We start from the raw sequence: 112,872 nt of genomic DNA on the forward strand, positions 1-112,872 counted from the left end.
AGCAGAAGACCATCCGAAGCCCATGAACGGGGATAATGCATCTTTCGGCATTGACTTTCGGCACGCTGTTGAGTTCTCAAAAATCGGGCGCACACCGCGTCCGGGCTTCTCAGCCAGGACCCCGGGGCAACCTGCGCTACCTTACCGGATCAGAGCCACCGGGTCAAGACCCAATTTTTCTGACCTTCCACCCGCATCCAAGCTACCGCCCCGGGTCAGACGACACGGTTCGGCTCAGCTAGCCTTGGGGGGTTCGGAGCGACCGGCCGCTTTCGCGTCCCGCGCCTCGCTCCAACAAGAAGAACATTACGTGGCTCCCAGGTAGCCGGTCAAATCGGTTTCCGGTGGGCTGAATCACACGGCTGTAATTTGCCCTCGGCAACCCAGATGTGGGAGTGGAGCCGGCCACCTCAGCCCTGCGTCGCAGACGCCAGAACCCCTGCGAACGAACGCTTCCCGCGCCGCAGCACCAGCACGCCACCCGGCAGCAGGTCGTCTGTCCCCGGCACGTACTCGGCGTCCTTCACCTTCTCGTTGTTCAGGTAGCCACCGCCTTCGGCCACCGTGCGCCGGGCCGCGGACTTGCTGGCGACCAGGCCGGACTTCACGAGCAGATCGGCGTACGTCGGCATCGGTTCGCCGGCGCCGAGTTCGACGTGGGGTGCTTCGCGGAGTGCGGCGACCAGTGTGGAGCCGTCGAGGGACGCTAGCTCCCCCTGGCCGAAGAGCGCCTTGGACGCCTCCTGCACTCGTCTGGTCTCCTCCTGGCCGTGCACGAGCGTGGTGACGTCCTCAGCGAGTAGCCGTTGGGCCTCGCGTGCCTGTGGACGTTCGGCTGTCGCCTGCTCGAGCGCTGCGATCTCCTCCGCCGTACGGAACGTGTAGAAGCGCACCAGCTGCATCACATCGCGATCGTCGGCGTTGAACCAGAACTGGTAGAACGCGTACGGCGATGTCAGCTCCCGGTCCAGCCACACGCTGCCGGACTCCGTCTTCCCGAACTTCGTCCCGTCGGCCTTCGTCACCAGCGGTGTGGCCAGTGCGTGCGCCTTACCCGACTCGGTACGGCGGATGAGCTCCACACCAGCGGTCAGGTTCCCCCACTGGTCGCTCCCCCCGGTCTGCAGCGTGCAGCCGTAGCGCCGGAAGAGCTCCAGGTAGTCCAGCGACTGCAGCAGCACGTAGCTGAACTCGGTGTAGCTGATCCCCTGCTCCAGCCGCGCCTTCACCACCTCACGGCCGAGCATCCGGTTCACCGGGAAGTGCTTGCCGATGTCCCGGAGGAAGTCGAGGGTGTTGAGGTCCTTCGTCCAGTCGTAGTTGTTGACGATCCGGGCCGGGTTCGGCAGCGCGGTGTCGAAGTCGACGAACTTCTCCACCTGGACGCGGACCTTCTCGACCCATTGGTGGACGACGTCCTTCGGGTTCAGCACCCGCTCGGAGCTCTCCTTCGGATCCCCGATCAGACCGGTGGCCCCACCGACAAGACCGATCGGGTTGTGGCCGGCCAGCTGGAGCCGGCGCAGCGTCAGGAGCTGCAGCAGGTTGCCCATGTGCAGGCTGGGTGCCGTCGGGTCGAAGCCGACATAGGAGGTGATCGGTCCGCTCGCCATGGCCGCCCGGAGGGCGTCGGGATCGGTGGAGTGCGCGATCAGGCCGCGAGTCTCCAGGTCGTCCAGCACCTGGGTACGGCGTTCGGTCCCGCTGTCGGTCACTTGTCTCTCCTCGAGTACGACGGTCAGCTACAAGTGTCCTGTACGACGGGGTGCCAGGGTCAGGTGGGTTCCGGACGGGTGAGGACGTTGCGGAGTTGCGGACGGAGCGCATGCCCGTCGGGGCCATGGACTGTGGCGGCTGTCGGGCGGTGCGGGTCGTGCGCACCTGGGTCAGGGTTCGGCACAGGCAGACCGTGCGACAGGACCTGCTCAGCGGGTGTCAGCTGACGGATGCCGATGGCACTGACATGGTCCGGGTGCGTCTGGGCGAAATCGCCGTACAGCCGGGGGTCGTGCTGGCCGTCGTCGCCGACAAGGACCCAGCGGACGTTCGGGAACTCCTTGGCCAGCCGGCGCAGGGCGGTCCGCTTGTGCTCCTGGCCGCTGCGGAACCATCCGGTGTTCGTCGGCCCCCAGTCCGTCAGCAGCAGCGGCCCCACGGGGTACCCGTGCCGGGCCAGGAAGCGGGTCAGCGTCGGCGCCGTGTTCCAGGCACCGGTGGACAGATAGAAGATCGGCGCACCCGGGTGGTCCGCGAGCAGCTCGTCGTACAGCTGGGCCATGCCCGGTACGACGCGTCGTGCCTGCTCGTCCCGGACGAACGTGTTCCACGCCGCGATCATCGGACGCGGCAGCATCGTCAGCATCACCGTGTCGTCGATGTCGCTGACCAGTCCGAAGGTGGCGTCCGGGTCGGGCACGAACACCCGCGCCCGCGCCTGCCGGTCGCCGTGCACGCCGAGGTCGATCTCGTGCCACCCCGGCGGCAGCACCACCGGCACGGTCAGGTCGACGAATCCGCCCCGGTCCGTGACGGCGTCGAACGTCTGCCCGCCCACGGTGACGGTCACCGCCACCTTGGTCGCCGGTGCGGTGACGAAGACGCGCCAGCCGCGCACCACTTGATCCTCCTCGAACCGCGGCTGGTTGCGCGGGTCGCGACCGAGGACGACCCGGGCCAGCACCCGGACGAAATCCGAGGTGCCGTAGCCGACGTGCGGAATGATCCGCTCGCGCCAACCGCGCCGCCGCAGCACCGCTTGCACCCCGATGTTTAACCAGTCCTCGAGAAGGGACGCGTAGTGCGGACGGGCCATACTCCGAACCTACCCGGACCAAGGTCCCCTACGCCTGCTCCCCCGGCGGCGCGGGACGACCTTTACCAAACTGCTCTGCAAGCCCTTTGAGAACTGTCGGACCCGCCTCCTAGGGTCTTCGCATGACACAGACCTCTGCCGCTCTCGGGATGTGCTTCCCGCGCACGTTTCCCGCCGCCCTGGTGACCGATGTGGCCCGCCGCCTGGACACCGGCGGCGCGGACGAACTGTGGATCATCGAGGACTGCTTCTACACGGCCGGACCGTCGCTGGTCTCGGCCGCGCTGACGTCGACCGAGCGCCTCAAAGTCGGCCTCGGCATCGTGCCCGCGGTGGTGCGTACGGCGGCCGTCACCGCGATGGAGTTCGCCACGCTCGAGGCGCTCGGCCCGGGCCGCTTCCTGCCGGGCATCGGCCATGGCGTGCAGGAGTGGATGGGTCAGATGGGCGTCCGCCCGAAGTCGCCGCTCACCACGCTCGAAGAGGTGACGACCACAGTCACCAAGCTCCTCGCCGGTGAGACCGTGAGCTTCCAGGGCAAGGCGGTGTACCTCGAGGACGTGAAGCTGGATGCGCCTCCGGTCGAGCCGCCGCCGATCCTGCTCGGCGTGATGGGGCCGAAGTCGATGGCGCTGGCCGGTCGCGTCGGCGGCGGCATCGTCCTCGCCGAGCCGGCCACTCCGCCGTACGTGCGGCAATCGGTCGAGTACGCCGGATCGCCGGAGGGCTTCGTGGTCGCGGTGTTCAGCGCCATGTGCGTCCGCAGCGACCGCAAGGCGGCGTACGAGTGGACGGCGCCGTGGCTAGGGTGGCGGATCAACGACAACCACCCAGGGGTGACCGCGCTGCCGTTCTTCGCGGACATGAAGAAGCTGTACGACGAGTCAGGCGCCGAAGGGCTCGTGGCGATGCCGACCGACTGGTGGACCGAGATCGGCGCGATCGGGACACTGGACGACGCCGCCGCGCACATCCAGGCGTTGGAGGCGGCTGGTGTGCACCACATCGGGCTGTTCCCGGACCCCGAGGTCGAGCACGGACTCCCCCAACTCGACCACGTGCTGGAGCTGGCGAAACGCTAGCCCCGACGTTTCGGCACGTGCGGCCGGTATGGCGAAACAGTCGGGTCGCCGGGGATCCAGAATCGCCAGTTGCGGTCGGCGGCTTCCCGGAGACCGACCCGAGGGCCGGTGGACGGTTCGCCGTCGAAACCCGGACCGGGCAGCAGTTGCACGCTCGAGCCCTTGGCCAGCAGGTCGACGCCGTTGTGGTCCCGGCCGATGCCGAGGGCAACGCATAGCCGCGCCGGGCCGCGCGCCAAGTCGCGGTCCGGGTTCACCTTCGGAGGCTTGACGACCGGACCCTGCCGGACGCCGGCTTGGTTGAACTTCACCCGTTGGGTCTCCAGCGGCCCGCGACGTACGCGGGCCAGCTCAACGCCCTCGATGATCTCGCCCGCCCGCAGCAGGACGGCTGACGGCTGACCGTCCGGACCGACGCTGACGTTCATGCAGAAGTGCATGCCGTAGGTGAAGTAGACGTACAGGAAGCCCGGCGGGCCGAACATCACCGCGTTGCGCGCCGTCTGACCCCGGTACGCGTGCGAGCCGGGGTCGTTCGGACCGTCGTACGCCTCGACCTCGGTCAGGCGGACTGCCACCGTGCCTTCATTCGAGGTACTGCGCAGGACCATGCCGAGGAGTCTCGGGGCCACTTCGAGGACAGGATCCGCGAGCAGCGAACGGCGTACAGGCATGCGCAGCACCCTAAGCGAACGCGCCGACAGAACCTGCGTTCACCCGAGACGAGCGTTGTGAGCCGTGACCCGGGCGCGAAGCTCTGCGAGTTGTTCGACGACCCGTTCCTGCGCCGTGCCGCCGCGGGTGTTGCGGGAGGCGAGCGAGCCCTCGACGGTCAGCACCGAGCGGACCTCCGGCGTGAGGTACGGCGAGATCGCGGCAAGGTCCTCGTCGGTCAGGTCCCACAGCTCGATCCCACGCTTCTCGCACTCCTGCACGCACGCGCCGGCCAGCTCGTGAGCGACCCGGAACGGAATCTTCTGCCGGACCAGCCACTCCGCGATGTCGGTCGCCAGCGAGAAGCCCTGCGGCGCCAGCTCCTCCAGCCGCTCGGCGTTGAAGCGCAGCGTCCGGATCATCCCGGTGAACGCCGGCAGCAGCACCTCGAGCGTGTCGATCGAGTCGAAGACCGGCTCCTTGTCCTCCTGCAGATCGCGGTTGTAGGCGAGCGGCTGCGCCTTCAGCGTCGCGAGCAGGCCGCTCAGGTTGCCGATCAGCCGGCCTGCCTTGCCCCGCGCGAGTTCGGCGATGTCCGGGTTCTTCTTCTGCGGCATGATGCTCGACCCGGTCGAGAACGCGTCGTCCAGCTCGACGAAGCCGAACTCCTTCGTCGCCCAGATGATCACTTCCTCGGCCTGCCGGGACAGGTCGATGCCGATCTGCGCGGTGACGAACGCGAACTCGGCCACGAAGTCACGCGACGCGGTCCCGTCGATCGAGTTCGCCGACGAATCGGTGAAGCCGAGCTCGACGGCAACGAACTGCGGGTCCAGCCCGAGTGAGCTCCCCGCCAGCGCACCCGATCCGTACGGCGAATCGGCCGCGACGCGAGCGTCCCAATCAGCGATCCGGTCAAGGTCGCGGACGAGCGGCCAGGCGTGCGCGAGCAGGTGATGCGAGAGCAGGACCGGCTGCGCGTGCTGCAAATGAGTCCGCCCCGGCATGGCGACGCCGAGGTGCTTGTCCGCCTGCTCGGCGAGCGTCTTCACCTGCTCCAGCACCAGCCGGCTGATGACGCGGCCGTGCTCGCGCAGGTAGCTCTTGAACAGCGTGGCGACCTGGTCGTTCCGCGACCGGCCGGCGCGCAGCCGTCCGCCCAACTCCGCTCCCAGCCGATCGAGCAGACCGCGCTCGAGCGCCGTGTGCACGTCCTCGTCGTCCTCGGCCGGCAGGAACTTCCCGGTCAGCACGTCGTGGAGCAGCCCGTCCAGGCCGGCCAGCATCGCGGTCAGATCGTCGTCAGTCAGCAGCCTGGCGCGGTGCAGCACCTTGGCGTGCGCCTTCGACCCGGCGATGTCGTACGGCGCGAGCCGCCAGTCGAACTGCGTCGACTTGCTCAGCGCTGCCAGCGCATCCGCCGGCCCTCCCGCGAACCGTGCGCCCCACAGGGCCACACCTTCTCCGGTACTCAACTCACAGTTCCTTACTTGGGTTCGCGGGCTGCCAGGGACAAGAAGCGGGTGGCGAGGGCGGGGCCGCCGGTGGGGTTGCGGGAGACGACCATCACGGTGTCGTCGCCGGCGATCGTGCCGAGTACGTCGTCGAGTCCGACGTGGTCGATGGCCGACGCGAAGTACTGGGCCGCGCCCGGCGGGGTGCGCAGGATGACCAGGTTCGCACTGCCTTCGGCCGATACCAGGACCTCGGACGCGACTCTGGCCAGGCGCGATTCGAAGGCGGCCGCCTCACCGGCTCGCGGCGTACGGTCGCCGCCTTCACCTGGTACGGCGTACACAAGTTGGCCGGACGAGTCGCGGACCTTGACCGCGCCGATCTCGACCAGGTCGCGGGACAGCGTGGCCTGCCCGACGACCAGTCCGGACGCGGCGAGCAGGTCGGCCAACTCCGTCTGCGATCGCACCGGCTGCCGGCCGAGCAGGTCAACGATGCGCTGCTGGCGCGCGGTCTTCGTGGTCGGCACGGCAATGTTCATCCACGTCCTCGCTTCGCTCCGGGCGCGGATGAGACACGAGGCGCGCTCTGCCTGATGATGAACTCGCTGCGCTCGCTCATGAGCCGAAACTCCTCGCCAGCAGCCAGGACAGCAGGGCCTTCTGGGCGTGCAGGCGGTTCTCGGCCTCGTCCCAGACGACCGACTGCGGTCCGTCGATCACGGCCGCCTCGATCTCCTTGCCGCGGTACGCCGGCAGGCAGTGCAGCACGATCGCATCGGCCGCAGCCTTCGACATGAGCTGCTCGGTCACGGCGTACGGGACGAACGGCGCCTCCCGCACACCCGCCTCCGCCTCCTGCCCCATCGAGACCCAGGTGTCGGTGGCAACCACATCGGCACCGTCGACGGCCGCGTAAGGATCCGCGGTCCAGGCGACCGAGCCGCCAGTCTCGGCGGCGATCTCCGCGGCGCGAGCCAGGATGGCCGGATCCGGCTGGTACTCCGCCGGAGAACCGACGACCACGTGCATCCCGGCCGTCGCACCACCCAGCAGGTACGAGTGCGACATGTTGTTCGCGCCGTCACCGAGGTACACCATCTTCAGCCCGGCCAGGGTGCCCTTGTGCTGCCGCACGGTGAGCAGGTCGGCGAGGATCTGGCACGGGTGGAACTCGTCGGTCAGCGCGTTGATCACCGGCACCCGCGACGCCGACGCCATCTCCTCGATCCGGCTCTGCCCGGAGGTCCGCCAGACGATCGCCGCGACCTGCCGGTCCAGCACCTTCGCGGTGTCGGCGATCGGCTCGCCACGCCCCATCTGCGAGGTCTGCGCGTCGATGATCAGCGGGATGCCGCCCAGCTCGGGGATGCCGACCGCGAACGAGATCCGGGTCCGGGTCGAGGTCTTGTCGAAGATCACCGCGACCGTCTTCGGTCCGGCCAGCGGCTGGTGCCCGTAGCGGTCCTGGGACAGCTGCTGCCCCAGCGTCAGAACCTCGTCCTGCTCGACCGGGCTCAGGTCGTCGTCGCGGAGAAAGTGCCGAACAGTCATGCCGCCCCCACGTGGTCGAGCAGCCCGGGCAGGGCCGCAACGAAACTGTCGGCATCAGCCTTGCTCAGGATGTACGGCGGCGCCAGCCGCAACGCGTTCGGAATCGGGTTGTTGATCACGAACCCGGCCTCCAGCGCCAGCGCGGCCAGCTGGTCCGAGACCGGCTGGGTCAGCTCGATCGCCAGCAGCATCCCCCGCCCGCGTACGTCGGCGATCAATGGATGGTCGAGCGCGATGATCGACGAGGCTAGGTGGTTGCCGACAGCATTCACCTGCGCCAGCAGCCCGTCCCGCTCGATCACGGTCAGCACCGCCAGGCCGGCGATCGCGGCGACCGGATTGCCGCCGAACGTCGTTCCGTGGTTGCCCGGCTGCAGCAGCTCCGCCGCCGCACCAAGCCCGATGCAGGCACCGATCGGGATTCCAGCGCCAAGGCCCTTCGCCACCGTCACGAGGTCCGGCGTGATCCCCTCGGTCTCGAACGCGAACCAGGTCCCGGTCCGTCCGATCCCGGTCTGGATCTCGTCGATCCACAGCAGCGCGCCGTGCGCGGACGTGATCCGCCGCGCCGCCTGGAGGTACCCCGGCGGCGGCACGACGACACCGTTCTCCCCCTGGATCGGCTCCAGGATGACAGCCGCCGTCTCGTCGTCGACCGCTGCCGCCAACGCGTCGGCATCGCCGTACGGGACGAACTCCACGTCTCCGGGCAGCGGTGCGAACGCCTCGCGGTACGCCGGTTTCCACGTCACCGCGAGCGCGCCCATCGAGCGGCCGTGGAACGCGCCGACGGTGGAGACGATCTTGGTCCGGCCGGTCCGCCGGGTGATCTTGAACGCCGCCTCGTTCGCCTCGGTGCCGGAGTTGGTGAAGAACACCTTGCCCGGGGCATCGAACAGACCGAGCAACTTCTCGGCGAGCGCGATCTGCGGTGCGGAGGCGAAGAAGTTCGACACGTGGCCGAGGGTCGCGAGCTGCGATGTCACCGCGGACACCACGAACGGGTGCGCGTGACCGAGGCAGTTCACTGCGAGCCCGCCGAGCAGGTCGAGGTACTTGTTGCCGTCGGCGTCCCACAAGTAGGCGCCTTCACCCCGCACCAGCACGCGCTTCGGCGCGCCGAACGTGTTCATCAGCGCGCCCGTGTAGCGCTCGGTGAGCGCCGCCTGGGTGCCGTCGACGGTGAGCAGTTCGGTCATGACGGGATCACCTGGGTTCCACTTCCGGCGTCGGTGAAGATTTCCAGTAGCAGCGAGTGCGGCACGCGGCCGTCGATCACAGTCGCCCGGGAGACGCCCGCCTCGACCGCACGCAGGCAGGCCTCCATCTTGGGCACCATGCCGGAGGCGAGCTTCGGCAGCAGCTCGGCCAGTTCGGTGGTGTCGATCTGGGTGATGATCTCGTCGCTGTCCGGCCAGTTCCGGTACAACCCGGCCACATCGGTCAGCACGACGAGCTTCTCGGCGCCGAGCGCCGCGGCCAGCGCGGCCGCTGCGGTGTCGGCGTTGACGTTGTGCGCCTGACCGTCCTCGTCCGGTGCGATTGTTGACACCACCGGAATCCGGCCGGCGTCGATCAGGTCGACCACCGCCTCAGGTCGTACGTGCACCACGTCGCCGACGAGTCCGATGTCGACCGACTCACCGTCAACCAGCGCGGTACGGCGTTCCGCGGTGAACAAGCCGGCGTCCTCACCGGACATGCCGACCGCGAACGGGCCATGCGCGTTGAGCAGCCCGACCAGCTCCCGGCCGACTTTGCCGACCAGGACCATGCCGACGACGTCCATCGCCTCGGGCGTGGTGACGCGCAGGCCGCCCCGGAACTCGCTGTCGATGCCGAGCCGGCCAAGCATGTCGCTGATCTGCGGTCCGCCGCCGTGCACGACGACGACCCGGACCCCGGCGTACCGCAGGAAGACGATGTCCTCGGCGAACGCGCGCTTGAGCTTGTCGTCGACCATCGCGTTGCCGCCGTACTTGACGACCACTGTCTTGCCGTGGAACTGCTTCAGCCAAGGCAGCGCCTCGGTCAGGACCGCGGCCTTCTCCACCGCATCCGCGTGACTTGTGCTCATGAGGAGTACGCCGAGTTCTCTTCGACGTACGCGTGCGACAGGTCGGTGGTGAGCACCGTGGCTGAGGCCGGGCCGGCATGCAGGTCGATCACGACGTCAATCTCCAAGCCGCTCAGATCTGCTTCGGATCGATCGACGCCCTTGCCGCCGGCGACGCAGATCGGCGCGCCGTTGAGGGTGATGTCGAGCAACGACGGATCGAACGCGGTCGGAGCGTTGCCGACCGCCATCGCGATCCGGCCCCAGTTCGGGTCAGAGGCGAAGAACGCGGTCTTGCAGAGGTTGTCCTCGGCAACGACCTTGGCTGCGGCCAGCGCCTCGGCCTCGGTGGCGGCGTTCCGCACGGTGATGCTGACGTGCTTGGTGACGCCCTCCGCGTCGGCCTGCAACTGCTTCACCAGGTCGGCGGCGAGCGTGGTCAGCGCGGCCTCGAAAGCCTCCGGTGTGACGGTGACTCCGGACGCTCCCGAGCTCAGCAGCAACACCGTGTCGTTGGTCGACGTTCCCCCGTCGACGTCGAGCCGGTTGAAGGTCTTGCCGACCGCGTTCCGCAGCGCGTGGTCGAGGTGCGGCTGATCGAGTACGGCGTCGGTCGTGATGACGCTGAGCATGGTCGCCATGTTCGGCGCACACATGCCGGCGCCCTTCGCGAACCCGCCGATACTCCAGCCATCAGGGTGTTTGAGCACAGCCTGCTTCGGCACGTTGTCGGTGGTCATCACCGCTGTCGCGGCAGCCAGGCTGTGCGAAGGCTCGTCGCCCAGAGCAGCCACGGCCGCGTCGATCCCTGGGATCAGCGCAGACATCGGCAGCCGCTCGCCGATCAGGCCGGTCGAGCAGACCCCGATCTCGGCCGCCCCGACTCCGAGCACCTCGGCCAGCTTCTCCGCGGTCTGGTGAGTGTCCTGGAATCCCTCCGGTCCGGTGCAGGCGTTGGCGCCGCCGGAGTTCAGCACGACGGCCTTCAACTTACCGGCGGTCAGTACCTGCTGGGACCACAGCACCGGCGCCGCCTTCACCTTGTTGGTGGTGAAGACACCGGCGGCGACGTTGTGCGGTCCGTCGTTGACGACGACGGTGAGGTCCGGCGTGCCGGCCGGTTTGATTCCCGCGATCACCCCGGCCGCACGGAAGCCGGCGGGCGCGGTGACCCCGGCGCTCCGATCGACTTGGGTGGACGGGGTGACAGCAAGCGTCACGGTGCAACTCCGATGAGGGGAAGGGCCAAGGTCTCGTCGAGTCCGGTGGCCAGGTTCATGCACTGCACGGCGCCGCCGGCAGTGCCCTTGGTGAGGTTGTCCATCGCGGCCACGATCACGGCGCGGCCGGTGCGCTGGTCGAGCGTGACCTGCAACTGCACGGTGTTGGCACCGAGAGTGGCCTGCGTCTGCGGCCATTGCCCCTCGGGAAGCAGGTGCACGAAGGGCTCGTTGCGGTAGGCATCCTCGTAGGCCTGCCGCAGCGTCGCGAGATCGGTGCCATCGGCGACCGGCGCGCTGCAGGTGGCGAGGATGCCCCGCGACATCGGCACGAGCACCGGGGTGAACGAGACACTCACCGGCTGCTCGGCGTACGGCGTGAGGTTCTGCTCGATCTCCGGCGTGTGCCGGTGGGTGCCACCGACGCCGTACGCGGAGGCGGAGCCCATCACCTCGGCTCCGAGCAGGTGCGGCTTCGGCGCCTTGCCCGCGCCGGACGTGCCGCTGACTGCGACCACCACCAGTTGGCCGGGATCGACGACACCGTTCTGCACGGCGGGGAGCAGCGCGAGCGTGGAGACGGTGGGGTAACACCCCGGTACGGCGACCCGGTTCGACCCGCGGAGCTTGTCCCGTTGACCCGGGAGCTCCGGCAGTCCGTACGGCCACGAGCCGGCATGCTCGCCGCCGTAGAACTCGACCCACGGCTCGGCCTCGGTCAGCCGGAAGTCCGCGCCGCAGTCGATCACGGTGACGTCCTCGCCGAGTTGCTCGGCGATTCCGGCGGACTGTCCGTGCGGCAGGGCCAGGAACACCACGTCATGACCGGCCAGCGTCTCCGCCGTGGTCTCGACCAGGATGCGCCCGGCCAGGGGCACGAGATGCGGGTGGTGCGCGCCGAGCGCCGTACCGGCGTTTCCTCCGGCGGTGAGGGCACCGATCTCCACCTCGGGGTGCCCGCTCAGCAACCGGAGCAGCTCACCCCCTGCATACCCACTGGCACCGGCGACCGCCACCTTCACGCTCATGTGAATGAGTATGCCAGACCTTGGAAAAATATCCAACTGATGCCGGTACGCCGCCTTCTCCATCCTGGCCTGTGACACACGTCATGTCACGGCCGGGCGGGTAGCGCGTGTCCGCAAGGGGGACGACGACCTGAGGAGGACGGGATGGCCCGGATCGAGCTGGAGCACCGCAAGACGTGGTTCGTGCGGATGGTCGAGTGGAGCAGCCGGAGGATGTACCGCAAGGTGCCGGATCCGGTGAACGTGGCGCTGCACAACCGGCGGGTGCTGGTGTCGACGATGCTGCTGGAGGGGTCTGCCGCGCGGTGGAAGAAGCTGGACCCGACGCTCAAGGCACTCGCGGTGATGATGCCGTCGGCGCAGATCGGCTGCAGTTGGTGCATGGACTTCGGCTACTGGGAGTTCCACCACCAGGGTGTCGACCCGGCGAAGCTGCGCGATGTGCCAGGGTGGCGGGACAGCGACGTCTACACGGATCTGGAGCGCGCGGTGATGGAGTACGCCGAGGCGATGACGGTGACCCCGCCAACGGTCACCGACGAGCAGGTCGAGCGCCTGCGCCAAGACCTGACCGATGAGCAACTGGTCGAGCTCACGGCGCTGGTCTCGCTGGAGAACTTCCGGTCCCGCAGCAACGCCGCGCTCGGCCTGACCAGCCAGGGCTACAAGGAGTTCTGCGAGCTGAGGCCGGTCACGTGACCGAGGACGGTGCGGACCGCGCGGACGAGCAGCTCGCCCGCGAGTTCGACGAGCACCGCGCTGTTCTGGTGGGAGCGGCGTACCGGGTCGTGGGTAGCGTCACCGACGCGGAGGATGTCGTCCAGGAGGCCTGGCTGCGGTGGGCCGCGATCGACCACGGCGACATCCGCGACCCGCGGGCGTACCTGATCCGCATCACCACGCGGCTCGCGCTCAACCGGCTCCGGGAGCAGAAGGCTCGGCGGGAGCAGTACGTCGGACCCTGGCTGCCCGAGCCGATGTCGCCGCAGCTCGCGGCGCCCGACGCGGATCCGGCGGCGGTCGTGGAGCTCGCGGACTCGGTCAGCATGGCGATGCTGGTCGTCCTCGAGACGCTCTCGCCGCTCGAACGTGCGACGTTCGTCCTGCGTGAGGTGTTCGATCTCCCGTACGACGAGATCGCGGACACCCTCGGCCGGTCGGAATCCGCGGTCCGGCAGCTCGCCCATCGGGCTCGGGAGCACGTGCAGGCGCGGCGGCCGCGGCATCACGTCGACAAGGCACGGCACAGCGAGCTGACCGTGCAGTTCATGGCGGCCGCCGGGACCGGCGACTTCGAGCAGGTCGTGTCGCTGCTGGCGCCGGATGCGGTGCTGGTCAGCGACGGCGGCGGCAAGAAGAAGGCGGCGCTCCGGCCGATCCACGGCGCGGCCAAGATCGTCCGCTGGCTGTTCGCGGTGATCGCGGAGAACCCCACCTTCGAGATCCGGATCAGCACGCTGAACGGCGAGACCGCGGCCATCGCGTACGACGGCGACGAGCCGGACACCGTCGCCTTCTTCGAGATGACCGACGGCCTGATCACCGAGCTGTACCTGGTCCGCAACCCCGACAAACTGACCGCCGTCCCATCCCACCGCACCCTCGACGCCCAGCCGTAAAGCTCAGCCGCACAGCTCAGCCGTAGAGCTCAGCGGCGGGAGCGGACCAGGACGAGGAGAGTGGTGCCGAGGGCGGTGAGGAGCGTGCCAAGGGTGACGAGGATGGCTGGTGGGCCGCCGGTGGCGGGAAGTTCGGTGTTGTTGAGGCGCTGAGGTGCGGCCGTGGGTGGCGCTCCCAGGGTGACCTTGACCGGGGCAGTGACGGCGGCACCGGTTGCGTCGGTGCGCTGGTACGACACCTTCGCGGTTCCGGTGAAGCCGGCCGTCGGGATGAGGCTGATGGTCCCGTCCGGAGCGACGGTCCAGGTGCCGGAGGCGTCGGTGACGCGCTTGGTGCAGGTGGCGGAGCCGGTGCGCAGGCAGACAGTGCCCGGGTTGGTCGCGCCGTCGTCGTTGAGCAGCGGGTTGACCGCGACCGGGTTGCCCGGCGTGCCGGTGGCCGAGTCCGCGGTTGCCTTCGCAAGGATCGGCGCCGCAACCGTGATGTCGACCAGCGCCGTGTTCGACGTACCGTTCGCGTCGGTGACCCGGTAGGCGAGGGATCGCGTCGTACCGATGAAGCCCTTGGCCGGGGTGAACGTGATCGCGCCGTCCGCCGCCACCACGAAACCACCCTCGTCCGGAACGGTGACCGCCTTCTTGTCCTTACCGTCCGCCGGATCACGCAGTACGACGGAGTCCGGCGCGAGCGGCGCGGACGGGTCACCGGGCTTGTCGTTGCCGAGCACCTCGATGACGACGGCCTGGCCGAAACCGGTCCGGGCGCTGTCGTCGCCGGTTGCCGGACGCACCGGCACCACTGTCACCGTGATCGTCGCGCGCGCCGAGTTCCGGTTGCTGTCCTTCACCTCGTACGCCGCCGGCGGCGCCGTACCCGTGAACGTCGCCACCGGGCTGAACGTCACCTTGCCCTTGGCAACCGACCACTCCCCTTGACCGGCGACCGTCACATCGTCGACGAGCGCGCCAGCCGCACCGACCAGCAGCAACGTCGCGGGATCCAACGTCGCGTCCGGTCCCGGCTTGTCGTTCGCCAGCGGGTCGACCGTCACCGCCACATGTTGCTTGGTCCGCGCCGCATCAGGTGTCGCCACCGGCCGGGCCTGGACCGCCACAGTCAGGTCGGCCGCGCCGATCGTCCCGTTGCTGTCGGCCACCTGATACCCGACGGGCGTCGTCGTACCGGCGAACCCGTCCACCGGCGCAAACCGGATCCCGCCTGACGGCTGGACAGTGAACAACCCTTGCCCCGGCACCTCCAGTGAGGTCACCGGATCACCACTCGCAGGATCGAGCAAGCGCACCTCGCCGACCGCGAGCGGCGCCGACCCGTCACCCGCCTTGTCGTTGTCCAGCACCGCGACGTTCACGGCAGTCTCGTACGGCGTCGACGCCTTGTCGTCCGCGGCCACAGGCACCACCGGCGTCACCGTCACCGCGACGGTCGCGGTCGCCGAGTTCCGGCTCGTGTCCGTCACCCGGTAGACGATCGAGACGACACCGCGGTACGCCGGCGCCGGATCAACCGTGAGCTTCCCAGTCACCGCATCCACCACGAAGCCGGCCTGCCCGGCGATCGTTGCCGTCCGCCCCCAGCGCGCCGTGCTGACGTCGTACACCTGCACGGAGGTCTTCTCCAGCTGAGCTGCCGTGCCCGGCTTGTCGTTGCTCAGCGGATCGACCGTCACCTTAACGTTCTGCTTGGTGGTCGCTGTGTCAGCAACCGCCTCCGGACCCTTGCCAACCGTGAGGAACAGCAGTCCCTCCGCGGTCGACCCGTTGTCGTCGGTGATCCGGTACGTCGCCGGAGTCGTCACCCCCTGGTAGTCCTTGACCGGGGTGAACGTGATGGACCCGTCGTCCGCGGCGGTGTAGCTGCCCTCACCAGGCTGAGTAACGGTCTTGCGATACCCACCGGCCGGGTCCTTCAGCACCAGGCTCGTCCGAACCAGCGGCGCGGTCGGGTCGCCCGCTGTGTCGTTGGCCAGCACGTCGACCGTGATCGGGTGGTTGTACGGCGTGATGCCCGAATCGTCCACGGTCACGGGCCAGATCGGAGTGACGGTCATCGTCAGCGTCGACGCGGAGAAGTTCCTGTTGGAGTCGGCGACTCGGTAGTTGATCGCCAGCGCCTTGCCGCGGAAGACCGGCAGCGGGTCGAAGACCACCGCGCCGCTCGGCTGCACGGTGTACGTGCCCTGGTTGGCCACCGTGACCTTCTTGACGTAACCGGTGCTGCGAGCAGCCGGGTCGAGCAAGCCGACCGACGCCGGATCGAGCTTGGCGCCGGTGCCCGGGCTGTCGTTGGACAGCAGGTTCACGGTCACGGTGACGTCCTGCAGCGTGGACGCGGAGTCGGCGACCGCGATCGGTGGCAGACCGACCGTGATCCACAGCTTGGCGGTCGTCAGCGTCCCGTTGCTGTCGGCCACTTGATAGGTCAGTGGAGTGCCCGGGCCACGGAACGTCGCGCCCGGATCGAAGGTCACCACTCCCCCGGCCGCCGAGTAGACCCCCTCGTTCGGGATCGCGACCTTCGCCTTCAGCGACCCATCCGACGGATCGGTGAGCAGCAGACTGCCCGGAACCAGCGGAGCGCTCACGTCGCCGGGCTTGTCATTCGCCAGCACCTTGACCGTGAGGGTCTTGCCGTACGGCGTCGTCGCCACATCGTCAGCTGCGATCGGAGTGATGGGAGTGACCGTCACCGCGATCGTCGACTTGGTGGCCTGATCGAACCAGTCCGTGACGCGGTAGGTCACCGTGGTCGCCGTACCGGTGAAGCCGGGCAGCGGGTCCACGGTGACGGTGCCGTCGGGATTCACCTGGTAGCTGGCCTGACCTGGGATCTTCACCAGCTTCTTGAGGGAGCCGTCGGCCGGATCGAGGAGCGCAAGACTCAGCGGATCCAGGCCAGTGCCCTGTCCGGCGGTGTCGTTCGCGAGCGGGTCGACCTTCAGCCGGACGTTCTGCTTGCCGGTCGCGGTGTCCGGCTTCGCGGTCGGTGTGGCCGGCTTCGCGATCGTGACGGTCAGCGTCGCGGTGGCCAGCGAGCCGTTCACGTCCGAGACGCGGTAGGTGATCGGCGCCGCGACCCCGGTGTACGTCGGCAGCGGGTCGACCTCGACCTTCCCGTCCGGCTCGACTGTGAACGTCGCCTCGCCGGCGACGACGACCGTGGTCTTCGGCTGATGGGTCTTCGGGTCGAGCAGCCGCACACTGCTCGGAACCAGCGGGACCGCCGGGTTGCCCGCGGTGTCATTGGCCAGCACCGCGACCGAGGCAGTCGTGTCGTACGCCGTACTCACGGTGTCGTCCAACGCATCCGGCTGGACCTTGGTCACCCGGACCGCGAGGGCCGCCGTCCCGAGCGCACCGTTGCCATCAGCAACCTGGTACGTCACCGGCGTCGCCGCGCCGCTGAACGTCCGGACCGGCTCGAACAGGATCCGGCCGTCCGGCTTCGCGGTGTACTTGCCCTGGCCCGGGACGACGATCGACGTCCTCGGCTCGGAGCGCGTCGGCGCGATCAACCGCACGCTGCCCGGCACCAGCGCCGATCCGGTCGGGCCAGGCTTGTCGTTGTCCAGCACGGGTACCAGCACCAACGCGCCCTGCAGGATCGTGACGGCGTCCGGGTTCGCGACCGGCGGACCGGGTGTGTCGACCGAGACGGTCAGCGATGCCCGCGCCGCGGTCCCGTTCTTGTCCAGCACCTGGTAGGTCAGCGTCGTACCGACGCCGTGGAAGCCGTGCACCGGACGGAACGTGACCTTGCCGTCGGCCACCAAGTACGTCGCCTGCCGCGCGATCGTCACCTGATCGACGAGCTTCTGGCTGACCGGGTCGACGAGTCGCAGGCTGGCGGGATCGAGCGGAGCATCCGGCGATCCGGGCAGGTCGTTCTCGAGCACCGGTACGACGGCGTCCGTGTCGAACGCAGTGGACACGGAGTCGCCGTTCGCCGTGGGCTTCACCGGGGTGACGGTGACGACGAGCGTGGACTCGGCGGCCTGCTTGGTGCTGTCGGTGACGCGGTAGCCGATCGACGTACCGACGCCGGTGAACCGCGGCTTCGGCACGAAGTCCACGGCGCCGCTGGGCTTGACGGCGTACTCGCCCTCGCCCGGAATGACCACCGTCTTCTTGAAGGTCGCGTCGGCCGGGTCGCGGAGTACGACGGAGCCGGGGACCAAGGTGACACCAGGCGCGGCGTGGTCGTTGGCGAGCGGCTTCAGCGCGACGCTGACGTTCTGCGGGGTGGTCGCGGTGTCGGGCGTGGCGACCGGACCGGCGGGCAGCGCGACGGTGACGGTCAGGGTCGCTGTGGCCGTACTGCCGTTGCTGTCGGCAACCCGGTAGGTGACCGGCTTGGCCTTGCCGACGAAGCCCGGGACCGGGTCGACGTCGATCTTGCCGTCGGACCTCGCGACGTACTTGGCCTGGCCGACGACGTTCACCATCTCGACGCACTTGCTGCCGTCGACGAGGCACAGGGTGCCCGGCTTGAGCGGCGCATCCGGGTCGCCGGGCTTGTCGTTGCCGAGCACGTCGACGATCTGGCCGGTGTCGAATGCGATGGTCGCGGTGTCGTCGAGCAGGATCGGGGGTGGCGGCGGGGCGATCGTGATCGGGTGGTCTTCGACCTCACCCGCGTCGGCGACACCGGTTGATTTCTCCACCTGCGCATCGTTGTAGCCGACGCGCACCCGCGCGTACGAGGCTCCGGCCTTGGGGCGGGCGAGCTTGGTCCAGTTGAGGGTGGCCGCGCTCTGACCGGCGGCGAAGGTGGTGCAGGCGCGCTCGGCCGGCTGGAAGGAGCCGTTGCGGTCGAGGTCGATCCACGCGCAGACCCGGCCCGACTTGGACGCGCCGCTGAGGGCGACGGTCGCGGAGTAGGCGCTCGCGTTGGTGCGGAGTGGTTTGAACGTGACGCCGTCGTCAGCCTGATCGGGCGTCTTCGGACCGGTGGTGCCATTGGCAACGGTCGCGTTGTCTTCCGTTGCATCCTTGCCGAGGCGTACGTCGCTGAGCACCGACCAGGCGGCGCCGTACGACTCGGGGGCGTCGCCGAAGTCCTCGCCGGTGGACGCGAGCACGGAGAACGCATCGCCGGAGGTCGGGGTGTTGAACGCCGGGAGCTTCGGGTGCTTGGTGAAGATCGCGGTCACGTCGAAGCTGAGCTTGGTGGCGACACCGTTGATCCGGACGGAACCGCAGGCGGCGCCGGCGCCGGCGTCGGGGCCGCCGGCGCCGGTCTTGGTGTTGATGCAGTTCGGGCCGGCGTCATGGTTCGCGGCGGTGATCGTGTCGCTGGTGACGGCGAGGTTGTTGCCCTGGCCGACCTTCGTGAGGCTGAGGCCGGCGGTGGTGAGCTTGAGCACCGAGTGCAGCTCGGATTGGGCAGTGGGTTTGTCGCTGACGGTCTGGGTGACGGCGCCGCCGATCCCGGCCAGGTGGAGCACCGGGTTGCGGACCGGCTGCGAGAACGCGATCGTCACCGTGCCTCGGTCGCCACAACTTCCGGTGGACGCGCAGGTCCCGGTCTTCACCAGGAGGTCCTCGGCCGGCGTCGTCGGCGCGATCGGCGGTGCGTAGGTGGTCGGCCCAGTCCCCCGAACGCCCGCGGTGGTCGCATCCACCAACTCCGTCTGCCCCGTCACGGTGATCGTCTGCTTCAGCCCTGACCCAGGCATCACCGCGGTCGCCGAGTCACCCTGCACGAACGGTGCGGACGGCACTTCATAGGCGGTCGCGTCCATGCATGGCAGGGCGAGCAGGCCCAGCACCAGCAGAATGGATGCGCCCGGTCGCGTCGCCCGCATGTGCAGCCCTCCCGAGCAATCACGTTTCCGCATGCTTCGGCCGCGGGGCGGGCGGGCCAGCGTAGAAGTAACGGCCTACGCTGGCCCAATGTTACGGGCTAATCACTCTCCGAGGTCGTAGATCCGGACCTTGCCGATGCTGTGTCGCAACGTGGCCAGCTGGTCGAGCTCGGTGGACACGGTCCCGTCGCGGGCGTCGGCGTACAGCCAGCGGACGTCGTACTCGTCGCGGAGCCGGCGGAGGCGGTCCGGTGTCGGCGTGGCCAGGGTCTCGGTAGTGAGCGCGACCCGCTCGGGCCAGGGCGATGGTTGTTCGGTGTACCGGCGGCCGCCGACACCCTGCTCGGCCATCGCCTGGTTCGTGTACGCCCAGCCCTCCATCAGCGTCCGGCGGCCGGCGATCCCGGTGACGAGATAGCCGCGGGCATCACACCCGGGCGTCTGTGGTCCGGCCGGCCGGCACCAGGTGTTCGTGGCAACGACATCGGTCGGAGCGGAGTGCTTCTCGAGCCACAACGCCGCCAGGGCTTCATCCCGATACACCCACCAGTGAGGCGCCCGGTACGTCTGCGACTTCTCCGTGTCCCCATGCGCGGCGCTCTGCAGGAACGAACTGATCGGCGAGATCGCCAGCAACATCAGTACGACGAGCAGCCCACCACCCGCCTGCCGGAGGAACAGTCGCCACACCAGCAGCAGCACGATCGTCAACGCCAGTACGACGAGCAGCACGCGGGTGCTCAGCCACAGCTGACGGCCCGGCGACGCGGCCGGCACACCCCTCGCCCACACCAGCAGACCGGCACAGACCACCGACACGACGAAGGCCGTGACCGCCACCGGGATCGGCCGTTCGGCCGCACGGACACTGACGGCAGCGAACCAGCCTGCTGCGGCCAGGCTGAACGGCGCGGTGGTGTAGATGAAGTAGGACTCGCTCACGGAGGGATGGTCGATCAGGAGGTACCCCGCCCAGCCGGCGATCATCGCACCCAGCAGGAACCACGCGACCGGATCCCGCCGGCCGGCGACACCGAACCCGGCCCAGGCCATCGCCTGGAGCGTGAGCAGTACGGCGAGCAGCAGCGTCAGTGTCCCGATCACCGCACCATGCGCCAGCGCCGGCAGGATCAGGCCGCCCTCCCCCGCCGGCGTCGTATCACCGGTCGCGGCCGTGTAGACGGGCAGCGACTTCAGGACCGCAAGGAACTGCAGCCGCGAGCCATTGGTGCTCCCGGCAACCGTCAGCAACGTCGCGGCACCAACCGCCACGAGCACGGCACCGGCCACGATGATCCGCCGCGGCACCCGCCGGGTCGTCACGAGCAGGAAGACCGCGGCCAGCCCGACGCCCGCGACCAGCAGCGGCAGCACCGTCGGCTTCGACCCACCGCCGACGATCGCAACCGCGATCACGACCACCCACAGCCGGCCACCGGCGTTCCTGAACAACAGCTCGATCAGCAAGACCGCCGCAGTCACACATGCGACCAGCCCGAACGTCTGTGACGGACTGAGGAAGCTGACCGGCGGCGCCAGATTCACACTCGTGTCGAAGAACAGGTACAACTGCGGCGCGGCCAGGGCGATCGCCGCCAGCAGGCCGGTCCACCAGGTCCGACTCATGGTCCGCGCCAGCGTCGCGCACACGAGCAGTACTACGACCAGCCACGGCAGAAGCCACAGCCGGAACAGCACGATCATCGGTGTCAGCCGAGTGATGTCCACCGCCCCGGCCATGTCGGCGTTCGCGAACCAGTGGTACTCCAGCCGCTCTCCCACCACCTGCGGCAACTCCGGCGGCACCGACCGGGTCAGCTCATTCACCAATGACAGGTGGTAGAGCAGGTCCGGGTAGTACGCCGACCCGTCCGGTGGCATCGGGTGGTACGCCAGTACGCCGACGGTGGTCGCGCCGACCATGACCGCGGCCGACACGGCCAGTGCCCAGGTCCATGCGACCGGCAGTGGCTTCGGGTCGGCGATCCGCCAGCACCCGCGCAACCGACGTACTGCGGCGAAGGCGATCAGCACCAGCAGGGGCCAGACGATCAGCCAGCGCTGCCAGCCGAGTGCGGTGAACAGAGCCCAGCCGATCAGCTGCCAGGTCGCGCCGACGACGGAGCCGAGGCCGAGGTCCTCCGCCCAGTTGCCGGTACTGCGCCACGCAGCGCGCAGGAGGAGAGTGCCTGGGAGCGCGATCGCCAGGGCGAAGTAGACGGCGTACTTGACGATGGGACCCGGTCCGACGTCGACCGAGAGCAGCCCGATGACCGCGACCAGGAACGGCAGCAGCCAGGGGAGGAACCGCTTCATCGGTGCGGTACCGGTTCCTGATGTCCTTGGTCTTCGAGGCTGTCGTAGCCGACGAGGAACTGTGGCCGGCGCTGGCTGGACTGGAACAGGCGGGCGACGTACTCGCCGAGCAGGCCGAGGCAGAGCAGTTGGATCGCGCCGATGACGCTCACCGCGAGCACGGTCGACGTCCAGCCGGGGATGCCGCGGCCGGTGAGCTTGATGAGGAGCGCGCCGACGACGAACATCACCGACAGCAGACCGCCGAGCAGCCCGAGCCAGGTCGCCAGCCGCAGCGGCGCCGCCGAGAACGCGGTCACGCTGTCGAACGCGAGCCGCAGCATCTTGGTCAGGTTGTACTTCGTCGTCCCGGCAGCCCGCTCGGCGCGAATGTAACGCACCTCGGCGCTCGGGAAGCCGAGCCACGGGATCACCAGCCGGAACACGCGGCCGTCCTCGGGCAGCGCGTTCACCGCGTCGACCACCCGCCTCGACACCAGGCGGAAGTCGGCCGCGTCGAACGGAATGTCCTTGCCGACCAGCCGGCACATCAGCCGGTAGTAGAGCCGCGCCGTCGTCCGCTTCGGCCACGAGTCACTCGACCGGTCCGAGCGAACGCCGTACACGACGTCGACGTCCTGCTCGCGCGCCGCGGCGAGGAACTCGGGGATCACCTCCGGCGGGTCCTGCAGGTCGGCGTCGATCGTGACGACGTATCGACCGCGGGCACGCCGGAAGCCCGCCGACTGCGCGGCCTGATGGCCGCTGTTGCGGAGCAGCCGTACGACGCGCAGCTGCGGCCAGTCGTTCGCGGCCTCGAGCAGCAGCGCGGCGGTCCGGTCCCGGCTGCCGTCGTCGACGACCAGCAGCTCGTAGCTGATCCCGAGTCCGTCCAGCAGCGGGTGCATCCGCTCGAAGAAGATCGGCAGCACCTCTTCCTCGTCGTACATCGGTACGACGACGGAGAGCTCAGCGTCCCGCATGGTGTGCAGACCTTCCAGTTCGACCGGCCGAAGGGATGACGTTACTCATGTCGCGCTCAGGTCGGCGGTGAGATGGCGACTCCGCCGGTCCGGCGCGGATCACCGACCGCGACCAGCCCGTCCGCCGGATCCCAGAACGCGGCCGCGACACCGCCGAAGTACATCGAGTGCGGCGGCATCGGCCGGGTCGGCAGCGAGGTCGTGCCGGACACCTCGAGGTCGTCCTCGTAGTCGACCACCACATCCTGGCGGACCCGCACGTGCAGCCGCGGATGCTCGACCGCGTCCGCGAGCGACAGACCGCCGTGCGTGTAGAGCGCGTACACCTGGGCCAGCGCGGTCGGGATCCGGTCCGATCCGGGTGAGCTGATCGCGAGCACCGCACCGTCGCTGTCGCGGCGGGCCACGCTCGGCGCCATGTTGGAGGTGAGCCGCGTCCCAGGCGCCAGGCTGTGCGGCCCGCCGTGCAGGAGCTCCTGCTCGCCGAGCGCGTTGTTCAGCCAGATGCCGGTGCCTGGTGTCAGTACGCCCGATCCGTAGCCGGACGAGACCGTGATCGCGCAGGCATCGCCTTCGTCGTCGACCACCGAGACAGTCGCCGTACTGGGTGAGCTCAGCGCACGCAGGTCACCGGCCGCGGCGAGATCCAGCAGCTTCTTGCTCTCGAGCTGTCGCTGGTCCTCGGTGTCCAGCTCGGCGAGGCGTTGCCCGAGTACGGCGTACTGCACCTCGACGAGCCGCTCGAGCTCGGACTGGTTCCAGCTGCCGTCCGCGGGTACGCCGTCCAGCAGCGCGAGCATTGCGGCGACGGCCACTCCCCCGACGGCCGGCGGCGGGTTGGTCGCCAACCGCCACCCGTTCTGCCGGACCATCAACGCCGGACGTACGACGGCCTCGTACGCCGCCAGGTCCTCGGCAGTCAGGATGCCGTCGTTCTCGGCCATGTCGCGGATGAGCAGCTGGGCGAGCTCGCCGGTGTACATGGTCTCGGCGCCGTCGCGGGCGATCAGCTCGAGCGCTTCGGCCAGCTCGGGGATCACCAGCGTGGTGCCGGCCTTGATCACCGAGCCGTCTTCCTCGTGCACGACCCGATGACTCGGGTGGTGCCAGCCGAAGATGATCTCGTGGGTGAAGCCGAGGTAGTAGCCCGACGTCCGGCTCAGCGGGAACCCGTTGCGGGCGACGTCGATCGCGGGCTGGACGACCTCGCGCCAGGGCGCCTTCCCGGATCGCCGGTGGGCCAGGTCCAGTGCCTTCATCCCGCCGGGAGTCGCGACCGACCCGTGCCCGACGGTGGTCGTCGTACCGCCGCCGTAGTCGGTGGTGACGTCCCAGACACCTTGGCCGAACCGTTCCGCGGGCAGGCCGCGGCCGGGCATCTCCACCCAGCCGTCGATGGTGACCGCGTCGCCGCCGGCCACCTGCAGGGTGACGAAGCCGCCCGAGGCCGGCGAGACCACGCCGATCTCGTTCACCATCGTCACCAGGGTGGCTGCGATCGCCGCGTCCACGGCGTTGCCACCTTCGGCCGCGACGCGAACGCCCGCCTCGGCCGCCGCCAGGTTCGGCGCGGCGACCGCCACCCGCGGGTGCCCCCGCCCGGCCATCTTGCTAGCCGACCCGCTGGACGGCGCCGAAGCGATCGACGGCGACCTGGACCGCGGCCTGCCGCGCATCGGCCACCTCGTTCTCCTTCAGCGTGCGATCCGCCGCCCGGAAGCGCAGCGCGAACGCGAGCGACTTCTTGCCCTCGCCGATCTGCTCGCCGGTGTACAGATCGAACAGCCGGACCGACTCCAGCAGCTCGCCCGCGCCCTCGGCCAGCGCCGCCTCGACCTCCGCCGCGGCCACGTCGGCCGGGACGATCAGCGCCACGTCCTCCTTGGCCACCGGGTACGACGAGAACGGGTGCGCCGCGATCGACGACGGACCCGCCGTGATCAGGGCCTCCAGGTCGAGCTCGACCGCACTCGACCGCGCGGGCAGCCCGAACGCCTGGCACACCTTCGGATGCAGCTCACCGGCATGACCGACGACCTTGCCGTCGACGGAGAACTCCGCGCACCGGCCCGGGTGCCACGGGGCCACCTCACCGTTGCGCACCTTCGGCTCGACGCCGACGGCCGACGCGATGGTCCGGGCGAGCTGCACGGCGTCGGCCCAGCTGACCGGCTGACCCTTGCCCCACCAGCCCGTCGGCGTCCGCGAACCGGTCAGCACCACCCCGACATGCAGCGGTTGGTCCGGGAGAGCGTCGTTCAGGGTCTGGATCTCGGCATCGCTCGGGCGATGCTCGACCGGCAGCAGCGGCGCCGGCTTCGACTCGCCCTTGGGCAGGAACACCAGACCGGTCTGGAAGATGGCCAGGTCGGTGGCGCCGCGGCCGGCGTTCCGCTCGGCGGTGCGCAGCAGCGTCGCCAGCAGCATGGTCTGCATCGACGGCTCTTCGTCCGACAACGGATTGACCAGCTTGACCGTCGTACGCCGGGGGTCGTCGGCGGGCAGGCCCATCGCGTCGAAGTCCGCCGCACCGGTGAACGGGTAGGACACGACCTCGGTCAGGCCGGCTCCGACCAGCGCGGTGGCGACCCGGCGGCGACGGCGCTGCGCCACAGTCAGGCCCTGACCACCCGGCGCGGGCGGAAGGATCGACGGGACGTTGTCGTAGCCGAACAGGCGAATGACTTCCTCGGCGAAGTCGTTCGGATCATGCAGATCCGGCCGCCACGACGGCGGCGTCACACTCAGCAAGTCGTCCCCGCCCACCTCAGTCGCCGGCGCGTGCACTCCCGCCGCAAGCGGTGCCGGCACGGCACCTGCAGGGGCGGGCTCGACAGTGCAGCCGACGGAGCGCAGGTGCCGCAGGGTCTCCTCGATGGTGATCGAGGCTCCGGCGACTCGGGCCGAGTGGTCGGCGCGGATCGTCGTCGGCTCCGGCAGTGCGTGGGTGTCGACGACGGTCTCGTCGGCCTCGAGCGTGCCGCCGGCCAGGTCGACGAGCAGGTCGGCGACGCGCTGCGCGGCGTACCGCGGCAGCAGCGGGTCGACCTCGCGCTCGAACCGCCGGGACGCCTCGGACGACAGCTTGTGCCGCCGGGACGCGCGAGCGATCACGATCGGGTGGAAGTGCGCGGCCTCGATCACCACGTCGGCGGTCGCGTCCGAGATCTCGGTGGACGCACCACCCATCACGCCGGCGACGCCGATCGGGCCGGAGTCGTCGGTGATCAGCAGGTCCTCGGCGTCCAGCTCGCGGGTCTGGTCGTCCAGCGTCATCAGCTTCTCGCCGGGGGTCGCCCGGCGTACGACGATCTCGCCGCTCAGCCGGGCCTTGTCGTAGCCGTGGATCGGCTGGCCGAGCTCGAGCATCACGTAGTTGGTGATGTCGACGCCGATCGAGATCGGCCGCATCCCGGACGCCAGCAGCCGCTTCTGCATCCAGCGCGGCGACAACGCCTTCGGGTCGATGCCGGTCACCGTGCGGGTGACGAACACGCTGCACGCCGCGGCGTCGTCCACCCGCACCGGGTAGCCGCCCTGGCCCGAGCCGGTCAGCCTCAGACCGGCCGGATCCTTGAGCTCCACGCCGTACGCCGTGGCCGCCTCGCGCGCGACGCCACGGATGGACAGGCAGTAGCCCCGGTCCGGAGTGACTGCGATGTCGAGTACGTCGTCGCGCAGGGCGAGCAACTCGATCGCGTCGTCACCCGGCACGGCCTCACCCGGCTCCAGGACGACGATGCCATGCGTGCCGTCGTCACCGAGACCGAGCTCCGAGCTGGAGCAGATCATGCCACTGGAGACATGGCCGTACGTCTTCCGGGCGGAGATCGCGAACCCGCCCGGCAGCACCGCACCGGGCAGCACGACGACCACCAGGTCGCCGACCTCGAAGTTGTTCGCACCGCAGACGACCCACTGCGGCTCGTCCTTGCCGATGTCGAGCGAGCACCAGCGGATGGTCTTGCCGTTCTTCTGCGGCTCGTCGTCGTACGTCAGCACCTTGCCGACCACGAGTGGCCCGGTCAGGTCCGACTCCTCGACGGTCTCGACCTCGAGGCCGGCCCGGATCAGCTTCTCCCCGACGTCACGGCCGGTGACCTCGGCCGGGAGGTCGACGTACTCATGAAGCCATGACAGTGGGACCCGCATCAGATCTCCATCCCGAACTGGCGGCTGAACCGCACGTCGCCCTCGACCATGTCCCGCATGTCCTCGACCCCGTTGCGGAACATCAGCGTCCGCTCCAGGCCCATCCCGAAGGCGAAGCCGGAGTACCGGTCGGTGTCGATGCCGCAGGCCTGCAGGACGCGCGGGTTCACCACGCCGCAGCCGCCCCACTCGATCCAGCCCTCGCTGCCACAGGTGCGGCACGGGCGGTCCGGGTTGCCGACGGACGCGCCGCGGCAGACGAAGCACTTCAGGTCGACCTCGGCCGACGGCTCGGTGAACGGGAAGAAGTTCGGCCGCAGCCGGGCCTCCAGGCCCTCGCCGAACATCGACACGACGAAGTGGTCGAGCGTGCCCTTCAGGTGCGCCAGCGTGATGCCCTCGTCCACCACCAGGCCCTCGACCTGGTAGAAGACCGGCGTGTGCGTCGCGTCCAGCTCGTCGGTGCGGAACACCCGCCCCGGGACGACCACGTAGATCGGCGGCTTGCGGGTCAGCATCGAACGGGCCTGTACCGGCGAGGTGTGGGTCCGCAGCACGGTTCCGGAGCCGGCCGGCTCGACGAAGAAGGTGTCCTGCATCTGCCGGGCCGGGTGGTCCGGCAGGAAGTTCAGCGCGTCGAAGTTCAGCCACTCGGCCTCGACCTCGGGGCCTTCGGCGACGTCCCAGCCGAGCGCCGTGAAGACGTCAGCGACCTGCTCCGAGATCAGCGACAGCGGGTGCCGGGCGCCGAGCTCCGGGGTGTGCCAGGGCAGCGTCGCGTCGACCCGCTCGGTGGCGAGCATCCGCTCCTCGTGCTCTGCCTCCAGGACGGCGAGCCGGCCGGCGAAGGCCTCGTTGATCGCCTTCCGGGCCGCACCGATCCGCTGCCCGGCCTCCTTGCGGGCCTGCGGCGGCAGCGCGCCGATCTCCCGGTTCGCCAGCGCGATCGGCGACTTCTCGCCGAGATGCGTGCCCTTCGCGTCCTGCAGGGCGGCCAGGTCGGCCGCCTCGGTAAACGCCTTCAGCGCCTCGTCGCGGGTCCGCTCCACCTCTTCGGCGTGCAACGGCGTCACTTCGACCGGGTCGTAATCAGTGTTGGGACCGGACATGGCTCGCTCTCGATTCGGAACTTCTGCGGATTGCAGTCTAGGAACCTTGACCCGCCAAGCGTGAATCGGCTGTCCATCCAGCGGCGACCCGCCCCGGCACTGGAGTGCCGGGGCGGGGTTGGGATCAGGAAGGCGTGTCGGCGGTCGCTGCCGCCGCCGGCTCCTCCGGCGCGTTGTCGCTCCGGCGCTTGGGCAGCACGAGCAGCGCGACCACGGCACCGGCCAGGGCGCCGATCCAGCCGACCGTCATCGAGATCGACATGGCCTTGGTGAAGGCGGTGCGCGCGGCGTCCAGGAAGTCCGGGCCGAGCGCGATCGTGTCCGCGATCGACTTGCGGGCCTGCTCCGGAACCGAGTCCGGGAGCGATGAGGAGTAGGCGGCCGCCAGGACACTGCCCAGTACGGCGACCGACAGCGCCGCACCGGTCTGCTGGACGGTGTCGTTCATGGCCGAGCCGACACCGCGGTGATCGGCCGGGACCGCCGACATCAGCAGCGTGTACGCCGCAGGCCCGGCCAGACCGCCGCCGACACCCATGACCAGCAGCCCGACGATCAGCAGGCCATAGCCGGTCGAGTCGGACACCTGAGTAAGGATCCCGAAGCTTCCCGCGATGATGGCCAGACCGATCACGATCAGCGTCCGGTCCGCGAGCTTCTTGCCCAGAGTCGCCCCGAGACCGTTGAACACCGTGGCGGCAACGGCGTACGGGATCAGCGCCAGACCGGCCTTCAGCGGGGTGTAGCCCAGCACGAACTGCAGGTACTGCGTCAGTGCGAGCAGCAGCCCGCCGGCAGTAAAGGAGAGCAGGACGATCGAGAAGCTCGTGCCACTGAAGTTGCGGTCCCGGAAGAGCCCGAGCGGCACCATTGGGTGCGCACTTCGCTTCTCCCACAGGGCGAACCCGGCCAGACCGATCACACCGACCACCAGGCCGCCGAGCACCTTGGCCGAGCCGATCCCGTCGGCCGGGATCGAGATGATCGCCCAGACGATGGCCGCCATTCCGATGATCGACAGCACGGCACCGGCCGGGTCGACGTCCCGGGCCGGTCCGCGCGACTCGGGGATCAGAGCGATGGTGCCGATGATCGCGAGGATCGCGATCGGCACGTTCAGCAGGAAGATCGAGCCCCACCAGAAGTGGTTCAGCAGCACGCCGCCGACCGTCGGCCCGGCCACCACACCGACCATCGCGACCATCGACCAGCCGGCCATCGCCTTGCGCTGCTCCTCCGGCGGGAACACCGTGAACAGCAGTGACAGCGTGCTCGGCATCAGCAGCGACCCGCCGACACCCATCAGCCCGCGGCACGCGATCAGCTGCCACGGCGTCTCGGCCAGCGTGGCCAGCACGGACGCCGCTCCGAACAGCGCGAGCCCGAGCAGCAGCATCCTCCGCCGGCCGAACCGGTCGGACAGGCTGCCCGCGGTCAGCAGCAGGCCGGCGAACGCCAGGATGTAGGCGTCGATCACCCACTGGATGTCGGCCGGGGTCGCCTCCAGATCCCGCATCAGCGACGGGATCGCCAGGTTGAGCACGGTGTTGTCGACGACGAGCACCAGCAGGCACAAGCACAGGATCATCAGGATCCACCAGCGTCGCGGATGACCGGTCGCGGTGGACTCGAACGGTGTACTAGTCACTCGCACACTGTACGACAAGCTCGTACGGTGTGCGAGTCCTGAGTAGGATGACCGCATGAAGGAACCGATCTGGACCCGGGAACGCAAGGCACCGCCGCGCGAGACGCTCAGCCGGGAGCAGATCGTGAAGACCGCCATGGGGATCCTGGACTCCGAAGGCGTGACCGGGCTGAGCATGCGCAAGCTGGCGGCCAGGCTCGATGCCGGCGCGACCAGCCTCTACTGGCACGTGCCGACCAAGGACGATCTGGTCGACCTGCTCATCGACGAGGTGTGGGGCGAGATCGACGTGCCAGAGCCGGAGCTGGCCGGGTGGCGGAGCGGGGCGTTGCTGTTCGGGCACAGCATGCGGTCGGCGCTGTTGCGGCACCCGTGGCTGCCCGAGGTGATGTACACCCGGCCGAGTCTCGGCCCGAACGCGATGTCGCTCGGGTCCCGCGGCCTGGTGCTGTTCGAGGCGGGCGGCTTCTCCGACCACGACATCGACCTGGCGATGAGCAGCGTGATGTCGTACGTCCTCGGCACGGTCAGCGCCGAGGTCGCCACCCGCGAGATGGTCCGCAAGTCCGGCCGGTCCGAAGAGACCTGGGTCAGCGAGATGATGGAACAGGCCCAGGCAGTGGCCAGTGAGTACCCGGAGATGCAGAAGTCGGTCCGCCGCCGCACCTCGCTCGGCCTCGACTCCAGCCTCACCGAGAACTTCGTCTTCGGCCTCGACGCCCTCCTCGACGGCCTCGCAACCCGCGTTACGAAGTAGCGGTACGGCGTTGGGCGCGGGCTGAGGCGTAGAGGCAGATGGCTGCGGCGGTGGCGAGGTTGAGGGACTCGGCTCGGCCGTAGATCGGGACCTTCACGGAGAGGTCGACGACGGAGTTGATGTTGTCGGGCAGGCCGTGGGCCTCGTTGCCGAACAGCCAGACGGTGGGCTTGGCGAGGGTGCCGTCGTCGATACAGGTGTCCAGGTCGGTGGCGCCGTACCCGTCGGCCGCCAGCACCTGCAGGCCGTGCTCGCGCCAGGCTTTGACGGCTTCGTGGATGTCGACGTCGGTCGTGATCGGCACGTGGAAGATGCTGCCGACGCTGGCCCGGACCGCCTTCGGGTTGTGCGGGTCGACGGACTCCGACGACAGCACGACGGCATCCGCGCCGGCTGCGTCCGCCGTACGGATCAAGGTGCCGACGTTGCCGGGATCACGGACCTGCACGCCGGCCGCAACCAGCTTCGTCGTGGGTCCCAGCTCCAGTTCGACGTTCACCAGCGAGCAGACGGCGACCACGCCTTGCGAGGTGACCGTCTCGCTCAGAGCCTCGATGGCGGCCCGGTTGACCTCGAACCACGCGACGCCCGCAGCACCGGCCAGATCGCGGAGATCGCGATGGCGGGTGGCCACGTCAGGTTCGGCGTACACCTCGAGGACGAGTTCGCGGTGCTCGAGGGCCTCGCGGACAGCCTGCGGGCCCTCGACCAGGAACCGGCCGGCCTTGCGCCGGAACGCACGTGTGGCGAGCCTCCGGGCCTGCTTGATCCGCACGGACTGTGCGGTCAGCAGACCAGGGCTCGCCACTCGAGTGCTACTTGAAGGGGTGGTGGATCAGGCCGCGGCGTCGCTCTTCGGCGCGTTCACGTCGGCCGGCAGGGCGGCCTTGGCCACCTGCACCAGCGCGGAGAACGCGGCCGGGTCATTGACGGCCAGGTCGGCGAGGATCTTGCGGTCCACCTCGACCTCGGCCAGCCGCAGACCCTGGATGAACCGGTTGTAGGTCAGGTCCTCGGCCCGGACCGCGGCGTTGATCCGCTGGATCCACAGCTTGCGGAAGTCGCCCTTGCGCGCCTTGCGGTCACGGTAGGCGTAGACGAGCGAGTGGGTGACCTGCTCCTTGGCCTTGCGGTACAGCCGCGAGCGCTGGCCGCGGTAGCCGCTGGCCTGCTCGAGTACGACCCGGCGCTTCTTGTGGGCGTTGACTGCCCGCTTCACGCGTGCCATGAGGTGTTACTCCTTGTATTTCTGCGCCGGAGACGGACTGGGCCCACTCGGCGGGGATGTTCGGGGGGAAGGGCGGTGCTCAGATGCCGAGAAGCTTCTTGGCCTTCTTCGCGTACGACGGCGCGACCTCGACGGTGCCGCTCAGACGGCGCTTGCGCTTGGACGACTTCGCCTCGGCGAGGTGGCGGATACCGGTCTGCTCGCGGCGGATCTTGCCCGAGCCGGTGACCCGGACACGCTTCTTCATCCCCGAGTGGGTCTTCATCTTCGGCATGGCTGTTGTGCTCCTGATTTTCTTTCGTTGACTCGATCTTCGGTGGACGGTGCTCCGGCAGTCCCGACGGGCGGCCGGAGCGTCTCGTCACTCCGGGTCGAGGTTGTCTGCCGGACCCTTCGGCTTCTTCGTGGTGCCGGCGGCGCGCTCGGCCTCGTGGGCCTGCACCTGCTCGGCGCGCTCGGCGCGCTCCGCCTCGTGCTCGGCGTCACGCTCGGCCTGCTTCTTCGCCTTCTCGGCTTCCACATCCACGCGCGCCTCGGACTTCTTCTTGTGCGGTCCGAGCACCATGATCATGTTCCGGCCGTCCTGCCGCGGCGAGGACTCGACGAAGCCGAGCTCGCTGACGTCCTCGGCCAGCCGCTGCAGCAGCCGGAAACCGAGCTCCGGCCGGGACTGCTCGCGTCCACGGAACATGATGGTGATCTTGACCTTGTCACCGGCACGCAGGAACCGAACGACGTGACCCTTCTTGGTCTCGTAGTCGTGCGGGTCGATCTTCGGCCGCAGCTTCATCTCTTTGATGACCGTGTTGGTCTGGTTCCGGCGGGACTCGCGCGCCTTCTGCGCGGTCTCGTACTTGTACTTGCCGAAATCCATCAGCTTGCAGACCGGAGGCCGGGCGGTCGCCGCGACCTCGACGAGGTCGAGATCGGCCTCCTGTGCCAGCCGAAGTGCATCCTCGATCCGGACGATGCCTACCTGCTCACCGTTCGGTCCGACCAGTCGCACCTCGGGAACGCGGATGCGCTCGTTGACGCGCAGTTCAATGGTGATGGGTCCTCCTGGGTTGTGCTCGTTTCGGTGCCACCTCGTGATCGCGGCGAGGGCCGGGAACAGCAAAAGGCCCTCGTGCGATTCACACGAAGGCCCAATTCCCAGATCGACGACGCCCCAACCCCTCCGGGTGGTACGCCGTACGTTCGCTTCGAATCTCCGGATGTCCTCCAGAATCTCTCAGCGTGACCGGGACCCGCCGACTGTTCATCGACTGGGTGGGAGGTGGCCCTCCGCTTAGACTTGAACCTCTGGATCGCCCCGAATATTCCGCTCAGGGGTCACCATCAGACCAGGTCGGTCGCCATGTAAGGGTAACAGCATGACCGACTCAGGTGCCACTTCGCAGTCCGGCCCCACGCCCGACCCGCTGTCGACGGTATCGCGTGACATCGCCGACGTACCCAGCGTGGAGATCATCTCGACCGCTGCCCTCCACCTGATGAGCGCCGCCGCCGTCCAGCTCGGCCTGGCCGAAGACCTCCCCGACCACAAGGACCTCGACGAGGCCCGCTCCCTCATCGACGCCCTGGCCGGCCTGCTCGACGCCGCCGCCCCCAGCCTCGGTCACCACCACGCCGCCCCGCTCCGCGACGGCCTCCGCTCCCTCCAACTCGCCTTCAAGGAATCCTCGACCGTCCCCGACGAGCCAGGCCAAGGCCCCGGCGAGAAGTACACCGGCCAAGTCCACCCGACAGCTGCCGGCAGGTAAGTCGAGCAGACCGAGCTTTCGCACCCGGTCCTGACCAGTCGTCGAGATTGACGGCGGAGCGAAGGTCAGCCTTTGACGGCGCCTTCTTCGACGCCTTTGAAGAAGAAGCGTTGGAGGGTTGCGAAGACGATGACGATCGGGATGAAGGCGATCATCGTGCCTGCGGCGATGAGGCGGGGGTTGTTGCTGAAGGTGCCGGACAGGTACTGCAGGCCGACGGTCAGCGTGTACTTGTCCGGGTCGGTGAGCACGATCAACGGCCAGAGGAAGTCGTCCCAGGCGCCGATGAACGCGAAGATCGCCACCACGCTGATGGTTCCGCGCACCGACGGCAGACCGATGTAGACCAACCGCTGCCACGCGTTCGCGCCGTCCACGATCGCGGCCTGATCCACCTCGATCGGCAGCGACCGGAACGCGTTGTACATCAGCAGCACGTTCAGCGCGCCGATCATGCCGGGCAGCGCTACGCCGAACAGCGTGTTCGCCAGTCCGAACTCCCGCACCGTCACGTACTGCGAGATGATCGTGACCTCACCCGGCAGTACGAGCGTGGCCAGGAACAACCCGAGCACCAGCTTGCGGCCGCGGAACTGCAGCCGGGACAACGCGAAGCCGGCCAGCGACGCCCCGAGGACGTTGCCGCCGACCACAAGTACGGCGACCACCAGCGAGTTCCGCGCGTAGTCCCAGACCGGGATCGTGTCGGTCACGGCTTTGTAGTGGTCGAACGTCGGCTGGGCCGGCAGCAGCTTCGGGATCCGGGTGTAGATGTCCTCCCCGGATCCCTTCAGCGAAGTGGACAGCTGCCACAGGAACGGCCCGATCGTGATCAGCAGTACGAACACGAGCAGCAGGTACCGGACCACCTTCTCCCGCGGCGAGACGGTGTTGAACCCGAAGGATCCGCGACGGCGACCGGCCGGAGGACCCGACGTCTCCTTGACCACAGGCCGCGCCGGATCGGTGACAGTGGTCATGCTTCCGCTCCTCTGCGGTTCAGCCGGGCCAGCACCAGCATCGGTACGACGGTGACGAAGAACAGCACGATCGACAGCGCCGACGCGTACCCGAGGTTGCCCTCGAAACCCTGGCTGTACTGCTGGATCAGCATCACCACCGAGTTGTCCCGGCCACCCGGACCGCCCTTGCCGCCACTGAGGATGAACAACTCGGAGAACACCCGCAGCGCCGACACCGAGATGAGGATCGAGATCAGGATCATCGTCCCGCGTACCCCCGGCACCGTCACATAGAAGAACCGGCGGACCGGTCCCGCACCATCGACCGCGGCCGCCTCGTGCAGCTCACGCCCGACGTTCCCGAGGGCGGCCAGGTAGATGATCATGTAGTACCCGAGCCCCTTCCAGATCGTCAGACTGATTGCGCTGAGCAACAACAGCCACTGGTCGGACAGGAACGGCAACGGGCCGGAGATGACTCCGAGCTTCTCGGCCAGCCCGTTGACCAGACCGCGATCGTCCAGGATCCACTGCCAGATCAGCGCCACCACCACGGCCGAGGCCACCACCGGGGTGTAGAACGCGGTCCGGAAGAACGTGATCCCGGGCAGCTTCTTCTCCACCAGTACGGCGAGCAGCAGCGGGAAGACGGTCAGGAACGGCAGGCACACCACCATGTAGATGACGCTGTTCAGCAACGCCCAGCGCAACTGCTCGTCGTGCAGCAGGGTCTCGAAGTTCTTCAGCCCGACGAAGGTGCCGCCGCCGATCGGCCTGGCGTTCGTGAACGACAGGATGACGGTGTTGATCGACGGCCACAGGTTGAACACCAGCAACCACGTGAGTGCTGGGATCACCAGCACCCACGGGGTGAACCAACGGTTGTACCGCATTACTGCGTGAGAAGCTGGTTGGCCTTCGCCACCGCCGCGTCGAGGGCCGCCTGCGACGACATCTTGCCCGAGATCGCCAGCGAGATCTGCTGGCCGATGAAGTCGTTGGTCGCGCCACTGATCACCGGCGGCTGCAGCACCTTCGCCTTGGCCAGCGACTCGAACGCGAGCACCTTGGCGTCGCTCTCCGGCGTACCGTCACTCTTCGAGAAGTACGGGTCCGAGGCGGAGGCCTTGGTGGACGGGAAGATGTTCACGATCTTGGCGAACGCCGCCTGGTTCTCGGCGTTGGTGACGAACCGGGCCAGCGCGATCGCGGCCGCCTGGTTCTTGGTCTTGGCCGACACCGACAGGCCCTGCACGTACAGCGGCGGGGTGTCCAGCGCGGGCGACGGGACGACCTTGCCCTTCAGCGACGGGTTGTCCTTCTGGAAGTCCTGGATCGCGTTGCCGCCGCCGGTGGTCCAGGCGACCTTGCCCTGCGTGAAGAGCTTGGAGTTGCCCAGGTACTCCTGGGTCAGGATGTCGCGGGGCAGGTAGCCGGCCTTGTAGGCGTCGCGGTACTTGTCCAGCAGCGCGGCGGCCTCGGGGGTGTTGAAGACGAACTTCTTGCCGTCGTCGGACACGATCTTCACGCCGGCGTTGGTGAAGTCACCGATGCCGGGCAGCCGGCTCATCAAGTACTCCTTGCCGCCGGTCTTGTCGTGCATCACCTTGGCGGCCGCGAGCAGTTCGTCGAAGGTCTTGGGCGAGTTCTTCACATCGAGCCCGGCCGCGGCGAACTTGGTCGCGTTCCAGTAGTCGATATCGGTGTTCAGGTACCACGGGTAGCCGAAGGTGCCGTCCAGGCCCTGGTACTGGTACGCCTGCACGCCGCCCTCGACGTACTCCTCGGCGAGCTTCGGGTCGGCGGCCGCGACGTCGAGCAGCATGTTCTGCTTGGCCAGCGAGAGCGCGAAGTCCGGCGGGAGGTTGGTGACGTCCGGCAACTGGCCGGCCGACGCCTGGCTCAGCACCTTCTTGTCGTAGCCGTCGCCCGGCTGGTCCAGCCAGGTCACCTTCGTGCCCGGGTACTTCGCCTCGAACGCCTTGATCACACCTTCGACGTACGACGTGAACTTCGGCTTCAGGGCCCAGGTCTGGAAGCTCACTTCGCCGGTCACCTGGGCGTTGGCGTCGACGGTCGGCTTGGCGCCGCTACTGCCGGACTCGTCCGACGAGCCGAGGCCACAACCGGCCAGAGTGAGAGCCGCAGCGGCAAGAGCTGCCACCGGAGCCAGATGACCTCTACGCATGGATTCTCCTGGGTTTGATAAACCGGTATAGCTCCTGCACTATCCGGGATCGTAGAATCCGCTGTCAAGGCCCGAGTCAGCCTCAAAAGGAGGTAGGTAGCACGTGGTCAGACCGACGATCGCTGATATTGCGATCCGCGCGGGTGTGTCCAAGGGGGCGGTGTCGTTCGCGTTGAACGGGCGGCCCGGGGTCAGCGACGCGACCCGGGAGCGGATCCTGAAGATCGCCGAACAGATGAGCTGGCGGCCGCACAGCGCGGCGCGGGCGCTCGGCGCGTCCCGGGTCGACTCGGTCGGGATGGTGATCGCCCGGCCGGCCCGCACGCTGGGCGTGGAGCCGTTCTTCGCGCACCTGCTGTCCGGCGTGCAGTCCGGGCTGTCCGCGGAGTCGATCTCGCTGCAGTTGCTGATCGTCGAGGACACCGCGACCGAGATCGAGGTGTACCGCCGGTGGGCCTCGGAGCACCGGGTCGACGGCGTGATCCTGGTCGACCTGACGGTCAAAGACCCACGGATCGACGAGCTGAAGGCGCTTGAACTGCCGGCTGTCGTGATCGGCGGCCGCGGCGGCAAGGGCGCGCTCGCCTCGGTCTGGGCGGATGACCGGGACGCGATGCTGTCGATCGTGGAGTACCTCGCCGCCCTCGGCCATCGCCGCATCGCCCACGTCGCCGGTACGCCGCTCTTCCAGCACACCGTGCGCCGGATCCGGGCCGTCAGGGACGCGGCACCCCGGCTCGGACTGGTCGATGCGCCGTCGCTGACGACCGACTTCAGTGACGCCGAGGGTGCCGCGACGACCCGCAAATTGCTGTCCCAGGCGAACCGTCCGACCGCGATCGTCTACGACAGCGACGTGATGGCGGTGGCCGGCCTCGGGGTGGCGATGGAGATGGGTGTCTCGGTGCCCGGCGACCTGTCCATCGTGGCCTTCGACGACTCGATCCTGACCCAGTTGATGCACCCGGCCCTGACCGCGCTGTCCCGCGACACGTTCGAGTTCGGCCGGCAGGCGGCCGAGGTCCTGCTCGAGGTCATCGCCGACCCAGCCCAGACCATCAACCGCCGCACCGCCGACCCGGTCCTGACCGTCCGCGAGTCCACCGCTCCCCCACCCCGTCAGGTGGGTTGACCCACCGCACGGTGGGTTGACCCACCGCACGCCCTGGGTGAACCCACACTCTGATGGGCCCACCCACCAAACGGGGCGGGAGGGGGAGCGTGGTTGCCGTGGTTGCCTAAACCGATTTAGCATCCTCATCATGCTCTCGGATCCCGTCACGCCCAGGTTCGGCGCGAACCACGTACCGTCGGCCGGGTGGTTCTACAGCTGGCTCGACTACGACGGTGACGCGGTACGGCGGGACTTCGCGGATCTGGCCGGGATCGGCATGGACCACGTCCGGGTGTTCCCGGTCTGGCCGTGGATCCAGCCGAACCGGGCGATCATCCGCGCGCGGGCCATCGAGGATCTCCTCGACACGATCGACGCCGCCGCCGAGCACGGGCTGAGCGTCGCCGTCGACCTGATCCAGGGCCACCTGTCCAGCTTCGACTTCCTCCCGTCCTGGGTCCTGACCTGGCACAAGACCAGCCTGTTCGAGGATCCCGCGGTCCGCGACGGCCTGACGACGTACGTCGACACCGTCGCCCGCGCGGTCGCGACGCGGCCGAACGTCTTCGCGATCACGCTCGGGAACGAGGTCAACAACCTCTGGCCGGACAGCGCGACCACGCCCGAGACCTCGACCGGCTGGGCACAGGATCTGCTGACCACGCTGAAGAAGGCGGCACCCGACGTACTCGCGCTGCACTCGGTCTTCGACGATGCCTGGTACAAGGCCGACCACCCGTTCCACCCCGTTGATGTCGTGGAGCTGGGTGACCTGAGCACTGTCCACTCGTGGGTTTTCAACGGGGTCTCACGAGTGGACGGTCCCCTCGGGCCGGCCACGCTCAGCCATGCGGACTACCTGGTGGAGCTGGCCGCGGCCACCTCGCTCGATCCACGACGACCCGTGTGGCTGCAGGAGATCGGCGTACCCGGGCCGGACATCCCGGTGGACCTTCAGGCCGAGTTCACCCGGCGGACGGTTGAGCTGGTCGTCCCGAACCCGGCACTGTGGGGCGTGACCTGGTGGTCGTCGCACGACATCGATCGCAGGCTGCTGGACTTCCCGGACCGTGAGTACGACCTGGGTCTGTTCACCGTGGACCATCAGCGGAAGCCGGCCGCCCAGGCCCTGGCGGACGTGATCGCCGAGGTACGAGCGAACGGCGTACAGCTGCAACCGGAGGCAACCACACTGACCGCGCCGGCCAACCTGCGCACCGAGCCGCACCGCCGTCCGGAAGTTGCCCCCGGCAGCGAATTCCACCGGCAGTGGGTCGCCGCCCGCTCCAACGGTCCCGTCCGGATCGTGCTGCCCTAGGACTTCCGGTTGATCAGGACCTCGATCCCGTCCAGGATCCGGGTCAGCCCGAACTCCAGGTCGTCGTCGACGCCGTCCTCGTACTCCTGGTTCGTGTAGAGCGCGGTCATCATCGGGTAGCCGCCCTCGATCAGCCGCGGCACCAGGAACCTGCCGACCTGCTCGGCCTGCACCGGGGTGTTGTCGCTGGCCTCGAGTTGGCGGACCAGGCTCGCGTGGTTGCGGGCGTATCCGTTCAGGATCACCAGGCAACCGAGGTTGTCGTGCTGGCTGAGGCCGGTGCTGTCCAGCGCCGCGAGCATAACCTCGACCCAGCGGAGCTGGTTCGGCGTCACCGGCGCGCCGCGGATCGGGATGTCGAGCAGCCAGGGGCGTTCCGCGTACCGGTCGACCTGGGCGTGCACCCAGGCGGTCGCGGCCTCCCGCCAGCCGGACGGCAGCTCGGGCGGCGGCCCGAAGGCCTTGTCCTGGACCAGCACGATCAGCTCGTCCTTCGACCGCACGTAGCGGTACATCGCGTTCGTACTGACGCCGAGCCGGGCCGCGATCCGCTGCAGTGACACCGCCTCGAACCCGTGACTGTCGCCGAACCCGATCCCGGTCGCCACGATCTGCTCGACCGACAACGCCGGCTTCGGCCCGCGCCGCTGCACCGGCTGCACGCCCCAGGACAGGGCGAGCCCCGGCGGCAACTCTCCGCGGTCCTCGGTCATGCCCTCCATCTTCGCGCATGACGGCCCCGGTCAGAGGGGTGCTAGCACCACCGCTGAAACGGGTCCTGAGCACCGGGTGGAGAAAACTGTTCAGCCCATACGCTGTTTCTCGTCCGGACACCCCGTCAGGACAACCCCTCGAAAGGAATCCGCCGATGAACACCATGCTCGAACCGCTGCTGCTGCCGAACCAGGTCGACCTGAGCGAGAACGACCGCCGTACGGCGGTAGCCAAGCTCGACCGGGCCGTCCGGAAGGGCACCCTGACCCCGCCGCAGGCCGGCGACCGGCAGGACCTGCTGCTCGAGGCCCGCACCCGCGGTGATCTCCACCAGGTCTTCGACGGCATGGCCGACGCGCTCCCGCCCCGCGGTCTCACCGGCGCGCTGCGAGCGGTCAGCGCCGTCTGGCTGCTCACCTGCGTCGTGCAGTTCGTGATCTGGGTGGTCCTGGCCGCCTTCGGTCACTTCGACTGGCCGTGGTGGCTGTGGTCCGACATCGGCCTGGGCCTGGTCGTGGCCGGTGTGTGGTGGACCAACGAGTCCTACTACCGCACGACCGATGTGCTGGTCACCCAGTGAGCGCCCCGGTCCAGCTCACCGATGTCCGTAAGGTCTACGGCACCGGCACCGGCCCCGGCGCGGTCACCGCGCTGGGCGGTGTCACCTACGGCTTCGAGGCCGGCACGTTCACCGCGGTGATGGGCCCATCCGGCTCCGGAAAGAGCACGCTGCTGCACTGTGCCGCCGGCCTCGACACTCCGACGTCCGGCGACGTACACCTGACCGGCCGCTCACTGCGCGGGCTGGACGAGACCGCTCTGACTGAGCTGCGGCGCGAGCACGTGGCGTTCGTCTTCCAGTCCTTCAATCTGATGCCGGCTCTCACCGTCCGGCAGAACGTCGTACTGCCGCTCATGCTGGCCGGGAAGTCGCCGGACGAGGCATGGGTGTCCGAGGTGATCCGCCGGGTCGGACTCGGTGACCGCACGCGGCACCGGCCGAGCGAGCTGTCCGGTGGCCAGCAGCAGCGGGTCGCAATCGCCCGGGCGCTGGCTGGACGCGCCGCGATCACGTTCGCGGACGAGCCGACCGGTGCGCTCGACACGGTCACCGCGCTCGACGTTCTCGCCCTCCTCCGCGACCAGGCCCGCTCACTCGGGCAGACCGTCGTGATGGTCACCCACGACCCGGTCGCGGCGTCGTACGCCGACTGCGTCGTCTTCCTCGTCGACGGTCAGATCGTCTCGGAGACCGTCCACCCCACCGCAGAGGCCGTCGCCGCGGAGCTCGCCCAGCTCAGCGCCGGCCGCTACTCACCGTCGGAGACCTGAATCATGATCCGCCTGGCCATCACCACCCTGCGGTACCGCACCGCCGCCTTCCTCGCGATCCTCATAGCCGTGCTGCTCGGCGGCGCCCTGCTCAGTGCGGCCGGCGGACTGCTCGAGACCGGCCTCCGGCTCAACGCACCGCCCCAGCGCCTCGCTGCCGCGCCCGTCGTCGTCACCGGCGACCCGGCGTACCACCCGCCCAACGGTTCCGGCTCAGCCGCGTTCCCCGAGCGCCACCGCGTCGACGCCGACCTGGCGGACAAGCTCGCCGGTACGCCGGGAGTCGCGCAAGCGATCGCGGATCGCTCGTTCCCTGCCGTGATCGCGCCCGATACGGACGCGCTGACCGGGCATGGCTGGGCGTCCGCACCGCTGACGCCGTACCAATTGACCGCCGGTCGCGCACCGCAGACGGGCCAGGTCGTGCTCGATCAGCGCCTGACCGGCACATCCAAGCCCGGTGACCGGATCAGCGTGACTGTCAACGGGCAGCCACGGACCTTCACTCTCGCCGGAATCGCGACCGCTCAGCGTCAGGTCGACGTACCGTCGGTGTTCTTCGCCGATGCGGACGCGGCCCGGCTGGCTCCCGGGGCCGACGCGATCGGCGTCTTCCCGGCGGCCGGGACCTCGGCGCGTGACCTGGCCAAACGACTCGACCTTCCCGACGGCATCAAGGCGTACGCCGGGGACGACCGGGGTGTCGCGGAGTACAGCGGGATCGCGACGAGCCTTCCGCTCATCATCATGTCCGGCGTCTTCGGTGGGATGGTGGCCGTGGTGATGGCACTCGTGATCTCGGCGACGATCGGGCTGTCGGTCCGGCAACGCCGGCGCGAACTCGCACTCCTGCGGGCCAGCGGCGCGACGCCGCGGCAGGTCGCCAAGATGGTGATCGCCGAGACGATGGTGGTCGGGGTGATCGGGCTGGTCCTCGGACTGCTGTGCGGCCGGTTCGCCGGTGACTGGATCTTCGGGATGCTGGCCGATGGCGGGATCGTGCCGTCGCAGCTGCGGTTCGACCAGGGCCCGCTGCCGTTCGCGGGTGCGGCTCTGTTGACCTTCGCCGTACTGCGGATCACGGTCGGCTTCGCGGCCGGGCGGGCGGCTCGGATCCGTCCGATCCAGGCGCTGGCGGAGGCCGCCGTACCGGAGGTCGCGCTGGGACGCGTCCGGTTGATCATCGGCGCGGTGTTCGCGGGAGCGACGGTGTCGATCGCGATGTCCACACTCTTCATGAGTCCGACCAACGCTGCGGCGATCGGCGGGCCGGCGGGTCTGACCGGATCCATCGCGGTCGCGATCCTCGCGCCGCTGGTGATCCAGCGGGCGCTCGTGCCCCGGCTCACCGCGCTGATCAACAAGCGCGGGACCAGCGGAGTTCTCGCGGTGATCAACCTGCGGGTCCGGGCCGTCCAGTTCGCTGCGATCCTGATCCCGATCACGATCGCCACGACCATTGCTCTCGGCAACATCTACGCGCAGACCACCCAGCAGAAGGCGGCCGTCGAGGCGTACACGGACAACCTGGCCGCGGACGTCGTCGTGACCAGCACGTCCGGTGGGATTCCCGCCGCATTGACCGACAGCGCGCGGTCCCTGCCCGGGGTCACCGCGGTGTCCGAACTGGTCCGCAGCAAGGGCTGGATCGAGGAGCCGTACGACACCTCGCACACCAGTGACGCCTGGCCGCTGCTCGGTCTGAGCGGGCCGGTCTACAAGGGCGACGTCACGAAGGGTTCGCTGGACGACCTGACCGGCGACACCGTGGCGCTGCCGCCCGGTACGGCGAAGAAGCTCAAGGTCGACGTCGGGTCGGAGATCGGGCTGCGCCTGGGCGACGACGCTTTGGTGAAGCTCAAGGTGGTCGCTCTGGCCAAGGGCCCGTCCGGCTACGAGTCGATCCTGCTACCGGCCGCACTGCTGGCCTCGCACACCACGTCCGGGCTCCCCAGCCAGCTGCTGCTGAAGACTCACGACAAGGACGCCACGATGAAGTCGATGGTCCTGGCGGAGTGGCCGGGAGCGACCGTCGGCGGCCGGGACCTGCTCACCGATGGGTACGACGCCGGCCTCGGGGTCGACGCCTGGATCGGGTACCTCCTGGCCGGGATCGCCGTCGCCTACACGGCGATCGCGTCGATCAACACGATCGCGGTCGCGGTCCTGGACCGGCGGCGGGAGTTCGGGCTGCAACGGCTGACCGGCTCGACCCGGCGGCAGGTGAGCCGGATGCTGACCCTCGAAGGTCTCGTGATCGCGGCGCTCGGTCTCGTCCTCGGACTCATCGCGGCGGCGTTCACCGTGCTACCGATCGCGGTCGCGACTCGCGGCTGGCCGATCCCGTCCGGTCCGGCCTGGATCCTGCTCGCCTGGGTGGCCGTGGTCCTGCTGCTGGTGCTGCCGACCACCGCGATCACCGGCCGGATCGCCCTCCGCTCGAAGCCAATGGACGCGCTCAGCTCACCCGTGGGCTGACTCGATCCACGGTCACCCGTCGGCTGACTGGATCCACGCGAAGCCGCCGTCTTCCAGGCGTACCACCTGGAGGCCGGCGGCCAAGCGCCGTACGTCGTCGGTCTCGATCACTCCGGTCGCGGGACCGGCGATGTCGAGGACGATCGCGGCGGCCCCTTCCTGGATGGCCGCGGTCGCGACCAGTTGGGCCTGCGCGGGCATCGGCCGGGCGTCCGGGCTCCACCGGGTCAGGCTCTCGGTGCCAGTGAAGGCCAGAAGTGCGTTCCGACCGTCCTGCCCCTGCAGCAGTGCGACCGCCATGTCCGAGGTCTTGTCGTGCGCCAGCCCGTTCTCGTCGTACTCGACCTCGCCGAGCATCGCCACCACGGGCACCAGCAGTCGTGCCCGCGTCAGCGCTGCCAGGGTCGCTCCGTGATCACGCTCCGCGAGCGCACGGGCCAGCGCCGGGTCCGCCGAGCCGTCGTCGTTGTCGAACCCGGTGAAGGCCAGTCGGCGTTGTGGAGGCTGCACCCCGTCATTGTCCCCGGCGTACCCCCACCACTCATCAACCGGGCCTGACCAGCGCTGGCGGACGCGCATCTGAGCGTGCCGGGGACGCTGACACCGCAGTTGGTGAGTGCTAGGGGTCCGGAGCGGGGTTTCAGGGTGGTGTCAGGGCTCTTCCCCTCTTGGTTCCGCGCCGGACTGTGCGAGCCTGGGTATGTGCCTGACTTCAACGATCTGACGCTGCTGCCGTTCTGTGTGGGCCTGACCCTGCTCGGCCTCATCGGCTCGTGGACCGCCTGGCGGCGCCGCGGGGCGGCGGCCGGCACGCGTGGAGTGGCCTGGTCCCTGTTGCCGGTGTCGCTCTACCTGACCGGGCTGCTGGAGCTCGTCTGGGACGTGGTCCGGTCGGCCGTCAGCTGGGTCACGCACCTGATCTTCTCCCCCACGGTGTGGGCCGGGGTCGCGCTGTTCGGCGTCTCGGTCGTGCTGTACGTCGTGTCCGGCGTGGCCAAGGGCCGGCGCGGCGACACAGTCAAGGCACCGAGAGCCGAGAAGAAGCCCGCCTCGCCCGCGGGTGAGCTGACCGCCACGGGTCCCGCACCCGCGTCGGCCGCTCCCGCCAAAGCTGCCAAGCCCGCCAAGGGGTCGAAGGCGAAGCAGCAGGAATCGTCGGAGTTCGACGAGATCGAGGACATCCTGAAGCGCCATGGAATCAACTGACCGCCCCGCTGACCACGGGACCCCCCTGACCATCGACGCTCTGCTGGACAACGTCCAGGCCGCACCACCCCGGCTCGGCCGGACCCGGCTGATCGGCATCGACGGACCGGCCGGCTCCGGCAAGACCAGCATCGCCGCGAAGATCCAGGCCCGGGCCGAGGCCCGCGGACTGCGCACCGGCATCATCCACATGGACGACCTGTACGACGGCTGGACCGGAGCCGTCCGCGGATTCGGCCTGCTCCGCGACCACGTCCTGCAGCGGATCGCCGACGGCCGCGAGGGCCGCTACCGCCGCTACGACTGGCACCTCGGTGCGTACGCCGAACTCCACGTCGTACCGGTCACCGTCGAACTGCTCGTGGTCGAGGGCGTCACCTCGTGCGACCGCGACGCCGACCGCTGGCAGTCGTTGCGGTTGTGGGTCGAGACCTCGAACGAGGTCCGGCTGGACCGCGGCATCGCCCGCGACGGCGAGGCCCTGCGCGACCACTGGCTGGAGTGGATGCGCTGGGAGCGCGACCACTTCGCCGAGCAGGAGACCCGTTCCCGCGCGCACGTCATCGTCGACGGCGACCCGTCGGTCCCGCACGACCCGGCGCTGGAGATCATCCCGAAGTCGGTGGCACTCCCGCCGCACGACTCGGCGGCCTCCTGACCACGATCAGCCGCGCGCCGGGATGGTGGGTCCACGCCCCCGCGGGGGCGTGATCGAGGTACTGCACCCGAAGCTCCGCCATGTAGTCGTCGCCGCGCGCCAGCGCGAGCGCCCGCATCGGTCCGGCGCGGTGAACCGCATCGAAGTACGTCGCCGCGTCCGGATGAGTCATCTGGTGCGAGACCACCTCGTCCCGCTCGATCTCCGCGCCGGCCAGGGCCGGGACGAGTTCGTCTTCCCAGGGACGCCCGGCGCTGTCTCCGACGACCGAGTCCAGGAGGGCGAACGGACCGGTTTCCTCGGCGACATCAGGCCAGTAGACAACGCACAGGCGGCCGCCCGGACGCAGTGCGTCGTACCACGAGACGATGGCGGACCGCGGATCCGGCAGTTGCTGCAGTCCGAAGACGGAGACGACGGCCGCACAGGAAGCCAACCAGCGCGGATCGAGAGAGGCGGCGTCACTGTGGACGAGCTCGACGTCAGCATCCGGCAACCTGCCGGCGCGCTCCTTGGCCAGCCGCACCATCCCCGCCGACAAGTCGATACCGACGATCCTCCGCCCGGGAAAGCGTGGGGCGAGCAGCTCGAGCTCGGGGAACGTGCCGCAGCAGGGCACCAGGATCGGGCCGTCGGGTACGTCGCCCACGGCGTCGACCGCGGTCCTCACCCAGGGTGCGAAGCGCGGGACGAAGTACACCTCGTAGCCGGCGGCCGCCTCGTCCCAGCCCCGGGCGATCCTCGCGAGGCGGTCGTTCACGGCTCCTCCAGCCCGTCCCAGGACCAGCGCGGAATGCTCATGCCCTCGGCCACATCGTCGGTGGTGTGGTGATACATCGTGTTCCAGGTCGCCCAGGCGAAGTAGTCGTGCAGCACCCCGCGCAGGCGGTCGTCCCTGTCGAGACCGGCGTCGACCAGCGCCTCGTCGAAGCGGTCGACCGCCCGGCGGTTCATCTCGTCGTGCTCGCCGTTCCCGCTGTGGATCCGGACCACTGACGTCTCGTCCCCGTAGATCCCGGAGTACGCCGCCGGTCCGCCGAGCGCCTCGCTCCAGTACGCCGCCAGCCGCTCGGTGTGATCCGGGCGGAACCCATGGCTGAACGCGTGGCTCACGACCTCGTCGGCCATCACCCGTGCATGCCACGCGTGCGCCAGCCGGAGAATCCCCGTTGTCCCACCCGCAGCCTCGAAGACTGTCGTCATGCCGATGAGTCTTGCACTGCCCGCCGACAGTCGTCGAGACGATCGCGGACGTGAGCCCGTTCGGGTTCCGACCCGGCCAGCTCGAACGCTTGCTTGTACGCCGTTGTTGCCTCTGGCAACCGGTTGAGCCGGTGCAGGAGGTCGGCGCGGGCCAGCGCGTAGGGATGGTAGATCCGCAAGCGTGGCTCGTCGGACAGCTCGTCGAGCAGGGCCAGACCTGCCTCGGCGCCGTCGCGCATCGCGACCGCGGCGGCACGATTGAGCGCGACCACCGGGGACGGGTCTATCGCGATCAGGACGTCGTACAAGGCGACGATCTGGGACCAGTCGGTGCTTGCGAAGTCACGCGCCTCGTCGTGCAGGGCGGCGATCGCGGCCTGGACGGCGTACGGTCCGGCCGGGCCGCCCGTGAGCGCGGCGACCACCAACTCGCTGCCCTCAGCGATCATCTCGCGATCCCAGCGGCTGCGGTCCTGGTCTTCGAGCAGGACGAGTCCGCCGGCGGGGTTGCTGCGCGCGTCACGGCGGGCATGGACGAGCAGCATCAGGGCGAGCAGGCCGGTGACCTCGCGCTCGGCCGGCAGCAGACGGTGCAGGATCCGGGCCAGCCGGATGGCCTCCTCGGCCAGGTCGAGCCGTTGCAGGTACGGACCGGAGCTGGCGGCGTACCCCTCGGTGAAGACCGAGTAGATCACCTGCAGCACTCCAGGCAGCCGCTCCGGCAGCTCATCCGGACCGGGCACTCGGAACGGGATGCGTGCCCCGCGGATCTTCGTCTTCGCCCGGACGATCCGCTTCGCCATCGTCGCAGTCGGCACGAGGAACGCCCGCGCGACCTCCGGCGTACTCAACCCGGCCAGGCAGCGCAGCGTCAGCGCACCGCGGTCCTCGGCGGCCAAGGCAGGATGCGCACAGGTGAAGAACAGCTCCAGCCGCTCGTCCGCCAGCGCGCCGTCCGCCGACGGGACCGGGTCGGCGCGGTCGGCCTCGACCTGCAGTACGGCGAGCTTGGCGGCGTACACCTGGTCGCGTCGTAACCGGTCTACCGCCTTCCGACGCGCGGTGGTCATCAGCCAGCCGCCGGGGTTCGGCGGGACCCCATCGACCGGCCACCGCACCAGCGCCGCCTCGATCGCCTCGGAGGTGACCTCCTCGGCCAGGTCGAGGTCGCCGAAGCGCCGGGCGAGCGCGGCCAGCAACCGGCCGCGCTCCTCCCGGAAGACCTCCTCGACCTGGTCCATCCTCAGAACTCCGCGACCGGCCGCACCACGACAGATCCGCCACCCCGCGAGCCCGGGCACTTGGCGGCCCAGTCCAGCGCCGCGTCCAGATCCGGTACGTCGACCACGTAGAACCCGCCGAGCACCTCACGGGTCTCGGCGTACGGACCGTCGGTGACGGTGCGCTTGCCGTCGTTGGCGACCTGGACCCGGGTCGCGGTGACCAGATCGGCCAGCGACTCGGCGGCAACGACGACTCCGGCGTCCTGGATCTCCTTGTCGAACCGCATCCAGTCCTCGGGCTCGCAGCCGACCACTCCGCCGCTCACGTCGAGCTCACCGGCGTTGATCAAGAGCAGATACTTCACAGTGGAACCTCCTGTCAGCGTGTGTACAGCATCTCCACGAACGGGCGCGCGACCTATGGACAGGACGCCCCGGGAATTTGTCAGGATGGGGTCCATGAGCGCACAGGTACGACCGTCGGGTGAGCAGTGGACGCTTCGATCCGGCGGGTACGCCGCCACCGTGGTGAGCGTGGGCGGCGGTCTCCGCGGGCTCACGTACGACGGGCGCGAGGTGCTGCTCGGGTACGGCGAGGACGAGCCGGCGCACGCTGGGATCGGCCAGCACCTGTTCCCCTGGCCGAACCGGATCACGGATGGGAAGTACACCTTCCAGGGTGCCGACCAGCAGCTCTACCTGACCGAGCCGGCCCGGCAGAACGCGATCCACGGGCTCACGCGCTGGGCCAATTGGGAGCGCGTCGACGATGGGACGGATGCTGCGGTGGTCGAGGTCGGTCACCGGCTGCACGGCCAACCCGGGTACCCGCACCAGCTCGACCTCCGCCTCTCCTACCGCCTGGCCGATGCGCTCACCGTGACCGCCACCGCGGCCAACATCGGCGCGAGCGATGCGCCGTACGGGTATGGAACGCATCCTTATCTGAGCGTCGGGCGGCCGATCGACGAGTGCGTGCTCGAGTTCGCCGCGAACGACTGGCTCGAGGTGTCGCCGGAGCGATTGACCCCGATCGGGCTGTCGCCGGTGAAGGGATCGCGGTACGACTTCCACACCGGGCGGCCGATCGGCGCGCTCGACATCGACAACGCCTTCACCGGGCTCGGCGGCGGCCCGTGGTCGGTGACGCTGACCGATCCGGACTCCGGCAACAAGACCGTCCTGACCAGCGACACTCCCTGGCTGCAGCTCTACACCGGCAGCGCGATCGGGCGTACGGCGCTCGCCGTCGAGCCGATGACCTGCCCGCCGAACGCCTTCATCACCGGGCAGGACCTGGTCGTGCTGAAGCCCGGTGAGTCGCACACGACTACGTTCCAGGTGTCCGTCTAGGGCCGGCGCCGTGCTCCCGGGCCACGGCCGCCAGCTCATTGGCGGCCCGGCTCGCCCGTGACCCCTCGGCCGCCTGCACCGCGAGGATGCCGATCCGGTTGCTGTCGGCATCGAACAGCTGAAGCCACGCGTCGCCCGGCCGGAACCGGAGCGCCGTCACCTCGGACCAGCGCAGCGTGTAGGACTTGAACACGTTGCGCACGTACAGCCGGTCCGGGTACGCCGTCACCCGCAGCGTCGTCATCCGGTAGAGGATCCACAGCACCGCGCCGAAGAACGCCAGCAACGTCAGCCGCTGGAACCAGCTGAACGACTCGCGGGCGTCGTCGGGCAGCCGGAACCAGATCACGCCGAACACCGCGATCAGTGACAACCCCATCACGCCGGACATCAGCGCCACGATCCGCGGATGGAAGGTGAACAGCCGGTCGGCGGCAGCAGCCATGTCAGACCCGCGGTCAGATCCGGCAGGCGTGGATGTCCGTGGTGAGGATGGCACGCGCGCCCACCTCCCACAGCTGGTCCATCAGCCGCTGGGCGTCGGCCCGCTGGACCATCACGCGAACGGCGACCCAGCCTTGCCGGTGCAGCGGCGAGACCGTCGGCGACTCCAAACCCGGCGCGACCGCGGTGGCCGCGTCGACCGCGTCAGCCGGGATGTCGTAGTCCATCATCACGTAGTTGCGGGCGATCAGGACGCCCTGCAGGCGGCGTACCAGCTGCTCGATGCCGTTCGGCGGGGTCTCCACACCGTGCCGCTTGATCAGCACCGCCTCGGACTTGAGAATCGGGTCGCCGAAGACCTCGAGTCCGGCCTGGCGGAGCGTCGTACCTGTCTCAACGACGTCGGCGATCACGTCCGCGACGCCCAGCTGGACGGCCGACTCGACCGCACCGTCGAGGCGGACCACGGAGGCGTCGACCCCGTTCTCGGCCAGGTGGTCCTGCAGGACGCCGGCGTACGACGTGGCGATCCGCTTGCCGGCCAGGTCCTTCACCGAGTCGGCCGCACCGGGCCGACCGGCGAACCGGAAGGTGGAGCTGGCGAAGCCGAGCTCCATGATCACGTCCGCGTCGGCGTGCGAGTCGAGTACGAGGTCACGGCCGGAGATGCCGACGTCCAGCGTGCCCTCGCCGACGTACACGGCGATGTCGCGGGGACGCAGGTAGTAGAACTCGACCTGGTTGGCCGCGTCGGTGAGGGAGAGGTCCTTGGTGGTCCGGCGCTGTTTGTAGCCGGCCTCGGTCAGGATCTCGATGGCGGCTTCGCTCAGCGAGCCTTTGTTGGGTACTGCGACGCGCAGCATGGGACTGCCCTTTCTGAAGTGAACCGGTGACTGTCGGAGGGGTTCCTACAGATGTCGGTACACGTCGTCGAGGTCCAGGCCGAGCGCGTGCATCATCACCTGGGTGTGGTAGAGCAGTTGGGACAGCTCCTCCGCGGCCCGCTCCTTGCCCTCGTGCTCGGCGGCCATCCAGGACTCGGCGGCCTCCTCGACCAGCTTCTTGCCGATCGAGTGCACGCCGGCATCCAGCGCCGCCACGGTCCCGGATCCCTCCGGTCGCGTCCGCGCCTTCTCGCCCAGCTCGGCAAACAGCTCCTCGAAACTCTTCATCGCGCGCCCAGCCTAGAGGGCCGCCCCCAGCCCGCGCCCCTCAGGTCCGCCTGACGGACCCCGGCCTGTGGGTTACTGGATCATGGACGATCAAGTGCAGATCTCAGTGATGCTGGCGGTCTCGGACGCGCCCGGCGCCGCGGAGTGGTACGCCCGGGCGATGGGAGCCGAGCAGTTGTGGAACCTCGGCAGCGTGATCGGACTCACGATGGGCGGCGCGGCCTTCTTCCTCGGTGAGCCGGGCAACAACGGGTGGGACACGCCTGCGGCCACGGGTGCGCCGACTGTGCGGATCGAGATCTTCGTGGACGATCCGGACGCCTTCATCGACCGCGCCGTCGAGGCCGGAGCGGACGGAAGCCGGGATCCGGCCCGCACCCACCAGATGCCCTGGGGGCCGCATCGCCAGGGGACGTTCGTCGATCCGTTCGGGCATTTGTGGTTCGTGGGTGACAGGTCTCCGCTACAACGTCATTGAGGCGGCCTTGAGGGTCCGCGGGGGTGAGTGCGCGTCCACGTAGTAAGCGTGCCGCTCGGACAGGAGTTGCTTGATCATGGCGTAGTCGACGCTGTCTTCCTGCGTGCGCTGGTGGTACGGCGGTGGATAGAAAGCGTCACCGATGAGTACGACGCCGGAGTCGATGGCCAGCACGGAGTCCGGGGCGTGGTTGCCGCCGACATGACGCAGTACGACGCCCGTCGGCAGGGTGAGGGTGTCGTCGAAGGTCTGGGCGGGGACGACGATCTTGAAGCCGGTCCAGTCGGGTACGGCGAGGGCGCGGGCCCGGAAGCTGGGGCCGAGCTTCGGGTTGACCTTGACCTGGTCGTGCAGGTAGCGGTGGCTCCATGGGCGTTCGGCCTCCGCGGTCATGATGCCGACGGCCGACGAGTGAGCGATCACTGTGACGTCCGGCCAGGCACAGGCGCCCCAGGTGTGGTCCCAGTGGTGGTGCGTGTAGACCAGCCACCGCGGCGCGGGCAGACCGGCGGCCGCGATCGCCGCCTGGATCTCGCCGGCATGCTCCGGGCTGTTGCCGGCGTCGATCAGGACGCTGCCCCGGTCGTCGGCGATCACCGCGACCGACGGTCGGATCGCGTCCGGGTCGGGATCGTGGGGGTACAGCCAGACCCGGCCGTTCAGGTGTTCGAGCACCTGGCCGACGATAGCCGCATGCAAACTCCCCGGAGACTCCGCGACCTCGGCGTCGTCGTCGGCACGCTGCCGACCGGCCCGCTCAATGCGATCACCGACGTACCTGGCGTCCGCGTCGGCCAGACCACGATCGCCACCGATGACCTGAACACCGGCGTCACCGCGATCGTGCCGGAGGGGTACTCCGGCGGGCTGCCCGCAGCCGTGGCGGTGGGCAACGGATACGGCAAGCTCGTCGGGAGCACCCAGGTGGACGAGCTGGGCCGGATCGAGACGCCGATCCTGCTCACCGGGACTCTGAGTGTCTTCCGGGTCGCCGACGCGCTCGTCACCTGGCTGATCGAGCGCGATCCGAAGGCGACCAGCCTCAACCCGGTCGTCGGCGAGACCAACGACGCCTTCCTCTCCGACATCCGCCGCCGCCCGATCACCCCCGAACACGTCCACGCCGCTCTGGACTCCGCCTCCACCGATCTCCCCGCCGAAGGTTGCGCCGGAGCCGGCACCGGCACCACAGCTCTCGGCTTCAAAGCCGGCATCGGTACGTCGTCCCGCACGATGGACGGCGGTTCGGTCGGAGCGATCGTGCAGTCGAACTTCTCCGGGCTACTGACCGTGCTCGGCAAACCGGTCCCGGCCGTGCCAGTGGATGCCGACGGCAACTCCTGCATGATCGTCGTCGCCACCGACCTCCCGCTGGACGCTCGCCAACTCGGTCGGCTGGCCCGCCGTGCGGTCTTCGCCCTCGCCCGCGTCGGCTCCGACTACGCCCAGGGCAGTGGCGACTACGCGATCGCCTTCACCACCAACCCCACGTCCGGCTACCAGGACAAGGATCTGCGCGCGCCGTTCCAAGCGGTCACCGAATCAGTCGAGGAGGCCCTCCTCAACTCCCTCACCATGGCGCGCACCACCAAAGGCCACCGAGGCAACACCGCCCACGCCGTCCCCCACCACCTGATCAAGGCGGCTCAGTAGGCCACGCCGACTGGCTGGTTGACCGTTGCCGGGTCGTCGAGGACGGCCAGCATCAGGTGGGCGACGTCGGCTCGCGAGATGAAGTACCCGTGCGAGACGCTGCCGCCGACCACAGTGCGGTAGTTGCCGGTCAAGGGTTTGTTGTTCAGCTTGGGTGGGCGGACGATCGTCCACTCCGTTCGGCTGCTCATGATGTCGGCCTCCATCACGCGGAGGTCGGCGTACACGTCGGCCGCGAAGGCGTTGATCATCGGGTGGAGAACGCGCCGATTCAGGAAGCTCTCGTCCGGCGGCATCGGTCCGAGCGGCGCTGCGCTCACCGCGACAAAACGACGTACCTGGGCGGCTGCCATCGCGGCCAGCATCGAGCGCGTGCTGCTCGAAGCGACCGCCCCGGACTTGCGACCACGCGGGCCGACACCGGAGATGACCGCCTCGCTCCCGTCCACCGCGTCCCGCAACTCACCAGCCTCGTCCAGGCCCGGCACGCGGACCACCTCCAGCGACGAATGCTCCAACTCGAACGGCGACGACTGCCGAACCACCGCCGTCACCTTGTGCCCCGCGTCGAGCGCCTGCCGTACGACGTGGCCGCCGATCCCGCCCGTCGCCCCGAACACTGTGATCCTCATCCGACTCCTCCTGCGCTACCGTGATGTTCTCTGCAACTCATATAGTACGGAAATCATAATATATGGAACAGACATCATCGGGTGACGCGCGCCACGATCCACGTGGCCGTCGCCGCGCCGGGAACGACATCAAGGCCGCACTGCGCGACCTGCGGATCCAGCTCGCCCTGCTGAACCATCAGGTCGGCGGCAAGCTGGCGCTGAAGGACGTCGACCTCGACTGCCTCGACGTATTGGCTCGCAGCGGGCCGCTGACGCCGAGCACCCTGGCGCGGCAGGCGGGTCTGCACCCAGCGACGTTGACCGGGATCCTGGACCGGCTCGAACGCGGCGGCTGGATCACCCGCGACCGGGCCCGCGGCGATCGCCGCAGCATCAGCATCCGGGTCCTGCCCGATCGCGGCGTCGAAGTGTTCCGGCTCTACCAGCCGATGATCAGCGCGATGGACGACCTTCTCGACGGTTACTCCGAGGAGGAGCTCGACGTGATCGCCGGCTTCCTGCGCCGCAGTACCGAGGCCGGCCGGACCTCCACCGAAAAGCTGGCCGGTCAGGACTCGTAGACGTCGAGCAGGGTGCGGGCGAGGGCCGCCAGCTCGTCCCGCAGCTCCGGCGGCTCGAGCACCTCCACCGCGTTCCCGAACCGGCAGAACGCTGCGGCGGCATTGGGGATCGACTCGATCGGCACAGTGGCCGTCACGCTGCCGTCCCCGGCAGGCTCGGCCGCCGCAACCGCCTTCACCAGCAGGGGAAACGACACGTCGTGCATCTTCGCGGCAAGCCGGGCCGACACCCGTACGACGGCCTGTCCGGTGAACCGGACCTGATCGAACTGGTCCAAGTGCTCCTGCCAGAATCCTGCCAGGTCGAACCCTTCCGACCGCTCGAACTCCTCCTCGGTGGGCGTCAGCTCGAGGATGCTCGACACCCGGTACGTCCGCATTCCATTGGTCGTCGCGGACACGACGTACCAGCTGCCGTTCTTCAGCACGAGGCCGTACGGCTCGAGCACGCGCTCGACCTCGCGCGGCGCCTCCCAACGGCGGTAGAGCACCCTGATCCGCCGGTCGTGCAGCACGGCGTCGGCCACCTGCGCGAGGTACGGCGAGGTCTCTGCGTCCTGGTACCACGCAGGCAGATCCAGGTGGAAGCGATTCTTCAGCCGGCCGGCCCGGTCCCGCTGATCAGGCGCCAGCGCGGCCAGCAGCTTCAGCTCCGCGGCGCTCGTCTGCTCAGTCAGCCCGAGAGCCGCGGCCGCACCGGGCATGCCGACGAGGAACAGCGCTGCGGCCTCCTGCTCGTTCAGTCCGGTCAGCCGGGTCCGGTACCCCTCGACCAGGCGATAACCACCCGCCCGCCCTTGATCGGCATACACGGGTACGCCGGCCGCCGCGAGCGCGTCAACGTCGCGGTAGATGGTCCTGAGCGAGACCTCCAGCTCGTCGGCGAGCTCGCGCGCGGTCAGCCGCCTGCGGGTCTGCAGCAGTAGAAGGATCGACAGCAGCCGGCTGGAACGCATGCTCTGAGGTTAGCCTTTTAAACTGCCATGGTTTGTCAGGTTTCACGGCCACGCTGGCTGCATGACGACTTGGACCAAGGTGACCGGCGACTTCGACTTCCTGAACGGGTACTTCGACGTCCGGCACCGCACCCTGAAACAGGCCTTCGCCGACTGCGACGAATGGCAGGAGTACGACGGAACGACGACGGCGAACACGTACTTCGACGGCGCTATCAGCATCGACGAGATGCGCTTCCCGACCAAGGGGTCGTACGGGCTGTCGGTCCGGCTGTTCGACCCGGTCGCGAAGGAGTGGAGCATCTGGTGGATCGACAGTCGCACGATGCGCCTGTATCCGCCCGTCCGCGGCGGCTGGTCGCAGGACGGGTCGAGCTGCCGGCTGGTCGGTGACGACGAGCTCGATGGGAAGCCGATCCTGTGCAGCTACGAGTGGTCGGACATCACCGACACCACGGCGCACTGGGAGCAGGCCTACTCCAACGACGGCGGCGTGACCTGGGAAACCAACTGGATCATGGACTTCACCCGGCGAGACACTCCCCCGCCGCCCCTCGACGTACCCAAACTGACCGGAGACTTCGACTTCCTGGTCGGCCGATGGGACATGCACAACAGTCGCCGCAAGCCCGCGCTCGGGGAGCCGGCCGAGTGGTACGAGATGCAGTCGGAGATGGAAGTCACGACGTACTTCGACGGTGCTGTGAGCTTCGACGAGGGTTGGTTCCCGACCGAGGGCTTCCGCGGCGCGACGCTGCGGATCTACAACCCGTCGGAGAAGACGTGGGCAATCCACTGGATCAACAGCCTGCGCGGCCAACTCGAGACACCGGTGATCGGGGCGTTCGGGACCGACGGCAAGGGCATCTTCGAAGGTCCGGATGTGTGGGAGGGACAGTCGATCGACGTCCGCTTCACCTGGACACCCGGCGTCGACAAAGCCGCCTGGGAGCAGTCCTTCTCAACCGACAGCGGCCAAACCTGGATCCCCAACTGGGAAATGAACCACACGAGAATCAGGTAGCCGCGATGTGCAGCTCGACAGGTAGTGCACCTGCGAGACGCCGTACACAGGACGCGTTGTGCGCTCAGGTGCACTACGAGTCGGCCGGCACTACCTGTCCATCTGTCCTACAGTTCGCGGACGGCGAGCAGGGTGGACAGGGCTGCTTGGGTGGCCTCGTAGCCTTTGTCTTCGCGGCTGTCGGGGAGGCCGGCTCGGTCCAGTGCCTGTGGGTCGTTGTCGCAGGTGAGTACGCCGAAGCCGACCGGGATGCCCGTGGTGACGCCGACCTGCATCAAACCCTCGGTCGCGGCCTGGCAGACGTACTCGAAGTGCGGAGTATCGCCCCGGATCACCACGCCCAGAGCGACCACAGCGTCGTACCCGTTCTTTGCTGCGTGCAACGATGCGACGGGGAGTTCGAAGGAGCCGGGGACTCGGACGACGGTGTAGTCGGTCACGCCGGCGTCGCCGAGCGCGCGGATCGCGCCGGCGACGAGGGCGTCGGTGACCTTCGGGTGCCATTGGGCGGCGACGATCGCCACCCGGGCGCTTTCCACCCGGGGGATCTCGATCGAGGGTGCTCCACTGCCCGACATCAGCCGGCTCCGTTCTCTTCGGTCAGCAGTCCGCCGGGCAGGTGGTGGCCCATCCGGTCGCGTTTGGTGCGCAGGTACCGCAGGTTGTGCTCGGTCGGGTCGATCGAGATGCCGCGACGCTCGACCACGTCGATGCCGTAGCCCTGCACCCCGGCCAGCTTGTCCGGGTTGTTGGTCAGCAACCGGACCTCCTTGACGCCCAGGTCCGCCAGGATCTGCGCGCCGGTGCCGTAGTCGCGTGCGTCCGCGGGCAGGCCGAGGTCCAGGTTCGCGTCGACCGTGTCGCGGCCAGCGTCCTGCAACTCGTACGCCTGCAGTTTGTGCAGCAGCCCGATCCCACGCCCCTCGTGGCCGCGCAGGTACACCACGACGCCACCCTCGGCCGCGACCTGTCGCATCGCCTCGTCGAGCTGCGGACCGCAGTCGCAACGCAGCGAGCCGAACACGTCGCCCGTCAGGCACTCCGAGTGCAGCCGCACCAGCGTGGGCCCGTCGCCGATCTCACCGCGCACCAACGCCAACTGCTCCGACCCGTCCACCGTGTTCCGGTAGCCGTGGGCAACAAAATCGCCGTACCTGGTCGGCAGCGTGGTGGTCGCGACCCGCTGGATCTGGGTCTCGTTGAGCCGGCGGTACCGGATCAGATCGTCGATCGACACCAGCACCAGCCCGTGTTCGTCGGCGAACGTGCGCAGCTGCGGGCCGCGCTTCATCGTGCCGTCGTCGTTCACCAGCTCCGATATCACCGCCGCCGGGGTCAGCCCGGCCAGCCGCGCCAAGTCGATCGAGGCCTCGGTGTGCCCAGGCCGGACCAGTACGCCGCCATCGCGGCCTCGCAGTGGAAACACGTGTCCCGGCTGGACCAGGTCGTACGGCTCGGACGCGGAGTCGGTCAGCACCCGGATCGTCCGGGCCCGATCCGCGGCCGAGATCCCAGTGCTGATGCCGTCACGGGCATCGACCGAGATCGTGTACGCCGTCCGCATCCGCTCCCGGTTGTGCGGCGTCATCAGCGGGATGCCGAGCCGGTCGAGCTCCTCGCCCTCCATCGGCACGCACACCACGCCGGAGCTGTAGCGGATCAGGAACGCCAGCAGCTCCGGCGTCGCCTTGGACGCGGCGAAGATCAGGTCGCCTTCGTTCTCACGGTCCTCGTCGTCGACGACGATCACCGGGCGACCGGCGCGGATCTCCTCGATCGCATGCTCGATCGTGTCGAGCTTCAGTACGGTGCCCATCTCAGCCCACCACCACAGGTTCCGGAGTCACAGCGCGCTCCTTGTTCTGGATCTTCCACCAGGACGCGAATCCGACGATGCAGAACAGCCCGTAGACGACGTACATGGTGGCCGACGGGTAGAACTTCGACTGCACGAGCAGCGGTACGCCGACCACGTCGACGGCGATCCAGATCAGCCAGAACTCGACGAACCCACGCGCCATCCCGTACGTCGCCAGGATCGAACCGGTCAGGATCCACGCGTCCCACTGCGGTCCCCACGAGCCCAGCTCGCTCAGGACGAAGTACGCGATGGCGTAGAGGACGACGCCGACGCCGAGCAGCTCGATCCGCTCCCGGGCGGTGGCCCAGCGCGGCTGGACTCCCGTCGCGGCGCCTTGGTGGCGAGTCTGGTACCAGCGGTACCAGCCGTAAAGGCTGACCAAGGCGAAGAACACCTGGCGGCCGGCCTGTCCCCACAGGTCCTTGTCCTGCGGCGTGTCGAACACCCCACCGACGAAGACCGTGAACAGCAGAACGTTGCCGACGATGCCGACCGGCCAGGCAGAGACCATCCGGCGCATGCCGAACAGTGCGCTGGCCAATCCGAAGCCGTTGCCGACGATCTCCCGGATCAGTACTGGCGAGCCGGCGATCGTCACCTGCTCGTGCAGCAGCCAGTCGAGCGGGTTCACTTGGTGCCTCCAGCAAGTAGTCGTTCCACGTACTTCGCGATCACGTCGACTTCGAGGTTGACCGTGTCGCCGACCTTGTTCCGGCCCAGCACAGTCAGCTCGAGCGTGGTCGGGATCAGGCTGATCCCGAACGTGCCGGTCGCGTCGTCCACATCGGTGACGGTCAGCGAGACGCCGTCGACGGCGATCGAGCCCTTCTCGGCGACGTACTTGAGGATCTCCGGCGCGGCCGCGACCCGGACTTCCTCCCAGTGCTCGGCCGGCGTGCGGCTCGCGATCGTGCCGACCCCGTCCACGTGGCCCTGGACGATGTGGCCGCCGAGCCGGTCATGCGCGGACACGGCCCGTTCCAGGTTGACCTGCGAGCCCTTGGCGGCCTGGCCGAGGCTGGTGCGCTGCAATGTCTCGCGCATCACGTCGGCAGTGAAGGTGCCGTCGCCGGTCGCGACCACGGTCAGACAGCAGCCGTTGACCGCGATCGAGTCGCCGTGGCCGGCGTCCCCGGTCACCTTGGGGCCGCGGATGGTGAGCCGGGCGGCGTCACCTTCGAGCAGGTCGAGCGCCTCGACGGTGCCGAGTTCCTCGACGATTCCGGTGAACATTCAGTGCGTCCTTTGCGGTTCGAGCGGCGTCAGGATCAGCCGGACGTCGTCGCCGAGGCGAGTGACGTCCGCTAGCTTGAACCGCCGCAGGTGGTGGATCGATTCCGCGCCGAGGTCGCCGATCGCGGCGTACCCCGAGCCGAGCACGGCCGGGGCAACGTACGCGACGAGTTGGTCGACGAGTTGCGCGCGCAGGAAGGCGGCGGCCAGAGTCGGCCCGCCCTCGAGCCAGAGGTGCCGGATCTGCCGGTCGTCGAGCTGCCGGAGTACCTCGGCCGGGTCGTGGGTGGGCAGCAGCAGGGTCTCAGCGCGGTCGTTGCGAACTCGCGCGGTCGTGGGGATCTCGCGATCGCCGACGACGACGCGCAGCGGCTGCCGGGCGGCCGGTACGTCGTTCTCGTCGCGAACGGTCAGCTCCGGGTCGTCGTCCAGCACGGTCTGGGTGCCGACGGCAATCGCGTCGCACTCGGCCCGCTTGCGGTGTACGTCGGCCCGGGCGAGCGGACCGGTGATCCAACGGCTGGTCCCGTCCGGTGCGGCCGACCGCCCGTCCAGGGTGGTGGCGAACTTCCAGGTGACGAACGGACGACCGGTCCGCACGCTGTGCAGCCAGACCTGGTTGACCGCCTCAGCCTCGGCCCGCAGTACGCCCTGCTGCACGGTGATGTTCTTGCTCCGGAGCTTCTCGGCGCCTCCGGATGCCTGCCGGTTCGGGTCTGGAACGGCGTACACGACGCGAGTGATCCCGGCCGCGATCAGCGCGTCGGCACACGGCCCGGTCCGGCCGGTGTGGTTGCAGGGCTCCAGCGTCACGTACGCCGTACCGCCGCGGGCTGCCGGTCCGGCCATCCGGAGGGCCTCGACCTCGGCGTGCGGGCCACCGGCAACGGCATGGAAGCCCTCACCGACCGGATGGCCGTCCGGGCCGGTGATGACACAGCCGACCACCGGGTTGGGATGGGTGGTGCCGATGCCGCGTGCGGCCAGCTCGATCGCACGCCGCATCCAGGCGACATCGATCGGCGAAGCGTTGTTCACTCACGGTCCCTCGTCGTCACGGACGCACTCCGGGGCCATGACAACCGGCGCGGCGACCCCCGCCGTCCAGCCGGTCCTCAGAGGATCGAGGCCACGCGATCACGCAGGCTCATCACCCACAGACACGCCGTCCGGACGCCGGAGCTCTCCCGCCGATCGCGTGCACCTCCCATCCGGACTTTCACCGTCGGTCCTGGAATTCCACCAGGTCAACCGACCGCCAAACCGCAGCGGCCGGGTCGCGGACTGTCACCGCCGGCTCGGAATTACACCGACCCCGGAGCACGCGAGTGGGTTCACTCGTACTTCAAGTATGCCCTCCCCGCCAACCCCCACCACGACCCAGGTCACATCCCGGTCATCTCCCCCCGTCGCTCCTCGGCGCACTCAGCGCTTTCAGGTCCGGTCGGGGCGGTCCCTCGGAGCTTGTACCTTCATTCCGGTGGAGGCGTTTGCTGGGCGGTGGTGTCCCTGTGAGCCGTCATCGTTTCCTCCCGTGAGATTCGCTGTCGCAAACCTTGACAGTTTGCGATCGCAAATGTCAAGACGACTCGTTCGCGCTTGGTTATCCACAACTGCAAACGGATGGGTTGGCAATTTGCCTTAGCAACTGCGAAGATGTTTGCAGTCGGTCACGGACGACGGCCGGGTTAGGGGATCACACCGATGCACCAGACAGCGCACAACCTCCAGCAGCAGATCGAGCTGTACGGCGAGACGCTCGGTGAAGTGGTCCGCCGAGTCGCCCCGCCACTCGGCCTGACCCAGAGCGCGCTCGCGCAGGTGATCGGGCTGTCGGCGCCGATGCTGTCACAGCTGATGAGCGCGCAGCGGGTGAAGATCGGCAACCCCGCAGTGATGTCGCGCCTTCGCGCCGTGTCCGAGCTCGCCGATCTGGCCATCGCCAATGAGCTCGGTCCCAACGACATTCCCGACACACTGGACCGGATCCGCGCCTCGACGGGCGCCTACACCGACGCCACGACCACCCGACTGCGATCACCCGGCCCCCTAGCGGGGGGGACCATGGGCTCGACGCCATCCTTTGCGACACCCCCGGGGCTAGGAGCGGAGGCGCCAACGGGACAGCCCTGGCCATCAGGAGCCGCCCCCACGAACGCGCCCCTGAGCACGCCACCGAGCACGCCACCGACCCCGCGGGCCGTCGTGCGAGAGATCCAGGATCTGTTCCGTGCGGTCGCCTCCGCCGAGGAGATCCAACTAGCCGCCGACGCAGCCGCGGCGGAGTCGCCGGCGATCGCCGAGCTGCTGCTCGCCTATGGGACCGGCCGGACCGCTGATGCTGTCGCGCACTATGAGAAACACCACGGTTGACCAGTCGGCACCGACGCCGGCGCAAGCGCATCAGGCGTTGATATAGCACAGGCCAAGTAGACATCTCGGCCTGTCTCACTGGGTGTCGGTGCGGAATGCCGGGCACCCAGGCGATGTTCTGTTGCCGCGTCAGGGCGGTTTTGCCCTGCATTCGCTGACGTTTGTGAGGAGACAGTCGTGCGCGCCATCAGCGCCCTTCGCCGGATCACCGCAGTAACCACCGCCGTCACGCTGGCGGTCACGATGGTTGCCTGTGGCAGCAATGACGACCCGGCCGCGAGCGGATCGGACCTCGGGCTGATCAAGTCCGGGACGTTGCGGATCGGGACGCTGACCGACGCGCCGCCGAACGTGTACGTGAAGGACGGCAAGTTCACCGGGTTCGACAACGACCTGATCACCGCGGTCGCGGCCAAGCTCAACCTGAAGCCCGAGTTCGTCGGCACCGACTTCTCCGCCCTGCTGTCGCAGGTGAACGGCGGCCAGTTCGACCTCGGCAGCTCGTCCATCACGGTGACCGAGGCGCGCAAGAAGACGGTTGCCTTCAGCAATGGATACGACTTCGGCTACCTCGGCCTGAACACCACCAAGACCTCCGGTATCACGACGTTCGACCAGCTCCGTGGCAAGCGGGTGGTCGTGGTCCAAGGCACCGTCCAGGACGACTACGCCACCGGCAAGGGCCTGGACCCGGTCCGCGTTCCGAACTACAACGCCGCGCTCGGGCAGCTCAAGGCCGGTACGGCGGACGCCTGGGTGTCGCCCGCCGAGATCGGCGAGAAGATGGCCAAGGAGCAAGGCGGCGGCACGGTGATCCTGGCGGCCAAGGAACTCAGTGACGCGCCGATGGCGTTCGCCGTGGCCAAGAGCAACGACAAACTGCGGGGCGCGGTGAACAAGGCGCTCGACGAGGTGATCGCCGACGGCACCTGGTCCACGCTGGTCGAGCAGTACTACCCGGGCCGCGCCGTACCGGCGACCTTCAAGCCGGGTAGCGGCAGCGTCACGCCGGCGGCGAGCACCACCGCAGCGGCCGGCTGATGGACGTCTGGTCCACGCTCGGTGACACCTTCCTCGACTGGGAGTCGATGAAGGCGGTCCTGCCCGAGATGCTCAAGGTGGGACTGGTCAACACGCTCATCCTGGCGGCCGCCTCGGTCGTGCTGGGCACCGTGCTCGGCATGGCCGTGGCGGTCCTGGCCTTGTCTCGGAAGCGTTGGCTGCGCTGGCCGGCCAAGATCTACACCGACATCTTCCGCGGCCTCCCGGCCATCCTGACCATCCTGTTGATCGGCCAGGGCCTGTCTCCCATCACCCGGCACTGGTGGGGCCCGAACCCGTACCCGCTCGGCATCCTCGCGCTGTCCCTCATCGCCGCCGCATACATCGGCGAGATCTTCCGCTCCGGCATCCAGAGCGTGGAGAAGGGTCAGCTCGAAGCGGCGCGAGCACTCGGATTCAGCTACTCGGACGGGATGCGGCTGGTCGTCATCCCGCAAGGGGTACGCCGGGTCCTGCCCGCGCTGGTCAATCAGTTCATCGCGCTGGTGAAGGAGTCGAGCCTGGTCTACTTCCTCGGCCTGCTCGCCAGCCAGCGGGAGCTGTTCCGGATCGGGCAGGACGCGGCCGCGACCAACGGCAACCTGTCGCCGTTGCTGCTGGCCGGCATCTTCTATCTGATCATCACGGTCCCGCTCACCCACTTGGTGAACTACTTCGACAAGCGGCTGCGGGAGGGACGTCCAGCCGAGTCGGAGGACGTCGTACTCGAGGAGTTGGCCCATGCAAACCGTTGAGGTCACGACAGCCGCCAGCCTCGAGGTGTCCGGGGTCGAGCTCGCGTTCGGCACCAACAAGGTCCTGCGCGGTGTAGATCTGCAGGTGCCGACCGGGCGTACGGCGTGTGTGATCGGGCCGTCCGGCTCCGGGAAGTCGACGTTGCTCCGAGCCATCAACCGGCTGCTCGAACCTGACGCCGGCGACATCCGGCTGGCCGGGGAGTCGGTGCTCACGGGCAACCCGGACGATCTGCGGCGCCGGATCGGGATGGTGTTCCAGCACTTCAACCTGTTCCCGCACAAGTCGGTGCTGGAGAACGTCACGCTCCCGCTGCGCAAGCTCAAGAAGCTCGACCCCGACCAGGCACGAGCCGCGGCGCTAGGACAACTCGAGCTCGTCGGGCTGAGCCAGAAGGCCGCAGCGCGACCGGGCAACCTGTCCGGCGGTCAGCAGCAGCGGGTCGCGATCGCCCGCGCGCTGGCGATGGAGCCCGAGGTGATGCTGTTCGACGAGGCCACGTCGGCCCTCGACCCGGAGCTGGTCAAGGGTGTGCTCGCCCTGATGGCCGACCTCGCCCGGACCGGGATGACGATGGTCGTCGTCACCCACGAGATGGGGTTCGCCCGCGAGGTCGCGGACCAGGTCGCGTTCATGGACCACGGGGTCGTGGTCGAGTCCGGCGTACCCGAGCAGGTCTTCACCGCGGCGGAGTCACCGCGGCTGCGGCAGTTCCTCTCGCAGGTGCTCTAGCGACAGGAAGCAACGCCGAAGCGTCCGCTATGCGTAGTTTGTTGACGCGGCAGCGGCGTGGATCCCGGCGCTCGGCGTGATCCCACCGATCGTGGACGGGTGAGGTAGTGAGGTAGTGAGGTAGTGAGGCCCGCCCGCCCACGTCCGGGAGGACGCATGGATGTTCGCTTGACGCGCACCGGCCATCGGCTCATCGGTCTGGCGATGATGATGGTGGTCAGTGCGGTGATCGGCACCGTCGTCGTCGCAGCCGCCCGCAATCCGAGCCAGCAACCACAGACCGCACCGCCACCGCCACCGTCCGCAGCGCCGGTGAAGGTGGCCCTCCCCACCAAGTACGTCGTGCTGACCTTCGACGACGGGCCCGATGCGGCGTACACCCCGAAGATCCTCGACATCCTGGCGAAGTACGAGGCGAAGGCGACGTTCTTCGAGATCGGCAAGAACGTCACGAAGCATCCGGAGCTTTCCAAACGCATCCACGACGCCGGGCACAGCGTGCAGAACCACACCTGGACGCATGCCGACCTGCGGCACCTGTCCGCCACCGCGTTCCGGCAGCAGGTGATGTCGGCCGACCAGGCCATCCAGGCCGCGATCGGCAGTACGCCGGCCTGCCTGCGCCCGCCGTACGGCGGGATGGACCCCACCGTCCGGCAACGCGCCAAGGCACTCGGCAAGGACCTCGTGGTGTGGACCGTCGACTCACGTGACTGGACCAAGCCCGGTACGACGGCGATCGTCCAGCGCGTACTGAAGAACGTCCACAGCGGATCGATCATCCTGATGCACGACGGCGGCGGCAACCGCACTCAGACCGTGGCCGCCCTCCCCACCATCCTGAAATCCCTCAAGGCAAAGGGCTACGGCTTCCGCACACTGAACTGCTAGTCGAGGGCGGCGACCAGGGGGACGACGTCGGCGATGGATTCGGCGATGCGGGTTGGGCGGTAGGGAAAGCGCTCCACCTCGTGTCCGCCGGTGGAGCCGGACAGGACCAGGACGGTGCGGAGGCCGGCTTCGAGGCCGCTGATGATGTCGGTGTCCATGCGGTCGCCGATCATCACGGTGGTCTCGGAGTGCGCCTCGATCCGGTTCAGCGCGCTGCGCATCATCAGCGGGTTCGGCTTGCCGACGAAGTACGGCGCGATGCCGGTGGCGCGGGTGATCAGCGCGGCCACCGACCCGGTCGCGGGCAGCGGCCCCTCGGTGGACGGGCCGGTCGGATCGGGGTTGGTCGCGATGAACCGGGCTCCGTCGGAGATCAGCCGGATCGCCTTGGTGATCGCCTCGAAGGAGTAGGTGCGCGTCTCACCCAGTACGACGTAGTCCGGCGCGCGCTCGGTCAGCACGTACCCGACCTCGTGCAGCGCCGTGGTCAGTCCCGCCTCGCCGATCACGTACGCCGTACCGCCCGGGCGCTGGTCGTCGAGGAACTGGGCGGTGGCCAGCGCACTGGTCCAGATCGCGGTCTCGGGGACGTCGATGCCTCCGGCAAGCAGGCGGGCGCGCAGGTCGCGGGGCGTGAAGATCGAGTTGTTGGTCAGCACCAGGAACTTCTTCCCCGACGCCTGCAACGACGCGATGAACTCACCTGCTCCGGGGATGGCGCGCTCTTCGTGCACCAGCACGCCGTCCATGTCCGTCAGCCAGCTCTCCACCGGCTTGTGCTCGGTCATTGGGCAATCGTAGGGGTGCCCGAGCCGGCTCTACCGGCCGGTGGCCTGCTCGGCGAGACCGCGCAGCTGCTCGACCATCGCGTTCGGGTCGTCGGCGGCGTACACCGCGGAGCCTGCGACGAAGACGTCGGCTCCAGCCTCGGCGCAGCGCTCGATCGTGTCGGCCGAGACGCCACCGTCGATCTCGATCCACAGGTCGAGGCCGTGCTTGTCGAGCATCTGGCGGGTCCGGCGGATCTTCGGGACGCACACGTCGAGGAACTTCTGCCCGCCGAAGCCCGGTTCGACGGTCATGATCAGGATCATGTCGAGCTCGGACAGCATGTCCTCGTACGGCTCGATCGGCGTGGCCGGCCGCAGCGCCATCGCGGCCCGCGCACCCTTGGCCCGGATCTCGCGGGCGGTGCGGATCGGTGCGCGGCAGGCCTCGACGTGGAAGGTGACGCTGCCGGCCCCCGCCTCGACGTACCCGGGAGCCCATCGGTCCGGGTCCTCGATCATCAGGTGGCAGTCGAGCGGCGTACTGGTCGCCTTGGCCAGCGACTCGACGACCGGCATACCGATCGTCAGGTTCGGCACGAAGTGGTTGTCCATCACGTCGACGTGCAGCCAGTCGGCGTTCGACACCGCCGTCGCCTCGTCGGCCAGCCGGGCGAAGTCGGCGGACAGGATGCTCGGCGCGATCTGAATCCCCATGGCGTCAATCTACCGACGTGCCTCGACCCATTCGACGACCCGGTCCATCGACTCGACCACGGCGACGCCGGCCGGCAGCGGTGGCCGGCGGATCACGACGACCGGGATGCCGAGCAGTTGGGCCGCGGTCAGCTTTGCCGCGGTCTGCGGGCCGCCGCTGTCCTTGGTGACCAGGACGTCGATCCGGTGGTCGCGCATCACGGCCAGTTCGCCGTCCACGTCGTACGGGCCGCGGGCGAGGATCAGCGTGCACCAGGTCGGTCGTGGCTCGGGCGGATCGACACAGCGGGCGAGCATCCAGACTCCGGCGTGCTCGAACGCATGCAGTCCCTGACGTCCGATGGTGAGGAGCGCCCGGGAACCCAGCGTCGGCAGCAACTCGGCTGCGGCCGCCGTGGTGTCGGCCCAGTGCCAACGCTCACCAGGCGTCCACCCCGGACGGCGAAGAACTAACAGCGGTACGCCGACCTCCCTGGCAGCGCTGTCGGCGTGCTCGGTCATCGTCGCGGCGAACGGGTGGGTCGCGTCGACCACTGCGTCCACCGGAGTGTCGCGGAGCCACTGGGCCAAACCGGCCGCTCCGCCGAAGCCGCCTTGGCGGACAGCACCGACAGGCAACCGGGCATCGGCGGTCCGGCCGGCCAGGGACGAGACCACGTCGACCCCAGTGGACGCCAGGGTTTGCGCGAGTTCACGCGCCTCGCCGGTTCCGCCGAGCAGCAGGACCTTCATCGGGCGCGCGTTGCCGAATACAGGTGGCTGTCGCGGAACGCCGTCGCCGCCAGCACCTTCCCGACGATGATCACCGCCGTACGGCGGATGTCCGCGGCGCGCACCTGATCCGCGATGTCGGCGAGCGTGCCACGCAGGACGACTTCGTCATCGCGGGACGCCCGGGCCACTACGGCGACCGGGCAGTCGGCGCCGTAGCTGGGCTCTAGTTCGTCGACCACGCGATCGATCTGCTGGACGGCGAGATGCAGCACGAGTGTGGAGCGGCTGGTGCCGAGGGTGGCCAGGTCCTCGCCGGACGGCATCGCCGACGCCCGGCCGGCGATGCGGGTGAGGATCACGGTCTGGCCGACTTCCGGCACGGTCAGCTCGCGCGCGAGAGTCGCGGCGGCGGCCGCGTAGGCGGGTACTCCGGGGATCACGTCGTACGGGATGTCGAGGGCGTCGAGGCGGCGCATCTGCTCGGCCATAGCGCTGAAGACGGACGGGTCGCCGGAGTGCAGGCGGGCTACGTCGAGTCCGGCGGCGTGGGCGGCGTTGAGCTCGGCGATGATCTCGTCGAGGTTGAGTGCAGCCGTGTCGACCTTGCGGGCGCCGGGCGGGCAGTGGACGAGGAGTTCGACCGGGACGAGCGCGCCGGCGTACAGGCAGACTGGCGACGAGGCGATCAGGTCGCGGCCGCGGACCGTGATCAGATCGGCCGCTCCGGGGCCGGCCCCGATGAAATGCACGGTCACCTGGTCACGCTCCTGCTCGTCGCTGGCATCGCGGGCCTGATCGTCGCGGACGTCACTTGGTGACGCTCCAGATGGTGACGGGCATGGCGGGGCGCCAGCCGGTCATGGTTCCGATGGCGGAGGCTCGTTGGACGTCGAGGCGGATCAGGTCGCCGCCGAGTTCGCCGTACCAGTGCGCGATCAGGGTCTCGGTCTCCAGCGTCACACCGTTCAGCACGAGGCGTCCGCCGGGTCGGAGTGCGTTCCAGCAGGTGTCGATCAGGCCCGGTGCCGTCGCTCCCCCGCCGATGAAGATCGCGTCCGGCGTCTCCAGCCCTTCCAGGGCTGCGGGTGCTGCGCCGACGACTGTGGTGACCAGAGCGCCGAGGTTTGCGACGTTGCGGTCGAGGCGCTTGGCCCGCTCGGGATCACGTTCGATCGCGATCGCCCGGCAGGCCGGGTGGTGGCGCGACCACTCGATCGCGATGCTTCCCGCACCGCCGCCCACGTCCCACAGCAACTGCCCTGGCACCGGCGCCAGCCGCGACAACGTCACCGCCCGCACCTCGCGCTTCGTCAACTGCCCGTCGCTCTCATAGGCCTCATCCGGCAGTCCGGGCACAGTAGGCAGCAGCGCCGCGTCGGCACTGGCGTGGCACAGCACACCGATCACGTTCAAAGCGTCGACGTCGTACGACCACTCGGAGGCGGTCGCAGTACGCACCCGCTCCGACGGACCACCGAGCTGCTCGAGCACAGTCAGTTCGCTGGCGCCATAGCCGCGTTCAACAAGCAGCGCGGCGATCTCAGCCGGCGTGTGAGCACCCCAGCTCAGCACTAGCAGCCGCCGCCCCGGCTGAACGTGCGGGTGTACGCGTTCAGTCGGGTGCCCGACCAGACTGACCATCTGCACCTGGTCCTGCGGCCACCCGAGCCGCGCACACGCCAGCGACACACTCGACGGATGCGGAATCACCCTTACGGCGTCCGCCCCGAGCAGCCGCGTCAGCGTCGTACCGATGCCATGGAACGTCGGGTCACCACTGGCCAGCACGCACACCGCCCGGCCCGCGTACTGCGACAGGAGCCCGGGCAACGCCTCGGACAAGGGCGACGGCCACTTGACCCGCTCCGCCTCGACGGATGGCACGAGAGCGAGTTGCCGGGCGCTTCCCATGAGTACCTCGGCCGCCAGCACAGCAGACTGAGCCGCCGGAGACAGCCCCTCCCAACCGTCAGCGCCGACACCCACGACGGTGACGACTTCAGCCGGCATTGCCCAACACCTTCGTGATCGTGATCTCGATGACCACCCGGCGTGGGTTCACCCGCGGCTCGCGGTACCGCTTCGCATAGCGGCGTACGGCGTCCTCCACCCGGTCCGGGTCGTCACTGACGACCGCCCGGCCCTCGAGTGTGGACCAGTGGCGTCCATCCACCTGCGTCACCGCGACCGCAGCGCCCTCGGGTCCCGCCTTCCGGATCGTCCGGGCCTTGTGCGACGTACCGGAGCAGATCACTCGGGCTATCCCCGCCTCCGGGTCCAGCGTCGCGCCCACCGGTGTCGCGTGCACCGTGCCGTCCGCCCGGACGGTACTCAGCACGCACAGGTGCCGCTCCGTCCAGAACCCGATCAGTCCCTCAGTCCAACGCACCCCGCGATCGTAGACAGCGGGTGCGACGAGGTCAGTGATCAGGGGCTCACCGTCAACGCCTTCGGGATGAACAGAGCCTCCCCGGACGTCGACGCGACCATCAGATCCCACGCCCCGGGTGCCGCCTTCGTCAGATCGACGGCCACTGTCGCCGCGCTGTGGTCGGCCGACACCGACGTCACCACCCCGGCCACTGGGAGTCGGCCCCTTGCCGTGAACCGCACGACGTCCGTCGACTCGAGCAGCTCACCGTGCACCGTCAGCGTCGCCGTCGTCCCTGCCGCCGCCACCGCCGGCGTGATGCCGCTGAGCCCGAAGACAGGGGCCGGAGCCTCGCCGGCCAGCGGCGCGGACTCGAACGGTCCGGTCGCGCAGGCGGGAACGAGCGCGAACAGGATCGCGAGCAGAACGACGCAGAGGCCGCGGACCGCCCGTTCGGGCGTGCGCAACCTCCGTGCGTGCACGCTCATCGACCCATTCCTCCCCAGAATGCCCACCCCGAGCGGGCGGAGCCTAACAGGGAGATGTCCGGGACGGGGGAACGGTTGCAGCTAGCTGCAGATCTGACGCTGCCGCTTGACAGGCCGGCCCGCCCGGTGAGGCACCGGGCGGGCCGGAGGCGCTGGACCCCTCAGACCAGCGCAGTCGTTGCGGCGGTCAGCCCACGTCCCGGCGTCGGAAGCCGGCGAACCCTGCCCCGGTCAGACCTGCTGCGATCGCGGTCAGCCAGATGACCGGAGCGACAGAGAAGTCGCCGCCCGGGAGCCGCGGAGTGTGCCCGTAAGGGCTGAGGTTCATCACCGACTGCGGCAGGTCGAAGATGCTGCCGAACTGCCCGATCAGCAGGAAGATGCCGAACAGGACCCACGCACCGGTGACCAGCTTCGGAGCGAATCCGAACAGTACGACGACCAGTCCGGTGACCAGCCAGATCGCAGGCAACTGCACAGCGGCCGCAGCGAGCATGCGGGGCACCTGATGTCCCATGTTGCCCAGCGAAGCACCACTGGAGATGCCGGACCCGAGTCCTGCGACCAGGATCAGCACTGCGGTACCGAACAGCGCCACCAGCACGTGGCTCCCGACCCACTGAGCGCGGCTGACACCAGTCGCGAGCAACGGCTCGGCCCGGAGCGCAGTCTCCTCCGACCGGAGCCGGAGCGCCGCCTGGATGCCGAAGGCCGAGGCGAGCAGGCCGACCATCCCCATCTCGGTCGCCAGGAACGCGTCAGTGATGCCGTTGACGCCACCGAGCTTCTCGACCATCTCCCTGGCGCTGTCGCTGGTCACGAACCCGTCCACGTTGCTGGCGATGTTGCCGACCAGCAGCCCGAGCAGCAGGAACGCGAAACCCCAGCCGTACAAGGAACCCCGGTGCAGTCGCCAGGCAAGCGCCAGCGGCGACCGCAGCGACGGCGCAGCGGTGGCCGGCCCCGGACGCGGCCGCACCAGGCCCGCACCGACATCGCGGCGCCGGATCAGCGCCATCGAGGCGGCCACCAGCACAGCCATGAAGGCCAACGGCACCAGGACGACGACGAAGCGGTCGCCGGCGTACGCACGGATCTGCTGCGACCAGCCGATCGGCGACAGCCACGACACCCACTCGGACTTGCCGTCGGCGGACGAGTCGCCGATCGCCCGCAGTACGTACGAGACACCCAGGACGATCCCGGTGAACCCGTTGGCGGTCCGGGCCCCCTCGGTCAGCTGTGCGGTCAGCGCACCCACACCGGCGAAGGACAGACCGGCCGACGCCCACAGCAGTCCGAACGCCAACGAACCGGATGCCGGCAAGCCGACGCCGATCAACGCCAGCGCGGACAGCAGTCCGATCAGTACGACGGTCCCCGACGACACGATCAGTGCAGCGGCCAAGGCGGCGTACCGGCCGACGACTCCGGCGCTGAGCAGCTCGAGCCGGCCGGCCTCCTCTTCGGTCCGGGTGTGCCGGACCACCAGCATCGCGGCGAGCAGTCCCACCAGGACGGCGCCGAACGCGGTCAACTTGAACAGCGAGAGCTCTCCGAGCGAGGTCTCGTCGAAGATCCGGCCATACAGCGACACCAATGCGGGCGAGGCGTTCGACGTCCGCGCCGCCTCGATCCGGGACTGCACATCCGGGTAGAGGTCGATGGACGCCTGCGCGGACCCGGCCGCCGTGATCACGAACACCACGATCCACACCGGGATCAGGATCCGGTCCCGGCGCAGCGCGAGCCGCACCAGGGTGCCGGTACCGACGAAGTCGTTCATCGCAAGGCCGCCTCGGGCTCGGCCGCGACGTCGTCCTCGTAGTGGCGCAGGAACAGCTCCTCCAGCGTCGGGGGCTGGGCGACCAGGCTCTTGATCCCGCTCGCGGACAGTTGCCGCATCACCGCGTCGAGCTGCGCGGTGTCGACCTCGCAGCGGACCCGGTTGCCCTCGACATCGAGGTCGTGGACGCCGGGCAGCTGGGCCAGACCGTTCACGGTCCCGGCCAGCTCGGCCTGGATCGACGTACGGGTCAGGTGCCGCAGGTCCGAGAGCGTGCCGGTCTCGACCACCTTGCCGCGGCGGATGATGCTGATCCGGTCACACAGAGCTTCGACCTCGGAGAGGATGTGGCTCGACAGCAGGACGGTGCGGTCGTGCTGGCGCTCCTCCTCGATGCACTGCCGGAACACCTCCTCCATCAGCGGGTCCAGGCCGGACGTCGGCTCGTCCAGGATCAGCAGCTCGACGTCGGACGCGAGCGCCGCGACCAGAGCGACCTTCTGCCGGTTGCCCTTGGAGTAGGTGCGGCCCTTCTTGGTCGGGTCGAGGTCGAACCGGCGCAGCAGGTCGTCCCGCTTCTTGGAGTCCAGGCCGCCACGGAGCCGGCCGAGCAGGTCGATCACCTCGCCGCCGGTCAGGTTCGGCCACAGGTTCACGTCACCGGGGACGTAGGCCAGCCGCCGGTGCAGCTTCGCCGCGTCGTGCCACGGGTCGCCGCCGAGCAGCGACACGTCACCCTCGTCACCGCGCAGCAGACCGAGCAGCACCCGGATGGTCGTGGACTTCCCCGCGCCGTTCGGGCCGAGGAATCCGTGCACCTCACCGGTCGCGACGTCCAGGTCGAGACCGTCGAGGGCGTGCGTACTGCCGTACGACTTGTGCAGTCCTGAGACCACGATGGCTGATGTCATGATTCATAACGTACACTTCATTCAGAAGATTGTGAATCTTACTAACTGATCTCTCACACGTCAGGTTTTTCGGTCACCTAGAGGGGATGATGGGGCGGTGAGTGCACAACGAGACGACGAAGCCGTCAGGCGGTACGCCGAACAGTTCGGCAACCTGCTGGCCGACACGGGCTGGCCGCGGATGGCAGCCCGGGTCTTCGCCGCCATCCTGTCCAGCGAAGACGGCCGCTTGACGGCGGCCGAGCTGTCCGACCAACTGCAGGCCAGTCCGGCCGCGGTTTCCGGCGCGGTCAACTACCTGCTCCAGCTCCGGCTGGCCAACCGTGAGCGCGAGCCCGGCAGCAGACGCGACGTGTACGTCGTCCAGGACGACTTCTGGTACCAGAGCATGATGAGCCAGGACCAGGCGCTGGCCCGCTGGTCCGACTCGCTCCGCCACGTCCTCGACGCCGCCGGCGAAGGCACCGCGGCCCACCGCCGCGTCCGCGCCTCCCTCGCCTTCATCGATTTCATCGACGAAGAGGTGAAGGGTCTCAGCGAACGCTGGTTCAAACGCAAAGCCGAAATCGACGCCGACCTGGACGCCCAATACGGCCCCCGCGACTGACCACCGCCGGACCAACGCGGAGGGCTTGAACAGCACGGCGAGGGCTTGCACAGGCTCTTTCCTGTTCAAAGCCACAGCTTGGTGTGCCCTGTCCCCGCGCCTGGTTATCCACAAGCGAGGATCCGTGCCCGGCCGGAGTACGGATCAGCGGCATGTTCCCGGTATGAACCCGAAGTTGAGTGTGCTGACCGCCGCCCGCCGTGGCTGGTTCACCCGAGCGGACGCAAGGGACGCGGGCTACAGCGAGAGCGAGCTCCGGCGCCGGCTGCGGGCCGGACAGTGGAACCCGCCTGTCCCGTGACGTGTACGTCGAACCTGCTGCCTGGCCGGTGTCCGAGGCCATCGTGGAAGTCCACCGATCGCGGTTCGAGCCCGGCGAGATCATGGTGCTCGATGGCCTGCAGGTTGTCACGCCCGGCCGAGCGATTGTCGAGACCGCCTGCGTCTCGTCGTACGAGGTGGGGGTGGTGCTGGGCGACGCTGGCCTTCACCAGCGCCTTGTCACAGCAGACGCGCTGGTGACGATGGCGGACCGGCACATGTACTGGAGCGGGTCTCCCGCGGCTCGGGCTGCGGCCCGGTTCGCGGACGGGCTGTGCGAGTCGGTCGGTGAGTCGCGACTGCGGGTGCTGATGGCAAACCACGGCTTGCCGACACCGACCCTTCAGGTGGAGATTCGCGATACGGCCGGGGTGTTGGTTGGCAGGGTCGACTTCCTGCTGGCCGGTCGGCTGATCGTCGAGTTCGATGGCGTGGAGAAGTACGGCGACACGGCGAGCGCCGTACTGGCGGAGAAGTGGCGTGAGGACCGGCTCCGCGACTGTGGATATCGCGTGGTGCGGGCGAGCTGGGCCGACCTCGACCAGCCGGGGCCTACCGCCGCTCGGATCCGCCGGGCCTTGGGGGGATGCGGACATGACCCGGTGGCCTTGAACAGGACATTGCCTGTTCAAGGCCACCGCGTCTTGTGCTCGCCGGCTGCTACCGGAGGGTGGTGGTGGCTACTGTGTCGAGGGCCCGTTGGAGGAGGGGGTTGACGGTGTGGCGGGACTTCGAGTTGGGCAGGTGGACGGCGTTGCCGTCGACCGGGCCGTTGACCGGGTAGACGGACAGCTCGGCCGGTAGTGGGCTGGTGCCGCAGACCTGATCCTTGCCGGGCAGTTCGCCGCTGAACACGAACCTGTCACCGATCGCCTCGGCGCAGGCCGACGCGGAACCGACGTACTGGCCGTGCTGGCCCTCGTCGTCGATGGCGACGAAGCGCGTCACCTTCGAGGTGTCCTTGTGGGTGCGCAGCGCGCCCTCGTACGCCGTCGCCGGGTCGACCTCACCCTGGATCATCAGGATTCGTGGCGAGCCGGTCAGGTCGAGCTTGCGGTCCTGGGGCTTGTACGGCCAGAAGGCACAGAACGGTACGCCGTTCATGTAGCCGAAGAAGGTGTACTTCTTCGCCATCCTGTCGGCCTCGCGCAGGTAGAAGTTCGGGTCCTTGTTCCATGCGGTGTCGTTGCAGCGGACCGTCGTACCGATCGGCCCGAGGTCGACGGTGGCGTCGCCGGAGGACTTGGCCGCGGCCGCTCGGGCGTCGGCCAGGATCGACCGGGTCGAGTCGACCGGCACGACCGAGTCGGTGCCCGCCGCGGCCGGCGTCACGCCGTACCGGGCCCGGATCGCGGCGAGGCTGTCGAACGCCTGCAGCTCCGGGGACAGCCGTGCCCACGCCTTGTCCACGTGCCGCAGCTCGATCTCACCCGACGCCGACGGGTCCTTGACGTACTCGTCGTGCACCAGGATGTCGACCGTCGCCCGGATGAACCGGACGTTGCCGTAGATGGTGCTGTAGATCGTCCCGTCCAGGTTGTCACCGCGGACGTTGCTGGTGCCGGCCTTGACCAGCTTCACCAGATCGGCGCGGACCTGGTTGTACTTCGCCGTCACCTGCTTCGGTGTGGACCCGAGCCCCTGGATCTGGTCGGCGTGCCGGGCGATCCACGGGAAGAACTGGGTGTCACGCCGGCGCTGGCCGGAGAACGGGTCGAAGTTCACGTTGTCCCACTGGGTGTGGGTCCAGTCCATGTTCGAGTCGATCACGAACCGGCCGACCCGGGACGGGTAGGTGTCGGCGTACCAGCCGCCGAGCCAGGTGCCGTAGCTGTAGCCGATGAGGTTCAGCTGGCGTGCGTTGAACAGCGCCCGCAGGAACTCCATGTCGTACACGGTCTGCTGGCTGCTGACGAACTGGCTGAACTCCGTCGACGAGCACGCCTCGGCGTACAGCTTCGCCTCGGCCACCTCGGTCTTGTGGGTCTGCCGGGTGCGCTCCTTGTAGTCGGGCGTGGTCGGCAGTGCGTTCAGCTTGTCGGTGGTGGTCAGACACTGCAGCGGCGTGCTCTGGCCGAAGCCGCGCGGGTCGAAGCCGAGCAGGTCGAAGTCGGTGAACAGCTGGGTCTTGTCGATCGCCAGCGAGGCCGACAGCGTCAGCCCGGCGCCACCCGGTCCCCCGGGGTTGGTGGTCATCAGGCCCTTCGACGTACCGGTGGCCTGGCTGTAGGCGATGGCGACCTGGACGTCGGGGTGCGCGTCCGGGTGGGCCCAGTCCATCGGGACGGTCACCTTGGCGCAGTTGGTGGTGGGTGCCTGCGGGTACAACGCCTTCACCGCGGCATCGAAGGAGCACACCGACCACTGGATCTGCTGGTCGAGGTACTTCTGTGGGATGGATGGGACCGGCGGATCCACCGGACCCCTGGCCGGGCGGGTTGCCGAGGCCGAGCTGATGGCCAGCTGGGGCACGACCAGTGCCACAGCCAGGGCCAGAGCGATCTTGTGGAATCTGATCACGCTGCGACTCCTGTTGTCCGGGCGGGTTCAGGAGACAGCAACGTATGCCGGACCAGGCGGTTCTGCATACCCGTCGACGCAAGGTCAAGGGCATTCCCTAGCACTGAACACTAGAGCTCGTACACAGTGAAGATCGTGCAGTACATCGGTGGTGACTCCAGTCCGGGGTAGTACAGACGCCCTGCGTCATCGGTGATCTTGAAGTACGCCGTCGACGCCCCGACCTGGGACGGCGCCTGCAACCGCATCGTCACCGTCACGGTCTCGCCCGGCACGGCGTCCGGCAGCCGCTCGCGCTGCGGTGATCGCAGCCAGCCCGGCGCCCCAGCGGCACCCTGTCTGGTCAGCCAACGATCCAGCCAAGGCCGCTCGCCGCTGTTCCGGATCTCCCAAGCCTTCTCGAACGACTCATCCCGGCACACCCGCGTCCCATCCGGCACGGTCTCCCCCACCAACTCGGCTCGGTCCTCCGGATGGTGGTCGACCGGCACCGACCCACCCAGCAGCACCGGCTGGACATGCCGCCGGATGTCCCGCTGGGACATATCGCGACCGGCCCGGACCGCGGCGTCCAGCTCCACCAGCTGGTTCACCAGCGCCTGGCCGGCGCCGAACGAGGCGTCGTACCACTCGATCAGCTCGCGGCTGGGCTTGGTGTGGCCACGCTCGACCCGGGACAGATGGCCCTTGTCCCAGCCGGACAGTACGGCGGCCCGCGACAGCGGTACGCCGGCGGCCTCCCGGAGCTCGCGCATCCGGCAGCCGATCACAAAGCGAGCCTGGGCTGGCCTCACACCGCACTCCCCGGTCGATCGTTGCCCACTGCGACAACACCGTAACCCTCTGATTCTCTGTAAATCAGTGTCAGTTCGCCACTCTCCGAGCGAAAAGGACCACCGCCCATGCGTACCGCCCTACTGCGCATCACCGCCCGCCTCGCCGCCACCGCCCTGCTCGGCGGAGCGGCAGTCTTCAGCCTCGGCGTCCTGCCGGCCAGCGCCGCCACCGGCACCGTCGTCACCGACAGCGGCCTCGGCGTGACCATCCGGTCCGGCAACGCCGTCAGCTTCGGCGCCGTCGGCACCCAGCCGAACGGCTCCGTCGAGATCGACTGCCAGCTCTACGGCGAGCCGGTGACCGGCAAGTTCGGCCGCAGCCTGATCTGGGACCACGTCCCCGGTAAGGGCTACATCTCCGACGCCTACGTGAACACCGGCAGCTCCGGGCTGGTCGCCCCGCTGTGCACCAGCAACCCCCGCGCGGACAAGGCGATCGCCTGGTACGCCGCCCGCAACGGCTCGACCGCCTACCAGGAGTACTGCGAGAAGGCCGCCGAGAACTCCTTCGGCAAGGACCTGATCTGGGGCTCGGCCAAGATCGACTGGAACGACGCCGTCGCCCGCGGCGTCGCGCATCGCGGTGACCTGAACCCGCCGAAGGGCGCACTGGTCTTCTGGGACCTCGCGGCGCCGTACGGCCATGTCGGCGTGGCCCGTGGTGACGGCTACTTCTGGGCCACCAGCGTCAACGGCAAGATCGGCCTGGCGAAGCTGCCGTACTTCTCGAGCTACCTCGGCTGGGCCTGGCCGAACTTCTGACCCTTCTCACCCGAGCACCCGGACGCAGAACCGCCCCTCACGCGTCCGGGTGCTCCTCCATGCGCCGGACCCAGTCCGACACCAGCGCTTGGTACAGCCCGTTCCGCCGGACCGGCAGGTCGTGATCCTCCTGGTCGAGTACGGCGTACGTCGCGCGCGGATAGTCCTCGACGACGGACCACGCATCGGCGTACCCGGTCATCGTGTCCTGGCGGCCGGTGACGATCAGAGTGGGCCGCTCGAACCGGGTCGCCGGGTCCTCGCGCAGCGCGTACCTGCTGATGTCGCTCTGGATGTGAGCCAGGAACTCCAGGTCGGCCTGCTGTTCGGCGGGGTCGTAGTACCGGTCCTGCTTGTCCTGCCAGGCGGCGGCGAAGGCCTCCGAGCGGAGCAGGAATTCATCGGTCGGCAGGGTGCGCTTCGTCCGGTCGACCACTATGCCGGGGACGCGCAGCAGCAGACCGAGAATGCGCGACGGGTCGCGCCTGACGAGGCCGCGGGCGTGCAGGCCGCCGGCCGACGTACCGGCCAGCGCGAACCTCTCGCCGCCGACTACGTCCTCGATCGTGGCCGCGATGGCGTCGAGCAGGCCGTCCTGGTCGGTGATCGACGGGACCGACGGCGTCTTGCCGGTGCCCGGCGGGTCGACGTAGATCCGTCGCCATCCCGGATGCTCCTCGAACACCGGCTCGTGGACGTCGCGGCCCTCGCCGTTGGCACCACCCCAGCCGGGCAGGAACACGATCGGGCGGCCCTCACCGAAGGTCTCGTAGTACATGCACCGACCCTAATCGGGCCGCCGACGGTCAGCGAGGCTTTCTGTTGCCGGCAGAATCCGGTGGGCGTTCGCCCGAGCCGCGCTGGATCAGGGCACAGGGCAGGACGATCCGCTGGGGCGGTCGGCGGTCCGCAGCCGAGGCGCGGTCGAGCAACAGCCGGGCCGCGCTCCGGCCGAGTTCGGCGATGTCGGAGGCAACGACCGTCACCGGGGTCGGCAGCATGTCGGCCAGCCGGAAGTCGTCGAAGCCGACCACGGCCGGCTCCCGGCCGAGTTCGCGCAGGGCCCGCAGGACGCCCTCGGTGAGGAAGTTGGTCGAGGCAAAGATCGCCGTCGGCGGATCGGCGCGGAGCATCACCTCGCGGGTCGCCTTCTCGGCGGCCTCGGCGTTGCCTTCGGGCAACTGGATGACGAGTGACTCGTCCACGGTGGCGTCGACCTCGCGGTGCGCCCGCCGGTACCCCCGCAGCCGCCGGCCGGTGGTGTAGTACGACGGCGCGAGCAGGATCGCGATCCGCCGATGTCCCTGCGCCAGCAGGTGTGCGGCGGCGAGCCGGCCGCCGCCCTCGTTGTCGACCATCACGATGTCGGCGTCGAGCCCGGTGGCCGGCCGGTCGACGAACACCACCGGTACGCCGGCGCCGGCCAGGAACGAGTGGTCGCCCTGGTCCGGCACGATCATCAGCCCCGCGACCTGACGGCTGACCAGCTCCTGGATCGCCCGCTTCTCCCCCTCCGGATCCTCGTCGACGCTGCCCAGTACGACGGCGAAGCCGGACTGCCCGGCGACCTCGAGCGACGCCTTCGCGATACTGGCGAAGAACGGGTTGGTCAGGTCGCCCAGCACCAGCGCGAGACTCGACGACTTCTTCCCCGGCCGGAGCGCCCGGGCGACCTCGTTGCGCTGGAAGCCGAGCTCGTCGATCGCCTTCCGGACCCGTTGCGCGGTCTCGTCCCGCACTCCGTGCCCGCCGTTGACCACCCGGGACACAGTGCCCAGGCCGACCCCCGCCCGGCGGGCGACGTCGATCATCGTCGGCCGGCTGGCCTCGGGCGGTGGAAACGTTTCGGGCACGGTGTTGACTTCCTGTTCACGACACGGCATCGTCACCCAACAGTAAGTCTTGGAAACGTTACCGTCCAGGAGGCCGAATGAGTCCTTCCGCGACCTCAGCGAGGCGAGAATGAGCCGGGCCTCCCGCGGTGGCATGAGTCGCAACGCCGGGTCCGACATCAAGGCAGCGTACCTGTTCATCGCACCGGCGATCATCGGGTTCACGGTCTTCGTGGTCTATCCGCTGGTCCGCTCGTTCTACCTCGCGCTGACCAAGTACAACGGCCTGACCGACCCGATCTTCGTTGGCCTGGGCAACTTCCGCCGGCTGTTCACGGTCGACCCGGCGTTCTGGCCGTCGCTGCGTGCGACCGGCTATCTGGTCGTGCTCTATGTGCCGTTGTCACTGATCCTCGGGCTGGCGCTGGCGATGTTCTGCAACCAGCGGTTCGCCGGGGTGCGCGTCGTCCGGACGCTCGCCTACCTGCCCGTCGTCCTGCCGGCGATCGCGACGATCACGTTGTGGAAGTTCATCCTGGATCCGCAGGTCGGCCTGCTGAACGCGGTCCTGGACCGGCTCGGCCTGCCGACCAGTCTGTGGTTGCAGAGCCCGAGCATGTCGATGCCCGCAGTCGTGCTGGTGATGCTGTGGGGTGTCGGCGGCACGATGATCATCTTCCTTGCCGCGTTGCAGGCGGTGCCGAACGAGTTGTACGAGGCGGCCCGGGTGGACGGCGCCGGGTCGTGGTCGGTGTTCTTCCGGATCACCATGCCGATGATCAGCCCGATCATGTTGCTGCAGGTGATCCTGCAGACCACGGCCGCACTGCAGACGTTCAACCAGCCGAAGATCCTCACCAACGGCGCCCCCGGCTTCAGCACCAACGTGCTGATGCTGTCGATCTACAAGAACGGCTTCCCCAACCTCGGCCAGATCCCGCAGCTCGGCTACGCGTCGGCGCAGGTGTGGGTGCTGTTCGTGCTCATCATCGCCGTGATCGCCCTGACCGCGAAGTTCTCCTCGCTCTGGACCTACAGTGACAACACTCCCGACTGAAGCCGCCGAAGGCACGGTCCTGACCGCCCAGACCGCGCGCTCCCCCAAGAAACCCCGCCTGATCGGTACGACGTCCTGGTACGTCGTCGCGTTGTTCATCAGCGCGGTCATGGTCGTCCCGCTGCTGTGGATGATCACCATCGGCCTGAAGAGCCGGACCGCGGTGTTCGACCTCCCGCCGAAGCTGCTGCCGCACGAGTTCACCTGGAGCAACTTCGTCAACGGGCCGGAGGCGATCCACTTCCCACGGCTGCTGCTGAACTCGACCATCATCACCGCGCTCAGCGTGCTCGGTGGGGTGATGACCGCGATGATGGCCGGCTACGCGCTGGCCCGGCTGCGCTTCCCCGGCCGCAAGGTGTGGTTCTACCTGTTCGTCGGGAGCATGCTGCTGCCCGGTGTGGTCGGGCTGATCCCGTTGTTCCAGCTGTACAAGAGCATCGGCTGGTACGACACCTGGCTGCCGCTGATCGTGCCGGCCTTCCTGGGCGGGAACCCGCTGTTCATCTTCCTGGCCCGGCAGTACTTCCTGGCGATTCCGTACTCCATCGACGAGGCGGCCAAGATCGACGGCGCCGGGCACTTCCGGATCTTCACCAGTGTGATGCTCCCGCTGACCCGGCCGGCCTGGATCACGATGGCGATCCTGGCCTTCCAGGCCTCCTGGAACGACTTCCTCAACCCGCTGGTCTACCTGTACTCGTCGAACAAGTGGCCGCTGTCGGTCGGGATGGCCTCGTTCATCTCGCCGTTCGCCGGGAAGACGCCGGACTGGAGCTACTACATGGCCACCAACCTGCTCTACATGCTGCCGCCACTGATCGTCTTCTTCGCCGCGCAGCGCTACTTCATCCAGGGCCTCGGCTCGCTCGGCAGCACGACCCAGAAATAGAGGGGATCCTCCTGTGAAACGCACCTTCCTGGTAACCACCCTGGCCTGTGCCGGGTTGCTGACGGCAACGGCCTGCAGCGGATCGGACTCCGGCGGCGGGTCGAGCGACGGACCGGTCACCGTGACCGTGATGACGTGGGAGTCGGCCCAGACCAACGCCGCGATCAACAAGGCACTGGCCGACTTCAAGGACGACAACATCACCGTCCAGTTGCTCGACACCCCGGCCGGCAACTTCGGCGACAAGCTCGCCTCGCTGACCCAGGCGAAGAAGCTGCCGGACCTGTTCTGGTGCGGCAACGACACCGAGCAGCAGTACACCTCGCAGGGCCTGCTGGTCGACTGGACCGACAAGATCAAGGACGGCGACGGCGACTTCAAGGCGGACAAGTTCGTCCCGTCCGCGATGGAGAACTGGAAGACCGCCGACGGCCAGATGGGCGGTCTGCCGTCGCTGATGAACACCTACGGCGTCTGGTACAACGCCGACGCCTTCACCGCCGCCGGCGTACCGGTGCCGAAGGCCGGCTGGACCTGGGACGAGATGTACGCCGCCGCCGCGAAGCTGGCCGGAAAGAACGGCGCGAAGTACGGGCTCGTGGCCGACCAGCTCACCTCCCTGGACGGCCCGTTCACGATGAGCATGTACTCCGTCTCGGCCGGTGGCGCACCGTTCACCGACAACGTGAACCACCCGACCAAGGCCGAGGCGGACGCCAAGTTCACCGAGGGTGTGCAGAAGCTCGTCGACGCGATCAAGAGCGGCTCGGTCTCCCCGCCCGGGTACGACGCCGCGAACGTGCAGTCGCTGTTCTCCGCGGGCAAGGTGCCGATGATGTTCGGCGGGCAGTGGCTGGCGGCCGGGTTCCAGACCGACAAGCCGAAGGTGAAGTACGGGTTCGCGCCGTTCCCGCAGGTCGACATCCCGGCGACGCTGTACGACTCGGTCGGCATCTGCACGCCGCAGTACACGAAGAACCAGGACGCGACGTTCAAGGTGCTGGAGTACATCAACACCAAGGTGTGGGACGCCGTACTCCCGGCTTCTCCGGTCGCGCCGCCGGCGTACACCCCGGCGCAGACCAGCTACTTCGACGCGCTGACCAAGGCGCAGCAGCCGACTGTCGTCGACACGGTCAAGGCCGACCTGGCCGCTGAGAAGACGGTCGGGGTCCGGTTCACCACCCAGTGGGCGCAGCAGGTCGGCGACCTGACCACGGCGAACTACCAACCGATCCTCAGCGGCAAGAAGCCGGTGTCCGAGCTGCCGGCGTACATCGACAAGATCAACGGGCTGATCAAGTCGGCCGGCTGACGTCAGACGGCCTGCCAGAGCGAGAGGGCGAAGCGGGCTTCGGAGTCGGTCCACCACGCGGCCGACCCGAAGCCCGCTGTATCCAGCTCGGCCTCGACACCGGGGCGGTGGAACTTCGCGGAGATCTCGGTGTGCAGCACCTCTCCCTCGGCGAAGTCGAGCTCGAGGTGGACCTCCGGGATCAGCACGCGCATCGCACGGTCGGCCCGCAGCCGCATCTCGATCCACTCGTTCTCGGCGTCCCAGATCGCCACGTGGCTGAACGCCTCCACGTCGAAGTCCGCACCCAGCTGCCGGTTGATCACCCGCAGCACGTTCCGGTTGAACTCCGCGGTGACGCCCGCGCTGTCGTCGTACGCCGCGACCAGCGTGGCCGGGTCCTTCACCAGGTCGGTGCCGAGCAGCAGCCACTCCCCTGGCTCGAGCACCTCGCGGATCGAGGTGTAGAACGTCGCGCGCTCGCTCGGCAGGAGGTTGCCGATGGTGCCACCGAGGAACGCGACCATCCGTGGCGGATCGCCCGGCAGCTTGTCGAGATGCGCGGTGAAGTCACCGACCACGCCGTGCACCTCGAGCGCCGGGTAGTCCACGTTGATCGCGTCCGCCGCGTCCCGCAGCGCTGACTCCGACACGTCCAGCGGCACGAACGTGGTCAGCGTGCCCCGGTCGCGCAGTCCGTCGAGCAGCAGCCGGGTCTTCTCCGACGATCCGGAGCCGAGCTCGACCAGCGTGTGTGCCTTGGTGATGGCCGCGACCTCACCGGCCCGGGCCTGCAGGATCTCGCGCTCGGCGCGGGTCGGGTAGTACTCCGGCAGCCGGGTGATCTGCTCGAACAGGTCACTGCCGCGGGCGTCGTAGAACCACTTCGGGGGCAGCCACTTCGGGTCGGCGGTCAGCCCGGCCCGGACGTCCTCGCGCAGCGCGCGGCCGGCGTAGTCCGGGGTCAGATGTACGTCGATCGGGGTCACTCTGGTCCTTCCATCGGCGTGATGCTCAGCGTTGTGGCGGTGGCCACGAGCAACGAGCGGTCCGGTACTTCGTCCCAGTCGCCGCCACCGAACCGCTCGGAGGCGACCGTGGTGGAGTCGGCGGTGTGTTGCACCCACAGCGAATGCGTCCAGGAGGTCGCGACGATCTGCTCGCCGTCGGTCAGCAGCACGTTCAGCCGCGACCCGGGCGCCGCCGCCTCCACGTCCCGTACGACGGACGCGACGGCATCAGCCGCCGGAACATCCTTCAAGCGGTTGGCGATGAGCGCCCACAGCAGCTGGGAGTCGACCGGCGCCTCCAGCTGGAGCAGATCGACGACCGGCAGCGTCTCCGCCAGTTTGAGGGTCGACTCCGGCCACCCCGGGATCCGGCCGTTGTGGCTGAACAGCCAGTCCCCGGTCTGGAACGGCGCGACGACGGCTTCGCCGTACGGCATGCCCACCGTCCCGTCGCGGACGGCAGCCAGCACGGCGCGGGATCGGATCGAGCCGGCCAGCCCCGGCAGGTTCTCGTCGGTCCAGATCGGTACATTCCGCCGGTAGCGCACCGGTCGGCCGTCGACGTACCAGCCGAGGCCGAAGCCGTCGGCGTTCACTGTGCCGCCTCCGCGCATGTCGTGCGGGGACCAGCTTTGTTCGTACAGGGAGTGGGTGGGGTCGAGGACGAGGGAGGCCAGCGTGACCGGTGGGCCGACATAGGCCAGATGGCGGCACATCAGCCGTGCAGCTCCTCGGGCCGGGGGTCGCGGGCACACCGGAAGCCGGCGAAGATCTGCCGCCGGATCGGGTAGTCCCAGTTCCGGAAGGTGCTTCGGGCAACGACCTCGTCGGTCCCGAACGAGCCACCGCGGAGAATCTTGTAGTCCGGCCCGAAGAAGACCAGCGAGTACTCGTCGTACGGCCAGGCGCGGAAACCCGGGTACGGCCGGAAGTCGCTGGACGTCCACTCCCAGACATCGCCGATCAACTGCTCGACACCCAGCGGCGACGCGCCCGCCGGATACGCACCGACCGGCGCCGGCGCGAGGTGGCGCTGACCGAGGTTCGCGTGCTGCGGACCAGGGCTCTCGTCACCCCACGGGAAGCGCCGGGTCCGCCCGGTCGCCGGATCGAACCGGGCTGCGAACTCCCACTCCTCCTCGGTCGGCAGCCGCTTCCCGGCCCACTTCGCGTAGGCCTCGGCCTCGTAGAAGCAGACGTGCATCACCGGCTCGTCCAGCGGCAGCAGCTCACGGTTGCCGAACCGCGTCCGCCACCAGACACCATCGATCTGCTCCCAGAACCGCGGCGCGACCAGCGACGCCTTCTGGACATGGGCCCAGCCGGCCTCGGACCACCACTGCGGATCCTGGTAGCCGCCGCCGATCACGAACCGCAGGTAGTCCTCGTTCGTCACCGGCGCGGTGTCGATCACGTACGGCGCGACGTGGACGGCGTGTGCCGGTCGCTCATTGTCGAGCGCCCACGGCTCGACCGACGTACCCATCTCGAAGACTCCGCCCGGCACCAGCACCTCGGGCGCGGCCAGACGACGTCCGGTCGGTGGAGGCGGTGCGTCGAGCACCGGGACCCCGATCCGGAGCTGGTGTGTCGCCAGCATCGTCTCATCGTGCTGCTGCTCGTGCTGCACGATCATCCCGAAGGCGAACGCGTTGTCCACCAGCTCTCGCCCGCCGTCAAACTTCACGTGGTCGAGTACGTCCATCACCTTGGCCCGCACCTCGGTCACGTACGACCGGGTCTCGGCCGGGCCGAGCAGCGGCAGCGTCGGCCGGTCCGCGCGCGGGTGCATGAACGCGTCGTACAGCTCGTCGATGTCCTGCCGCAGCGGCTCGCGGCCGCCGACGTCGCGGACCAGCCAGAGCTCCTCCTGGTTGCCGACGTGCGCGTAGTCCCAGACCAGCGGCGACATCAGTCGGGAGTGCTGCTTGACCAGATCGTCGGTGTCGACGGCGTCGGTGAGGTGGACCGTCCGCGCCCGGGACCGCTCGAGCTGCTCGGCGACGAACGCGCGCAAGCCCTCGGGAGACAGATCGGACAGTTGGTGATTCATGAAGCTCGCCTTCCGTGGGTTTCGTCGACGATGCGATGGAGCCGGGTCGCGACTTCATCGATGAGTTCGGTGTCGGCACCGGTCCGGTCCAGCACCCTGGCTCCCAGCTCGACCACGTCCTCCGCGGCCTGCCGGGCCAGCTTGTCCTCCAGCCCGTCCCGGGCCGCCTCGATCCAGCGTCCCGCAGCCGGCTCGGCAGCAGCGAGGACGTCGTCGAGCACGGCAGGGTCGGACATCAGCGCGGTGAGCAGCAGGGTCGGGGCGATCCACCCGTCCCCCGGCTGCGCATCGAGGTAGCGCACCTCCAGATACCCACGCGCCCGGACCGGCGGGAACAGCGTGGACAGGTGATAGGTCAGGTCGTCGTACGTCGGTCTGTCGCCGGGCAACTCGCCCTCCGCCCAGGCACCGAAGGTCAGTCCGCGAGGCGCATCCCAGCGGTCGCCGCGGCGGAAGCACAGCACCGGCGCCTCCATCGCCAACCGCGCCCACGCGGCGGCCGGGTCGCCGTTGAGCGATGGCGGCTCGGTGAACGGGGCGTAGGTGCCGAAGGTGGCCTCGGTCCGCGCCGACGCCCAGCCGGTGTCGCTGCCGGCACGGTGGCGGGAGTTGGCGAACAGCGCGACCAGCGCCGGACCGAGATCATGCACGGCGCGCCAGCGCAGAGCGGTCTGATCCACTTCGCCGGCATCGAGGCAGATCTGCAGACCGGCGGTGCTGCACATCATCCGGGGACCGTGGGGCCCGAGTCGTTGCAAGGCGCGTTCCATCGCCGCGTAGCGCGGGACGGTGAGGATGCGGCGGGGAGTGCGGTAGGCGTCCAGGCCGTGATCGCCTGGAACCAGGTCCGCGGTGCGAAGGAGAGCCGTCAGCTCGGCCGCGTCGGCGGCGGTGTCGTCGATCAGCCCGGCGACCGAGGCCGCGGCGGGACCGGAGATCTCGACCTGGCCACCAGGCTCCACAGTGACCAGAGCGCCCCGGCCGAGCGGCAGTTGCGGGCTGCCGGGGACCAGGGTCGCGGGCGCGTGCGCGCCCAGGGCGGTGCGTAATCGGTCGGCGTCGAGCGGCCGGCGCGGATCTTCCGCATGATGCACGGTCCATTCGAGTTCGACGCCGTGCAACCGCGGCGGACCGTGCTTGAAACAGACCATCGCGACGAACCCCTCCGCTTCGGCCCGGGAGCCGATCGGAGTCGTCGCCGGAGTACCACCGGGCGAGGTCACGTCAGCGAACCTAACGCCGGACCTGCGGCCGGACAACTGACGGCGGGTTACCCGTCGGTGACGCCTGCAGCGCATCTCGAGTCATGCTCGCGATGCTGCCCGGCGCCACCGACAATTTCCGGGCCGGATCAGTCCGGAGCGGCCAGGTTCGCTCTCAGCGAAATCCTCACCAGGGTCAGCTCGGGCCTGGGTAACCGGCGCCGTACGCCTCGATCTCGTCGACGAACATCCCGGTGTTGCGGTCGTTGGTCCGCTTCTTGTCGAACGTGACCCGCACCCAGCGGGCAGCGGCGGGCGAGAACGACAGGTCGTACCAGACGTTCGAGGCACCGTTCACGGCCGTCGCCTCACCCCGGTCGGTGAAGTGCACACCGTCGACACTGGTGGCCACGGTGATCTTGTCCGGCCGGTAGTCCGGGTACTCCTCGTAGGCGTGCACCCGCACCGTCCCGACCGCCTGCCGACGACCGAGGTCGATGCTGACCACCGGCTGCACACTGTCGCCGACGTTCAGCAGCTCGTAGCCGAAGCTCTTGCCGTCGCCCCAGTCGTCACCGATCACACCGTCGGTCGCCTCCGTCTTGGCCGCATCCGGGAAGCGAGTCGACGGCTCGGTCCGCTCGTACGGCTTCCCCGCCGCGAGGTTCTGCTGGTGCAGCTGGTTGCCCGCCACTTCGAGGTCGAGCAGCTGGTACGGCGCCGTACCGCCGCTGGAACCAGTCGCCTCGATCCGTAGGTACTTCGCCTTGGCGTTCAGCCCGATGAAGTCGTCACCACCGTCACCAGTGCCCAGACCGGCCTCGGCCCACTTGGTCCCGTCGGCCGAGACCAGCACGCGGTACTTGTTCGCGTAGGTGCTCCCCCAGCGCAGCCGCACGCCGTCCACCTGCGCCTGGCGGCCGAGGTCCACCTGCATCCAGTTGGTGCCGCTGCCACTGGCCGGCTGCCAGGCGGTGGTGCCATTATCGTCGACTGCCTTCGCGGCGTTGCCACTGGAAGCGGCGGTCGGCTGGTGCCGGGCCAGGTCCTTGGCTACGACCGGCTTCCCGGCTGCAGCGTCCAGAGCGATCGCCCGGATCCGCTGCATGTAGGACACATCCGGCGAGTACTTGTCACTCCGCTGCACCACACTGGTCGCGAGGTCGTGTGCCAGGCCCGGATTGGTCTTGCCGAGCTGGTTGAGGACCTCCCAGTCCTCCATTCCGTCCCGCAGCGACTCGTAGCGCGGCGAGGCCTCGATGGTGTTGTGTTCCTTGTCCGGGCGAACGATGTACCCGTCACCCTTCACGTCCTGGTCGTCCATCGCGTACTGCCAGTTGCCGTAGGCCCAGTGCAGATAGCCGGTCGCCCCACGGCCGTACGCGAGCCACATGGTCTGCCGCTGGCTCCACTCCGGCTGGTCGATGAACCTGTTCAGGTGATTCCCGACCGGGATGTTGCAGTTGTAGAACCACAGCGGCTTGCCCTTGGCCTTCTCCGCGTCGTACGGCGCCGGATTCGCGGTGTAGGTGTGCAGGTTCGGGATCACGATGTCCTCGGCCTTGGCCACGCTCGGCGCCAACTGGTTGACGATCGCGTCGCCGATCTGGACATCCGGCCAGTACTGCCGAAGCTTCTGCTCCACACCGAACCAGCCGGTGTCACCGCCGGCGCCCGGCTCGTCGCCGACATGCATCCAGAACATGTCCTTCCAGCCCTTGTCGGCCAGGTGCTGGCGCAGCGCCGGGTAGAACTGCTTGTACCAGTTCTCCGCCTCCGGGGTGTCCCACCAGACGTAGTCCGGGACCTGCCGACCGGTCTCCTTCGGCGTCACCTCGACCAGGTACCGCGGCCACTGGCTGTTGTGCTCCGCGTTCTGCGGCCCGGCGCCGGTGAAGCCCTCGAGCCGGTTCACCACGCCCTTGTCCAGGAACCGCTGCACCACCTCGTCGAAGCGGCTGAAGTTGAAGCTGTAGTTGCCAGCGGCATCGACCTTGCTGCCGCCGTCGGTGAGCAGGTTGAGCAGCGGCAACTGCAGGTTGTTCTGCCGGTACCGCTTCATCGTGTCGGCCCAGTTGTCGATCAGCTGCCACCACTGCGGCGAGTACCGGTCGTGGCCGTAGAACAGCTTGACCGTGTCACCCTTGCCGGGGTCGTACGAGGTCAGCCCGAGGAAGTTCGTCCACATCACGTTGGTGAACTCGCTCTGGTTCGCCGGCGGGATCACCACGTTGCGCGCGTTCACCGTGATCGGCACGTGCAGGTCGCCGTTCGTCGTCCGCACCGTGGCCCGGCCCCGGTAGATGCCGCCGTGCGCGGTCGCGGGCACGTGCACGCGGACCCACAGCGACTGCGTCTGGCCTGCCGGTACGGCGATGCCCGTCTCGTTGAGCAGCCGGTCCGGGAAGTCGCCCGGCGCCTGTCGTGTCGTCGGCACGACGAACTGGTTGCCGCCGAAAACCGAGTTGTGGTTGAGGTACTCGTACCCGACCGGGTTGTAGCTGAGCTCGCTCGCCGGGATCGCGTCCGACGGTCCGGTCAGCGCCGTGAAATCGACCTTGTTCACGGTGAACGCCGCCGGGCCGCGCACCACGATCTGCGCTGCCTCGTAGTCGTTCTTGGCCGTGTCGAGCTGGATGTCGTCGCGGGCCTCCGGCGATCGCCCGCTGTCCTTGAAGACGGAGTTGTACGCCGTCTCGGTCCAGACGCCGGGCTTCACGCCGGCCGCCTCTCGTGCCTGCGCGACCGGCACGAACGCTGCCGAAGTCACCAGGAGTCCGCCTGCCACCACCGCATGTGTCCACCGCATGCCGAACAGCCAACGCGCGGAACCGCACGGCGGCAATCCTCTGGATGAAGGCGGCCTAGACCAATCAGCGGAAACGCGGGCAGGTGGTGCAGGCGTTCACGTTCGGCAGCACATAGACGTAGCAGCACGACGTTCGCAGCTTCTGCTCCAGCGACACGGCGAACGCCTCAGCGGCCTGTTCGGCGTACGGCGCCTCATCCGGCAAGCGGATCGCGGCCCGCACCTCGTCGTCGACGGCACCGAAGCGCTGCAGCGACCCAAGCTTCACAGCGGGCAGATAGGAGTCCAGAAACGCTGTCGTGTGGGCCTTCAGCTGTGCGGCCGCTGTGGCCATCGGCACGGCCTCCTGTGACAGCAGCGCGACCTCGACCGGGTAGTGCGCGGTCGGGTGCCGCCGGAACGCCAGTGCGGACGGCGAGACCTCGGGTGAGACACCGGCTGCGGCTGCCGTCACTCCGGCCACCAGCGAGGGGACCTGGACGTACCACATCAGCGTGAACATGGCTGCGACCTGCACCGGCGGATCGATGGCGTACTCGCGCCCGTAGTCCTCCTGCACAGCAGTCCGCCACGCGTACGTCGGATCGCCGCCGGCCTGCTGCTCCGAGATCACGTCAGCACACGACACCCACTCCGGTCCGGGCACGGAGTCCGCCGTACGCACGGACATCCAGGTCACCGAGTCGGCGAGGACGTCCGCGAGATCGCTGACGGATTGGCTCACCCAACCAGCCTACGGTCCGGGACGACGACGGGTGCTCCCCCGACGTCGACCACGGTGGCCTGCAGACCGAACACGTCTTCCAGCAGTTCCGCGGTCAGTACGTCGACCGGTCGTCCCTCGGCGGCAATCCGGCCCTCGCCCATCACCACGAGGTGGTCGGCGTACTGCGCGGCAAGGGTGAGGTCGTGGAGCACGACAACCACAGTCCGGCCGGAGCCGTGAGCCGCCGCGTGGACCACGTTCATCACGTCGACCGCGTGGGCCAGGTCCAGGTACGTCGTGGGTTCGTCCAGCAGCAGGTGTGGCGTGCCCTGGGCCAGCACCATCGCGATCCACACCCGTTGCCGTTGGCCACCAGACAGCTGGTCGACCGGGCGCTCACGCAGTTCGGTCAGCTCGACGGCCGCGAGTGCCTCGTCGATCGCGGCGTCATCCTCAGCGGTCAGCCGCCCGAACAGTCCGCGGTGCGGATGGCGTCCGCGCGATACCAGCTCGGCAGCTGTGATCCCCTCCGGCGTCACCGGCCCTTGCGGCAGCACACCGAGCTTCCGGGCCAGCTCACGCGCCGGCAGCTTGTGGATGTCCTTGCCGTCCAGCAACACCTGACCGCTCTGCGGAGTGAGCAGTCGGCTCATCCCCCGCAGCAGCGTGGACTTACCCGATCCGTTCGGCCCGACCACAGCGGTCAGCTGCCCGGCCGGCACCTCCAGCGTCAACCCGGACACCACCGGCGCATCCCCGCCGTACGCGAGGGTGAGGTTCTCGACGTGCACTGATCAGCGTCCCTTCTGCTGACGGCCGATGAGGTGTAGGAGGTACGGCGCTCCGCACGCAGCTGTGATGATGCCGACCGGAAGCTCGTACGGACCGACCTGCAACCACTGCAGTCCGTTTCGGGCGACCAGATCGGCCAGTACGACGAACAGTGCGCCGAGCATCGCGGTGGTGAGCAACGGGGGCCGCTCCATCCGGGTCAGCCGCTGCGCGATCTGCGGCGCCACCAGTGCGACGAACGCGATCGGGCCCGCTCCCGCGGTTGCCATCGCGGCGAGCACCGTCGCCACGATCAGCAACGCCAGCCTGATCCGCGCCACCCGCACGCCGAGCGACGACGCGACGTCGTCCCCGAGCACCAGCGCGGACAGGTCCCGGTTGAACATCATTGCCACCGGCAACAAGAGCACCACGGCGAACAGCACCGGAATTGCATCACTCCAGGCTCGCGCGTTGAGTGAACCGGCCAGCCATGCGGCCGCCCGGCCTGCGTCGTTGACATCACCGATCACCAGCAACCACGCGACGAGTGAGTTGGCCGCGGCCGCGATCCCGACCCCGATCAGCACCACGCGCCCGGCGTCCACCACGCCACGCTGGATTGACAACGCACCGACGATCAACGTCGCGATCAGCCCGCCCAGTACGGCGGCCAGCGGGATGCCGACCTTGGCCGCGGCACCCGAGATGTTCCCACCGCCACTGCCGGCGAGCACGATCACCGCGACGGCACCCGCGGACGCACCGGAGTTGACACCGACGATGTCCGGACTGGCCAGCGGGTTGCGGGACAAGGTCTGCAGCAATGCGCCCGACACGGCGAACGCGATGCCGACCAGCAGGCCGGTGGCCACACGTGGCAGCCGCAACTCGAGCACGACGAGACGCGTACCGTGGCGGCCACCTCCGAGCAGTACCTCGATCACGTCGGCGAGCGGGAGTTTCGTCGTACCGACGCTCAGGGAGACGAGCGCGATCACGATGGCGAGGACCGCGAAAGCCACGCTGAGCATTACCGTCCGCGACTTCACAGCGCCACCGCCCGGCGGCGTACGACGATCACGAACAAGGGCGCGCCGACGATGCCGAGGACGACGCCGGCCTGGACCTCACCGGCACCGCCGACCAGCCTCCCGACCAGGTCGGCGAGCACCAGTGCGGTCCCGCCGATGACAGCCGCGCCCGGGATCAGCCAGGTGTTGCGGGCGCCGAAGATCCGGCGAGCGACATGGCCGGCGAGCAGTCCGAGGAAGCCGATCGGACCGCAGGCCGCGACTCCCGCAGCAGTGAGCAACCCGATCGAAACCAGCCCGACCAAGCGCGCCCGGCGGATCGACAAACCCAGACCAGCGGCCACATCGTCGCCGAGCGCCAGCAGATCGAGGTCGCGAGCGTTGATCAAGGCAAGGATCAGACCGACCGCCGCGAACGGCAGCACCTGCCCCGCGACATCCAGGCCGCGGCCTGCGACCGAACCGACCGCCCAGAAGCGATAGCCGTCGAGGGTGTTGGCGTCGAGCAGCACGATCGCCGAGGTCAACGCACCGAGCATCGCGGCCACCGCGGCGCCGGTCAGCGCCAGCCCGACCGGCGACGCTCCGTTCCCCCGCGAGGCCAGGCGCTGCACACCGAACGTCGCCACCAACGCGCCCACGAGCGCGACCCACACCGTCGACGAGACCGACTCGACCCAGCCGAGCTGCAACCCGAGTACGACGGCGAACGCGGCGCCCGAGCTCACACCGAAGATCCCCGGCTCGGCCAGCGCGTTGCGGGTGTGGCCCTGCATCAACGTCCCGGCGACGCCCAGGCAGACGCCGATCAGGACGGCCACCACCGTGCGCGGGAAGCGCAGGCTGCGGACGATCACGTCCGGATCGGACCCGTCGTTCGCGGTCAGTGCGTGCCACAACGCGCCAGGCCCGAGCCCCCTCGACCCGAATGCGAGGCTGGCCGCGAAGGCCAGCACCAGAACGACGACGAGCACGAGCAGCGCGGCAGTACGACGTACTGCGGGACGGCCGGTGCGGACCGGTGGCGGCGCGGCCGGGCGTGCGGTCGGGACGGCGGAGGACATATGGTTAGGGTTGCCTTAGTTCAACGTTGTGGTGAGTCACCTTAACCTGCGAGCCGTCCTGACCAGGAGACACCTGTGCGCCTGCCCCGAATCACCGCCCTGCTCGCCGTCGCCGCACTGGCTCTGACCGCCTGCGGCTCCGCCGCGGACTCCGAGGACTCCCCGGACGCGGCCGGAGCGTCCTCGGCCGGGTTCCCGCGCACCGTCGAGCACGCGATGGGCAAGACCGAGATCCCGGCCAAGCCGAAGCGGGTGGTGGCGCTGGACGCGAGCTTCGTCGACGCGACGCTGATCCTGGACACACCGGTGGTCGGGTACACCGACTACCGCAGCATCAACGGGAAGCTGCCGGACTACCTCGGCGACGACCGCAACACCCTGGGCGGCGAGGCGGAGGCGGTCGGCACGCTGGCCGAGCCGAACCTGGAGAAGATCGCCGCGCTGAACCCGGACCTGATCATCACCGCGAAGGTCCGGCACGAGAAGCTGTACGACCAGTTGTCCGCGATCGCGCCGACGGTGATGTCCGAGACCACCGGGCCGACCTGGAAGGACAACATCCGGCTCGAGGCGAAGGCGCTCGGCGCGGAGGACCTGGCCGAGAAGGAGCTCTCGTCGTACGAGAAGGCGGCCAAGACCGTCGGCGACGCGATCAACGCGAAGGCGAAGAACCCGGCGATCTCGGTGGTCCGCTTCGTCGACGGGCCGACCCGGCTGTACCAGAACGCCAGCTTCTCCGGCATCGTGCTGAAGGACGCCGGCCTGAAGCGGCCCGCGCCGCAGGACGTGAACGACTTCGCACTCGAGATCAGCCCGGAGCGGATCAAGGACGCCGACGGCGACGCGATCTTCGTCACTGTGTACGCCGACGAGAAGGGGCTGAGCGCCAAGACCGCCGGGCAGTTCAAGGCCAACCCGCTGTGGACGCCGCTGGCGCCGAAGGTGCACGAAGTCCCCGACCTCACCTGGATGACCGCGGTCGGTCTGCAGGGCGCGTGGTCGATCCTGACCGACCTGGCCAAGACCTTCGACGTCCCGGCTCCGGTCAAGGCCGACTGAGACGTCCGCGGCGATCGACGCCTAAGGGCGGTAGATAGGGTCGGCAGTATGACGGCTCTGACCCGGTGGCATGTCGGTCCGTGGACCACGCGCGGTACTCGCCCCGGCTCGCCGTTCGAGCCGGGGCTGAAGCGGACGCCCGACGAGTTGAACTTCGACATCGTCGGGCTGTCGCGCATCCTCGGCCGGCGGCAGACGCTGCCGGAGGAGATGCTGGTACGCCGCTGCCAGGCCGCATTGCGCCCGACCGATCCACGGCCGTGCGGCGTCCAGACCCTGACCGACCCGGACCTCGCCCGCGACCTCGCCGAAACCGCCGAACGCGCCTTCACCTGGATCGCCGCCCAAGCCCCCTCCGGCTACGAGTTCGCCCTGACCGACGCCGTAGAACTCCGCCCCCTCCTGGACCTGGATGCTCCCGTCGTCGCGATCGAGGCCGTCATCCACCAGGCCGCCGTACCCCTCCCGGCTGCCCGCCTAGCCACCTCCCACGTACGCCGCTCCACCTCAGGCCACTGGTACGCCGGCAACGCCGTCTGCAACTGGTCCGGCCCCCACGACACAGCAGCCGAAGCAACCGCCGCCGTACAAGCCGCACGCGAAGACCTGGTCACTCAACTACAAGCCACCGGCCGAGAAGACCTCGCACGCACCGCAAGCCGCTGGCCACCAGTCCCCGCCGAACCCGCGTAGTCCCCTCTGCTGGGCTGACCCACCAGATGGTGGGTTGGCCCACCGGATTCTCGTTGGCCAACCCACCTTCTCGTGGGCTGACCCATCCCAGGGCGCGGGAGGTCGGGCTAGGCGGACTGGGTTAGGGGTGGGTGGGTTGGGGTGGTGGGATCCAGGAGGTGTTGGCGGAGGAAGGTCAGTTCGGCTTCGACTGCGGCCTCGTGGCTTTCGAGGAAGGGGGCGTAGTGGTTGCCGGGGAGGCGGACCAGCTCGGCCTTGGAGGACTTGGCGGCGGCTGCGACGGCCGGAGCAGCTAGGGCGGAGCGGTCGTCATTGCAGACCACGTAGAGCAGTGGGCAACGGATGTCGGCGGCGTACTTCGCTGGGCGGTAGAACGCGGCACGCGGAATCGAGCGCGCGGCCAGGGTCTGCTGCCAATCGGGGTACTTGTTGCCCGGGTTGAGGACGGCATCGCCGAGCTGGGCGTCAGGGGTGTTGAGCAGCGCGACTGTCCCACGCGGGCCGGACAGCGCCACCAGCTTCGGAGGTCGCCCGACCAGAGCGCCAAGGGTGTCCAGGAGGGTTCGACCTGCCAGTCGGAGTGCGCCGAGCGGGCTCTGGTAGCGAGACGCCGTGCGAGTCACGACCGGCCCATCGACGTTCGGAGACTGCGCGATCGCGGCGGCAATCCGATCATCTTCCGCGGCGAGCTGTACGACGTACCCGGCGCACAACGAGAACGACCAGAGCGCGACCCGCTCGACCCCGGGAAGGGTCGCGGCGAAACCGATCGCCGCCCGCCAATCCGTCAGCTGCCCGCCGATCGGCGCGACCTGCCGCGGCTCACCACCACTCTCACCGAAGTTGCGATAGTCGAACGCCAGCACACTGAAACCAGCCGCCGCGAAGCGCTCGGCGAACCGGTCGGTGCCCGGCTCCTTGGTGACCCCGAACCCACCGGTCATCACCACGCAGCCGCCGTTCGACCCCGGATAGTGCCAGCCCGCGCACTCCACACCCGCACTGCTGAACCACACCTTCTCGCGCATACTCAAAAGTGAACCACGTGGTTCGCAAACTGTCCATGACTCTGCTCAGAACCACCGGAACGCAGGAATCAGGCGGACTCTTCGCGCTCGAGCGCCCGGACCAGCGCGGCGAACCCGGCCTCGATCCCGGCGCCGTCACCACTGGTACGCCACTCGATCAGGAACCCTCGCAGCGTCGCGAGGATCAACTCCGCGACCTCGCCCTTGCGCCGCTCGGACCACGCCGCCGGGCAGATCGACAGCAACGCCGGCAGGTACTGCTTCGACGCCTCCCGGGCCAGATCGGCGTACCGCGCCGGGTCGTACATCGCCAGGCCGATCGCCTGGTCCAGCACCCACGACTCCGGGCCGACCAGGACCGGCCACATCGACCGGACCCGATCAGCCAGCGGCCGATCGGCGCCCTCGGTCGCGGCCGCGAGACTGCGACTGATCCGCCGCTCACGCAACTGCAGGACGGACTCCGTCAGCAACTCCTCGGGACCGGCGAAGTGATACAGCAGCACCTTGTGCGTCGTACCGGCCGCACGGGCGGCCCGCCGGAGCGAGAAGTCCACCAGCCCGTTCTGGCCGAGGTCGTCGGCGACGCGATCGAGCAGTTCCCGCCGCCGCGCCTCCCCGCGCGGCGACTTCGCCGACCGCCGGTAGCCCGCCCGTTCCTCAGTCACCCGGACAGTGTCACTTAAGTGAAGCTGGCAACGAAGTACCCGACGCCATAGGGGGCAGCGCCATACGTCAGGTTGCCGGTGAGGGTGGTCGCCCTGAGTGCACCCGCGAGGACCTGCCAGGGAGCGCGGCCTGCCGCTTGCAGGACAGTCGCCAGGTCCGGATCGAGGGCGGCAAGAACGTCCAGATCGACGCTCCGCAAGGCCTCTGCGACCGTCGCGTCGAAGATCTCGGCCCGGGGATGCAGATGCACCGGCGCGTGATCGCTCCGGCGGGCCGAGCCGTCGCCCATCACCAGCAACCCGATCCGATCGTTGCCCTCGGCAATCTCCCGCCCGAGGGCCAGGCAGGTCTCTGGCGAGTCGTCGGCCACCGAGATCGACGTACGCCGTACGCCGGCCGCCTTGCTCTGGCCGACCAGCCAAGCCCCGACCAGCAAGGAAAGCGGCAACACCGGCTCACCGTCCCCGACTCGCACCTGCGGAGCGCCGTACGCCGCGAAGCTGCCGCCCGCGGATGCGTCGTACCGGCGCCCGACCGGGCCGGATCCGACGATCACCAGGCTGTCGGCAGCTGCGAGTCCGTCGATCGCCGCCAGGCAGGCCGCGCGCAGCGGATCGAGCTCGGGCGCGGCGCCGAACGCGAGCTCGGGCACGATCACCGGCGGATGCGGACAGACCGCGGCAACGACGACCGGCACTAGCGGAGTCCCCGGCCGTGGCGCAGAAACAGGAACCCTTCGTCGGTCGTGAGGACCTGCAGCAACGGCAACGATCGTGCCTCGGTGGCCGCCAGGCCGTCGGTGATCCGGCGTGCACCCGGTCCCGCGAGCAGCGGCGACACGGTCAGGCAGAGCTCGTCGACCAGATCGGCACCGGTGAGTGCGCCGAGAAGATGCGGACCGCCTTCGCACAAGATCTGCGGCAGTCCGCGCTCGACCAGCCCGGCCACCGCTTGGTTCAGGTCCACGGTCTCGTCGCCACAGATCATCACGTCCGCCACCTTGGCGAGAGCCTCGCGCTGGTGGTCCGGCGAGGACGCACAGGTGATGACGATCGGCCGTACGGGCGCCTCGGTGAAGACCGTGCTGTCGGCAGCCAACTCGAGTCGCGCGGAGACCACGGCCAGCGTCGGGTTCTCCGGCCAGCCCTGCTCGTTCCGCCAGCCACGCCGCTTCGCGCCGAGCCGGAGCCCGCCGTACCCCTCGGCACGGAGCGTGCCCGCACCGACCAGGACCACGTCGGCGAGCATCCGCAGCCGGCCGAGCATGCTCTGGTCGTCCTTGCTGGACAGGCCGCCGGACAGACCCTCCAGCGTGACGGCTCCGTCGAGGCTGGTGACGAAGTTCGCCCGCAGTCGAGGGACCGACCGATCGGGCACCGTGTAGGCGGCGATCAGGTCGTCCTCGGTCAGCTCGGCCCCGACAGCACAGTTCCGGATCACACCAGGCTCCTTCGGGTGTACGCAGGCGTCGCCGTCTTCCGCAGGACGGCGATCAGGTCGAGGGCCTGCCGGGTCCCGGCGATGTCGTGGACCCGGAACACCCGGGCGCCGAGCCAGGCCGCGATGCTGACGGCCGCCAGCGTCGCCGGCCCGCGCCGGCCGGACGGCAGGTCGAGGGTCTCGCCGAGGAAGTCCTTGTTCGACATCGCCACCAGCACCGGCCAGCCGGTCGCGGCCAACTCGTCGATCCGGCGGGTCACCTCGAGCGAGTGCAGGGTGTTCTTGCCGAAGTCGTGGGTCGGATCGATGACGATCCCGTCCGGCCGTACCCCGGCCGCGATGGCCCGCTCGGCCAGTGCGGTGGTCGTCCGGATCACGTCCGCGACCACGTCGTCGTACGCCATCCGGTGCGGGTCGGTCCGAGGTTTCAGCCCGCCGACGTGACTGCAGATCAGCCCGGCCCCGGACTCAGCCGCCGCGGCGGCGATGTCGGGATCGTGGCCGGACCAGGTGTCGTTGATCAGGTTCGCGCCGGCCGCGCCGACCCGGCGGGCGACGCCGCTGCGGTAGGTGTCGACGCTGATCAGGAGCTCGGGGTGGCGATCGCGCACGGAGGCGACGAAGTCCACGGTCCGGCGCAGTTCCTCGGTCTCGTCGACCGCTTCGCCGTACCCGGCCTTGACGCCGCCGATGTCGACCAGGTCCGCGCCGTCGGCGACGGCCTGGTCGATCGCCGACAACGCGGCCTCTTCCGCGAAGGTGGCGCCGCCGTCGAAGAACGAGTCCGGGGTGCGGTTCACGATCGCCATCACCGCGAACTCCCCCGGCCCGAACGACCGAGTGCCGAGCCGCAGCACACCACTGGGTTCCGGATCCACGCGCCGACTCTATCGGCCGGACCTGCGGCACTCACCAACCCCCGCGAAGGGCCGGACACAGCTGGCAGCCGAGCGTGCGTCGCCCGGATCGAGCGTCGTTGCTGAGTGCCTGAGGTCCGCGGCCAGTGTCGCTCGCGCCACATATCCTATAGGATTCCCCGCGACAGACCGCCCACAGCTGCAGAATGGGTCTTCGATGCCACGGTTCACCGAGTTAGAGACGTACGACGTCCGCTTCCCTACGTCGCTGGACCTGGACGGCTCCGACGCGATGAACACCGACCCGGACTACTCGGCGGCGTACCTGATCCTGCGCACCGATGCCGGCGACGGGCTCGAGGGGCACGGCTTCGCCTTCACCATCGGCCGCGGCAACGACGTCCAGACCGCGGCGATCGAGGCGCTCCGCGACCACGTGATCGGGCTCGACCTGGACGCGACGCTGGCCGACCTCGGTGGGTTCTGGAAGTCGCTCGTGCACGATTCGCAACTGCGCTGGCTCGGCCCGGAGAAGGGCGTCATGCACATGGCCATCGGCGCCGTCGTGAACGCGGTCTGGGACCTGGCCGCCAAGCGGGCCGGCGTACCGCTGTGGAAGCTGTTGTCCGACCTGACGCCGGAGCAGATCGTCGACCTGGTCGACTTCCGGTACCTCACCGACGCGCTGACCCGGGACGAGGCGCTGGAGATCCTGCACGCCGCCGAGTCCGGTCGCGCGGACCGCGAGGCGACCCTGCGCGAGCGCGGGTATCCGGCGTACACCACGACTCCGGGCTGGCTCGGATACGGCGACGACAAGCTGGTCCGGCTGTGCCACGAGGCGGTCGCCGAGGGCTTCACCCAGATCAAGCTCAAGGTCGGCGCGAACCTGGACGACGACATCCGCCGGATGCGGCTGGCCCGCGAGGCCGTCGGCCCGGACATCCGGATCGCGATCGACGCCAACCAGCGCTGGGACGTCGCCGACGCGATCCGGTGGGTCGAGGCGCTCGCGCCGTACGACGTCTGGTGGGTGGAGGAACCGACCAGCCCGGACGACGTACTCGGGCACGCGGCCATCGCTCGCGCCATCGCCCCGATCCGCGTCGCGACGGGCGAGCACGTGCAGAACCGGGTCGTGTTCAAGCAGTTGTTGCAGGCCGAGGCGCTGTCCATCCTGCAGCTCGACTCGGCCCGGGTCGCCGGGGTGAACGAGAACGTCGCCATCCTGCTGCTGGCCGCGAAGTTCGGCGTACCGGTGTGCCCGCACGCCGGTGGAGTCGGGCTGTGCGAACTGGTCCAGCACCTGTCGATGTTCGACTACGTCGCGGTCAGCGGGTCGATGGAGAACCGGGTGATCGAGTACGTCGACCATCTGCACGAGCACTTCCTGGACCCGGTGGTGATCCGCGACGGCCACTACGTGGCGCCGGTGCGGCCCGGGTTCGGCGCCGAGATGGATGCCGAGACGCTCTGCGACTTCCGGTATCCGAGTGGCAAGATCTGGACCGACCTCACAAAGGAGAACAAGTGACGGACTTCGCCGGCCTCCGTGCAGTTGTCACCGGTGGCGCGTCGGGTATCGGCCTCGCGGCCGCCCAACTGCTGGCCGCCCGTGGCGCCCGGGTGGTTGTCTTCGACCTCAAGCCCGATGTCGCCGAACCGCTGACCGGGATCGCAGCTGACGTGACCGACGACAGCTCGGTCCGGGACGCCGTCGCGGCGGCCGCGCTGCAACTCGGCGGGATCGACATCGTGGTGAACAACGCCGGCATCGGCGCCCAGGGCACGGTCGCGGCCAACGATGACGACGAGTGGCACCGCGTCCTCGACGTCAACGTGGTCGGGATCGCCCGGGTGACCCGGGCCGCGCTGCCGTACCTGCGCAAGTCCGAGTCCGCCGCGATTGTCAACACCTGCTCGATCGCCGCCACCGCGGGCCTGCCGAACCGAGCCTTGTACTCCGCGAGCAAGGGCGCCGTACTGGCTCTGACGATGGCGATGGCGGCCGACCACGTCCGCGAGGGGATCCGGGTGAACTGCGTGAACCCGGGCACCGCGGACACGCCGTGGGTCGGCCGGCTGCTCGACGTCGCGGACGACCCGGCCGCTGAGCGGGCGGCCCTCGAGGCCCGGCAGCCGATGGGTCGGTTGGTGTCGGCCGACGAGGTCGCGCAGGCGATCGCCTATCTGGCCAGTCCGTTGTCGGGTTCGACCACGGGTACGGCGATCGCCGTCGACGGCGGGATGCAGAACCTGCGGCTCCCGGCGGTGAAATCGTGAGGCTCTTCCCGGAAGACCAGCGGATCGGGCTCGGCGGTGCACCGCTGGGGAACCTGCTCGGTGAGGTCCACGACGCCGACGCGGTCGCGACCGTGAACGCCGCCTGGGACGAGGGGTGGCGGTACTTCGACACCGCTCCGCACTACGGTCTCGGGTTGGCCGAGGAACGGCTCGGAGTCGGCCTGCAGGGCAAACCGCGGGACGAGTTCGTGCTGTCGAGCAAGGTCGGCCGGATCATCTACGAGGCCGAGGACGCGGCCACCGACGACGAGGGGTTCGAGGTCAGCTCGAAGCGGCGGCGGCGCTGGGACTTCTCTCGCGACGGCGTGCTGCAGAGCATCGAGGACTCGCTGCGCCGGATCGGTACCGACCGGCTGGACGTCGTGTTCGTGCACGACCCGGACGACCACTACGAGGAAGCGGTCGCGACCGCGTTCCCGACGCTGATCGAGCTGCGCGACCAGGGTGTGATCGGCGCGATCGGCTCCGGCATGAACCAGACCGCGATGCTGACCCGGTTCGTCCAGGAGATCGACATCGACGTGATCATGCTGGCCGGCCGCTACTCGCTGATCGACCCCGACGGGCTGGACGACGTACTGCCGGCCTGTCTCGAGCACGACGTACAGGTAGTTGCTGTGGGCATCTTCAACTCCGGCCTGCTGTCCCAGCCGCGGCCCGCACCCGGCGCCACGTTCAACTACGAACCGGCGGCCGCATCCCTGGTGGACAAGGCGAATCGGCTGGCCGACGTCTGCGAGGCCCACAACACCACGCTCCCCGCTGCGGCCCTCGCCTTCCCGCTCTTCCACTCAGCAGTAGCCGGCATCGCCGTAGGCTGCCGCACGCCCGACGAGGTCCACACCAACGCGACCCTGGCCCGGACCGAGGTCCCCAAGGCCCTCTGGTCCGACCTGAAGTCCGAAGGCCTCCTCCGCGAAGACGCCCCCACGCCGTAAAGCGTCTCAAACAGCCGTCACCTGTTGAGGTGAGAGGTTGAGGTGGCGCAGTAGTTGGGCGTTGAGGGCCACGACGATGGTGGAGATGGACATCAGGACGGCGCCGACGGCCGGGGAGACGAGGATGCCGGCGAAGGCCAGTACGCCGGCGGCCAACGGGACCGTGATGACGTTGTAGCCGGTGGCCCAGATGAGGTTCTGCCACATCTTGCGGTAGCTGGCCTTCGAGAGAGTGATCACGGAGAGGACGGCCCTCGGGTCGTCGGCGGCGAGTACGACGCCGGCGGATTCAATCGCGACATCCGTGCCGGCGCCGATCGCGATGCCGACCTCGGCGCGGGCCAGGGCGGGCGCGTCGTTCACGCCGTCACCGACCATGGCGACCTTGAGCCCGCGGGCCTGCAACTCAGCTACCTTGGCGTCCTTGTCCTGCGGGAGGACCTCGGCGAAGACTTTGTCGATCCCGAGTTCCTTGGCAACCGCGTCGGCCACCTGATGTGCGTCACCGGTGATCATCGCGACCTTCACGCCATGCCGATGCAGCGCGTCCACGGCCTGGCGGGATTCTTCGCGAACCTCGTCCTCCAACGCGATCGCCCCGAGCACCCGGCCGTCACGAACCACGTGCAGCACCGCGGCCCCGCGCCCCTTCCATGCCTCGACATCCGCCTCGACATCCGCCTCGAGCCCGGCCGGCTCAGGTACGCCGTACTCCCGCAGGAACGCCGGACCGCCGACGGCAACCTCGGTGCCGTCGACAACAGCCTGCACGCCTCGCCCGGTCAGCGAACGGAACTCCGACGCAGTCAACCGAGCCGCCCTACCCGCGCCAACAGCAGCCCGGACCTCATGCGCGCGGACGATTGCCCTCGCCAACGGATGTTCGCTGTCCGCCTCGACCGCGGCCGCGAACTCCAGCAACTCCTCGTCGGACACCGATCCGACTGTTGTCACCCCAGTCACGGCCGGCTCGCCCTTGGTCAGCGTGCCGGTCTTGTCGAACAACACCACATCGATCGTCCGCATCCGCTCCAGCGCCAACCGGTCCTTCACCAGTACGCCGGCCTTCGCGGCACGCTCGGTCGAGATCGCGATCACCAGCGGAATCGCCAGCCCGAGCGCGTGCGGGCAGGCGATCACCAGCACCGTCACGGTCCGCGTCACGGCCTCGTCGAGCTCACCGAGCAACGTCCAGACCACGAACGTGATCAGTCCGGCGATCGACGCGAAGTAGAAGAGGAACGCCGCGGCCCGATCCGCCAGCGCCTGCGCGCGGGACGACGAGGCCTGTGCCTCCGCCACCAGCCGCTGGATGCCGGCCAGCGCGGTGTCGTCCCCGACGGCGGTGATCTCGACCCGCAGAGCGTTGTCGGTGGCAACGGTTCCCGCGACCACAGAGTCACCGACCGCACGGGCGACCGGCCGCGATTCGCCGGTGATCATCGACTCGTCGACCTCGGCCTGCCCCTCGACCACGGTGCCGTCGGCGGGCACACGTCCACCCGACCGCACCAGTACGACGTCCCCTTCGCGCAGGTCGTGCAGCATCACCTCGACCACGCCGTCGTCGGTCACCTTCTCGGCCGAGTCGGGCAGCAAGGCGGCCAGCGCGTCGAGCGCACCGGACGCGGCGCCGAGCGCCCGCATCTCCAGCCAGTGACCGAGCAGCATGATCACGATCAGCAGCGCGAGCTCCCACCAGAAGTCCAGATCGAACCCGCCGATCTCCAAGGTGGTCACCCACGACGCGACGAACGCGACCGTGATCGCCATCGAGATCAGCAGCATCATCCCTGGCCGGCGGGACTTCAGTTCGCTCCATCCGCCGGTCAGGAACGGCTGGCCGCCGTACACGAAGATCACGGTGCCGAGGACCGGCGCGATCAGCCCGGAGCCGGTGAAGTCCGGGCGGTTGTAGCCGAGCAGGTCGGCGAACATCTCGCTGAAGAACACCACCGGAACCGCCAGCGCCAGGCTGATCCAGAACCGGTCCTTGAACTGCGCCGCATGATCCCCATGCCCGCCATGACCTGAATGCCCGGCGTGATCCGCGTGCGCGCCGTGCTCGTGCTCTTCCATACCCCGAAGGTACCCCCTAGGGGTATGGAATCTCTACAGAGGGTCGATGTCGGTCAGGCTGTCCGGGGTCAGCTCGAGCCAGCGGGTGATGCCGATCTCGCGCAGGAACGGCACGTCGTGGCTCGCGATGATCACCGCACCGCTGTACGACGAGAGCGCGTCCTTGAGCTGGGCGACACTGGACAGATCGAGGCTGTTGGTCGGCTCGTCGAGCATCAGCAACTGCGGCGGCGGCTCCGCCAGCAGCAGCGCGGCCAGCGTCGCCCGGAAGCGTTCGCCACCGGACAAGGTGCTGATCAGCTGATCGGCGGCCCGGCCCCGGAACAGGAAGCGTGCCAGCCGCGACCGGCGTTCCTGGTTCTCCGTGCCCGGCGCCAGCAGCGCCAGGTTGTCCACGATCGACAGGTCGTCGCGGAGCAGGTCGAGCCGCTGCGGGAGGTACCGGAACGGCACGACCGGCAACGAGTCACTGGTGATCGACTGCAACAGCGTCGTTTTACCTGCGCCGTTCGGGCCCGTCAGCGCGATCCGCTCCGGCCCACGGATCTCCAGATCCACGGTCGCCCCGGTGCGCAGCTTGTGCTCCTCCAGCCGGAGCACGACCCGCCCTGCCGGTACGGCGGTCTTCGGCAGGTCGACGCGGATCGCCTCGTCCTCGTGGACCTTGGCCTCCGCCTCGGCCACCGCGTCCTGTGCCGACTCGAGCCGGTCGGACTGCATCCCGAGATGCTTGCCCGCCGACACCTGCGCCGACCGCTTGAGCCCGCCCGCGATGATCTTCGGGATCCCGCCCTGTTCGAACGCCCGCTGGCCCCGCGCCCGGCGCTGGTCCATCTTCATCCGCGCCTCGACCAGATCGCGCTTCTGCTTGCGGGCGTCGGACTCGGCCGCCCGAAGCGTCCGCTCCGCGGCTTCCTGCTCGACCGCCACCGCTTCCTCGTACGCAGTCAGGTTGCCGCCGTACCAGGTGATGTCGCCCTTGCGCAGGTCACCGATCTGGTCAACCCGGTCGAGTAGTTCGCGGTCGTGGCTGACGATCAGCAACGCACCACGGAACTGGTCGACGGCGTCGTACAGGTGCCGGCGAGCCCGCAGGTCGAGGTTGTTGGTCGGTTCGTCGAGCAGCAGTACGTCGGGACGCCGCAGCAACTCGGCGGCCAGGCCGAGCAGGATCGTCTCGCCGCCGGACAGCTCACCGACGCTCCGGTCGAGGTCGATCGCGCCCAGGCCGAGCTTGCCGAGCAACGCCTCGGCGCGTTCGTCGACGTCCCACTCGTCGCCGACGATCGCGAAGTTCTGCTCCGAGGCGTCCCCGGACTCGATCGCGGTGACGGCACGGCGGATCGCGTCGATGCCGAGCGCCTGGTCGACCCGCAGACCGGTGTCGAGGGTCAGGTCCTGAGGCAGGTACCCGAGCTCGCCGGCCACCCGGATCGTGCCGCGCTGCGGCGTCAACCGGCACGCGATCAGCCGCAGCAGCGTCGACTTGCCGGCGCCGTTGCGGCCGACCAGACCGGACCGCACGGGTCCGGCGACGAAGTTGAGCCCGTCGAACAGGACGTCGCCGTCCGGCCAGGCGAAGAAGAGGTCCGTACAGGTCAGGGAATTACTCATATGCGTGTACTCCGAACGAGGTCTTGGACGAGACCGCGCACCAGAACGGGCGGCGATCACCGGCTGCAGAAAAGACCTCGGAGTTACAACGCGACCCCTGACGTCGGGAATGGGACGTCCACCACAGTAGCGGGCCGTACTTCGCCCGTTCAACCATTTTCCCGGCGCTTGCGCCAGGCAACGATCACCAGGTCGACCAACGCGACGACCGCCAGCACCACGCAGGTGATCACCCAGCCGGCCGGTACGTCGTACGCCGCGAACAGGATCGCGGACGTGACGAACAGCGCCACGCCGAAGCAGGACAGCACCAGTCGCAGCGTCAGCGCACTCCGCGGTGGCGGCGGTTCGAACGCCATACCACCGGACTACCTCAGGGCGCCTTGCGGAGCCAGGTCTCGACGCCGGCGATGTGGGCCGTCATCCAGGCACGGGCGGCCTCGGCGTCACCGGCCTCGATCGCGTCCAGGATCGCGGCGTGCTCGGACAGCGTCCGCTCGACCGCCCCGGCCTGGGTGACACCGCGCCAGATCCGGGCCCGCTGGGTCGCGCCGGAGATGCCGTCGAGCAGCGAGCAGACGACCATGTTCCCGGTCGCCTCGGCGATGCCGCGGTGGAACTGCAGGTCGTTGGCGACCAGCTCCTCCACCTCGGCATCGGGCGTGAGGTCGCTGCACAGCAGCCGCAGGTCGGTCACCTGCTGCCGGTTGATCCGGGTCGCGGCGAGCGCGGCGACTCCTGGCTCGAGCAGCCGCCGGACCTCGAAGAACTGCAGCACGGAATCGTCGCGGTGCAGGTCGACCATGAAGTTCAGCGCGTCGAGCAGATGCGCCGAGTCCAGGCTGGTGACATAGGTGCCGTCACCGTGCCGGACGTCGAGGACGTTGACCAGCGTCAACGCCTTCACCGCTTCGCGCAGCGAGTTCCGCGACAGGCCCAGCCGCGCCGCGAGGTCGGCCTCCTTCGGCAGCCGGTCCCCCGGACCCAGTTCCCCCGAGGTGATCATCCCTTTGATCTTGACGATCGCCTCATCCGTCAACGCCATCTGGTCAGTATGCCGCCGAACCACTCAACGACGTACCGCGACAGCATCCACTTCGAAGCTCATCTCCGGCAGGGCGAGCGAGGCGACGCCGAGCAGGGTCTGGACGGGCGGCCGCTCGGGCCAGTACTTCGCGATCACCTGACCGAGCGCCGCGAGCTTCTCCGGCGAGTGGTCGACGATGTACGTCCGCAACTGGAACACGCTGTCGTAGTCGAGCCCCACGGACCGCAACGCAATGCCGAGGTTGGCGAACGCAAGGTCCAACTGCTCCTCGAACCCGGCGACCGCGACGTGACCGTCAGCACCGGAGGCGTACTGCCCGGCAACGAGAACGAAATCCCCGACCTCAGCGACATGGCTGTAGCCGAACCCCGTCGGATCGTGCAGACCGGCCGGATTGCTGATCATCACGCACCTCTGTTCTTGTTCTGGACGTCGAATATCCAGAACATAGCAGTCGCCGGAGGTTGGTGGTCGAGGAAGACCAGTGGAGGGGAAGTGGACTGATCCGGAGCGTGACGTTGGCCACATTTCTGCGCAGTCGTGATCATCACCTGGGGCGAGTGCGCAACTGCATACAGTGGCCAGTTAGGCTGGAACCGTACACCGTGGGTCACCGTCGGAGTCGCCGGAAACCCTCCACTGCAAGGCGTCCCGGACCCCCTCGGACCGGACGGCAGAGCATCGGCCGATCACCGTCGCGCCGATGAGCTGAAACACCTGTCAGCGCAGTGTTTCAGGCCTCGAACGATCCAGCCGCCGAAGCCCGACCACCCGACACACTGGTCCGGTGGTCCCAGGCTGTGGAAGAGGGTCGCGTGCTATTAGCCTTGCCCTGGGGAACCACCCATAACATCAGCATTAACCACCGCGGTACCGGACCCGATCGGAAGAGGCGAACTGCCAAGTGGCCACCGAGCCATCAGACACAAATCCCCTAGCAGCCTTCGGTGCGAACGAATGGCTGGTCGACGAGCTGTACGAGAAGTACCTGCAGGACCCGAACTCGGTGGATCCGGCGTGGCTCGCCTATTTCAAGAGTGACAGCTTCAAGGCATCCCAGCCTGGTGACGCGAAGCCGGTGACGAGCACCCCGGCCGACGCTCCCCGGCCCGATGCAGTGTCGGACAACAAGACTCCCGAGGCACCGAGCCGCGGCACCGTGCCGTCCGCGCCGGCCTCGAGCGCACCTGCCGCGGCGGCAGCCGCCACGCAGACCCCGGCCACGCAGGCCGCCGTACCGCAGGCCCAGCCCGCAGCGAAGCAAGCGCCGGCCAAGACGGCCGCCGCCCCGACCGGAGGCACGGTGAACCAGCCGCCCAGCGCCCAGCCCAAGGCCACTCCCGCCAGCACCGCGGACACCGAGCGCAAGATCATGCGCGGCGCGCCCGCACGGACGGCGCAGAACATGGAGACCAGCCTCCAGGTGCCGACGGCGACCAGCGTCCGGCAGGTCCCGGTCAAGCTGCTGATCGACAACCGCATCGTCATCAACAACCACCTCAAGCGCGCCCGCGGCGGCAAGGTCTCCTTCACCCACCTGATCGGCTGGGCGCTGGTGAAGGCGCTGAAGACGCTGCCGGAGATGAACGCGTCGTACGACGAGACCGACGGCAAGCCGACCCACGTCCAGCCGCAGCACATCAATCTCGGCCTGGCCATCGACATGCAGAAGCCGGACGGCACCCGGCAGCTGCTGGTGCCGTCGATCAAGGCCGCCGAGACGATGACGTTCGCCGAGTTCTGGATGGCCTACGAGGACGTCGTGCGGCGGGCCCGGGACAACAAGCTCGCGCTGCCCGACTTCCAGGGCACCACGATCAGCCTGACCAACCCCGGCACCATCGGCACCCAGCACTCGGTGCCGCGGCTGATGTCCGGCCAGGGCACCATCATCGGCGTCGGCGCGATGGAGTACCCGCCGGAGTACCAGGGCGCGGCCGACGAGACGATGGCCAAGCTCGCGGTCAGCAAGGTGATGACGCTGACCTCGACGTACGACCACCGGATCATCCAGGGCGCCCAGTCGGGTGAGTTCCTGCGCCGGCTGCACCAGTTGCTGCTCGGCCAGGAGGGCTTCTTCGACGAGATCTTCCAGTCGCTGCGGATCCCGTACGAGCCGATCCGCTGGGCCGCCGACCTCCCGCACAGCCACGAGGAGGACGTCTCCAAGCAGGCGCGCATCCTCGAGATGATCCACGCCTACCGGGTCCGCGGCCACATCATGGCCGACACCGACCCGCTGGAGTACAAGCAGCGCAGCCACCCGGACCTGGACGTGGCCACCCACGGCCTGACCCTGTGGGACCTGGACCGCGAGTTCGCCACCGGCTCGTTCGGGGCGGCCAGCGAGCGCAAGTTCATGAAGCTGCGCGAGATCCTCGGCATCCTGCGCGACTCGTACTGCCGGACCACCGGTATCGAGTACATGCACATCCAGGACCCCGAGCAGCGCAAGTGGATCCAGGAGCGGGTCGAGCGCCCGCACACCAAGGTGCCGCGCGAGGAGCAGCTGCGGATCCTGGCCAAGCTGAACGAGGCCGAGGCGTTCGAGACCTTCCTGCAGACCAAGTACGTCGGCCAGAAGCGGTTCTCGCTGGAGGGTGGCGAGACCACCATCCCGCTGCTCGACGAGCTCTGCGAGGAAGCGGCCGGGGCCGGCCTGGACGAGGTCGTCATCGGCATGGCGCACCGCGGCCGGCTGAACGTGCTGGCCAACATCGTCGGCAAGTCCTACGGCCAGATCTTCCGCGAGTTCGACGGCAACATCGACCCGCGGACCGTGCAGGGCTCCGGTGACGTCAAGTACCACCTGGGCGCCGAGGGCGAGTTCGTCTCCGAGTTCGGCGACAAGATCAAGGTGTCGGTGGCGGCCAACCCGTCCCACCTGGAGACGGTCGACCCGGTGCTCGAGGGTATCGTCCGGGCCAAGCAGGACATCCTGGACCGCGGCGTCGCGTTCCCGGTGCTGCCGGTGCTGGTCCACGGTGACGCGGCCTTCGCCGGCCAGGGCGTGGTGGCGGAGACGCTGAACCTGTCCCAGCTGCGCGGCTACCGCACCGGCGGCACGATCCACGTGATCGTGAACAACCAGGTCGGCTTCACCACCTCGCCGGCCTCGTCCCGCTCGTCGATGTACTCCACCGACGTGGCCCGGATGGTGCAGGCGCCGATCTTCCATGTCAACGGCGACGACCCCGAGGCCTGTGTCCGGGTCGCCGACCTGGCCTTCGAGTACCGCCAGGCGTTCAACAAGGACGTCGTCATCGACCTGGTCTGCTACCGCCGCCGCGGTCACAACGAGGGCGACGACCCGAGCTTCACCCAGCCGCTGATGTACGACCTGATCGAGCAGAAGCGGTCGGTGCGCAAGCTCTACACCGAGGCCCTGATCGGCCGTGGCGACATCACGGTCGAAGAGGCCGAGCAGGCGATGCGCGACTTCCAGCAGCGGCTGGAGCGGGTCTTCGCCGAGGTCCGCGAGGCGAAGAGCCAGCCGGACACCCCGGCGCCGTACGTGACGGTGCCGGTCTACCCGGACAAGCCGGAGGGCCCGGACGCGACCGCGACCACGCCCGAGGTGCTGAAGAAGATCGCCGACGCGCACACCACGCTGCCGGAGGGCTTCACCGTGCACCCGAAGGTGCTGCCCCAGCTGCAGCGCCGGGCGACCGCGATCACCCAGGGCCCGATCGACTGGGCCAGCGCGGAGATCACCGCCTTCGGTTCCCTGCTGCTGGCCGGACGGCCGGTGCGGCTCGCCGGTCAGGACAGCCGCCGGGGCACGTTCGTGCAGCGGTTCGCCGCGATCATCGACCGGGTCAACGGCCAGGACTACGTCCCGCTGCAGAACCTGGACGAGGGCCAGGCGAACTTCCACGTCTACGACTCGCTGCTGAGCGAGTACGCCGCTCTCGGCTTCGAGTACGGGTACTCCGTGGCCCGGCCGGACGCGCTGACCCTGTGGGAGGCGCAGTTCGGTGACTTCGTGAACGGCGCCCAGTCGATCATCGACGAGTACATCTCGGCCGGTGAGGCGAAGTGGGGCCAGAAGTCGGGTGTCGTGCTGCTGCTGCCGCACGGGTACGAGGGCCAGGGTCCGGACCACTCGTCGGCCCGGGTCGAGCGCTTCCTCCAGCTGTGCGCGGAGAACGCGATGACGGTGGCGCAGCCGTCGACGCCGGCGTCGTACTTCCACCTGCTCCGCCGGCACACGCTCGGCGAGGAGCACAACCCGATGATCGTCTTCACGCCGAAGCAGTTGCTGCGGCGCAAGGAGGCGGTGTCGCAGCCGGAGCAGCTCACCCACGGCACCTTCCGGCCGATCATCGGCGACGCCGAGGCGGAGGCCACCGCGGGTACGGTCGACCGGATCGTGCTGGCGTCCGGGCGGATCGTCTACGACCTGCTGGCCGAGCGGAAGAAGGCCGAGCCGGACAAGATCAGCACCGCGGTCATCCGGGTCGAGCAGCTCTACCCGCTGCCGAGCGACGAGATCGTCGCGGAGCTGGCGAAGTACCCGAAGGCGACCGAGATCCGCTGGGTCCAGGACGAGCCCGCGAACCAGGGCCCGTGGCCGTTCATGGCGCTGAACCTGACCGAGCACCTCGGCGGCAAGCCGTTCTACCGGGTGTCCCGGCCGGCCATGTCGGCGACCTCGGTCGGCTCGATGGGCGCGCACCAGGCCGAGCAGTCCACGCTGCTGAAGCAGGCCTTCAGCTGACGTGTACTTCACCGACCGAGGGATCGAGGAACTCGAGGGCCGGCGTGGCGAGGAAGACGTCACGCTGGCCTGGGTGGCCGAGCGGCTGCGCGAGTTCGTCGACCTGAACCCCGAGTTCGAGACCCCGATCGAGCGGTTCGCCACCTGGCTGGCCCGCCTCGACGACGAGGACGACTGAGCTCCCTGCTGTTCTAGAGTGAGCGAATGCCCTTCGCCGAGCAGCCCGTACGCCGGGTCGCCGCAGCGGAGGGCGTTCGTTCGTCCGGCCCCTGGCCGCACACCATTCCCGCAGTACGGCAACTGCTGACCGACGGTCTGGACCTGGATCCCGGCGTCACGTTCCTCGTCGGCGAGAACGGCACCGGCAAGTCCACGCTGGTCGAGGCGATCGCGGTCGCGTACGGCCTGTCGCCCGAAGGCGGCTCCACCGGCGCCCGGCTGACCACCCGGGCGACCGAGTCACCGCTGGCGGACGAACTCCTGCTGACCCGTGGCATCGGTGGCAAGCGGGCCGGCTTCTTCCTCCGCGCCGAGACCATGCACGGGTTCTACACCTACCTGGAGGACAATCCGCGCACCTCGGGGTCGGCGGACCTGGCCTTCCACGAGATGAGCCACGGCGAGAGCTTCCTGAGGCTGATCAACGACCGCTTCATCCGGCGCGGGTTCTACTGCCTGGACGAGCCGGAGTCGGCCCTGTCGTTCTCCAGCAGCCTGGCCGTGGTCGGCGTACTCAACCGGCTGGCCGAGTCGGGATCGCAGGTGCTCTGTGCGACCCACTCCCCCGTGATCGCCGCTTTGCCAGGGGCAACGATCCTGGAGACCGGCGACTGGGGGATCCGGAAGACGGTCTGGGAAGACCTCGAGCTCGTGCAGAACTGGCGTGCCTACCTGCGCCACCCCGAGCAGTACCTGCGGCACGTTCTCTAGTCCGCGTGTGGCGGCCGGGTCCTGCGCGGTGGGTCGGGAGCCAGGGTGCCGTCCGGAGCGATGTGCTCGAAGATCTGGTCGACCAGGTTCAGGACGTGCGGGTCGTCGACGGTGTAGATGTGCCGGCGGCCTTCGCGGCGGGCGGTGATGATGCCGGCCAGCCGGAGCTTGC

The 112,872-nt window shown here is 68.9% G+C and carries 111 protein-coding genes and 1 riboswitch (1 of these 112 only partly in view); of the genes, 37 read left to right on the forward strand and 74 right to left on the reverse strand.

The genetic code is table 11. The features are described 5' to 3' along the window. Positions 1–410: 410 nt before the first annotated feature. Together tyrS and E0H75_RS24900 are read right to left on the reverse strand one after the other, a co-directional pair. Positions 411–1,715 carry a tyrosine--tRNA ligase gene (gene tyrS / locus E0H75_RS24895; RefSeq protein ID WP_131516088.1) on the reverse strand — a complete coding sequence of 435 codons (1,305 nt, stop codon included), beginning with the start codon at positions 1,713–1,715 and terminating at the stop codon, positions 411–413. A gap of 59 nt (positions 1,716–1,774) precedes the next feature. After that, positions 1,775–2,812 carry an App1 family protein gene (locus tag E0H75_RS24900; protein WP_131516089.1) on the reverse strand — a complete coding sequence of 346 codons (1,038 nt, stop codon included), beginning with the start codon at positions 2,810–2,812 and terminating at the stop codon, positions 1,775–1,777. Between the two features lie 122 nt (positions 2,813–2,934). Between E0H75_RS24900 and E0H75_RS24905 the strand changes: the two genes are divergently transcribed. Beyond that, positions 2,935–3,894, forward strand: a complete 960-nt coding sequence (locus tag E0H75_RS24905) for an LLM class flavin-dependent oxidoreductase (protein ID WP_238163257.1) — start codon at positions 2,935–2,937, stop codon at positions 3,892–3,894. On the opposite strand, the gene E0H75_RS24910 is transcribed toward E0H75_RS24905, so the two are convergent. The 8 genes from E0H75_RS24910 to argC form a co-directional block, all read right to left on the reverse strand. Continuing rightward, complete coding sequence (locus E0H75_RS24910; RefSeq protein ID WP_131516090.1) at positions 3,891–4,568, reverse strand: DNA-3-methyladenine glycosylase; 678 nt, start codon at positions 4,566–4,568, stop codon at positions 3,891–3,893. The two genes, E0H75_RS24905 and E0H75_RS24910, sit on opposite strands and share 4 nt — an antisense overlap. A gap of 39 nt (positions 4,569–4,607) precedes the next feature. Then, positions 4,608–6,023, reverse strand: coding sequence for an argininosuccinate lyase (gene argH, locus E0H75_RS24915; RefSeq protein WP_131516091.1), 1,416 nt, complete (start codon positions 6,021–6,023; stop codon positions 4,608–4,610). Positions 6,024–6,034: 11 nt separating this feature from the next. Further along, positions 6,035–6,544 carry an arginine repressor gene (locus tag E0H75_RS24920; protein ID WP_131516092.1) on the reverse strand — a complete coding sequence of 170 codons (510 nt, stop codon included), beginning with the start codon at positions 6,542–6,544 and terminating at the stop codon, positions 6,035–6,037. Between the two features lie 76 nt (positions 6,545–6,620). Continuing rightward, positions 6,621–7,556 carry an ornithine carbamoyltransferase gene (gene argF / locus E0H75_RS24925; RefSeq protein ID WP_131516093.1) on the reverse strand — a complete coding sequence of 312 codons (936 nt, stop codon included), beginning with the start codon at positions 7,554–7,556 and terminating at the stop codon, positions 6,621–6,623. Further along, positions 7,553–8,755 carry an acetylornithine transaminase gene (locus tag E0H75_RS24930; RefSeq protein WP_131516094.1) on the reverse strand — a complete coding sequence of 401 codons (1,203 nt, stop codon included), beginning with the start codon at positions 8,753–8,755 and terminating at the stop codon, positions 7,553–7,555. Before E0H75_RS24930 ends, argF begins: the two co-directional genes overlap by 4 nt. Further along, positions 8,752–9,633: an acetylglutamate kinase gene (argB, locus tag E0H75_RS24935; RefSeq protein WP_131516095.1), complete on the reverse strand. Its 882-nt coding sequence runs from the start codon at positions 9,631–9,633 to the stop codon at positions 8,752–8,754. The genes E0H75_RS24930 and argB overlap by 4 nt, the downstream gene beginning before the upstream one ends. Next, the gene (argJ, locus tag E0H75_RS24940) at positions 9,630–10,832 is read right to left on the reverse strand and encodes a bifunctional glutamate N-acetyltransferase/amino-acid acetyltransferase ArgJ (RefSeq protein ID WP_131516096.1); all 1,203 of its coding nucleotides are present in this window, start codon (positions 10,830–10,832) and stop codon (positions 9,630–9,632) included. Before argJ ends, argB begins: the two co-directional genes overlap by 4 nt. Next, positions 10,829–11,860 carry an N-acetyl-gamma-glutamyl-phosphate reductase gene (argC, locus tag E0H75_RS24945; RefSeq protein WP_131516097.1) on the reverse strand — a complete coding sequence of 344 codons (1,032 nt, stop codon included), beginning with the start codon at positions 11,858–11,860 and terminating at the stop codon, positions 10,829–10,831. The genes argJ and argC overlap by 4 nt, the downstream gene beginning before the upstream one ends. 144 nt (positions 11,861–12,004) lie before the next feature. On the opposite strand from argC, the gene E0H75_RS24950 reads away from it, so the two are divergent. Further along, a complete protein-coding gene (locus tag E0H75_RS24950; protein ID WP_131516098.1) occupies positions 12,005–12,559 on the forward strand; it encodes a carboxymuconolactone decarboxylase family protein in 555 nt (184 codons plus the stop codon). Further along, positions 12,556–13,479: an RNA polymerase sigma-70 factor gene (locus E0H75_RS24955; protein ID WP_131516099.1), complete on the forward strand. Its 924-nt coding sequence runs from the start codon at positions 12,556–12,558 to the stop codon at positions 13,477–13,479. Before E0H75_RS24950 ends, E0H75_RS24955 begins: the two co-directional genes overlap by 4 nt. Positions 13,480–13,508: 29 nt before the next feature. Here E0H75_RS24955 and E0H75_RS24960 read toward each other — a convergent pair whose 3' ends face one another. From E0H75_RS24960 to E0H75_RS24990, 7 genes are all read right to left on the reverse strand, one after another. Next, positions 13,509–19,304 carry an Ig-like domain-containing protein gene (locus tag E0H75_RS24960; protein ID WP_131516100.1) on the reverse strand — a complete coding sequence of 1,932 codons (5,796 nt, stop codon included), beginning with the start codon at positions 19,302–19,304 and terminating at the stop codon, positions 13,509–13,511. A 102-nt stretch (positions 19,305–19,406) separates the two neighbouring features. Then, a complete protein-coding gene (locus E0H75_RS24965) occupies positions 19,407–21,620 on the reverse strand; it encodes a hypothetical protein (RefSeq protein WP_131516101.1) in 2,214 nt (737 codons plus the stop codon). Next, positions 21,617–22,582 carry a glycosyltransferase family 2 protein gene (locus E0H75_RS24970; RefSeq protein WP_131516102.1) on the reverse strand — a complete coding sequence of 322 codons (966 nt, stop codon included), beginning with the start codon at positions 22,580–22,582 and terminating at the stop codon, positions 21,617–21,619. Before E0H75_RS24970 ends, E0H75_RS24965 begins: the two co-directional genes overlap by 4 nt. Positions 22,583–22,638: 56 nt before the next feature. After that, positions 22,639–24,189 (reverse strand): gamma-glutamyltransferase, encoded by a 1,551-nt coding sequence (locus tag E0H75_RS24975; RefSeq protein ID WP_131516103.1) that lies wholly within the window; start codon positions 24,187–24,189, stop codon positions 22,639–22,641. 4 nt (positions 24,190–24,193) lie between these two features. After that, positions 24,194–26,734, reverse strand: a complete 2,541-nt coding sequence (locus tag E0H75_RS24980; protein WP_131516104.1) for a phenylalanine--tRNA ligase subunit beta — start codon at positions 26,732–26,734, stop codon at positions 24,194–24,196. Beyond that, entirely contained in the window at positions 26,734–27,843 is a 1,110-nt protein-coding gene (gene pheS / locus E0H75_RS24985; RefSeq protein WP_131516105.1) for a phenylalanine--tRNA ligase subunit alpha, read from the reverse strand. The genes E0H75_RS24980 and pheS overlap by 1 nt, the downstream gene beginning before the upstream one ends. Before the next feature lie 124 nt (positions 27,844–27,967). Then, the gene (locus E0H75_RS24990) at positions 27,968–29,491 is read right to left on the reverse strand and encodes an MFS transporter (protein ID WP_238163259.1); all 1,524 of its coding nucleotides are present in this window, start codon (positions 29,489–29,491) and stop codon (positions 27,968–27,970) included. 55 nt (positions 29,492–29,546) lie between these two features. Here E0H75_RS24990 and E0H75_RS24995 point away from each other — a divergent pair, with 55 nt between their 5' ends. Beyond that, positions 29,547–30,248, forward strand: a complete 702-nt coding sequence (locus E0H75_RS24995; RefSeq protein ID WP_131516107.1) for a TetR/AcrR family transcriptional regulator — start codon at positions 29,547–29,549, stop codon at positions 30,246–30,248. Here the strand turns inward: E0H75_RS24995 and E0H75_RS25000 are convergent. The 4 genes from E0H75_RS25000 to infC form a co-directional block, all read right to left on the reverse strand. Further along, positions 30,238–31,056: a TrmH family RNA methyltransferase gene (locus E0H75_RS25000; protein WP_131516108.1), complete on the reverse strand. Its 819-nt coding sequence runs from the start codon at positions 31,054–31,056 to the stop codon at positions 30,238–30,240. The genes E0H75_RS24995 and E0H75_RS25000 overlap by 11 nt on opposite strands. Before the next feature lie 27 nt (positions 31,057–31,083). Next, the gene (rplT, locus tag E0H75_RS25005) at positions 31,084–31,476 is read right to left on the reverse strand and encodes a 50S ribosomal protein L20 (protein WP_131367113.1); all 393 of its coding nucleotides are present in this window, start codon (positions 31,474–31,476) and stop codon (positions 31,084–31,086) included. A 79-nt stretch (positions 31,477–31,555) separates the two neighbouring features. Then, positions 31,556–31,750, reverse strand: coding sequence for a 50S ribosomal protein L35 (gene rpmI, locus E0H75_RS25010; RefSeq protein WP_131367115.1), 195 nt, complete (start codon positions 31,748–31,750; stop codon positions 31,556–31,558). 87 nt (positions 31,751–31,837) lie between these two features. Beyond that, entirely contained in the window at positions 31,838–32,569 is a 732-nt protein-coding gene (infC, locus tag E0H75_RS25015; protein WP_131516608.1) for a translation initiation factor IF-3, read from the reverse strand. 280 nt (positions 32,570–32,849) lie between these two features. On the opposite strand from infC, the gene E0H75_RS25020 reads away from it, so the two are divergent. Continuing rightward, entirely contained in the window at positions 32,850–33,239 is a 390-nt protein-coding gene (locus tag E0H75_RS25020; RefSeq protein ID WP_131516109.1) for a DUF1844 domain-containing protein, read from the forward strand. Positions 33,240–33,304: 65 nt separating this feature from the next. Here E0H75_RS25020 and E0H75_RS25025 read toward each other — a convergent pair whose 3' ends face one another. The 3 genes from E0H75_RS25025 to E0H75_RS25035 are packed head-to-tail and all read right to left on the reverse strand — an operon-like array spanning position 33,305 to position 36,389. Beyond that, positions 33,305–34,219, reverse strand: coding sequence for a carbohydrate ABC transporter permease (locus E0H75_RS25025; protein ID WP_131516110.1), 915 nt, complete (start codon positions 34,217–34,219; stop codon positions 33,305–33,307). Beyond that, positions 34,216–35,094 carry a carbohydrate ABC transporter permease gene (locus E0H75_RS25030; RefSeq protein WP_131516111.1) on the reverse strand — a complete coding sequence of 293 codons (879 nt, stop codon included), beginning with the start codon at positions 35,092–35,094 and terminating at the stop codon, positions 34,216–34,218. The genes E0H75_RS25025 and E0H75_RS25030 overlap by 4 nt, the downstream gene beginning before the upstream one ends. Beyond that, entirely contained in the window at positions 35,094–36,389 is a 1,296-nt protein-coding gene (locus E0H75_RS25035; protein WP_131516112.1) for an ABC transporter substrate-binding protein, read from the reverse strand. Before E0H75_RS25035 ends, E0H75_RS25030 begins: the two co-directional genes overlap by 1 nt. Positions 36,390–36,492: 103 nt before the next feature. On the opposite strand from E0H75_RS25035, the gene E0H75_RS25040 reads away from it, so the two are divergent. Both E0H75_RS25040 and E0H75_RS25045 read left to right on the forward strand, forming a co-directional pair. Further along, on the forward strand, positions 36,493–37,521 hold the full coding sequence (locus E0H75_RS25040) for a LacI family DNA-binding transcriptional regulator (RefSeq protein ID WP_131516113.1): 1,029 nt from the start codon (positions 36,493–36,495) through the stop codon (positions 37,519–37,521). A gap of 130 nt (positions 37,522–37,651) precedes the next feature. After that, positions 37,652–38,821, forward strand: coding sequence for a glycoside hydrolase 5 family protein (locus E0H75_RS25045; protein WP_131516114.1), 1,170 nt, complete (start codon positions 37,652–37,654; stop codon positions 38,819–38,821). Here the strand turns inward: E0H75_RS25045 and E0H75_RS25050 are convergent. Next, on the reverse strand, positions 38,818–39,534 hold the full coding sequence (locus E0H75_RS25050) for a TetR/AcrR family transcriptional regulator (protein ID WP_131516115.1): 717 nt from the start codon (positions 39,532–39,534) through the stop codon (positions 38,818–38,820). The genes E0H75_RS25045 and E0H75_RS25050 overlap by 4 nt on opposite strands. Positions 39,535–39,689: 155 nt before the next feature. On the opposite strand from E0H75_RS25050, the gene E0H75_RS25055 reads away from it, so the two are divergent. From E0H75_RS25055 to E0H75_RS25065, 3 genes are read left to right on the forward strand one after another with little or no spacing between them, the layout of a single operon-like run. Next, a complete protein-coding gene (locus tag E0H75_RS25055; RefSeq protein WP_131516116.1) occupies positions 39,690–40,115 on the forward strand; it encodes a DUF1707 SHOCT-like domain-containing protein in 426 nt (141 codons plus the stop codon). Then, positions 40,112–40,867, forward strand: coding sequence for an ABC transporter ATP-binding protein (locus E0H75_RS25060; RefSeq protein ID WP_131516117.1), 756 nt, complete (start codon positions 40,112–40,114; stop codon positions 40,865–40,867). The genes E0H75_RS25055 and E0H75_RS25060 overlap by 4 nt, the downstream gene beginning before the upstream one ends. Positions 40,868–40,870: 3 nt before the next feature. Beyond that, on the forward strand, positions 40,871–43,345 hold the full coding sequence (locus E0H75_RS25065) for an FtsX-like permease family protein (protein WP_131516118.1): 2,475 nt from the start codon (positions 40,871–40,873) through the stop codon (positions 43,343–43,345). Positions 43,346–43,357: 12 nt separating this feature from the next. Here E0H75_RS25065 and E0H75_RS25070 read toward each other — a convergent pair whose 3' ends face one another. Beyond that, positions 43,358–43,855, reverse strand: a complete 498-nt coding sequence (locus E0H75_RS25070) for an SseB family protein (protein ID WP_238163261.1) — start codon at positions 43,853–43,855, stop codon at positions 43,358–43,360. 192 nt (positions 43,856–44,047) lie between these two features. Here E0H75_RS25070 and E0H75_RS25075 point away from each other — a divergent pair, with 192 nt between their 5' ends. Together E0H75_RS25075 and E0H75_RS25080 are read left to right on the forward strand one after the other, a co-directional pair. Beyond that, positions 44,048–44,551: a hypothetical protein gene (locus tag E0H75_RS25075; RefSeq protein WP_131516120.1), complete on the forward strand. Its 504-nt coding sequence runs from the start codon at positions 44,048–44,050 to the stop codon at positions 44,549–44,551. Beyond that, positions 44,538–45,209 (forward strand): uridine kinase family protein, encoded by a 672-nt coding sequence (locus E0H75_RS25080; RefSeq protein WP_131516121.1) that lies wholly within the window; start codon positions 44,538–44,540, stop codon positions 45,207–45,209. Before E0H75_RS25075 ends, E0H75_RS25080 begins: the two co-directional genes overlap by 14 nt. Here E0H75_RS25080 and E0H75_RS25085 read toward each other — a convergent pair. Genes E0H75_RS25085 through E0H75_RS25100 form a run of 4 tightly spaced genes read right to left on the reverse strand, consistent with a single transcriptional unit; the run spans position 45,160 to position 48,000 of the window. Then, positions 45,160–45,969: a class I SAM-dependent methyltransferase gene (locus E0H75_RS25085; RefSeq protein ID WP_131516122.1), complete on the reverse strand. Its 810-nt coding sequence runs from the start codon at positions 45,967–45,969 to the stop codon at positions 45,160–45,162. The genes E0H75_RS25080 and E0H75_RS25085 overlap by 50 nt on opposite strands. Continuing rightward, positions 45,966–46,412, reverse strand: coding sequence for a globin domain-containing protein (locus E0H75_RS25090; RefSeq protein WP_131516123.1), 447 nt, complete (start codon positions 46,410–46,412; stop codon positions 45,966–45,968). The genes E0H75_RS25085 and E0H75_RS25090 overlap by 4 nt, the downstream gene beginning before the upstream one ends. Then, positions 46,409–47,653, reverse strand: a complete 1,245-nt coding sequence (locus E0H75_RS25095; RefSeq protein ID WP_131516124.1) for an RNA polymerase sigma factor — start codon at positions 47,651–47,653, stop codon at positions 46,409–46,411. Before E0H75_RS25095 ends, E0H75_RS25090 begins: the two co-directional genes overlap by 4 nt. A 2-nt stretch (positions 47,654–47,655) precedes the next feature. Further along, a complete protein-coding gene (locus E0H75_RS25100) occupies positions 47,656–48,000 on the reverse strand; it encodes a YciI family protein (protein ID WP_131358228.1) in 345 nt (114 codons plus the stop codon). A 94-nt stretch (positions 48,001–48,094) separates the two neighbouring features. On the opposite strand from E0H75_RS25100, the gene E0H75_RS25105 reads away from it, so the two are divergent. Further along, on the forward strand, positions 48,095–48,988 hold the full coding sequence (locus tag E0H75_RS25105; protein WP_131516125.1) for an aldose 1-epimerase family protein: 894 nt from the start codon (positions 48,095–48,097) through the stop codon (positions 48,986–48,988). Here the strand turns inward: E0H75_RS25105 and E0H75_RS25110 are convergent. The 3 genes from E0H75_RS25110 to E0H75_RS25120 are packed head-to-tail and all read right to left on the reverse strand — an operon-like array spanning position 48,966 to position 50,604. Continuing rightward, the gene (locus E0H75_RS25110) at positions 48,966–49,433 is read right to left on the reverse strand and encodes a PH domain-containing protein (RefSeq protein WP_131516126.1); all 468 of its coding nucleotides are present in this window, start codon (positions 49,431–49,433) and stop codon (positions 48,966–48,968) included. The two genes, E0H75_RS25105 and E0H75_RS25110, sit on opposite strands and share 23 nt — an antisense overlap. A gap of 13 nt (positions 49,434–49,446) precedes the next feature. After that, positions 49,447–50,295 carry an ATP phosphoribosyltransferase gene (gene hisG / locus E0H75_RS25115; RefSeq protein ID WP_131516127.1) on the reverse strand — a complete coding sequence of 283 codons (849 nt, stop codon included), beginning with the start codon at positions 50,293–50,295 and terminating at the stop codon, positions 49,447–49,449. Positions 50,296–50,340: 45 nt separating this feature from the next. Beyond that, the gene (locus tag E0H75_RS25120) at positions 50,341–50,604 is read right to left on the reverse strand and encodes a phosphoribosyl-ATP diphosphatase (RefSeq protein WP_131516128.1); all 264 of its coding nucleotides are present in this window, start codon (positions 50,602–50,604) and stop codon (positions 50,341–50,343) included. Between the two features lie 82 nt (positions 50,605–50,686). Between E0H75_RS25120 and E0H75_RS25125 the strand changes: the two genes are divergently transcribed. After that, positions 50,687–51,082 carry a VOC family protein gene (locus tag E0H75_RS25125; RefSeq protein ID WP_131516129.1) on the forward strand — a complete coding sequence of 132 codons (396 nt, stop codon included), beginning with the start codon at positions 50,687–50,689 and terminating at the stop codon, positions 51,080–51,082. Here the strand turns inward: E0H75_RS25125 and E0H75_RS25130 are convergent. Continuing rightward, a complete protein-coding gene (locus E0H75_RS25130; RefSeq protein WP_238163262.1) occupies positions 51,068–51,757 on the reverse strand; it encodes an MBL fold metallo-hydrolase in 690 nt (229 codons plus the stop codon). The two genes, E0H75_RS25125 and E0H75_RS25130, sit on opposite strands and share 15 nt — an antisense overlap. An 18-nt stretch (positions 51,758–51,775) precedes the next feature. On the opposite strand from E0H75_RS25130, the gene E0H75_RS25135 reads away from it, so the two are divergent. After that, positions 51,776–52,735: a P1 family peptidase gene (locus tag E0H75_RS25135; RefSeq protein WP_131516131.1), complete on the forward strand. Its 960-nt coding sequence runs from the start codon at positions 51,776–51,778 to the stop codon at positions 52,733–52,735. Here the strand turns inward: E0H75_RS25135 and E0H75_RS25140 are convergent. Then, positions 52,729–53,367, reverse strand: a complete 639-nt coding sequence (locus E0H75_RS25140) for an NAD(P)-dependent oxidoreductase (RefSeq protein ID WP_131516132.1) — start codon at positions 53,365–53,367, stop codon at positions 52,729–52,731. The two genes, E0H75_RS25135 and E0H75_RS25140, sit on opposite strands and share 7 nt — an antisense overlap. Positions 53,368–53,429: 62 nt before the next feature. On the opposite strand from E0H75_RS25140, the gene E0H75_RS25145 reads away from it, so the two are divergent. Next, on the forward strand, positions 53,430–53,930 hold the full coding sequence (locus E0H75_RS25145) for a MarR family transcriptional regulator (protein WP_131516133.1): 501 nt from the start codon (positions 53,430–53,432) through the stop codon (positions 53,928–53,930). Here the strand turns inward: E0H75_RS25145 and E0H75_RS25150 are convergent. Further along, on the reverse strand, positions 53,918–54,886 hold the full coding sequence (locus tag E0H75_RS25150; RefSeq protein WP_131516134.1) for a helix-turn-helix transcriptional regulator: 969 nt from the start codon (positions 54,884–54,886) through the stop codon (positions 53,918–53,920). The genes E0H75_RS25145 and E0H75_RS25150 overlap by 13 nt on opposite strands. Positions 54,887–54,947: 61 nt before the next feature. On the opposite strand from E0H75_RS25150, the gene E0H75_RS43695 reads away from it, so the two are divergent. After that, positions 54,948–55,910, forward strand: a complete 963-nt coding sequence (locus E0H75_RS43695; RefSeq protein WP_202873168.1) for a hypothetical protein — start codon at positions 54,948–54,950, stop codon at positions 55,908–55,910. A 107-nt stretch (positions 55,911–56,017) separates the two neighbouring features. Here E0H75_RS43695 and ribH read toward each other — a convergent pair whose 3' ends face one another. The 5 genes from ribH to ribD are packed head-to-tail and all read right to left on the reverse strand — an operon-like array spanning position 56,018 to position 60,042. After that, positions 56,018–56,488: a 6,7-dimethyl-8-ribityllumazine synthase gene (gene ribH, locus E0H75_RS25160; RefSeq protein ID WP_131516135.1), complete on the reverse strand. Its 471-nt coding sequence runs from the start codon at positions 56,486–56,488 to the stop codon at positions 56,018–56,020. Next, the gene (locus tag E0H75_RS25165; RefSeq protein ID WP_131516136.1) at positions 56,488–57,726 is read right to left on the reverse strand and encodes a bifunctional 3,4-dihydroxy-2-butanone-4-phosphate synthase/GTP cyclohydrolase II; all 1,239 of its coding nucleotides are present in this window, start codon (positions 57,724–57,726) and stop codon (positions 56,488–56,490) included. Before E0H75_RS25165 ends, ribH begins: the two co-directional genes overlap by 1 nt. 1 nt (position 57,727) lies before the next feature. Next, positions 57,728–58,402 carry a nicotinamide riboside transporter PnuC gene (gene pnuC / locus E0H75_RS25170; RefSeq protein WP_131516137.1) on the reverse strand — a complete coding sequence of 225 codons (675 nt, stop codon included), beginning with the start codon at positions 58,400–58,402 and terminating at the stop codon, positions 57,728–57,730. Further along, entirely contained in the window at positions 58,399–59,004 is a 606-nt protein-coding gene (locus tag E0H75_RS25175; RefSeq protein ID WP_131516138.1) for a riboflavin synthase, read from the reverse strand. The genes pnuC and E0H75_RS25175 overlap by 4 nt, the downstream gene beginning before the upstream one ends. Beyond that, positions 59,005–60,042, reverse strand: a complete 1,038-nt coding sequence (gene ribD / locus E0H75_RS25180; protein ID WP_131516139.1) for a bifunctional diaminohydroxyphosphoribosylaminopyrimidine deaminase/5-amino-6-(5-phosphoribosylamino)uracil reductase RibD — start codon at positions 60,040–60,042, stop codon at positions 59,005–59,007. A 157-nt stretch (positions 60,043–60,199) separates the two neighbouring features. Next, positions 60,200–60,331, reverse strand: a riboswitch (FMN riboswitch). Positions 60,332–60,708: 377 nt separating this feature from the next. On the opposite strand from ribD, the gene E0H75_RS25185 reads away from it, so the two are divergent. The 5 genes from E0H75_RS25185 (at position 60,709) to E0H75_RS25205 (ending at position 64,797) form a co-directional block, all read left to right on the forward strand. Next, entirely contained in the window at positions 60,709–61,377 is a 669-nt protein-coding gene (locus E0H75_RS25185; RefSeq protein ID WP_131516140.1) for a helix-turn-helix domain-containing protein, read from the forward strand. A gap of 177 nt (positions 61,378–61,554) precedes the next feature. After that, complete coding sequence (locus E0H75_RS25190; protein ID WP_202873169.1) at positions 61,555–62,418, forward strand: substrate-binding periplasmic protein; 864 nt, start codon at positions 61,555–61,557, stop codon at positions 62,416–62,418. Next, on the forward strand, positions 62,418–63,173 hold the full coding sequence (locus tag E0H75_RS25195) for an amino acid ABC transporter permease (RefSeq protein WP_131516141.1): 756 nt from the start codon (positions 62,418–62,420) through the stop codon (positions 63,171–63,173). The genes E0H75_RS25190 and E0H75_RS25195 overlap by 1 nt, the downstream gene beginning before the upstream one ends. Next, positions 63,160–63,906 carry an amino acid ABC transporter ATP-binding protein gene (locus E0H75_RS25200; RefSeq protein ID WP_131516142.1) on the forward strand — a complete coding sequence of 249 codons (747 nt, stop codon included), beginning with the start codon at positions 63,160–63,162 and terminating at the stop codon, positions 63,904–63,906. The genes E0H75_RS25195 and E0H75_RS25200 overlap by 14 nt, the downstream gene beginning before the upstream one ends. A gap of 156 nt (positions 63,907–64,062) precedes the next feature. Then, a complete protein-coding gene (locus E0H75_RS25205; RefSeq protein WP_202873170.1) occupies positions 64,063–64,797 on the forward strand; it encodes a polysaccharide deacetylase family protein in 735 nt (244 codons plus the stop codon). On the opposite strand, the gene E0H75_RS25210 is transcribed toward E0H75_RS25205, so the two are convergent. From E0H75_RS25210 to E0H75_RS25250, 9 genes are all read right to left on the reverse strand, one after another. Next, complete coding sequence (locus E0H75_RS25210; RefSeq protein ID WP_131516143.1) at positions 64,794–65,585, reverse strand: HAD-IIA family hydrolase; 792 nt, start codon at positions 65,583–65,585, stop codon at positions 64,794–64,796. The genes E0H75_RS25205 and E0H75_RS25210 overlap by 4 nt on opposite strands. A 30-nt stretch (positions 65,586–65,615) precedes the next feature. After that, on the reverse strand, positions 65,616–66,281 hold the full coding sequence (gene rpe, locus E0H75_RS25215) for a ribulose-phosphate 3-epimerase (RefSeq protein ID WP_131516144.1): 666 nt from the start codon (positions 66,279–66,281) through the stop codon (positions 65,616–65,618). 9 nt (positions 66,282–66,290) lie between these two features. Further along, positions 66,291–67,013, reverse strand: coding sequence for a cobalt-precorrin-6A reductase (locus tag E0H75_RS25220; protein WP_131516145.1), 723 nt, complete (start codon positions 67,011–67,013; stop codon positions 66,291–66,293). Then, positions 67,010–67,750, reverse strand: coding sequence for a precorrin-4 C(11)-methyltransferase (gene cobM / locus E0H75_RS25225; protein ID WP_131516146.1), 741 nt, complete (start codon positions 67,748–67,750; stop codon positions 67,010–67,012). Before cobM ends, E0H75_RS25220 begins: the two co-directional genes overlap by 4 nt. Before the next feature lie 52 nt (positions 67,751–67,802). Next, a complete protein-coding gene (gene cbiE, locus E0H75_RS25230) occupies positions 67,803–69,005 on the reverse strand; it encodes a precorrin-6y C5,15-methyltransferase (decarboxylating) subunit CbiE (protein ID WP_131516147.1) in 1,203 nt (400 codons plus the stop codon). Continuing rightward, complete coding sequence (locus E0H75_RS25235; RefSeq protein WP_131516148.1) at positions 68,995–69,384, reverse strand: TIGR03618 family F420-dependent PPOX class oxidoreductase; 390 nt, start codon at positions 69,382–69,384, stop codon at positions 68,995–68,997. The genes cbiE and E0H75_RS25235 overlap by 11 nt, the downstream gene beginning before the upstream one ends. Before the next feature lie 38 nt (positions 69,385–69,422). Beyond that, positions 69,423–69,854, reverse strand: a complete 432-nt coding sequence (locus E0H75_RS25240; protein ID WP_131516149.1) for a hypothetical protein — start codon at positions 69,852–69,854, stop codon at positions 69,423–69,425. Positions 69,855–70,041: 187 nt separating this feature from the next. Then, the gene (locus tag E0H75_RS25245) at positions 70,042–71,640 is read right to left on the reverse strand and encodes an ABC transporter permease (RefSeq protein ID WP_131516150.1); all 1,599 of its coding nucleotides are present in this window, start codon (positions 71,638–71,640) and stop codon (positions 70,042–70,044) included. Then, the gene (locus E0H75_RS25250; protein ID WP_131516151.1) at positions 71,637–72,551 is read right to left on the reverse strand and encodes an ABC transporter ATP-binding protein; all 915 of its coding nucleotides are present in this window, start codon (positions 72,549–72,551) and stop codon (positions 71,637–71,639) included. Before E0H75_RS25250 ends, E0H75_RS25245 begins: the two co-directional genes overlap by 4 nt. A gap of 97 nt (positions 72,552–72,648) precedes the next feature. Between E0H75_RS25250 and E0H75_RS25255 the strand changes: the two genes are divergently transcribed. The 3 genes from E0H75_RS25255 (at position 72,649) to E0H75_RS25260 (ending at position 74,195) form a co-directional block, all read left to right on the forward strand. Then, entirely contained in the window at positions 72,649–73,158 is a 510-nt protein-coding gene (locus tag E0H75_RS25255; protein ID WP_131516152.1) for a GbsR/MarR family transcriptional regulator, read from the forward strand. Positions 73,159–73,321: 163 nt separating this feature from the next. After that, complete coding sequence (locus E0H75_RS43185) at positions 73,322–73,459, forward strand: type IV toxin-antitoxin system AbiEi family antitoxin domain-containing protein (protein WP_165554024.1); 138 nt, start codon at positions 73,322–73,324, stop codon at positions 73,457–73,459. Positions 73,460–73,487: 28 nt separating this feature from the next. Then, a complete protein-coding gene (locus tag E0H75_RS25260; RefSeq protein WP_131516153.1) occupies positions 73,488–74,195 on the forward strand; it encodes a hypothetical protein in 708 nt (235 codons plus the stop codon). Here the strand turns inward: E0H75_RS25260 and E0H75_RS25265 are convergent. Together E0H75_RS25265 and E0H75_RS25270 are read right to left on the reverse strand one after the other, a co-directional pair. Continuing rightward, positions 74,140–75,999, reverse strand: coding sequence for an alpha/beta fold hydrolase (locus tag E0H75_RS25265; protein ID WP_131516154.1), 1,860 nt, complete (start codon positions 75,997–75,999; stop codon positions 74,140–74,142). The genes E0H75_RS25260 and E0H75_RS25265 overlap by 56 nt on opposite strands. A gap of 110 nt (positions 76,000–76,109) precedes the next feature. Next, positions 76,110–76,793, reverse strand: a complete 684-nt coding sequence (locus tag E0H75_RS25270; protein ID WP_131516155.1) for an NBR1-Ig-like domain-containing protein — start codon at positions 76,791–76,793, stop codon at positions 76,110–76,112. Positions 76,794–76,901: 108 nt separating this feature from the next. Between E0H75_RS25270 and E0H75_RS25275 the strand changes: the two genes are divergently transcribed. Further along, a complete protein-coding gene (locus E0H75_RS25275) occupies positions 76,902–77,597 on the forward strand; it encodes a CHAP domain-containing protein (RefSeq protein WP_131516156.1) in 696 nt (231 codons plus the stop codon). Positions 77,598–77,634: 37 nt separating this feature from the next. On the opposite strand, the gene E0H75_RS25280 is transcribed toward E0H75_RS25275, so the two are convergent. Both E0H75_RS25280 and E0H75_RS25285 read right to left on the reverse strand, forming a co-directional pair. Beyond that, complete coding sequence (locus tag E0H75_RS25280; protein ID WP_131516157.1) at positions 77,635–78,375, reverse strand: alpha/beta fold hydrolase; 741 nt, start codon at positions 78,373–78,375, stop codon at positions 77,635–77,637. Positions 78,376–78,403: 28 nt separating this feature from the next. Next, complete coding sequence (locus tag E0H75_RS25285) at positions 78,404–79,450, reverse strand: LacI family DNA-binding transcriptional regulator (RefSeq protein WP_238163263.1); 1,047 nt, start codon at positions 79,448–79,450, stop codon at positions 78,404–78,406. A gap of 133 nt (positions 79,451–79,583) precedes the next feature. Here E0H75_RS25285 and E0H75_RS25290 point away from each other — a divergent pair, with 133 nt between their 5' ends. The 3 genes from E0H75_RS25290 to E0H75_RS25300 are packed head-to-tail and all read left to right on the forward strand — an operon-like array spanning position 79,584 to position 82,693. Continuing rightward, entirely contained in the window at positions 79,584–80,486 is a 903-nt protein-coding gene (locus tag E0H75_RS25290; protein ID WP_238163264.1) for a carbohydrate ABC transporter permease, read from the forward strand. Continuing rightward, positions 80,467–81,378 (forward strand): carbohydrate ABC transporter permease, encoded by a 912-nt coding sequence (locus E0H75_RS25295; RefSeq protein ID WP_238163265.1) that lies wholly within the window; start codon positions 80,467–80,469, stop codon positions 81,376–81,378. Before E0H75_RS25290 ends, E0H75_RS25295 begins: the two co-directional genes overlap by 20 nt. A gap of 13 nt (positions 81,379–81,391) precedes the next feature. Beyond that, positions 81,392–82,693, forward strand: a complete 1,302-nt coding sequence (locus E0H75_RS25300) for an ABC transporter substrate-binding protein (RefSeq protein WP_238163266.1) — start codon at positions 81,392–81,394, stop codon at positions 82,691–82,693. A gap of 2 nt (positions 82,694–82,695) precedes the next feature. On the opposite strand, the gene egtD is transcribed toward E0H75_RS25300, so the two are convergent. From egtD to E0H75_RS25345, 9 genes are all read right to left on the reverse strand, one after another. Beyond that, complete coding sequence (gene egtD, locus E0H75_RS25305) at positions 82,696–83,661, reverse strand: L-histidine N(alpha)-methyltransferase (RefSeq protein ID WP_131516158.1); 966 nt, start codon at positions 83,659–83,661, stop codon at positions 82,696–82,698. After that, positions 83,658–84,398, reverse strand: coding sequence for an ergothioneine biosynthesis protein EgtC (gene egtC / locus E0H75_RS25310; protein ID WP_131516159.1), 741 nt, complete (start codon positions 84,396–84,398; stop codon positions 83,658–83,660). The genes egtD and egtC overlap by 4 nt, the downstream gene beginning before the upstream one ends. Continuing rightward, on the reverse strand, positions 84,398–85,735 hold the full coding sequence (gene egtB, locus E0H75_RS25315; protein ID WP_131516160.1) for an ergothioneine biosynthesis protein EgtB: 1,338 nt from the start codon (positions 85,733–85,735) through the stop codon (positions 84,398–84,400). Before egtB ends, egtC begins: the two co-directional genes overlap by 1 nt. Further along, positions 85,732–86,958 carry a glutamate-cysteine ligase family protein gene (locus tag E0H75_RS25320; RefSeq protein WP_131516161.1) on the reverse strand — a complete coding sequence of 409 codons (1,227 nt, stop codon included), beginning with the start codon at positions 86,956–86,958 and terminating at the stop codon, positions 85,732–85,734. Before E0H75_RS25320 ends, egtB begins: the two co-directional genes overlap by 4 nt. A 175-nt stretch (positions 86,959–87,133) precedes the next feature. After that, on the reverse strand, positions 87,134–89,746 hold the full coding sequence (locus tag E0H75_RS25325) for a glycoside hydrolase domain-containing protein (protein WP_131516162.1): 2,613 nt from the start codon (positions 89,744–89,746) through the stop codon (positions 87,134–87,136). 64 nt (positions 89,747–89,810) lie between these two features. Continuing rightward, entirely contained in the window at positions 89,811–90,470 is a 660-nt protein-coding gene (locus E0H75_RS25330) for a (2Fe-2S)-binding protein (protein ID WP_131516163.1), read from the reverse strand. Continuing rightward, positions 90,467–91,243, reverse strand: a complete 777-nt coding sequence (locus tag E0H75_RS25335; protein WP_131516164.1) for an ABC transporter ATP-binding protein — start codon at positions 91,241–91,243, stop codon at positions 90,467–90,469. Before E0H75_RS25335 ends, E0H75_RS25330 begins: the two co-directional genes overlap by 4 nt. A gap of 3 nt (positions 91,244–91,246) precedes the next feature. Beyond that, positions 91,247–92,275: a FecCD family ABC transporter permease gene (locus E0H75_RS25340; protein ID WP_165554026.1), complete on the reverse strand. Its 1,029-nt coding sequence runs from the start codon at positions 92,273–92,275 to the stop codon at positions 91,247–91,249. Beyond that, on the reverse strand, positions 92,272–93,321 hold the full coding sequence (locus E0H75_RS25345) for a FecCD family ABC transporter permease (protein WP_131516165.1): 1,050 nt from the start codon (positions 93,319–93,321) through the stop codon (positions 92,272–92,274). The genes E0H75_RS25340 and E0H75_RS25345 overlap by 4 nt, the downstream gene beginning before the upstream one ends. A gap of 75 nt (positions 93,322–93,396) precedes the next feature. Here E0H75_RS25345 and E0H75_RS25350 point away from each other — a divergent pair, with 75 nt between their 5' ends. Both E0H75_RS25350 and E0H75_RS25355 read left to right on the forward strand, forming a co-directional pair. Further along, positions 93,397–94,380, forward strand: a complete 984-nt coding sequence (locus tag E0H75_RS25350) for an ABC transporter substrate-binding protein (RefSeq protein WP_131516166.1) — start codon at positions 93,397–93,399, stop codon at positions 94,378–94,380. A gap of 48 nt (positions 94,381–94,428) precedes the next feature. Further along, positions 94,429–95,073: a hypothetical protein gene (locus E0H75_RS25355; RefSeq protein WP_131516167.1), complete on the forward strand. Its 645-nt coding sequence runs from the start codon at positions 94,429–94,431 to the stop codon at positions 95,071–95,073. 107 nt (positions 95,074–95,180) lie between these two features. On the opposite strand, the gene E0H75_RS25360 is transcribed toward E0H75_RS25355, so the two are convergent. From E0H75_RS25360 to folP, 5 genes are all read right to left on the reverse strand, one after another. Next, on the reverse strand, positions 95,181–96,101 hold the full coding sequence (locus E0H75_RS25360; RefSeq protein ID WP_131516168.1) for an alpha/beta hydrolase: 921 nt from the start codon (positions 96,099–96,101) through the stop codon (positions 95,181–95,183). 68 nt (positions 96,102–96,169) lie between these two features. Further along, complete coding sequence (locus tag E0H75_RS25365; RefSeq protein WP_131516169.1) at positions 96,170–96,769, reverse strand: TetR/AcrR family transcriptional regulator; 600 nt, start codon at positions 96,767–96,769, stop codon at positions 96,170–96,172. A gap of 14 nt (positions 96,770–96,783) precedes the next feature. Continuing rightward, positions 96,784–97,467, reverse strand: a complete 684-nt coding sequence (locus E0H75_RS25370; RefSeq protein ID WP_131516170.1) for a class III extradiol dioxygenase subunit B-like domain-containing protein — start codon at positions 97,465–97,467, stop codon at positions 96,784–96,786. After that, positions 97,467–98,210, reverse strand: a complete 744-nt coding sequence (locus E0H75_RS25375; protein WP_238163267.1) for a pyrimidine reductase family protein — start codon at positions 98,208–98,210, stop codon at positions 97,467–97,469. Before E0H75_RS25375 ends, E0H75_RS25370 begins: the two co-directional genes overlap by 1 nt. Next, positions 98,207–99,088, reverse strand: coding sequence for a dihydropteroate synthase (folP, locus tag E0H75_RS25380; protein ID WP_475009187.1), 882 nt, complete (start codon positions 99,086–99,088; stop codon positions 98,207–98,209). The genes E0H75_RS25375 and folP overlap by 4 nt, the downstream gene beginning before the upstream one ends. Positions 99,089–99,284: 196 nt before the next feature. Here folP and E0H75_RS25385 point away from each other — a divergent pair, with 196 nt between their 5' ends. From E0H75_RS25385 to E0H75_RS25395, 3 genes are read left to right on the forward strand one after another with little or no spacing between them, the layout of a single operon-like run. After that, positions 99,285–100,601 (forward strand): L-fuconate dehydratase, encoded by a 1,317-nt coding sequence (locus tag E0H75_RS25385; RefSeq protein WP_131516171.1) that lies wholly within the window; start codon positions 99,285–99,287, stop codon positions 100,599–100,601. Further along, positions 100,598–101,350 carry an SDR family NAD(P)-dependent oxidoreductase gene (locus E0H75_RS25390; protein WP_131516172.1) on the forward strand — a complete coding sequence of 251 codons (753 nt, stop codon included), beginning with the start codon at positions 100,598–100,600 and terminating at the stop codon, positions 101,348–101,350. The genes E0H75_RS25385 and E0H75_RS25390 overlap by 4 nt, the downstream gene beginning before the upstream one ends. Beyond that, complete coding sequence (locus tag E0H75_RS25395; RefSeq protein WP_131516173.1) at positions 101,347–102,309, forward strand: aldo/keto reductase; 963 nt, start codon at positions 101,347–101,349, stop codon at positions 102,307–102,309. Before E0H75_RS25390 ends, E0H75_RS25395 begins: the two co-directional genes overlap by 4 nt. A gap of 6 nt (positions 102,310–102,315) precedes the next feature. Here the strand turns inward: E0H75_RS25395 and E0H75_RS25400 are convergent, their stop codons facing one another. The 5 genes from E0H75_RS25400 to E0H75_RS25420 all read right to left on the reverse strand — a co-directional run bounded on the left by E0H75_RS25400 (position 102,316) and on the right by E0H75_RS25420 (position 107,455). Next, complete coding sequence (locus tag E0H75_RS25400; RefSeq protein ID WP_131516174.1) at positions 102,316–104,388, reverse strand: copper-translocating P-type ATPase; 2,073 nt, start codon at positions 104,386–104,388, stop codon at positions 102,316–102,318. Positions 104,389–104,421: 33 nt separating this feature from the next. After that, the gene (locus tag E0H75_RS25405) at positions 104,422–106,002 is read right to left on the reverse strand and encodes an ABC-F family ATP-binding cassette domain-containing protein (RefSeq protein ID WP_131516175.1); all 1,581 of its coding nucleotides are present in this window, start codon (positions 106,000–106,002) and stop codon (positions 104,422–104,424) included. A 149-nt stretch (positions 106,003–106,151) separates the two neighbouring features. Next, positions 106,152–106,361, reverse strand: a complete 210-nt coding sequence (locus E0H75_RS25410; RefSeq protein WP_131516176.1) for a DUF6343 family protein — start codon at positions 106,359–106,361, stop codon at positions 106,152–106,154. 14 nt (positions 106,362–106,375) lie between these two features. Further along, positions 106,376–107,047, reverse strand: coding sequence for a FadR/GntR family transcriptional regulator (locus E0H75_RS25415; RefSeq protein WP_131516177.1), 672 nt, complete (start codon positions 107,045–107,047; stop codon positions 106,376–106,378). A gap of 24 nt (positions 107,048–107,071) precedes the next feature. After that, the gene (locus E0H75_RS25420) at positions 107,072–107,455 is read right to left on the reverse strand and encodes a Rid family hydrolase (protein ID WP_131516178.1); all 384 of its coding nucleotides are present in this window, start codon (positions 107,453–107,455) and stop codon (positions 107,072–107,074) included. Between the two features lie 499 nt (positions 107,456–107,954). On the opposite strand from E0H75_RS25420, the gene E0H75_RS25425 reads away from it, so the two are divergent. The 3 genes from E0H75_RS25425 to E0H75_RS25430 are packed head-to-tail and all read left to right on the forward strand — an operon-like array spanning position 107,955 to position 112,700. Then, entirely contained in the window at positions 107,955–111,770 is a 3,816-nt protein-coding gene (locus E0H75_RS25425) for a multifunctional oxoglutarate decarboxylase/oxoglutarate dehydrogenase thiamine pyrophosphate-binding subunit/dihydrolipoyllysine-residue succinyltransferase subunit (protein ID WP_131516179.1), read from the forward strand. A 1-nt stretch (position 111,771) separates the two neighbouring features. Beyond that, a complete protein-coding gene (locus E0H75_RS43190; RefSeq protein WP_165554028.1) occupies positions 111,772–111,948 on the forward strand; it encodes a DUF6104 family protein in 177 nt (58 codons plus the stop codon). A 26-nt stretch (positions 111,949–111,974) separates the two neighbouring features. Next, the gene (locus E0H75_RS25430) at positions 111,975–112,700 is read left to right on the forward strand and encodes an AAA family ATPase (protein ID WP_131516180.1); all 726 of its coding nucleotides are present in this window, start codon (positions 111,975–111,977) and stop codon (positions 112,698–112,700) included. Here the strand turns inward: E0H75_RS25430 and E0H75_RS25435 are convergent. Further along, a protein-coding gene (locus tag E0H75_RS25435; protein WP_131358415.1) for an ArsR/SmtB family transcription factor crosses the window boundary here: on the reverse strand, positions 112,697–112,872 show its final stretch. It continues 181 nt past the right edge of the window; only the last 176 of its 357 coding nucleotides appear in the window; the start codon falls outside the window, past its right edge; its stop codon occupies positions 112,697–112,699. The genes E0H75_RS25430 and E0H75_RS25435 overlap by 4 nt on opposite strands.

Origin of the sequence: Kribbella capetownensis (assembly GCF_004331485.1) — a bacterium.
Classification (GTDB): Bacteria; Actinomycetota; Actinomycetes; order Propionibacteriales; family Kribbellaceae; genus Kribbella; species Kribbella capetownensis.

Excerpts from the sequence above, each read along its gene's own strand:
- E0H75_RS24900 (WP_131516089.1), bottom strand. The coding sequence starts at position 2,812 with ATGGCCCGTCCGCACTACGCGTCCCTTCTCGAGGACTGGTTAAACATC.
- E0H75_RS24905 (WP_238163257.1), top strand. The coding sequence starts at position 2,935 with ATGACACAGACCTCTGCCGCTCTCGGGATGTGCTTCCCGCGCACGTTT.
- E0H75_RS24910 (WP_131516090.1), bottom strand. The coding sequence starts at position 4,568 with ATGCCTGTACGCCGTTCGCTGCTCGCGGATCCTGTCCTCGAAGTGGCC.
- E0H75_RS24920 (WP_131516092.1), bottom strand. The coding sequence starts at position 6,544 with ATGAACATTGCCGTGCCGACCACGAAGACCGCGCGCCAGCAGCGCATC.
- argF (WP_131516093.1), bottom strand. The coding sequence starts at position 7,556 with ATGACTGTTCGGCACTTTCTCCGCGACGACGACCTGAGCCCGGTCGAG.
- E0H75_RS24930 (WP_131516094.1), bottom strand. The coding sequence starts at position 8,755 with ATGACCGAACTGCTCACCGTCGACGGCACCCAGGCGGCGCTCACCGAG.
- argB (WP_131516095.1), bottom strand. The coding sequence starts at position 9,633 with ATGAGCACAAGTCACGCGGATGCGGTGGAGAAGGCCGCGGTCCTGACC.
- argC (WP_131516097.1), bottom strand. The coding sequence starts at position 11,860 with ATGAGCGTGAAGGTGGCGGTCGCCGGTGCCAGTGGGTATGCAGGGGGT.
- E0H75_RS24950 (WP_131516098.1), top strand. The coding sequence starts at position 12,005 with ATGGCCCGGATCGAGCTGGAGCACCGCAAGACGTGGTTCGTGCGGATG.
- E0H75_RS24960 (WP_131516100.1), bottom strand. The coding sequence starts at position 19,304 with ATGCGGGCGACGCGACCGGGCGCATCCATTCTGCTGGTGCTGGGCCTG.
- E0H75_RS24965 (WP_131516101.1), bottom strand. The coding sequence starts at position 21,620 with ATGAAGCGGTTCCTCCCCTGGCTGCTGCCGTTCCTGGTCGCGGTCATC.
- E0H75_RS24970 (WP_131516102.1), bottom strand. The coding sequence starts at position 22,582 with ATGCGGGACGCTGAGCTCTCCGTCGTCGTACCGATGTACGACGAGGAA.
- E0H75_RS24975 (WP_131516103.1), bottom strand. The coding sequence starts at position 24,189 with ATGGCCGGGCGGGGGCACCCGCGGGTGGCGGTCGCCGCGCCGAACCTG.
- E0H75_RS24980 (WP_131516104.1), bottom strand. The coding sequence starts at position 26,734 with ATGCGGGTCCCACTGTCATGGCTTCATGAGTACGTCGACCTCCCGGCC.
- pheS (WP_131516105.1), bottom strand. The coding sequence starts at position 27,843 with ATGTCCGGTCCCAACACTGATTACGACCCGGTCGAAGTGACGCCGTTG.
- E0H75_RS24995 (WP_131516107.1), top strand. The coding sequence starts at position 29,547 with ATGAAGGAACCGATCTGGACCCGGGAACGCAAGGCACCGCCGCGCGAG.
- rplT (WP_131367113.1), bottom strand. The coding sequence starts at position 31,476 with ATGGCACGCGTGAAGCGGGCAGTCAACGCCCACAAGAAGCGCCGGGTC.
- rpmI (WP_131367115.1), bottom strand. The coding sequence starts at position 31,750 with ATGCCGAAGATGAAGACCCACTCGGGGATGAAGAAGCGTGTCCGGGTC.
- E0H75_RS25020 (WP_131516109.1), top strand. The coding sequence starts at position 32,850 with ATGACCGACTCAGGTGCCACTTCGCAGTCCGGCCCCACGCCCGACCCG.
- E0H75_RS25025 (WP_131516110.1), bottom strand. The coding sequence starts at position 34,219 with ATGACCACTGTCACCGATCCGGCGCGGCCTGTGGTCAAGGAGACGTCG.
- E0H75_RS25030 (WP_131516111.1), bottom strand. The coding sequence starts at position 35,094 with ATGCGGTACAACCGTTGGTTCACCCCGTGGGTGCTGGTGATCCCAGCA.
- E0H75_RS25035 (WP_131516112.1), bottom strand. The coding sequence starts at position 36,389 with ATGCGTAGAGGTCATCTGGCTCCGGTGGCAGCTCTTGCCGCTGCGGCT.
- E0H75_RS25045 (WP_131516114.1), top strand. The coding sequence starts at position 37,652 with ATGCTCTCGGATCCCGTCACGCCCAGGTTCGGCGCGAACCACGTACCG.
- E0H75_RS25050 (WP_131516115.1), bottom strand. The coding sequence starts at position 39,534 with ATGACCGAGGACCGCGGAGAGTTGCCGCCGGGGCTCGCCCTGTCCTGG.
- E0H75_RS25055 (WP_131516116.1), top strand. The coding sequence starts at position 39,690 with ATGAACACCATGCTCGAACCGCTGCTGCTGCCGAACCAGGTCGACCTG.
- E0H75_RS25065 (WP_131516118.1), top strand. The coding sequence starts at position 40,871 with ATGATCCGCCTGGCCATCACCACCCTGCGGTACCGCACCGCCGCCTTC.
- E0H75_RS25080 (WP_131516121.1), top strand. The coding sequence starts at position 44,538 with ATGGAATCAACTGACCGCCCCGCTGACCACGGGACCCCCCTGACCATC.
- E0H75_RS25090 (WP_131516123.1), bottom strand. The coding sequence starts at position 46,412 with ATGACGACAGTCTTCGAGGCTGCGGGTGGGACAACGGGGATTCTCCGG.
- E0H75_RS25095 (WP_131516124.1), bottom strand. The coding sequence starts at position 47,653 with ATGGACCAGGTCGAGGAGGTCTTCCGGGAGGAGCGCGGCCGGTTGCTG.
- E0H75_RS25105 (WP_131516125.1), top strand. The coding sequence starts at position 48,095 with ATGAGCGCACAGGTACGACCGTCGGGTGAGCAGTGGACGCTTCGATCC.
- E0H75_RS25110 (WP_131516126.1), bottom strand. The coding sequence starts at position 49,433 with ATGGCTGCTGCCGCCGACCGGCTGTTCACCTTCCATCCGCGGATCGTG.
- hisG (WP_131516127.1), bottom strand. The coding sequence starts at position 50,295 with ATGCTGCGCGTCGCAGTACCCAACAAAGGCTCGCTGAGCGAAGCCGCC.
- E0H75_RS25120 (WP_131516128.1), bottom strand. The coding sequence starts at position 50,604 with ATGAAGAGTTTCGAGGAGCTGTTTGCCGAGCTGGGCGAGAAGGCGCGG.
- E0H75_RS25125 (WP_131516129.1), top strand. The coding sequence starts at position 50,687 with ATGGACGATCAAGTGCAGATCTCAGTGATGCTGGCGGTCTCGGACGCG.
- E0H75_RS25135 (WP_131516131.1), top strand. The coding sequence starts at position 51,776 with ATGCAAACTCCCCGGAGACTCCGCGACCTCGGCGTCGTCGTCGGCACG.
- E0H75_RS25140 (WP_131516132.1), bottom strand. The coding sequence starts at position 53,367 with ATGAGGATCACAGTGTTCGGGGCGACGGGCGGGATCGGCGGCCACGTC.
- E0H75_RS25145 (WP_131516133.1), top strand. The coding sequence starts at position 53,430 with ATGGAACAGACATCATCGGGTGACGCGCGCCACGATCCACGTGGCCGT.
- E0H75_RS25150 (WP_131516134.1), bottom strand. The coding sequence starts at position 54,886 with ATGCGTTCCAGCCGGCTGCTGTCGATCCTTCTACTGCTGCAGACCCGC.
- E0H75_RS43695 (WP_202873168.1), top strand. The coding sequence starts at position 54,948 with ATGACGACTTGGACCAAGGTGACCGGCGACTTCGACTTCCTGAACGGG.
- ribH (WP_131516135.1), bottom strand. The coding sequence starts at position 56,488 with ATGTCGGGCAGTGGAGCACCCTCGATCGAGATCCCCCGGGTGGAAAGC.
- E0H75_RS25165 (WP_131516136.1), bottom strand. The coding sequence starts at position 57,726 with ATGGGCACCGTACTGAAGCTCGACACGATCGAGCATGCGATCGAGGAG.
- E0H75_RS25175 (WP_131516138.1), bottom strand. The coding sequence starts at position 59,004 with ATGTTCACCGGAATCGTCGAGGAACTCGGCACCGTCGAGGCGCTCGAC.
- E0H75_RS25185 (WP_131516140.1), top strand. The coding sequence starts at position 60,709 with ATGCACCAGACAGCGCACAACCTCCAGCAGCAGATCGAGCTGTACGGC.
- E0H75_RS25195 (WP_131516141.1), top strand. The coding sequence starts at position 62,418 with ATGGACGTCTGGTCCACGCTCGGTGACACCTTCCTCGACTGGGAGTCG.
- E0H75_RS25200 (WP_131516142.1), top strand. The coding sequence starts at position 63,160 with ATGCAAACCGTTGAGGTCACGACAGCCGCCAGCCTCGAGGTGTCCGGG.
- E0H75_RS25205 (WP_202873170.1), top strand. The coding sequence starts at position 64,063 with ATGGATGTTCGCTTGACGCGCACCGGCCATCGGCTCATCGGTCTGGCG.
- E0H75_RS25210 (WP_131516143.1), bottom strand. The coding sequence starts at position 65,585 with ATGACCGAGCACAAGCCGGTGGAGAGCTGGCTGACGGACATGGACGGC.
- rpe (WP_131516144.1), bottom strand. The coding sequence starts at position 66,281 with ATGGGGATTCAGATCGCGCCGAGCATCCTGTCCGCCGACTTCGCCCGG.
- E0H75_RS25220 (WP_131516145.1), bottom strand. The coding sequence starts at position 67,013 with ATGAAGGTCCTGCTGCTCGGCGGAACCGGCGAGGCGCGTGAACTCGCG.
- cbiE (WP_131516147.1), bottom strand. The coding sequence starts at position 69,005 with ATGCCGGCTGAAGTCGTCACCGTCGTGGGTGTCGGCGCTGACGGTTGG.
- E0H75_RS25240 (WP_131516149.1), bottom strand. The coding sequence starts at position 69,854 with ATGAGCGTGCACGCACGGAGGTTGCGCACGCCCGAACGGGCGGTCCGC.
- E0H75_RS25245 (WP_131516150.1), bottom strand. The coding sequence starts at position 71,640 with ATGAACGACTTCGTCGGTACCGGCACCCTGGTGCGGCTCGCGCTGCGC.
- E0H75_RS25250 (WP_131516151.1), bottom strand. The coding sequence starts at position 72,551 with ATGACATCAGCCATCGTGGTCTCAGGACTGCACAAGTCGTACGGCAGT.
- E0H75_RS43185 (WP_165554024.1), top strand. The coding sequence starts at position 73,322 with ATGAACCCGAAGTTGAGTGTGCTGACCGCCGCCCGCCGTGGCTGGTTC.
- E0H75_RS25275 (WP_131516156.1), top strand. The coding sequence starts at position 76,902 with ATGCGTACCGCCCTACTGCGCATCACCGCCCGCCTCGCCGCCACCGCC.
- E0H75_RS25280 (WP_131516157.1), bottom strand. The coding sequence starts at position 78,375 with ATGTACTACGAGACCTTCGGTGAGGGCCGCCCGATCGTGTTCCTGCCC.
- E0H75_RS25290 (WP_238163264.1), top strand. The coding sequence starts at position 79,584 with ATGAGTCGCAACGCCGGGTCCGACATCAAGGCAGCGTACCTGTTCATC.
- egtC (WP_131516159.1), bottom strand. The coding sequence starts at position 84,398 with ATGTGCCGCCATCTGGCCTATGTCGGCCCACCGGTCACGCTGGCCTCC.
- egtB (WP_131516160.1), bottom strand. The coding sequence starts at position 85,735 with ATGAATCACCAACTGTCCGATCTGTCTCCCGAGGGCTTGCGCGCGTTC.
- E0H75_RS25325 (WP_131516162.1), bottom strand. The coding sequence starts at position 89,746 with ATGCGGTGGACACATGCGGTGGTGGCAGGCGGACTCCTGGTGACTTCG.
- E0H75_RS25345 (WP_131516165.1), bottom strand. The coding sequence starts at position 93,321 with ATGTCCTCCGCCGTCCCGACCGCACGCCCGGCCGCGCCGCCACCGGTC.
- E0H75_RS25355 (WP_131516167.1), top strand. The coding sequence starts at position 94,429 with ATGACGGCTCTGACCCGGTGGCATGTCGGTCCGTGGACCACGCGCGGT.
- E0H75_RS25360 (WP_131516168.1), bottom strand. The coding sequence starts at position 96,101 with ATGCGCGAGAAGGTGTGGTTCAGCAGTGCGGGTGTGGAGTGCGCGGGC.
- E0H75_RS25385 (WP_131516171.1), top strand. The coding sequence starts at position 99,285 with ATGCCACGGTTCACCGAGTTAGAGACGTACGACGTCCGCTTCCCTACG.
- E0H75_RS25400 (WP_131516174.1), bottom strand. The coding sequence starts at position 104,388 with ATGGAAGAGCACGAGCACGGCGCGCACGCGGATCACGCCGGGCATTCA.
- E0H75_RS25405 (WP_131516175.1), bottom strand. The coding sequence starts at position 106,002 with ATGAGTAATTCCCTGACCTGTACGGACCTCTTCTTCGCCTGGCCGGAC.
- E0H75_RS25410 (WP_131516176.1), bottom strand. The coding sequence starts at position 106,361 with ATGGCGTTCGAACCGCCGCCACCGCGGAGTGCGCTGACGCTGCGACTG.
- E0H75_RS25415 (WP_131516177.1), bottom strand. The coding sequence starts at position 107,047 with ATGGCGTTGACGGATGAGGCGATCGTCAAGATCAAAGGGATGATCACC.
- E0H75_RS25420 (WP_131516178.1), bottom strand. The coding sequence starts at position 107,455 with ATGATCAGCAATCCGGCCGGTCTGCACGATCCGACGGGGTTCGGCTAC.
- E0H75_RS25430 (WP_131516180.1), top strand. The coding sequence starts at position 111,975 with ATGCCCTTCGCCGAGCAGCCCGTACGCCGGGTCGCCGCAGCGGAGGGC.